The 112851-nt window shown below is 68.5% G+C and carries 104 protein-coding genes and 1 pseudogene (1 of these 105 only partly in view); 44 read left to right on the forward strand and 61 right to left on the reverse strand.

The window, feature by feature from the left end; translation table 11 throughout:
• Positions 1-147, forward strand: a pseudogene (locus LC039_RS22985) (cysteine desulfurase); the annotation flags it as partial.
• A gap of 173 nt (positions 148-320) precedes the next feature.
• Here LC039_RS22985 and nadC read toward each other — a convergent pair.
• The 8 genes from nadC to LC039_RS23025 all read right to left on the reverse strand — a co-directional run bounded on the left by nadC (position 321) and on the right by LC039_RS23025 (position 9186).
• Entirely contained in the window at positions 321-1169 is an 849-nt protein-coding gene (gene nadC / locus LC039_RS22990) for a carboxylating nicotinate-nucleotide diphosphorylase (protein ID WP_226628592.1), read from the reverse strand.
• Positions 1169-2731, reverse strand: coding sequence for an L-aspartate oxidase (locus tag LC039_RS22995; RefSeq protein WP_226628594.1), 1563 nt, complete (start codon positions 2729-2731; stop codon positions 1169-1171). Before LC039_RS22995 ends, nadC begins: the two co-directional genes overlap by 1 nt.
• A gap of 4 nt (positions 2732-2735) precedes the next feature.
• Positions 2736-3788 carry a quinolinate synthase NadA gene (gene nadA, locus LC039_RS23000; RefSeq protein WP_226628596.1) on the reverse strand — a complete coding sequence of 351 codons (1053 nt, stop codon included), beginning with the start codon at positions 3786-3788 and terminating at the stop codon, positions 2736-2738.
• A gap of 370 nt (positions 3789-4158) precedes the next feature.
• Positions 4159-6222, reverse strand: a complete 2064-nt coding sequence (gene glgX, locus LC039_RS23005; RefSeq protein WP_226628597.1) for a glycogen debranching protein GlgX — start codon at positions 6220-6222, stop codon at positions 4159-4161.
• Position 6223: 1 nt separating this feature from the next.
• Positions 6224-6466 carry a hypothetical protein gene (locus tag LC039_RS23010; protein ID WP_226628598.1) on the reverse strand — a complete coding sequence of 81 codons (243 nt, stop codon included), beginning with the start codon at positions 6464-6466 and terminating at the stop codon, positions 6224-6226.
• A gap of 215 nt (positions 6467-6681) precedes the next feature.
• A complete protein-coding gene (locus LC039_RS23015; protein ID WP_226628600.1) occupies positions 6682-6783 on the reverse strand; it encodes a DUF2474 domain-containing protein in 102 nt (33 codons plus the stop codon).
• Positions 6783-7790 carry a cytochrome d ubiquinol oxidase subunit II gene (gene cydB / locus LC039_RS23020; RefSeq protein ID WP_226628602.1) on the reverse strand — a complete coding sequence of 336 codons (1008 nt, stop codon included), beginning with the start codon at positions 7788-7790 and terminating at the stop codon, positions 6783-6785. Before cydB ends, LC039_RS23015 begins: the two co-directional genes overlap by 1 nt.
• 1 nt (position 7791) lies before the next feature.
• Complete coding sequence (locus LC039_RS23025; RefSeq protein ID WP_226628604.1) at positions 7792-9186, reverse strand: cytochrome ubiquinol oxidase subunit I; 1395 nt, start codon at positions 9184-9186, stop codon at positions 7792-7794.
• Between the two features lie 606 nt (positions 9187-9792).
• Here LC039_RS23025 and LC039_RS23030 point away from each other — a divergent pair.
• The 4 genes from LC039_RS23030 to LC039_RS23045 all read left to right on the forward strand — a co-directional run bounded on the left by LC039_RS23030 (position 9793) and on the right by LC039_RS23045 (position 14801).
• Entirely contained in the window at positions 9793-10521 is a 729-nt protein-coding gene (locus LC039_RS23030; protein ID WP_226628606.1) for a gluconate 2-dehydrogenase subunit 3 family protein, read from the forward strand.
• Between the two features lie 49 nt (positions 10522-10570).
• On the forward strand, positions 10571-12343 hold the full coding sequence (locus tag LC039_RS23035) for a GMC family oxidoreductase (RefSeq protein WP_226628608.1): 1773 nt from the start codon (positions 10571-10573) through the stop codon (positions 12341-12343).
• Between the two features lie 3 nt (positions 12344-12346).
• A complete protein-coding gene (locus LC039_RS23040; protein WP_226628609.1) occupies positions 12347-13657 on the forward strand; it encodes a c-type cytochrome in 1311 nt (436 codons plus the stop codon).
• A gap of 61 nt (positions 13658-13718) precedes the next feature.
• A complete protein-coding gene (locus LC039_RS23045) occupies positions 13719-14801 on the forward strand; it encodes a LacI family DNA-binding transcriptional regulator (RefSeq protein ID WP_226628611.1) in 1083 nt (360 codons plus the stop codon).
• 243 nt (positions 14802-15044) lie between these two features.
• Here LC039_RS23045 and LC039_RS23050 read toward each other — a convergent pair whose 3' ends face one another.
• From LC039_RS23050 to paaN, 7 genes are all read right to left on the reverse strand, one after another.
• Positions 15045-16979, reverse strand: a complete 1935-nt coding sequence (locus LC039_RS23050; protein WP_226628613.1) for a 3-hydroxyacyl-CoA dehydrogenase NAD-binding domain-containing protein — start codon at positions 16977-16979, stop codon at positions 15045-15047.
• A 3-nt stretch (positions 16980-16982) separates the two neighbouring features.
• The gene (locus LC039_RS23055) at positions 16983-17684 is read right to left on the reverse strand and encodes an ABC transporter ATP-binding protein (protein ID WP_226628614.1); all 702 of its coding nucleotides are present in this window, start codon (positions 17682-17684) and stop codon (positions 16983-16985) included.
• Positions 17671-18456, reverse strand: a complete 786-nt coding sequence (locus tag LC039_RS23060) for an ABC transporter ATP-binding protein (protein WP_226628615.1) — start codon at positions 18454-18456, stop codon at positions 17671-17673. The genes LC039_RS23055 and LC039_RS23060 overlap by 14 nt, the downstream gene beginning before the upstream one ends.
• Complete coding sequence (locus LC039_RS23065) at positions 18453-19409, reverse strand: branched-chain amino acid ABC transporter permease (protein ID WP_226628616.1); 957 nt, start codon at positions 19407-19409, stop codon at positions 18453-18455. Before LC039_RS23065 ends, LC039_RS23060 begins: the two co-directional genes overlap by 4 nt.
• Positions 19409-20281, reverse strand: a complete 873-nt coding sequence (locus tag LC039_RS23070) for a branched-chain amino acid ABC transporter permease (RefSeq protein ID WP_226628617.1) — start codon at positions 20279-20281, stop codon at positions 19409-19411. The genes LC039_RS23065 and LC039_RS23070 overlap by 1 nt, the downstream gene beginning before the upstream one ends.
• 66 nt (positions 20282-20347) lie before the next feature.
• The gene (locus LC039_RS23075; RefSeq protein ID WP_413463856.1) at positions 20348-21496 is read right to left on the reverse strand and encodes an ABC transporter substrate-binding protein; all 1149 of its coding nucleotides are present in this window, start codon (positions 21494-21496) and stop codon (positions 20348-20350) included.
• Between the two features lie 59 nt (positions 21497-21555).
• A complete protein-coding gene (gene paaN, locus LC039_RS23080) occupies positions 21556-23202 on the reverse strand; it encodes a phenylacetic acid degradation protein PaaN (protein ID WP_226628620.1) in 1647 nt (548 codons plus the stop codon).
• 97 nt (positions 23203-23299) lie between these two features.
• On the opposite strand from paaN, the gene paaG reads away from it, so the two are divergent.
• From paaG to LC039_RS23100, 4 genes are all read left to right on the forward strand, one after another.
• A complete protein-coding gene (gene paaG, locus LC039_RS23085) occupies positions 23300-24094 on the forward strand; it encodes a 2-(1,2-epoxy-1,2-dihydrophenyl)acetyl-CoA isomerase PaaG (protein WP_226628622.1) in 795 nt (264 codons plus the stop codon).
• 21 nt (positions 24095-24115) lie between these two features.
• Positions 24116-24556, forward strand: a complete 441-nt coding sequence (gene paaI, locus LC039_RS23090) for a hydroxyphenylacetyl-CoA thioesterase PaaI (protein ID WP_226628776.1) — start codon at positions 24116-24118, stop codon at positions 24554-24556.
• A 21-nt stretch (positions 24557-24577) separates the two neighbouring features.
• A complete protein-coding gene (gene paaK / locus LC039_RS23095) occupies positions 24578-25885 on the forward strand; it encodes a phenylacetate--CoA ligase PaaK (RefSeq protein WP_226628623.1) in 1308 nt (435 codons plus the stop codon).
• A gap of 90 nt (positions 25886-25975) precedes the next feature.
• A complete protein-coding gene (locus LC039_RS23100) occupies positions 25976-26575 on the forward strand; it encodes a TetR/AcrR family transcriptional regulator (RefSeq protein ID WP_226628624.1) in 600 nt (199 codons plus the stop codon).
• On the opposite strand, the gene LC039_RS23105 is transcribed toward LC039_RS23100, so the two are convergent.
• The 14 genes from LC039_RS23105 to LC039_RS23170 all read right to left on the reverse strand — a co-directional run bounded on the left by LC039_RS23105 (position 26559) and on the right by LC039_RS23170 (position 40446).
• Complete coding sequence (locus tag LC039_RS23105) at positions 26559-27176, reverse strand: transferase hexapeptide repeat family protein (protein WP_226628625.1); 618 nt, start codon at positions 27174-27176, stop codon at positions 26559-26561. The genes LC039_RS23100 and LC039_RS23105 overlap by 17 nt on opposite strands.
• A gap of 2 nt (positions 27177-27178) precedes the next feature.
• Positions 27179-29248, reverse strand: a complete 2070-nt coding sequence (gene paaZ / locus LC039_RS23110; protein ID WP_226628631.1) for a phenylacetic acid degradation bifunctional protein PaaZ — start codon at positions 29246-29248, stop codon at positions 27179-27181.
• Between the two features lie 17 nt (positions 29249-29265).
• Positions 29266-30018 carry a Phenylacetic acid catabolic protein gene (locus tag LC039_RS23115; RefSeq protein ID WP_226628632.1) on the reverse strand — a complete coding sequence of 251 codons (753 nt, stop codon included), beginning with the start codon at positions 30016-30018 and terminating at the stop codon, positions 29266-29268.
• Complete coding sequence (paaE, locus tag LC039_RS23120; protein ID WP_226628633.1) at positions 30008-31084, reverse strand: 1,2-phenylacetyl-CoA epoxidase subunit PaaE; 1077 nt, start codon at positions 31082-31084, stop codon at positions 30008-30010. The genes LC039_RS23115 and paaE overlap by 11 nt, the downstream gene beginning before the upstream one ends.
• Positions 31085-31150: 66 nt before the next feature.
• Positions 31151-31672, reverse strand: a complete 522-nt coding sequence (gene paaD, locus LC039_RS23125; protein ID WP_226628634.1) for a 1,2-phenylacetyl-CoA epoxidase subunit PaaD — start codon at positions 31670-31672, stop codon at positions 31151-31153.
• A 5-nt stretch (positions 31673-31677) separates the two neighbouring features.
• Positions 31678-32532, reverse strand: coding sequence for a 1,2-phenylacetyl-CoA epoxidase subunit PaaC (gene paaC / locus LC039_RS23130; RefSeq protein ID WP_226628636.1), 855 nt, complete (start codon positions 32530-32532; stop codon positions 31678-31680).
• Complete coding sequence (gene paaB, locus LC039_RS23135) at positions 32532-32819, reverse strand: 1,2-phenylacetyl-CoA epoxidase subunit PaaB (protein ID WP_226628637.1); 288 nt, start codon at positions 32817-32819, stop codon at positions 32532-32534. The genes paaC and paaB overlap by 1 nt, the downstream gene beginning before the upstream one ends.
• Positions 32820-32844: 25 nt before the next feature.
• Positions 32845-33843, reverse strand: a complete 999-nt coding sequence (gene paaA / locus LC039_RS23140) for a 1,2-phenylacetyl-CoA epoxidase subunit PaaA (RefSeq protein WP_226628638.1) — start codon at positions 33841-33843, stop codon at positions 32845-32847.
• A gap of 23 nt (positions 33844-33866) precedes the next feature.
• On the reverse strand, positions 33867-35072 hold the full coding sequence (gene pcaF, locus LC039_RS23145; protein WP_226628639.1) for a 3-oxoadipyl-CoA thiolase: 1206 nt from the start codon (positions 35070-35072) through the stop codon (positions 33867-33869).
• 134 nt (positions 35073-35206) lie between these two features.
• Positions 35207-36079, reverse strand: a complete 873-nt coding sequence (locus LC039_RS23150) for a PaaX family transcriptional regulator C-terminal domain-containing protein (protein WP_226628640.1) — start codon at positions 36077-36079, stop codon at positions 35207-35209.
• Positions 36080-36314: 235 nt separating this feature from the next.
• A complete protein-coding gene (locus tag LC039_RS23155; protein ID WP_226628641.1) occupies positions 36315-37352 on the reverse strand; it encodes a LacI family DNA-binding transcriptional regulator in 1038 nt (345 codons plus the stop codon).
• Between the two features lie 40 nt (positions 37353-37392).
• The gene (locus tag LC039_RS23160) at positions 37393-38889 is read right to left on the reverse strand and encodes a tripartite tricarboxylate transporter permease (protein WP_226628642.1); all 1497 of its coding nucleotides are present in this window, start codon (positions 38887-38889) and stop codon (positions 37393-37395) included.
• A 10-nt stretch (positions 38890-38899) separates the two neighbouring features.
• Positions 38900-39319 carry a tripartite tricarboxylate transporter TctB family protein gene (locus tag LC039_RS23165; protein ID WP_226628644.1) on the reverse strand — a complete coding sequence of 140 codons (420 nt, stop codon included), beginning with the start codon at positions 39317-39319 and terminating at the stop codon, positions 38900-38902.
• Between the two features lie 77 nt (positions 39320-39396).
• Positions 39397-40446 (reverse strand): hypothetical protein, encoded by a 1050-nt coding sequence (locus tag LC039_RS23170; RefSeq protein ID WP_226628645.1) that lies wholly within the window; start codon positions 40444-40446, stop codon positions 39397-39399.
• Between the two features lie 249 nt (positions 40447-40695).
• Between LC039_RS23170 and araD the strand changes: the two genes are divergently transcribed.
• The 4 genes from araD (at position 40696) to LC039_RS23190 (ending at position 45732) form a co-directional block, all read left to right on the forward strand.
• Positions 40696-42438, forward strand: coding sequence for an L-arabinonate dehydratase (araD, locus tag LC039_RS23175; RefSeq protein ID WP_226628647.1), 1743 nt, complete (start codon positions 40696-40698; stop codon positions 42436-42438).
• An 11-nt stretch (positions 42439-42449) separates the two neighbouring features.
• Positions 42450-43346 carry a dihydrodipicolinate synthase family protein gene (locus LC039_RS23180; protein ID WP_226628653.1) on the forward strand — a complete coding sequence of 299 codons (897 nt, stop codon included), beginning with the start codon at positions 42450-42452 and terminating at the stop codon, positions 43344-43346.
• Between the two features lie 71 nt (positions 43347-43417).
• Positions 43418-44947 (forward strand): aldehyde dehydrogenase (NADP(+)), encoded by a 1530-nt coding sequence (locus LC039_RS23185; RefSeq protein WP_226628655.1) that lies wholly within the window; start codon positions 43418-43420, stop codon positions 44945-44947.
• A 71-nt stretch (positions 44948-45018) separates the two neighbouring features.
• Positions 45019-45732 (forward strand): ribonuclease activity regulator RraA, encoded by a 714-nt coding sequence (locus tag LC039_RS23190; protein WP_226628657.1) that lies wholly within the window; start codon positions 45019-45021, stop codon positions 45730-45732.
• Between the two features lie 156 nt (positions 45733-45888).
• On the opposite strand, the gene LC039_RS23195 is transcribed toward LC039_RS23190, so the two are convergent.
• Genes LC039_RS23195 through LC039_RS23210 form a run of 4 tightly spaced genes read right to left on the reverse strand, consistent with a single transcriptional unit; the run spans position 45889 to position 49144 of the window.
• Positions 45889-46836, reverse strand: coding sequence for an aldo/keto reductase (locus LC039_RS23195; RefSeq protein WP_226628658.1), 948 nt, complete (start codon positions 46834-46836; stop codon positions 45889-45891).
• Between the two features lie 25 nt (positions 46837-46861).
• On the reverse strand, positions 46862-47563 hold the full coding sequence (locus LC039_RS23200) for an SDR family oxidoreductase (protein WP_226628660.1): 702 nt from the start codon (positions 47561-47563) through the stop codon (positions 46862-46864).
• Between the two features lies 1 nt (position 47564).
• On the reverse strand, positions 47565-48092 hold the full coding sequence (locus LC039_RS23205; RefSeq protein ID WP_226628662.1) for a VOC family protein: 528 nt from the start codon (positions 48090-48092) through the stop codon (positions 47565-47567).
• Positions 48089-49144 carry an SDR family oxidoreductase gene (locus tag LC039_RS23210; protein ID WP_226628664.1) on the reverse strand — a complete coding sequence of 352 codons (1056 nt, stop codon included), beginning with the start codon at positions 49142-49144 and terminating at the stop codon, positions 48089-48091. Before LC039_RS23210 ends, LC039_RS23205 begins: the two co-directional genes overlap by 4 nt.
• 106 nt (positions 49145-49250) lie before the next feature.
• Between LC039_RS23210 and LC039_RS23215 the strand changes: the two genes are divergently transcribed.
• Positions 49251-50135: a LysR family transcriptional regulator gene (locus LC039_RS23215; protein ID WP_226628665.1), complete on the forward strand. Its 885-nt coding sequence runs from the start codon at positions 49251-49253 to the stop codon at positions 50133-50135.
• A 9-nt stretch (positions 50136-50144) separates the two neighbouring features.
• Here the strand turns inward: LC039_RS23215 and LC039_RS23220 are convergent, their stop codons facing one another.
• On the reverse strand, positions 50145-51173 hold the full coding sequence (locus LC039_RS23220; protein ID WP_226628667.1) for a LacI family DNA-binding transcriptional regulator: 1029 nt from the start codon (positions 51171-51173) through the stop codon (positions 50145-50147).
• A 468-nt stretch (positions 51174-51641) separates the two neighbouring features.
• On the opposite strand from LC039_RS23220, the gene LC039_RS23225 reads away from it, so the two are divergent.
• The 3 genes from LC039_RS23225 to LC039_RS23235 are packed head-to-tail and all read left to right on the forward strand — an operon-like array spanning position 51642 to position 55490.
• The gene (locus tag LC039_RS23225) at positions 51642-52373 is read left to right on the forward strand and encodes a gluconate 2-dehydrogenase subunit 3 family protein (RefSeq protein WP_226628672.1); all 732 of its coding nucleotides are present in this window, start codon (positions 51642-51644) and stop codon (positions 52371-52373) included.
• An 18-nt stretch (positions 52374-52391) separates the two neighbouring features.
• Positions 52392-54176, forward strand: a complete 1785-nt coding sequence (locus LC039_RS23230) for a GMC family oxidoreductase (protein WP_226628673.1) — start codon at positions 52392-52394, stop codon at positions 54174-54176.
• Positions 54177-54179: 3 nt separating this feature from the next.
• Positions 54180-55490: a cytochrome c gene (locus LC039_RS23235; protein WP_226628678.1), complete on the forward strand. Its 1311-nt coding sequence runs from the start codon at positions 54180-54182 to the stop codon at positions 55488-55490.
• 99 nt (positions 55491-55589) lie between these two features.
• On the opposite strand, the gene iolB is transcribed toward LC039_RS23235, so the two are convergent.
• From iolB to LC039_RS23305, 14 genes are all read right to left on the reverse strand, one after another.
• The gene (gene iolB, locus LC039_RS23240) at positions 55590-56384 is read right to left on the reverse strand and encodes a 5-deoxy-glucuronate isomerase (protein WP_226628680.1); all 795 of its coding nucleotides are present in this window, start codon (positions 56382-56384) and stop codon (positions 55590-55592) included.
• An 80-nt stretch (positions 56385-56464) separates the two neighbouring features.
• Positions 56465-57373, reverse strand: coding sequence for a myo-inosose-2 dehydratase (iolE, locus tag LC039_RS23245; protein ID WP_226628681.1), 909 nt, complete (start codon positions 57371-57373; stop codon positions 56465-56467).
• Between the two features lie 62 nt (positions 57374-57435).
• The gene (gene iolD / locus LC039_RS23250) at positions 57436-59262 is read right to left on the reverse strand and encodes a 3D-(3,5/4)-trihydroxycyclohexane-1,2-dione acylhydrolase (decyclizing) (RefSeq protein ID WP_226628683.1); all 1827 of its coding nucleotides are present in this window, start codon (positions 59260-59262) and stop codon (positions 57436-57438) included.
• A gap of 113 nt (positions 59263-59375) precedes the next feature.
• Positions 59376-61289, reverse strand: a complete 1914-nt coding sequence (locus LC039_RS23255) for a bifunctional 5-dehydro-2-deoxygluconokinase/5-dehydro-2-deoxyphosphogluconate aldolase (RefSeq protein WP_226628685.1) — start codon at positions 61287-61289, stop codon at positions 59376-59378.
• Between the two features lie 23 nt (positions 61290-61312).
• Positions 61313-61600 (reverse strand): putative quinol monooxygenase, encoded by a 288-nt coding sequence (locus LC039_RS23260; RefSeq protein WP_226628689.1) that lies wholly within the window; start codon positions 61598-61600, stop codon positions 61313-61315.
• A 12-nt stretch (positions 61601-61612) separates the two neighbouring features.
• Positions 61613-62554: a sugar phosphate isomerase/epimerase family protein gene (locus LC039_RS23265; protein WP_226628690.1), complete on the reverse strand. Its 942-nt coding sequence runs from the start codon at positions 62552-62554 to the stop codon at positions 61613-61615.
• Positions 62555-62580: 26 nt separating this feature from the next.
• Positions 62581-63588 carry a Gfo/Idh/MocA family oxidoreductase gene (locus tag LC039_RS23270; RefSeq protein WP_226628692.1) on the reverse strand — a complete coding sequence of 336 codons (1008 nt, stop codon included), beginning with the start codon at positions 63586-63588 and terminating at the stop codon, positions 62581-62583.
• 11 nt (positions 63589-63599) lie between these two features.
• On the reverse strand, positions 63600-64499 hold the full coding sequence (locus tag LC039_RS23275; protein ID WP_092420021.1) for a sugar phosphate isomerase/epimerase family protein: 900 nt from the start codon (positions 64497-64499) through the stop codon (positions 63600-63602).
• 75 nt (positions 64500-64574) lie between these two features.
• The gene (locus LC039_RS23280) at positions 64575-65609 is read right to left on the reverse strand and encodes a Gfo/Idh/MocA family protein (protein ID WP_226628694.1); all 1035 of its coding nucleotides are present in this window, start codon (positions 65607-65609) and stop codon (positions 64575-64577) included.
• 61 nt (positions 65610-65670) lie between these two features.
• The gene (locus LC039_RS23285) at positions 65671-66630 is read right to left on the reverse strand and encodes a sugar phosphate isomerase/epimerase family protein (RefSeq protein WP_226628695.1); all 960 of its coding nucleotides are present in this window, start codon (positions 66628-66630) and stop codon (positions 65671-65673) included.
• Entirely contained in the window at positions 66627-67631 is a 1005-nt protein-coding gene (locus LC039_RS23290) for a Gfo/Idh/MocA family oxidoreductase (protein WP_226628697.1), read from the reverse strand. The genes LC039_RS23285 and LC039_RS23290 overlap by 4 nt, the downstream gene beginning before the upstream one ends.
• Before the next feature lie 112 nt (positions 67632-67743).
• A complete protein-coding gene (locus LC039_RS23295; protein ID WP_226628699.1) occupies positions 67744-68559 on the reverse strand; it encodes an ATP-binding cassette domain-containing protein in 816 nt (271 codons plus the stop codon).
• A 3-nt stretch (positions 68560-68562) separates the two neighbouring features.
• A complete protein-coding gene (locus tag LC039_RS23300; RefSeq protein ID WP_226628700.1) occupies positions 68563-69612 on the reverse strand; it encodes an ABC transporter permease in 1050 nt (349 codons plus the stop codon).
• A 114-nt stretch (positions 69613-69726) separates the two neighbouring features.
• Entirely contained in the window at positions 69727-70695 is a 969-nt protein-coding gene (locus LC039_RS23305; protein ID WP_226628706.1) for a substrate-binding domain-containing protein, read from the reverse strand.
• A 348-nt stretch (positions 70696-71043) separates the two neighbouring features.
• On the opposite strand from LC039_RS23305, the gene LC039_RS23310 reads away from it, so the two are divergent.
• Positions 71044-72072 (forward strand): LacI family DNA-binding transcriptional regulator, encoded by a 1029-nt coding sequence (locus tag LC039_RS23310; protein ID WP_226628708.1) that lies wholly within the window; start codon positions 71044-71046, stop codon positions 72070-72072.
• A 48-nt stretch (positions 72073-72120) separates the two neighbouring features.
• Here LC039_RS23310 and LC039_RS23315 read toward each other — a convergent pair whose 3' ends face one another.
• Genes LC039_RS23315 through LC039_RS23330 form a run of 4 tightly spaced genes read right to left on the reverse strand, consistent with a single transcriptional unit; the run spans position 72121 to position 76614 of the window.
• A complete protein-coding gene (locus LC039_RS23315) occupies positions 72121-72420 on the reverse strand; it encodes a hypothetical protein (protein WP_226628710.1) in 300 nt (99 codons plus the stop codon).
• Positions 72421-72456: 36 nt separating this feature from the next.
• The gene (locus LC039_RS23320; protein ID WP_226628712.1) at positions 72457-73794 is read right to left on the reverse strand and encodes an acyclic terpene utilization AtuA family protein; all 1338 of its coding nucleotides are present in this window, start codon (positions 73792-73794) and stop codon (positions 72457-72459) included.
• Positions 73791-75650 (reverse strand): TRAP transporter permease, encoded by a 1860-nt coding sequence (locus LC039_RS23325; RefSeq protein ID WP_226628714.1) that lies wholly within the window; start codon positions 75648-75650, stop codon positions 73791-73793. The genes LC039_RS23320 and LC039_RS23325 overlap by 4 nt, the downstream gene beginning before the upstream one ends.
• 1 nt (position 75651) lies before the next feature.
• Complete coding sequence (locus tag LC039_RS23330) at positions 75652-76614, reverse strand: TAXI family TRAP transporter solute-binding subunit (RefSeq protein WP_226628716.1); 963 nt, start codon at positions 76612-76614, stop codon at positions 75652-75654.
• A 95-nt stretch (positions 76615-76709) separates the two neighbouring features.
• Between LC039_RS23330 and LC039_RS23335 the strand changes: the two genes are divergently transcribed.
• Positions 76710-77639 carry a LysR family transcriptional regulator gene (locus tag LC039_RS23335; protein ID WP_226628718.1) on the forward strand — a complete coding sequence of 310 codons (930 nt, stop codon included), beginning with the start codon at positions 76710-76712 and terminating at the stop codon, positions 77637-77639.
• Between the two features lie 270 nt (positions 77640-77909).
• Entirely contained in the window at positions 77910-78863 is a 954-nt protein-coding gene (locus LC039_RS23340) for an asparaginase (protein ID WP_226628719.1), read from the forward strand.
• A gap of 18 nt (positions 78864-78881) precedes the next feature.
• Here the strand turns inward: LC039_RS23340 and LC039_RS23345 are convergent, their stop codons facing one another.
• Positions 78882-79694, reverse strand: a complete 813-nt coding sequence (locus tag LC039_RS23345; RefSeq protein WP_226628720.1) for a helix-turn-helix domain-containing protein — start codon at positions 79692-79694, stop codon at positions 78882-78884.
• 212 nt (positions 79695-79906) lie between these two features.
• Between LC039_RS23345 and LC039_RS23350 the strand changes: the two genes are divergently transcribed.
• The gene (locus LC039_RS23350) at positions 79907-81334 is read left to right on the forward strand and encodes an alanine/glycine:cation symporter family protein (protein WP_226628721.1); all 1428 of its coding nucleotides are present in this window, start codon (positions 79907-79909) and stop codon (positions 81332-81334) included.
• Positions 81335-81470: 136 nt separating this feature from the next.
• Here LC039_RS23350 and LC039_RS23355 read toward each other — a convergent pair whose 3' ends face one another.
• Positions 81471-83471 (reverse strand): TonB-dependent receptor domain-containing protein, encoded by a 2001-nt coding sequence (locus LC039_RS23355; RefSeq protein WP_226628722.1) that lies wholly within the window; start codon positions 83469-83471, stop codon positions 81471-81473.
• 427 nt (positions 83472-83898) lie between these two features.
• On the opposite strand from LC039_RS23355, the gene LC039_RS23360 reads away from it, so the two are divergent.
• From LC039_RS23360 to LC039_RS23375, 4 genes are read left to right on the forward strand one after another with little or no spacing between them, the layout of a single operon-like run.
• Positions 83899-84966 (forward strand): hemin-degrading factor, encoded by a 1068-nt coding sequence (locus tag LC039_RS23360; protein ID WP_226628723.1) that lies wholly within the window; start codon positions 83899-83901, stop codon positions 84964-84966.
• 17 nt (positions 84967-84983) lie between these two features.
• A complete protein-coding gene (locus tag LC039_RS23365; RefSeq protein WP_264179656.1) occupies positions 84984-85844 on the forward strand; it encodes an ABC transporter substrate-binding protein in 861 nt (286 codons plus the stop codon).
• Between the two features lies 1 nt (position 85845).
• On the forward strand, positions 85846-86913 hold the full coding sequence (locus LC039_RS23370) for a FecCD family ABC transporter permease (protein WP_226628725.1): 1068 nt from the start codon (positions 85846-85848) through the stop codon (positions 86911-86913).
• 3 nt (positions 86914-86916) lie between these two features.
• The gene (locus LC039_RS23375; protein WP_226628727.1) at positions 86917-87693 is read left to right on the forward strand and encodes a heme ABC transporter ATP-binding protein; all 777 of its coding nucleotides are present in this window, start codon (positions 86917-86919) and stop codon (positions 87691-87693) included.
• A gap of 18 nt (positions 87694-87711) precedes the next feature.
• Here LC039_RS23375 and LC039_RS23380 read toward each other — a convergent pair whose 3' ends face one another.
• The 5 genes from LC039_RS23380 to LC039_RS23400 form a co-directional block, all read right to left on the reverse strand.
• On the reverse strand, positions 87712-88107 hold the full coding sequence (locus LC039_RS23380; RefSeq protein ID WP_226628728.1) for a hypothetical protein: 396 nt from the start codon (positions 88105-88107) through the stop codon (positions 87712-87714).
• Positions 88108-88185: 78 nt separating this feature from the next.
• Positions 88186-88983: an ABC transporter permease gene (locus LC039_RS23385; RefSeq protein ID WP_226628730.1), complete on the reverse strand. Its 798-nt coding sequence runs from the start codon at positions 88981-88983 to the stop codon at positions 88186-88188.
• On the reverse strand, positions 88980-89714 hold the full coding sequence (locus tag LC039_RS23390) for an ABC transporter ATP-binding protein (RefSeq protein ID WP_226628732.1): 735 nt from the start codon (positions 89712-89714) through the stop codon (positions 88980-88982). Before LC039_RS23390 ends, LC039_RS23385 begins: the two co-directional genes overlap by 4 nt.
• 224 nt (positions 89715-89938) lie before the next feature.
• Positions 89939-90769, reverse strand: a complete 831-nt coding sequence (locus LC039_RS23395; RefSeq protein WP_413463857.1) for an ABC transporter permease — start codon at positions 90767-90769, stop codon at positions 89939-89941.
• A 208-nt stretch (positions 90770-90977) separates the two neighbouring features.
• Positions 90978-91181 carry a hypothetical protein gene (locus LC039_RS23400; protein ID WP_226628734.1) on the reverse strand — a complete coding sequence of 68 codons (204 nt, stop codon included), beginning with the start codon at positions 91179-91181 and terminating at the stop codon, positions 90978-90980.
• Between the two features lie 152 nt (positions 91182-91333).
• Here LC039_RS23400 and LC039_RS23405 point away from each other — a divergent pair, with 152 nt between their 5' ends.
• The 14 genes from LC039_RS23405 to LC039_RS23470 all read left to right on the forward strand — a co-directional run bounded on the left by LC039_RS23405 (position 91334) and on the right by LC039_RS23470 (position 105677).
• A complete protein-coding gene (locus tag LC039_RS23405; RefSeq protein WP_226628735.1) occupies positions 91334-92938 on the forward strand; it encodes a sensor histidine kinase in 1605 nt (534 codons plus the stop codon).
• A gap of 9 nt (positions 92939-92947) precedes the next feature.
• On the forward strand, positions 92948-93625 hold the full coding sequence (locus LC039_RS23410; RefSeq protein ID WP_226628737.1) for a response regulator transcription factor: 678 nt from the start codon (positions 92948-92950) through the stop codon (positions 93623-93625).
• Between the two features lie 408 nt (positions 93626-94033).
• Complete coding sequence (repA, locus tag LC039_RS23415; RefSeq protein WP_264179652.1) at positions 94034-95221, forward strand: plasmid partitioning protein RepA; 1188 nt, start codon at positions 94034-94036, stop codon at positions 95219-95221.
• The gene (gene repB / locus LC039_RS23420; protein ID WP_226628740.1) at positions 95221-96189 is read left to right on the forward strand and encodes a plasmid partitioning protein RepB; all 969 of its coding nucleotides are present in this window, start codon (positions 95221-95223) and stop codon (positions 96187-96189) included. The genes repA and repB overlap by 1 nt, the downstream gene beginning before the upstream one ends.
• A gap of 180 nt (positions 96190-96369) precedes the next feature.
• On the forward strand, positions 96370-97509 hold the full coding sequence (gene repC, locus LC039_RS23425; RefSeq protein WP_226628742.1) for a plasmid replication protein RepC: 1140 nt from the start codon (positions 96370-96372) through the stop codon (positions 97507-97509).
• A gap of 222 nt (positions 97510-97731) precedes the next feature.
• Positions 97732-98373: a hypothetical protein gene (locus LC039_RS23430; protein ID WP_226628743.1), complete on the forward strand. Its 642-nt coding sequence runs from the start codon at positions 97732-97734 to the stop codon at positions 98371-98373.
• A 169-nt stretch (positions 98374-98542) separates the two neighbouring features.
• The gene (gene gfa, locus LC039_RS23435; RefSeq protein ID WP_226628745.1) at positions 98543-99169 is read left to right on the forward strand and encodes an S-(hydroxymethyl)glutathione synthase; all 627 of its coding nucleotides are present in this window, start codon (positions 98543-98545) and stop codon (positions 99167-99169) included.
• A 146-nt stretch (positions 99170-99315) separates the two neighbouring features.
• Positions 99316-100041: a LuxR C-terminal-related transcriptional regulator gene (locus tag LC039_RS23440; protein ID WP_226628747.1), complete on the forward strand. Its 726-nt coding sequence runs from the start codon at positions 99316-99318 to the stop codon at positions 100039-100041.
• Positions 100042-100046: 5 nt separating this feature from the next.
• On the forward strand, positions 100047-101204 hold the full coding sequence (locus LC039_RS23445; RefSeq protein ID WP_226628748.1) for an FIST N-terminal domain-containing protein: 1158 nt from the start codon (positions 100047-100049) through the stop codon (positions 101202-101204).
• Positions 101201-103426, forward strand: a complete 2226-nt coding sequence (locus LC039_RS23450; protein WP_226628749.1) for a PAS-domain containing protein — start codon at positions 101201-101203, stop codon at positions 103424-103426. The genes LC039_RS23445 and LC039_RS23450 overlap by 4 nt, the downstream gene beginning before the upstream one ends.
• A 262-nt stretch (positions 103427-103688) precedes the next feature.
• Entirely contained in the window at positions 103689-104360 is a 672-nt protein-coding gene (locus tag LC039_RS23455; RefSeq protein ID WP_226628750.1) for a hypothetical protein, read from the forward strand.
• On the forward strand, positions 104357-104710 hold the full coding sequence (locus tag LC039_RS23460; RefSeq protein ID WP_226628751.1) for a hypothetical protein: 354 nt from the start codon (positions 104357-104359) through the stop codon (positions 104708-104710). The genes LC039_RS23455 and LC039_RS23460 overlap by 4 nt, the downstream gene beginning before the upstream one ends.
• Before the next feature lie 101 nt (positions 104711-104811).
• The gene (locus LC039_RS23465) at positions 104812-105162 is read left to right on the forward strand and encodes an antitoxin Xre/MbcA/ParS toxin-binding domain-containing protein (protein WP_108970510.1); all 351 of its coding nucleotides are present in this window, start codon (positions 104812-104814) and stop codon (positions 105160-105162) included.
• Positions 105162-105677 (forward strand): RES family NAD+ phosphorylase, encoded by a 516-nt coding sequence (locus LC039_RS23470; RefSeq protein ID WP_226628752.1) that lies wholly within the window; start codon positions 105162-105164, stop codon positions 105675-105677. Before LC039_RS23465 ends, LC039_RS23470 begins: the two co-directional genes overlap by 1 nt.
• Positions 105678-105715: 38 nt before the next feature.
• On the opposite strand, the gene LC039_RS23475 is transcribed toward LC039_RS23470, so the two are convergent.
• On the reverse strand, positions 105716-106564 hold the full coding sequence (locus LC039_RS23475) for a quinoprotein dehydrogenase-associated SoxYZ-like carrier (RefSeq protein ID WP_226628753.1): 849 nt from the start codon (positions 106562-106564) through the stop codon (positions 105716-105718).
• Positions 106565-106728: 164 nt separating this feature from the next.
• On the opposite strand from LC039_RS23475, the gene LC039_RS23480 reads away from it, so the two are divergent.
• A complete protein-coding gene (locus LC039_RS23480) occupies positions 106729-107766 on the forward strand; it encodes a quinoprotein relay system zinc metallohydrolase 2 (protein WP_226628754.1) in 1038 nt (345 codons plus the stop codon).
• A 145-nt stretch (positions 107767-107911) separates the two neighbouring features.
• Here the strand turns inward: LC039_RS23480 and LC039_RS23485 are convergent, their stop codons facing one another.
• Entirely contained in the window at positions 107912-108544 is a 633-nt protein-coding gene (locus LC039_RS23485; protein WP_226628756.1) for a hypothetical protein, read from the reverse strand.
• 185 nt (positions 108545-108729) lie between these two features.
• Between LC039_RS23485 and LC039_RS23490 the strand changes: the two genes are divergently transcribed.
• The 4 genes from LC039_RS23490 to LC039_RS23505 form a co-directional block, all read left to right on the forward strand.
• Positions 108730-109857, forward strand: coding sequence for an S-(hydroxymethyl)glutathione dehydrogenase/class III alcohol dehydrogenase (locus LC039_RS23490; protein WP_226628757.1), 1128 nt, complete (start codon positions 108730-108732; stop codon positions 109855-109857).
• Between the two features lie 2 nt (positions 109858-109859).
• On the forward strand, positions 109860-110684 hold the full coding sequence (fghA, locus tag LC039_RS23495) for an S-formylglutathione hydrolase (protein ID WP_226628758.1): 825 nt from the start codon (positions 109860-109862) through the stop codon (positions 110682-110684).
• 28 nt (positions 110685-110712) lie between these two features.
• A complete protein-coding gene (locus LC039_RS23500; protein WP_226628759.1) occupies positions 110713-111105 on the forward strand; it encodes a c-type cytochrome in 393 nt (130 codons plus the stop codon).
• A 139-nt stretch (positions 111106-111244) separates the two neighbouring features.
• Positions 111245-112851 carry the 5' portion of a methanol/ethanol family PQQ-dependent dehydrogenase gene (locus tag LC039_RS23505; RefSeq protein ID WP_226628760.1) on the forward strand. The gene runs 196 nt beyond the window's last position, so only the first 1607 of its 1803 coding nucleotides appear in the window; it begins with the start codon at positions 111245-111247; its stop codon lies off the right edge, out of view.

The raw sequence follows: 112851 nt of genomic DNA on the forward strand, positions 1-112851 counted from the left end.
ACCGAATCCGACGTCGCACGCCATGCGAAATTGATCTTCCTGCAGGCCGGCGCGAGCCATGCCATGCCGCCGCCCAACGCCATCCAGATGGACGACGCGGCACGCCGCGAGATCGTGCAGTGGTACCGCGCCGCGACAAAGGGGTGAGCCGGGGCTTCCCCCTGTGCGCTGTGCGCGCCACCGGCCGGGATATGCCGCCGCCAAGACCTGAGCCGGTCGATCCGGGAGATCGACCGTAGCCGAGCTGTATGGGCGGATGGAACCACGCCAGCGCGGTTTTCGTCGAGATCCTGCTGCGCCGGACCGCGGCTAAACCGCTTTCAGAAGTCCAGGCCGAGGTCCAGCGTGCGTGCCGAATGGGTCAGCGCCCCGGCCGAGATGTAGTCGACCCCGGTTGCGGCGACCTCGGCGATGCGCGCCAGTCTCATGTTGCCCGAGGCTTCCAGCACCAGCCGCCCGGCGGTCATCGCCACCGCCTCGCGCAGGGTCCCGGTGTCCATGTTGTCGAGCAGCACCACATCGGCGCCGCCCTCGTCCAGCACCTCGGCGAGCTGCGCCAGCGTGTCCACCTCGATCTCGACCCGCACCATGTGCGAGGCCTGTCCCTTGATCGCCTGCAGCACCGGGCGGATGCCGCCCGCCGCGGCAATGTGGTTGTCCTTCACCAGGATGGCGTCGGACAGCGAGAAACGGTGGTTGAAGCCGCCGCCGTGCAGCACCGCCTGCTTCTCGACGATGCGCAGGCCCGGCGTGGTCTTGCGGGTACAGGAGATGCGGGCCTTGGTGCCCGCGGTCTCGGCGACGAAACCGGCGGTGATCGTGGCAATCCCCGACAGCCGCCCGGCGAAGTTCAGCGCCACCCGCTCGGCGGTGAGGATCGAGGCCGCCTCGCCTTCGATCTCCATCAGCACGTCGCCCGGCGCGATGGCGCTGCCGTCGGGCCGGTGCAGGGTCAGCTCCAGGCTCGGATCGACCATGTGAAACGCCATGCGCGCGATCTGCATGCCCGAGACCACCCCGGCCTCGCGCGCGCGCAGCCGCGCGCTGTAGCGCGTGCCTGCCGGGATCACCGTGCGGGTGGTGAGATCGCCGTAGGTGCCGAGATCCTCCATCAGCGCGCCCCGCACCAGCGGGTCGAGGATCATGTCGGGCAGCGGAGGCAGGGACATCAGGCGGTTTCCTTCTGGAGCGTGTCGCGGAGGGTCAGCGCCTCCGCCAGGGTCATGCGGCTGCGGGCGCCGGTCTCGGCGGTCTCTTCGCTGGCATCGGCGCGGAAATGCGCGCCCCGGCTCTCGCGCCGGGTCAGCGCGGCGGCGGCGATCAGCGTCGCGGTGGCGGTCATGTTGCGCAGCGGTGCGCAGTCCGGCTGCGCGGCTTCCACGGCGGCGATCTCGCGCAGGCAGGCGGTCAGCCCCTCGGCATCGCGGATCACCCCCGCCCCCGCCGTCATCGCGGCGCGCAGCCGCACGACCAGATCGGGATCGGGGGGCTCGGCGGCTTCGGGCTGCGGCAGATCGAGCCGGGGCGCCTCCGACGCCGCGCCGAGGCTGCCGGCGATGTCGGCGGCGCAGCGGCGGGCGTAGACCAGCGCCTCGAGCAGCCCGTTCGAAGCCAGCCGGTTGGCCCCGTGCAGCCCGGTCGAGGCGACCTCGCCGCAGGCCCAGAGACCGGCCAGCGAGCTGCGGCCGGCGGCATCGGTCTCGACCCCGCCCATGTGGTAATGCGCGGCGGCGGCGACGGGGATGGGCTTGCTGACCGGGTCGATCCCGGCCCGGTCGCAGGCCGCGGCAACCCCCGGGAATTCCTCCCGGATCCGGGAACCGAGCGCCCTGCGGGTGTCGAGCATGGGGCGCAGGCCGCCCTGGCTCTGCGCATAGACCGCGCGCGCCACCACGTCGCGCGGGGCCAGCTCGAGGTCGGGGTGCTTGCCCTCCATGAAGCGCTGCCCGATCCGGTTGACCAGCACGGCGCCCTCGCCGCGCAGCGCCTCGGTGGCGAGCGGCGCGGGGTCGAGGCCGAGATCCATGGCAGTGGGGTGGAACTGCACGAACTCCATGTCGGCCATCACCGCGCCGGCCCGCGCCGCGAGCCCCGCAACCTGCCCGCGGATCCGCGCCGGGTTGGTGGTCAGCGCGTAGAGCCCGCCCGAGCCGCCCCCTGCCAGCAGCACGGCAGGGGCATTGACCGAAACCGGCACCCCGCCCTCGGCGGGGGCGAGTTCGACGGCGCTGACACGGCCCGCTGCGCTGCGCAGCCCGGTGGCGGCCCAGCCTTCGAGCACCTGCACCGAGACAGCCTGCCGGACCTGCGCCACCAGCGCGCGCATGATCTCGGCCCCGGCCTGGTCGCCGCGCACCCGCACCACGCGGGCAAAGGCATGCGCCGCCTCGCGCGAGAGCAGGTAGCCGCCCGCCGCATCGCGGTCGAAGGGCGCGCCGAGCTCGGTGAGGGTCAGGATGTGCTCGCGCGCCTCGCGGGTGACGGATTGCGCCACGTCGGGATCGACGATCCCGGCGCCCGCGCGCAGCGTGTCCGCGGCATGGGACTCCGGGCTGTCGGGCCTGGCCATCGCCGCGGCCACCCCGCCCTGCGCCCAGGCCGAGCTTGCGCCCGTGCCCAGCGGATCGGGGGAAACCAGCAGCACCGGGCGCGGCGCCAGCGCCAGCGCCGCATAGAGCGCGGCCAGACCCGCGCCGAGAATAACGACCCGGCCGGTGGATATCTCCTGCATGGACTCAGGCAGCGCTGCGCTGCGACAGGTCGATCATCCGCTGCACCGCGAGGCGCGCGCCCTCGGCCACCGAAGGGTCGACCTCGACCGCGCCGTCCATGCTGTGCAGCGACCAGAGCACCTTCTCGAGGGTGATCATCTTCATGTAGGGGCACATGTTGCAGGGCCCGACGAATTCGACCCCCGGCAGCGCGTCCGAGATGTTGGAGGCCATCGAGCATTCGGTCACCAGCATCGCCTTGCCGGGCTGCTCGCGGGTCACGTAGTCGATGATCCCGGCGGTGGAGCCGGAGAAGTCGGCCTCGGCGACCACGTCGGGCGGGCATTCGGGGTGGGCGATGATGCGGGTGTCGGGCTGCCAGCTGCGGAAGTCGCGCAGCTCGGCGGCGGTGAAGCGCTCGTGCACGATGCACGCGCCGTCGTACCAGACGATAGTCTTCTGCGGCACCTGCCTGGCGACGTTCTGCGCGAGGTATTTGTCCGGCGTCATGATGATCGTCTCGGCGTCGAGCGCGGCGACGATCTGCGCGGCGTTGGAGGAGGTGCAGCAGATGTCCGAGGCCGCCTTCACCGCCGCCGAGGTGTTGACGTAAGTGACCACCGGCGCACCGGGATAGCGGCGGCGCATTTCCGCGATGCCCTCGGGGGTGATGCTTTCGGCGAGCGAGCAGCCCGCGTCCATGTCGGGGATCAGGACGGTCTTCTCGGGGCTCAGGATCTTCGAGGTCTCGGCCATGAAGTGCACGCCGCATTGCACGATGACATCGGCCTTCACCTTGGTCGCCTCGATCGCCAGTTGCAGGCTGTCGCCGACGACATCGGCGATGCCGTGGTAGATCTGCGGCGTCATGTAGTTGTGCGCGAGGATGACGGCGTTGCGCTCTTTCTTGAGCCTGTTGATCGCCTCGACGTAGGGCGCGTGGATCGCCCAGTCCGCCGGGGTCACGACCCGGCTCATCGTCTCGTAGACATCGCTCAGCCGCTCGGCGGCCTCCAGCGAGGGCGCGAGATCGTAGTGCTGGCCGAGGGTTTCGGCGATCGTGGTCTGGTCGAGCATGAACCTGCTCCTCCTCAGGGTCTGCGGCGCGGCCTCCTGTGTCAGTTTTCTGACACAGGGACAGTCGCGCGGCGACATAGCCGCATGTTGACGCAAGGACAAGACGCGCTGTCGAAAAGATTGCAGGCTTGGCGTTTGCTGCGGCGGCCCGGAGATCTCCGGCCTCGCGCTCGGTGGTGGCAATACAGAAATCTTTTCAATTTCTTAACGGGACGCGATGACGAACAGGCAGCCCTTTGTTCATTCATGTGCCGCGAGGGCCCTTCGCCGAGAGTCGTCCCGGCGGCGCCGGGTCGGATCGCAGTCGGCGCGCGCGAGGGGGCCTCGGGTTGCGGCGAACATGCGCGCCCTCCGCAGGATCCTCTCCCCCTTAGAGGGCCGTTCCGCCGCCGTGCCGAAGCAGCGCCACCGACTGCGCCCCGACTGCGACCTTGGATCCGGGATGCTCGGCACAGGCGACCTCTTCGCGCGAAGTGTCGAGGATGAGTTCCCAGTGTCCCTCGGGCAGCGTGAACGTGCACGGCTCCCCACCGTTGATCAGGATCAGCAGATCGGAGCAGTCTTCCTGATGATGTCGCAGGCCCATGGCGAACAGCCCGCCATCGCGCCAGTCCTGCTCGGACATCTCGCGGCCCTCGGGGTGCAGCCAGACGCTCTCGGTCGCCTCGGGGCGCGGCCAGAAGCCGTAGGGCGCCAGATGCCCGCGCCACGCGCGCCGCAGGGCGGTCAGCCCCGAGACCGCCTCGACCAGCTCCGGACGCGCCGCCTCCCAATTGATCCAGGTGGTCTCATTGTCCTGGCAATAGGCGTTGTTGTTACCGCCCTGGGTCTGGCCCAACTCGTCACCCGCCAGCAGCATGGGCACGCCGTGAGACAGGAAAAGCGTCGCCAGCATGCCCTTCACCCGCCGCACGCGCGCGGCGTCGATGCCCGGGTCGTCCGGGGCCCCCTCGTAGCCCATATTGTCCGACAGATTGTGGTTGTGGCCGTCGCGGCCCTGCTCGCCGTTGGCCTCGTTGTGCTTGTCGTTGTAGGACACCGTGTCCCACAGGGTGAAGCCGTCATGGGCGGCGATGAAGTTCACCGAGGAGGTGGCCGGCCGGTGCGAATGGTCGAACTGCACCGGGCTGCCCATCAACCGCTCCGACAACGCACCGAGCTTGCCCGGATCGCGCCGCCAGAAGCTGCGCAGGTCGTCGCGGAACTTGTCGTTCCACTCGCGGAAGGGCCAGGGGAAGCCGCCGACCTGGTAGCCGCCCTCGCCCACGTCCCAGGGCTCGGCGATCAGCTTGACCTGGCTCAGCACCGGATCCTGCCGGATGGCATTGAAAAAAGCCCCCTCGCGTTCGAAGCCGTCGGGCTCGCGCGCCAGCGTCGAGGCCAGATCGAAGCGGAAGCCGTCGATGTGAAACGCCTCGACCCAGTAGCGCAGGCTGTCCATCACCATGCGCAGCACCATCGGCTGCGCCACGTTCAGCGTGTTGCCGGTGCCGGTGGTGTCGAAGCCGTGACGGCGGTTCTCGGGCGACAGCAGGTAGTAGCTGGCGTTGTCGATGCCCTTGAACGACAGGGTGGGGCCAAGCTCGTTGCCCTCGGCGGTGTGGTTGTAGACCACGTCGAGGATCACCTCGATCCCGGCGGCGTGGAAACGTTTGACCGCGGCGCGCACCTCGCGCACGTCCTCGGTGGCGAGGTAGGTGCGGTTCGGCGCAAAGAACCCCAGCGTGTTGTAGCCCCAGTAGTTGCGCAGCCCCTTCTCCATCAGGTGCCGGTCCTGCACCATGGCGTGGATCGGCAAGAGCTCGATGGTGGTGACGCCGAGCTTCTGCAGGTGTTCGATGATCGGGTCCGAGGCCAGCGCGCGGAAGGTGCCGCGGTCGGCCTGCACCACGCCGGGATGGCGCATGGTCAGCCCCTTCACATGCGCCTCGTAGATCACCGTGTCCTGCCAGCGCAGCCGCGGCGCGGCGTCGGCCTCCCAGTCGAACACCGGGTCGGCCACCACCGCCTTGGGCATGAAGGGCGCGCTGTCGCGGGTGTCGAGCTCGAGGTCGGAGCCGCCCACCGGGTAGCCGAAGAGCGCATCGTCCCAGACAAGCTGTCCGCGCATGGACATTGCATAGGGGTCGAGCAGCAGCTTGTGCGGGTTGAAGCGGTGCCCTTCGGCGGGTTTGAACGGCCCGTGCACCCGGTAGCCATAGGCCTGCCCCGGCCCGAGGTCGGGGCAATAGCCGAAGAAAATGCCCCCCTCGGCCCGCGGCAGCTCCAGCCGGGCCAATTCCTCCGTCCCTTCCGCGTCGAAGAGACACAGCTCGACCGCCTCGGCGTGGTCCGAGAAGAGCGCGAAGTTGGTGCCCGCGTCGTCGAAGCGGGCCCCGAGCTGGTCCGGGCGCGAGCGGGCCGGGACGATGGTCACGTCACGGGGGTCGATCATCTCAGCTCTCCACGGCCGGGACAGCGGCCATCTGCGGCGGGTGCCGGAACAGGGGGTGCGCGGCGGGACGCCGCCGCGCCGTTTCCCGCCGGCTCATCCTCCCGGCGGTGATCAGGAGTGTGCCACCGGCACCGCGGCGGAACCAGCGTGCAACCTCCTTGCGGATGCGCTCGAGCGGGACGCCATCGGGCAAGCCGCGGTCGGTCTTGAGGTCGGGGCGGGAGGCAGCATTCTGGATGCGCATGGTCCTGGGCCTTGGTCAGATCGAAAAGCGGCCCGTCGGCCGGCGCGGGATGGCACGCCACCGTGGACAAAGCGTGTGAAATGAACTGACCGTCCGGACGATCCGCACGTGCAACCCGGCGGGGGCCCGGATGGTTCCGCAGAATCTTCCGGTGTCGCGTCGGATTCAGGGACCGAAACGTTTCGATGCGACACTGATGTGTGTGCCTTTCCCGATCAGTAGGGCAGCGCCACCCGGATCAGCAGTGCCAGGGCGCCGACGCAGGCCACCCCGGCGAGCCAGAGCGCGACGAACCACAGGATCCGCTTGCCGCGCATCAGTGGTAGCCTTCGGAGGGGTCGATCTTGCCGCGGAACACCCAATAGGCATAGGCGGTATAGGCCAGGATGATCGGGATCAGGATCACCGTGCCGACCAAGGCAAAGCCAAGGCTGCTGTCCGGCGCCGCGGCCTCGACGATGGTCAGCGAGGGCGGCACGATCATCGGATAGAAGCTGATGCCGATGCCGATGAAGCCGAGTACGAAAAGCCCCAGCGCCGAGAAGAACGGCAGGTGATCGCCGCCGCCGCGCAGCCCCTTCCAGAGCCCCGCCGCACAGAGCAGCACCAGCACCGGCACCGCGATCGAGTAGATCAGCGAGCCGCCGCTGAACCAGCGCTGAAAGTAGACATCGTCCTGCAGCGGGGTGAAGAGCGACACCAGCCCGAGAAACACCAGCGTCGCCAGCCCCAGCGGCTGCGCCACCCGGCGCATCCGGTCATGGATGCCGCCCTCGAGCTTCATCACCAGCCAGGTGGCGCCGAGCAGCGCGTAACCCGTGGCCACCGCCAGCCCGGTGAGCAGCGAGAACGGCGAGAGCCAGTCCCACCACCCGCCGGCGTAGGCGCGGTCCACCACCTCGATGCCCTGCACCAGCCCGCCGAGCGCCATGCCCTGCGAGAAGCCGGCCACCAGCGAGCCGCCGAAGAAAGCGAAATCCCACAGCCGCTTCCAGCGCTTGGTGCGCCAGCGGTACTCGAAGGCGACGCCGCGGAAGATCAGCGCCAGCAGCATCAGGATGATCGGCACGTAGAGCGCCGGCATGACCACCGCGTAGGCCAGCGGAAACACGGCAAAGAGCCCGCCGCCGCCCAGCACCAGCCAGGTCTCGTTGCCGTCCCAGATCGGCGCCACCGAGTTCATCATCACGTCGCGGTCCTGCTCGGTCCCGGCCAGCGGAAACAGGATGCCGACCCCGAGGTCGAACCCGTCGAGGATCACGTAGACCAGCACGGCAAAGGCGATGATCCCGGCCCAGATGAAGGAAAGCTCCAGTCCGAACATGTCAGTCGCTCCTGTTCTCGGGGGTCTGTGCGGGCCCCGGCATGATCCCCGCCGTGCGGATCGGACCATCGCGCAGGCCGAGCCGCGGCGTGTCCGGCGCCTTGCGCATCATCCGCAGCAGGTAGAAGGTGCCGGCGCCGAAGACGAAGAAGTACACCACGACGAAGCCGATCAGCGAGGTGGTCAGCGCCGGCAGGTCGAGCGGCGAGTGGCTCTCGGAGGTGCGCAGCAGGCCGTAGACCGCCCAGGGCTGCCGCCCCACTTCGGTGGTGATCCAGCCTGCCAGCACCGCGACGAAGCCCGCCGGACCAAGCGCCACGCAGGCGCGCAGCAGCCACGGATCGCTGTAGAGCCAGCCGCGCCAGCGGGCCCAGAGCCCCCAGAGCGCCAGCCCGAGCATGGCGAAGCCGAGCGCCACCATCACCCGGAACGACCAGAACACGATCCAGACCGGCGGCTGGTCCTCGCGCGGGACCTCCGACAGCGCCGGGATCTGCCCATCCCAGCTATGGGTCAGGATCAGCGAGCCGAGGCGCGGAATCTCCAGCGCGTAGTCGAGCTCCTGGTTCTCCTGGTCGGGGATGGCGAAGAGCACCAGCGGCACGCCGCCCTCGTGGCTCTCGAAGTGGCCCTCCATGGCAGCGATCTTGGCGGGCTGGTGTTCGAGCGTGTTGAGCCCGTGCTGGTCGCCGGCGAAAATCTGCAGCGGCGCGACGATCACCAGCATCCACATCGCCATCGACAGGCCCTTCTTCGACACCGGGTGGCCCGGGGACTTCAGCAACTGGAAGGCCGAGGCGCCGCCCACAACCAGCGCGGTGGTCAGATAGGCCGCCAGAACCATGTGCACCAGCCGGTAGGGGAAAGAGGGGTTGAAGACGATCTGCCACCAGTCCTCGGGGACGAACTGGCCGTTCTCGGCGATCGAGAACCCGGCGGGCGTGTGCATCCAGCTGTTCACCGACAGGATCCAGGTGGCGGAAACCAAAGTGCCGAAGGCCACCATGAAGGTCGCCAGCATGTGCAGCCCGTCGCCCACGCGCGTGCGGCCGAAGAGCATGATCCCCAGGAAGCCCGCCTCGAGGAAGAAGGCGGTCAGCACCTCGTAGGCCATGAGCGGTCCGATCACCGGCCCGGCCTTGTCGGAAAAGACCGACCAGTTGGTGCCGAACTGGTAGGACATGACGATGCCCGAGACCACGCCCATGCCGAAGGCAACCGCGAAGATCTTCTTCCAGAAGTTGAACAGCGACAGGTATCGACCGTCCCGCGTCCACAGCCACGCGCCGTTCAGCACGGCGAGGTAGCTTGCCAGCCCGATCGAGAAGGCCGGGAAGATGATGTGGAATGACACCGTGAAGGCGAACTGGAGCCGGGCGAGAACTTCTGCGGTCATATGAACTTCCGTAGAGCGTTTGGCTATGATCTGGGCTGGGCCGTTCCGCGCGCGGCAGCCGCTGTGGCTGCCGGTCGACAGTCCGCCTGTCGGCGCTGCGGGCGGCGTTTTCGTCTAAAATGGGTACGGCGCGCAGCGCGTTTTGGATCATCCCGGCGCATCACGTCCCCGGCATCGGCCGCTACCGGGGCCACCCTGTCGAGGAGGCCGCGCCCCTGGTCCTCGACAGCAGCGCTGATCTCCCGCCTCTCTTTCGGCGACAAGGCGAGGCGGCGCGGACGGGGTACCCGCGGCGGAGAGACTGGCGCGAGGCCCGACCGTGCGGGTCTGTCAAACCGTCCCGGCCTTTCAAAATGAAGGGTTTCGGCGGCGAACGCGGATAATCCGCCCGCGCCCGATTGTCTCACCGCCAAGGCGGATCTAAGTCTCGCCGCAGAGGACGTCCGCGCTCAAGCGATCCCTGATACCACGGCGTTCCCCTTGAAATCCTGATCAGACTGGCCAGCCACCAGCGCCGGAGACCTCGCGTTTCCGGCATGCGCCGACGCGTGTTGCGCGTGTCCCGGCCGCGGCCCGACCGGTCAACGACGACGCGAGAGACATGCCATGAACAGACGTGAAGCCCTCTTCTCCCTTGGCGCCATCGCCGCGACCGGAGCTGCTGCGGACGGCGCGCGGGCCCGGGAAATGCACGGCTATCCCGCCGACATGACGGTCGACCCGGAGATGCTGCCGCGCAGCGTGATCCCCGGCGGCCAGATGAGAGTCCTGACCGACGATGCCGACCGGCGCACCGTGACCGCTGTCTTCGACCGGCTGATCCCGGCCGACGATCTGGGGCCCTCGGCCTCCGAGGCCGGCTGCGTCGATTTCCTCGACGCCCAGCTCGCCGGCCGTTTCGGCGAGGGGGCGGCGCTCTACCGCGAGAAGCCGCTACAGCAGAACGCCGACGACCTGATGCAGACCGCGCAGTTCATCGCCACCCCGCGCGAGCGCTACGCGGCCGGGCTGAAGGCGCTGGACGCCTATGCGCAGGAGACCGACGGCGCCGCCTTCGCCGACCTGCAGCCCAACCGGCAGGACGAGATCCTGAAGGGCATGGAGGATGGCACCATCTCGCTCGGCGAGGAGATCCACACCAAGGCCTTCTTCGAGCTGATGCTGCAGAACGCCCGCGAGGGCTATTTCTCCGACCCGATCTACGGCGGCAACCGCGACATGGCGGGCTGGAAGCTGATCGGCTTTCCCGGCGCGCGCTACGACTTCCGGCTCTACGCCGACCGCACCGGCGAAAAGCTCGACCTCGAGCCGGTCAGCCTGATCCCCAAGGACTGAGCCCTCCGCATTTCCCCTGACCCAGATTCACAGACAAGGCAGCATCCCCATGGCAACCAACAAGAAAGCCGACGTCGTCGTCGTCGGCCTCGGCTGGGCCGGCTCGCTGATGGCCGAAGAGTTGACCCGCGCGGGCCTCAACGTCGTCGCGATCGACCGAGGCCCCTGGATGGACACCTCGACCCATACACCCCCCGCCGTCGACCCCGACGAGCTGCGCTGGGGCATCCGCAAGGAACTCTTCTCGCCGCCCAAGGATAATACGCTCACCTTCCGCAACCGTCCCGATCAGACCGCCGCGCCGCAGCGCGACTTCGGCATCTTCGAGCTGGGCGGCGGGGTCGGCGGGGCCGGCTTCCACTGGGCCGGCATGGCCTGGCGGTTCGATCCCTACGACTTCGAGATCCGCTCGAAGACCATCGAACGCTACGGCCTCGGCAAAGCCGAGGACGGCGAGTTGCAGCTGCAGGACTGGGGCATCACCTACGACGAGCTGGAGCCCTACTACGACCGCTTCGAGCGGATCGCGGGCATCTCCGGCAAGGCGGGCAATATCAAGGGCGAGATCCAGCCCGGCGGCAACCCGTTCGAGGGGCCGCGCTCGCGCGACTACCCGACCCCCGAGCTGAAGACCCTGCGCTCGATGGAGGTGTTCAACGAGGCGACGGCGCGGATGGGCTACAACCCGTTCACCATCCCGGTGGCGAACCTCAGCCAGCCCTACGTGAACCCGCTGGGCGTCTCGATGGGCGCCTGCACCTATTGCGGCTTCTGCCTCGGCTTCGGCTGCGGCAACTATTCGAAATCCTCGCCGCAGGCCTGCATCTTCCCGGTGCTGATGCGGCGCCCGAACTTCAGCGTGATCACCGAAAGCTGCGTCATCAAGGTGAACAAGGCCGAGGACGGCAAGACCGTCACCGGCGTCACCTATGTGGACAAGCAGGGCCGCGAGCAGGTGCAGGAAGGCGACGTGGTCTGCGTGACGGCCTTCCAGGTGGACAGCACGCGCCTGATGCTGACGTCCGGCATCGGCCAGCCCTACGACCACCGGACGCAGGAAGGCACCGTGGGCCGGAACTTCAGCTTCCAGACCATCTCGGGCACCGACATGTGGATCGAGGGCGAGCAGATGAACCCGTTCATCGGCGCCGGCGGCCTGGGCAGCCAGATCGACGACTTCAACGCCGACAACTTCGACCACTCGGATCTCGACTTCATCCACGGCGCGGGGATGCTGACCCTCGCGCGGGACGGCGCGCCGATCTCCAAGGCCAACAAGCTGCCCGAGGGCAGCCCGCGCTGGGGCGCCGGCTTCAAGAAGGCGTACCGGGATCACTACCAGACCTACACGACGATCTTTAACCAGGGCTCTTCGATGCCGATCAAGGCCGGCTACCTGGACCTCGATCCGAACTACAAGGACAAGTTCGGCGTGCCGCTGCTGCGCATCACCTACGACTACTCGCAGAGCGACCGGAACATGGCCAAGTACCTGATGGACCGGGCCGTCGAGGTCGCGCAGGAGATGGGCGCGCAGCACATCACCCCGTTCAACTTCGCCGACAAGCCCTTCACCACGGCGATCATCGCCTCGGACCACGTCATCGGCGGCACCCCCATGGGCGCCGATCCGAAGACCTCGGTGGTGAACCCCTGGCTGCAGAGCTGGGACTGCCACAACCTCTTCGTGGTCTCCGCCTCGGTCTTCCCGATGAACTCGGGCTACAACCCGACCGGCACCGTGGGCGCGCTGGCGATCCGCGCGGCGCAGGCGATCGTGCAGGACTACATTCCCAACCCCGGCCCGCTGGTGGAGGCGTAACCCATGGCAGCAATGAAGAAAATCGTCGCCGGCATCGCGGTGATCGCCGTCGTGGCGGCGGCCGGCGCGGGCATCTGGGCCTGGCGCACTGTCGACACCGCGCGCAACGCGGGGGCCGACGACACGGTGGCGCTTGCCGCGTTCACCAGCACCGACGAGGCCGCCATAGCGCGCGGCGAATACGTCATGCGCACCGCCGACTGCGCCGCCTGCCACACGCAGGGCGCGGGCGAATTCGCGGGCGGCTACGAGATCCACACGGATTTCGGCACGCTGGTCAGCTCCAACATCACGCCGGACCCCGAGACCGGCATCGGCGCGATGACCGAGAGGGCGTTCTTCGACGCGGTGCGCAACGGCCAGGGCTCCGAGGGGCTGCTCTACCCGGCGATGCCCTACACCGCCTATGCCAAGCTGACCGACCAGGACATGCACGACCTCTGGGCCTACATGTCGACGGTCGAGCCCGTGTCCAACGAGATCGACGAGACCGCGGGCATGGCCTTCCCCTACAACCAGCGCCTCGCGATGCTGGGCTGGAACATGCTCTACTTCGACAAGGCCGCCTTCGACGGCGACGCCGAAGGGGACGACCGGGGCCGCTATCTCGTCGACGCGGGCGGGCATTGCTCGTCGTGCCACACGCCGCGCAACGGGCTTGGCGCCGAGATCGCCGAGAATTACCTGCAAGGGGCCAAGGTCGACGGCTGGTACGCGCCCGAGATCACCTCGAACCCGCATGTCGGGCTGGGCGAAAGCTCCGCCGAGGAGGTGGCCGAGTACCTGGGCACCGGCACCGACGGCAAGGCCATGGCCTCGGGGCCGATGGCGGAGGCGGTGGCGCACTCGCTGCAGTACCTCTCGGACGACGACCTGCTGGCCATGTCCAGCTACCTCAAGTCCGTGCCCGGCTCCGGCGTGACCGCGCCCGCCAAGGCGGACCTCGGCAGCCCCGCGATGACCCGCGCCGCTCTGCGCTACGAGGTAAACTGCTCGGCCTGCCACGGGACACGGGGCGACGGCATGGGCGACCTGGTCCCCGCCTTCGACGGCAACCACGCGCTGCTGTCGGACGATCCCACCGATCTCGTCCGGGTGATGCTCACCGGGGCCAGGGCCGCCCATACCGAGGCAAAGCCCACCGGCGGCGGCATGCCCTCCTTTGCCTGGAAGTTCGACGACGCGCAGATCGCCGAAGTGCTGACTTACATCCGCAACGCCTGGAGCAACGCCGGAACGCCGGTCGAGCCGGCGACGGTCGCGGCGGCGCGCGCGACGCTCGACGCCCGCGAGAAGCTTGCCGAAGGATACTGACCCAACTACAGCTTGCGTAAGGGAGGGGCGGCACCCGACCGCCCCTCCCGCAGTCCCAAGAGTGCCGCGTGGGGAGGCGTGGTCGTCCCCTATCCCGTTGCGTGCAGAGGCCATGATGTCGAACAGAGCAACAATCCAGGATCTGGCCAACCTGGCCGGGGTCTCGGTGTCCACACTCGACCGCATTCTGAATCGCCGGAGTTCGGTCAAGACGGCAACGCTGCAGCACGTTCTCCAGGTTGCTGAGCATATCGGGTTCTACGGCGCGCCGACAATCCGTGACAGGCTGACCGAAAAGGCCCCCGAAGCCACCTTCGGATTCCTGCTCAATGGTGCCGAGCGCCATCTCTACGCGGATTTCAGCCGCGAACTCTGTGACCAGACCCGCACGTCGCGCAGGGTCCGCGGCCAGGCCGAGGTGCATCATCTCTCCGGGCTGGATGAGCGCGAAACCATCGACGCCCTCTACCGGCTTGCGGAGAGCTGCGACGTGATCGCAGCCGTCGCTCTGGACACGCCCGACATTCGCGACGCCGTGCGCGAGATCGCGCTGCGCGGCATCCCGATCTTCACCATGCTCTCGGATCTGTCGGTTCCGGCGCGCGCCGCTTTCATCGGCGCGGATCCCACCAAGATCGGGCGCGGCGCCGGCTGGATCATGCACAGCCTGTGCAACCGCCCCGGCAAGGTCGCGCTGTTCGTCGGCTCTCACGGGTATCTTGCCCATCGCGGCTACGTCGGCGGGTTTCTCGGCTACCTGTCGGAGAATGGGAGCCCGCTGCAGGTGCTCCCGGCGCAGGCGACCGAAGAGAGCGACGACCTGGCGGAACACCTTGTCGATCAGGCCCTGTCCGAGCATCCCGATCTCACGGCGATCTTCGTGGCAGGCGGCGGTCTCGAAGGCGCCCTGCGCACGCTCGAGCGCCGCGGCCGCGACGACCTGACCGTGATCGGGACCGAACTCAGCCCGCGCATCGACGCGGCGCTGTCCGCGAAGCGCGTGAAGGCGGTTCTGAGCCACCCTGCCCCTGCGGTGATCGGCAAGGTCATTGCGCTGATGGAGGATCAGATCGTTTTCGGCACCTCCGAGACCGCGCGCGACCACATCGTGCCGGTCGAGATCAGGATCAGCGAAACCGTCTGACTCCCCGGACCCGCCGGTGTCTCAAGAACGCCCCGGATCGGACTCAGCGTTGCAAGCATGACCTGCACCGGCCCCCACGGAAGACCTCGGCGCAAGCCATCCCACGGCGCTCCAAGCGGCGCGCGCGCATCACGCAGACCCGGGCCGCGTGGGGTGGTGGGCCCGCACCGGCGCAGGCGGTCCCAGACATCCCCCTTTGGTCAAGCCGCCGAGAGTCGAGGACGCGCCATCGCCGGGACCGTGCTACGACGCTCCGGTCGCGAACATCGGCCCGCCCTTCCAGCGCGGAAAGCCGTAGCCGTGCACCTCGACCAGGTCGATGTCCTGCGGGGCCTGCGCGATCCGCTCGTCGAGGATCGCCTGGCCTTCCTCCGCCATGGCGCCGACAAGCCGTTCGGCGATCTCGGCGCGCGGCAGATCGCGCGTTCCGGAGATCCGTTCGACCAGCAGCTCGGTCACCGCGGCCGAGGGCAGCGGCGTCCGCGCGCCCTCGGCATAGTCGTACCAGCCGCCGCCGGTCTTCTGGCCCTTGCGCCCGGCGCGCACGAGGATATCCCCCAGCGTCTCGGGCACCTCCTGCCCCGCCGCCCGCGCGCCCTCGCGCTGCAGGAAGGCGATGTCGAGCCCGCCCAGATCCTGCGCCTCGAACGGGCCCATGCGGAAGCCGTAGTCGCGCATGGCCGCGTCGATCTCGGAGATCGCGACACCCTGCATCACCAGCGCCTCGGCCTCGGCACGGTAGCGCTTGAGGATGCGGTTGCCGATGAACCCCTCGCAGATGCCCGCCTGCACCGGCATCTTGTTCAAGGCCCGCCCCAGCGCAAAGCCGGTGGCGAGCACGTCCGGCGCCGTGTCCGGCGTCGGCACGATCTCGAGCAGCTTCATGATGTGGGCCGGGCTGAAAAAATGCAGCCCGATGAAGCGTGAGGGGTTGGGCAGACCCTCGGCGATGGCACACGGATCGAGATAGGAGGTGTTGGTCGCCAGCACCGCGTCGGCGCGGCAGACCCGGCCCAGCTCAGCGAAGACCGCGCGCTTGACGCCGATCTCCTCGAACACCGCCTCGATCACCAGGTCGGCCTGCGACAGCTCGGCGTAGTCGGTGCTGCCGCGCACGCCGGCCATGCGCTCGGCCCGGCCCTCTTCGGTGAGCCTACCGCGCTTGACCGCGCCGTCGAAGATCTTGCCGACGTTCGCCAGCCCGCGCGACACGGCCTCGGCATCGCGCTCGATGAGGAGAATCTCCATGCCCGCCTCGCGGCAGGCCCCGGCGATGCCCGCGCCCATGGTGCCGCCGCCGATCACGCCGACGGTCTTGAAGGGGCGCGGCTCGATGCCCTTGAGCGCCGCCGGTTTCGGCGCGGCGCGTTCGGCGAAGAAGACATGGCGCAGCGCCGCCGCCTCGTCCGAGCCGCGCAGGTCCAGGAAGGTCTCGCGCTCGTGTGCCATGGCATCGGCGAAGCCGTGCTCGGTGGCAAAGCGGAGGCTGTCCAGCGCGCGCAGCGGCGCCTGGTGCCCGGCCTTGGAAGCCGCCTTGCGTGCGGCCTGCCAGAAGTCTTCGGGCATCGGCGCGAGCGGGCGCTTTGAGACCGGCAGCGGCATGTCGGCGTCGAGCGCGGCACGGGCGAAGGCCACGGCTTCGCGCTCGAGATCGCCACTCACCACGGCATCGATCAACCCGGCCTTCTGCGCCTTGGCGGCAGGCAAGGGCTTGCCGCTGGTCACCAGATCGACCGCCGCCTCGATGCCCGCGAGGCGCGGCGTGCGCACCGTGCCCGACGCGCCGGGGATGACGCCCAGGGTGACCTCCGGCAGGCCGACGCGGGCGCTGTCGACGGCCACGCGGAAGCGGCAGCCCATGGCAATCTCGAAGCCGCCGCCAAGCGCCGCGCCGTGGATCGCCGCGACCCAGGGCGTCTCGGCCGCCTCGATCCGGTCCACCACGTCGGGCAGATGCGGCTCCACCGGCGGCTTGCCGAACTCGCGCACGTCGGCCCCGGCAAGGAAGGTGCGCCCGGCGCAGATCAGCACCACGGCGCGCACCTCGGGGTCGGCGTCGAGCCGCTCGGCCAGATCGTAGAGCCCCTTGCGCACCGCCTCGGAGATCGCGTTCACCGGCGGGTTGTCGAGGGTAACGACGGCGATCTCGCCGTCGCGGCGGACAGTCAGCAGTGTCATGGTTCAGAGTCCCAGGTAGGCTTCACGGATGCGCGGGTCGGCGATGAGGTCCGGGGCGGCACCGGTCATGGTGATCCGCCCGGTTTCCATCACGTAGCCGCGGTCGGCGATCTTCAGCGCGCCATAGGCGTTCTGCTCGACCAGCAGCACGGTCACATCGCGCTCCTTGAGCGATTTCACCACCTCGAAGATCTGCGCCACCAGCAGCGGCGCCAGACCCATCGAGGGCTCGTCGAGCAGCAGGCAATGCGGCCGGCCCATCAGCGCGCGGGCGATGGCCAGCATCTGCTGCTGCCCGCCAGAGAGCCCGCCCGCCGCGAGGTTGCGCTTTTCCTTGAGGATCGGGAACATGGCGAAGGCGTCCGCCATGTCGCGCTCGACCCGCTCGTCGGTGAACAGGAAGGCGCCGAGGCGCAGGTTCTCCTCGACCGAGAGATTGGTGAAGATCTGCCGCCCCTCGGGCGATTGCGCCAGCCCCCGCTTCAGCCGCTTGTGGGCGGGCACGGTGGCGAAGCTCTCGCCGCGGAAGACGATGGTCCCGTCGCTCACCGGTTGGGTGCCCGACAGGCACTTCAGCAGCGTTGTCTTGCCCGCGCCGTTGGCGCCGACCACCGTCACGATCTCGCCCGAGCTGACCTCGAGATCGAGCCCGTGCAGCACCTCGATGCGCCCGTACCGCGAGCGCAGCCCCTCAACCGTCAGCATGGGCAGGCTCCTCCTCTTCGGTGCCGAGATAGGCGGCGATCACCGCCGGGTCGCGCGATACGGTGGCCGGGTCGCCCTCGGCGATCTTCTCGCCGTGGTCGAGCACGACGATGTGGTTCGAGATGCGCATCACCAGTTTCATGTCGTGCTCGACCAGCAGGATGGCGATGCCCGAGGCGGCGAGCTCGGCGATCAGGTGGTCGATCTCCTCGGTCTCGACGGCATTGCAGCCGGCGGCGGGTTCATCGAGCAGCAGGATCTTCGGGTTCAGCGCCAGCGCGCGGGCGATTTCCAGCCGCTTCAGCGCGCCGTAGCTGAGGTTGCCCGCCACCTGCTCGGCGGCCTTGTCGAGCCGCACGCGCTCCAGCAGCTTGCGCGCCCCGGCGCGGGCCTCGGCGGCGCGGCGCTTCATGCCGGGCAGCGACAGCAGGTCGGCCCAGACCGAGCCGCGCTCGGAGAGGTGATAGCCCGCCAGCACGTTGTCGAGCACCGTCATCTCCTGGAAGATCTGCAGGTTCTGGAAGGTGCGCGACAGGCCCATCTCGGCCAGCCGGTTGGGGGCGACCCCCGTCACCTCGGTTCCGTTCAGCGAGACCGAGCCGCGCCCGGGCTGGTAGACGCCCGAGATCATGTTGAAGAGCGTGGTCTTGCCGGCGCCGTTCGGCCCGATGACCGAGACGATCTCGCCCGGCGAGACCTTGAAGCTCACGTCGTTGACCGCCTTCAGCCCGCCGAAGCTGATGCCGAGGCCCTGTACGTCCAGAAGGCTCATTCGTCCCTCCCCTTCAGGCGCCGCGCGATCGAGGGCAGCAGCCCCTGCGGCAGGAAGATCATCACCAGCACCATGACGAGGCCCAGCACCAGCTGTTCATATTCGGCAAAGACCGTCAGCACCTGCGGCAGCAGCGTCAGGATCGCCGCGCCGAAGGTGGCGCCGAGCACCGAGCCGACACCGCCGAGCACCGCCATGGTGACCATCTCGACCGAATGCATGAAGCCCGCCACGTCCGGCGTGATGTAGCCGTTCTGCAGCGCCAGCAGCGAGCCCGCGACCGAGGCGTAGACCGCCGAGATCACGAAGGCGCGCAGCTTCTGCCGCGGCACGTCGACGCCGACGGTGGAGGCCGCCACTTCCGAGCCGTGCAGCGCCCGCATGGCGCGGCCCGAGGGGCTGTCGAAGAGGTTGAGCGCCAGCCAGGCGCCGACCAGCAGCACCACACCGCAGATCATGTACCAGAACTCGCCGCCCGAAAGCCGCCACCCCATGTCGCGCAGCAGGCTGCGCAGGCCAAGATCGGCGACGTTCATCCCGTCCGGCCCGCCGGTCAGCGCGCGCTCGTTGGTCAGCACCATCGACACCAGAATGCCGAAGCCGAGGGTGGCCACCGCAAGGTAGTAGCCCTTGAGCCGCAGGATCGGCTTGCCGATCAGCGCCGCCATCACGCCCGAGACCACAGCGCCCAGCACCAGCGCCAGCGCCGGGTGCAGCCCGAGGTGCTCGGGGGCCAGCGCGCAGGCATAGGCGCCGATCCCGGCAAAGCCCGCGTGCCCGAGACTGATCTGCCCGGCATAGCCGATCAGGATCACCAGCCCGACCACCGACAGCGCGTTGACGAAGATCAGCGCGCCGACGCGGTAGTAGTAGCCCGAGGGGAAGAACAGCGGCAGCAGCGCGATCAGCACCGCCAGCACGCCCAGCGAAATCCATTTGTTCCGTCCGGTCATCACACGCGCTCCGTCGATTTGCTGCCGAAGAGGCCCTGCGGCATCACGAAGAGCACGGCGAGAATGACGATGAAGGCCACCGCCTCCTTGTACTGCGAGCTGAGGTAGCCCGCGGTTAGCGCCTCGAAGCAGCCGAGCAGCAGCCCGCCCACCAGCGCGCCCTTGGGGTTGCCCATGCCGCCGAGCATGGCGGCGGCAAAGCCCTTGAGCGCCAGCGCCACGCCGACGTCGTAGCCGACCAGGGTGATCGGCGTGACCAGAACGCCCGCGAAGGCGCCGATGGCCGCCGAGAGCCCGAAGGAGAGCGTCATCACCCAGCCGGTGTTGATCCCGACGAGCTGCGCCGCAACGCGGTTGTTGGCCGTGGCCAGCACCGCCTTGCCGGTCAGCGTGCGGGTGAAGAAGACCCACAGCCCGACGAAGACCGCCAGCGCACCGCCGATGACCCACAGGCTCTGCGGCAGGATCGTCGCGCCCAGCACGTGGATCGGATCATCGCCCGAGAAGGACGGGAAGCGGTGCAGCTGTTTGTCGAAAATGAGCTGCGTCGCGCCGCGGATCACGATCGAGGCGCCGATGGTGATGATGATCAGCGAGACCACGGGCGCGCCGCGGGCCGGCTCGATCGCCAGCTTGTTCAGCGCCACGCCGAGCGCCGAGGTCACGAGGATCGCGACCACCGCGGCCAACGGCAGCGGCAGACCGGCCTGATAGGTGAAGACGGTGATCATCCCGCCCAGCATGACGAATTCGCCCTGGGCGAAGTTCACCACGTCGGAGGCGTTGTAGATGATGGTGAATCCCAGCGCCACGAGCGCGTAGACGGCGCCCACGGTCAGACCGGAGAACAGGAATTGCAGCAGGGCGTCCATCGGGGCTCCCAGAGCTAGGCGTTTGGGGGATATGGCTCCGGGCACGGGGCCCGGAGCCGGGGCGGGTTACTCGACCGGCAGCCAGTCGCCGTCCTTGATCTCGAGCATGCGGAAGGCGCTGAGATCGAGGCCGAGGTGATCCTCGGGCGAGAAGCTGTAGGTGCCGGTGGTGCCGACCAGGCCGCTGGTCGCCTCCAGCGCATCGCGGATCGCTTGCGGATCCTCGCTGTCACCGGCGCGCGCGATGGCGTCGACGATCAGTGCGAAGGCGTCATGGGCGTAGCCACCGAAGGTCGAGACATCCTGGTCGTACTTGGCCTTGTAGGCTTCGGTGTAGGAGGTCACGACCTCGTATTGCGCATCGTCCTCGGCCAGCTTGTCGGCGATCAGCAGCGCGGTGCCGGGCAGGCGCAGCGCCTCGGCGGCCTCGGCCCCGGCGAGCTCGATGAACGCGTCCGAGGCGACCCCGTGGCTCTGGTAGAGCGGGATCTCGAAGCCGAGCTGCGCGACGTTGCGGGTGACGATGGCCGGGCCCTGGCCGAAGCCCGGGTTCAGCACCGCCTGCACGCCGTCGGTGTTGCGGATGCGGGTCAGCTGCGGCGTCATGTCGGCGTCCTGCGGACCGTAGGTCTCGTCGGCGAGGATCTCGATGCCGTGATCGCCCGCCACTTCCTTGCACTGCGCCTGCATCGACGCGCCGAAGCCGTCGGTGCCCGAGATCATGCCGATCTTGGTGATGCCCTGCGCCTGCATGTCGGTGAAGATCTTCTCGCAGGCCATGCGGTCGGTGTGCGGGGTCTTGAAGACGAACTCGCGCACCGGGTCGATGATCGAGATCGCGCCGGCCAGCGAGATGAAGGGAATGCCCTCATCCTCGGCCACCGACAGGATCGACATGGTGGTGCCCGTGGTCGAGCCGCCGAGGATCGCCACAACCTCGTCATCCTCAACGAGGCGGGTGGCGAAGGTCCGCGCCTTGTTGGGATCGCCGCCGTCGTCGTAGAGCGTCAAGGCAATCTCCTCGCCGTTGATCCCGCCCTCCTCGTTGAGCTGCTCGACCAGCATCTCGATGGTCTTCGCCTCGGGGTCGCCGAGGAAGGCCGCCGGGCCGGTGGCAGAAACGCTGACGCCGAGGCGGATCTCGGCCTGCGCGGCGCCGGTCAGGGCGCCGAGCGCGGCCAGGGTGGCGAGCGCGGTGGTGGTCTTGGACATCATGGTAACTCCTCCCAGATTGGTGTCCGTCGAATGTCGGGTGCCGGGGTCCGGCCGGGCCGTCAGGCCGCTTTCGGCCAGCGGATCATCACGCGCCGGAAGCGGGGCGCGACGAAGGCGGCGTCGGTCAGGCTGGCATTGCCCGCCGGGTTCGCCCCGGTGACGTGAAAGTCGGAGAAAGCCGCCGACTGGTTCACGTAGATATTGCCGGTGAGATTCACCGAAAGGTTCACCCCCGCCTGCGCAAATGCCTTGGCTGCGCGGGCGATGTGCGTCTCATCGGTGGCGTAGAGCGCCGCGGTGATCGCGCCCTTGCTGCGGGCGATGCCGGCGGCGCGGGCGATCGCATCCTCGGCGCCGTCGCAGGGCACGACGAAGGAGACGGGGCCGAAGCACTCGTCGTTCTGCGGACCCTCGGCGCCCTCGACCGCGATCATCAGCGGCGTGGCGCTGCGGCCATGGCCGGTTTCGGCGCTGTCGCGGATCACCCGGCCTGCGCCGCGGGCGGTCTCGATGCGCGCCAGGGTGGCGGGGTTGACGATGGTGCCGCAGACCCCGGCGGCGCGCGCCGGATCGGAGAGCAGCGCGTCGATCGCCTGCTTGATCCCCTCGGCCACCGCGTCAAAGCTCTTGGGGCCCTGATCGGTCTCGATCCCGCCGCGCGGGATATAGAGGTTCTGCGGCGAGGTGCACATCTGCCCCGAGTAGAGCGACAGCGAGAAGGCGAGGTTGGCGCACATGCCGGCAAAGTCGTCGGTGCCGGTGATCGTGACCGAGTTGACCCCGGCCTCCTCGGTGAACACCTGTGCCTTGCTGTGTGCGCGGATCCAGTCGGCGAACGCGGTGGAGCCCGTGTAGTCGATCAGCGCCACCTTCTCGTGCGTCGCCAGGTCCTTGGTGATCTCTGACCCCGGCGCATCGGCGGCCAGCAGCACCGCGTTCCGCGGCAGGCCGGCTTCGGCGAAAACCTCGCGCAGCACGCGCACGGTCAGTGCCAGCGGCAGGATGGCACGCGGGTGCGGCTTGACGATCACCGGGTTGCCGGTGGCGAGGCTGGCGAAGAGCCCTGGGTAGCCGTTCCACGTCGGGAAGGTGTTGCAGCCCACGGTGAGCGCGATGCCGCGCGGCACCAGCGCCCAGTGCTTCTCGATCACCAGCGGCGCGTGCTTGCCCTGCGGCTTTTCCCAGACCGCATCGCGGGCGCTGCGGGTCAGCTCGGCATAGGCCGTGGCCAGCGCCTCCAGCCCGCGGTCCTGCGCATGCGGCCCGCCCGCCTGGAAGGCCATGGCAAAGGCCTGGCCGGTGGTGTGCATCGCGGCATGGCCCAGCAGGAAGCTCATCTTGTTGAGCCGCACCAGCGCCTCGAGCAGAGCCCCGACCCGCGCCTCGACCGTGGCCTCGGCGAACACGGGCGCGGCAGCCTCGGCGGCGGCGATCAGCGCCTCGGGCGCGGCGGCGGGATAGCTGATGCCGAGCTCGGGGCCCCAGGGAGAGACCTCGGAGCCGACGCGGCCCGTCTCGGGATGGCCGGACAGATCGAAGGCGGCACCCAGCAGGGCCACATAGGACGATTCGCCCTCCTCCTTCGCCGTCTCGCCGTAGATCTTCCCGCTCGGGACCTCGGGGAACGGGGTCCAGAATTCGCGCGTTTCCAGTGCTTTCAGGGCACTTTCCAGCAGCGGTTTATGGCGGGTGAACAGGTCTGTCATGGCTCCTCCCAAAGCTTGACCAGTATCATTGACCGTCCGGTCGGTTTATGCAACAGTAAATCTCACAGGCCCCGTGGAGGGGGGCTGGGAGGATCACATGACGACATCGCAAACCGTGCTGGCGGAGCTGGACTCCGGCGTTCTGAAACTGACGCTCAACCGCCCGGAAAAGCTCAACTCCTTCAACGAGGAGATGCATCTTGCCCTGCGCGCTCAAATCCAGCGTGCGCATGATGACGACTCGATTCGCGCCGTGCTGCTGACCGGTGCCGGGCGCGGCTTCTGCGCCGGGCAGGACCTCGGCGACCGCGACCCGCGCAAGGGCGGGCCCAAGCCCGACCTGGGCCACACCATCGAGACCTTCTACAACCCGACCCTCCGCCTGATCCGCGCGCTGGAAAAGCCGGTGATCTGCGCCGTGAACGGCGTGGCGGCGGGCGCCGGAGCCAACATCGCCTTTGCCTGCGACATCGTGCTGGCGGCGAAATCGGCGAAGTTCATCCAGGCCTTCTCGAAGATCGGCCTGATCCCTGACGCCGGCGGCAGCTGGTCGCTGACCCGGATCCTCGGCGAGCCGCGCGCCAAGGCGCTGACCCTGACCGCCGAGCCGCTGATGGCCGAGACCGCCGCCGACTGGGGGCTGATCTGGAAGGCTCTGGAGGACGACACGCTGATGGCCGAGGCCGAGGCGCTGGCCGGCAAGCTCGCCGCCGGGCCGACGCTGGGCCTGGGGCTGACCAAGCGGCTGATCCAGGACGCCGCGACGAACGATCTCGACACCCATCTCGACCGCGAGCGAGACTGCCAGCGCGAAGCGGGCCGGTCCGACGACTATGCCGAGGGCGTGACCGCCTTCCTCGAGAAACGTCCCGCCAGCTTCCGGGGGAAGTGAGCCATGAAGGACATCCAGAGCATGACCCCACAGGATCTCGCCGAAGCCTGCGCCAAGGAGATGTGGAATTCCGACAGCGCCTCGCAGCGGCTCGGCATGACGCTGACCCACATCGCGCCCGGCCATGCGACGCTCGAGATGGAGCTGAGCGACCAGATGACCAACGGCCACGGCAATGCCCACGGCGGCTATCTCTTCACGCTCGCCGACAGCGCCTTTGCCTTTGCCTGCAACACCTACAACGAGATGACCGTCGCGCAGCACTGCTCGGTCACCTACATTACCCCGGGCGCGCTCGGGGACCGGCTCACGGCCACCGCGCGCGAGGTGTCGCGCAAGGGCCGCTCCGGCATCTATGACGTTACGGTATCCCGGGAGGACGGGACCGTTATCGCAGAATTCCGCGGCCATTCGCGGACGCTCAACCGGCCCCTGCTGCCCGAAACGCGGGCGGAGGGCTGACCTTTGAAGGGAGGAGAGACCATGACAGACATGACCCCCATGAAGGAGATCCTCGATCCGATCGAGATCGCCAGCCGTGACGAGATTTCCGCGCTTCAGCAGAAGCGCATGGCCTGGTCGCTGCGCCACGCCTACGAGAATTCCCCCTTCTATCGCAAGCGCTTCGACGCGCATGGCGCGCATCCGGACGACTTCAAGACGCTCGCCGATCTCGCCAAGTTCCCCTTCACCATGAAGCAGGACCTGCGCGACACCTACCCGTTCGGCATGTTCGCCGTCCCGCGCGAGCAGCTGGTCCGCATCCACGGCTCGTCCGGCACCACCGGCAAGCCCACCGTGGTCGGCTACACGCAGAAGGACATCGACACCTGGGCCGACTGCATGGCGCGCTCGATCCGTGCCTCGGGCGGCCGCAAGGGCGACATCTGTCACGTTGCCTACGGCTACGGTCTCTTCACCGGCGGTCTCGGCGCCCACTACGGCGCCGAGCGGCTCGGCTGCACCGTGGTGCCGATCTCCGGCGGCATGACCGAGCGCCAGGTCACGCTGATGCAGGACTTCCGCCCGCAGATCATCATGGTCACCCCCTCCTACATGCTCTCGATCCTCGACGAGTTCCGCCGCCAGGGCCTCGACCCGCGGCAGAGCTCGCTGAAGGTCGGCATCTTCGGCGCCGAGCCCTGGACCAACGCCATGCGCGAGGAGATCGAGCAGGCCCTCGACATGCACGCGGTCGACATCTACGGCCTGTCCGAGATCATGGGCCCTGGCGTCGCCAACGAATGCGTCGAGACCAAGGACGGGCTGCACGTCTGGGAAGACCACTTCTACCCCGAGATCATCGATCCCACGACGGGCGATGTGCTGCCCGACGGCGAGATGGGCGAGCTGGTCTTCACCACGCTCACCAAGGAAGGCCTGCCGATGGTGCGCTACCGCACCCGCGACCTGACCCGCATCCTGCCCGGCACCGCGCGCTCGATGCGGCGGATCGAGAAGATCACCGGCCGCAGCGACGACATGATCATCCTGCGCGGCGTCAACGTCTTCCCGACGCAGATCGAGGAGCAGATCCTGAAATGCGAGGGCCTCGCGCCGCACTTCCAGATCGAGCTCGGCCGCAAGGACCGCATGGACATCATGACCGTGCACGTCGAATGCACCCCGGCCCGCTGCGATGCGGACGCCCGCGCCGCCTCGGCGAAGGAGCTGTCGCATCACATCAAGTCGGTGGTCGGTGTCTCGACCAAGATCGAGGTGCATGATCCCGAGAGCGTTGCCCGTTCCGAAGGCAAGGCCAAGCGCGTCGTCGACAACCGCCCGAAGTAACCTCCGGGCAGGCTAGAAAATACCCCGTCCGGCGGGTAAGGACTGGCGCGCCGCCATTCCCCCGCCGGACCAAGAGGAGCATTCGCGCATATGGCAAGAACGCGCGCCAGCGACTTCGAGGAAAAGCAGCACCAGCTGCTCCTGACCGCCGCCAACGTCTTTGCGACGCAGGGGATGGAGAAGGCGTCCATGTCCCAGATCGCATCGGAGGCCGGGGTCTCCAAGTCGCTGCTCTACCACTACTACCCGTCGAAGGACGCGCTGATCTTCGCGATCATCGAAGGCCATCTCGACGAGCTCGACGCGGCGCTGGAAGAGGCAGACGACCCCGCCCTGCCGCCGCGCGATCGGCTCGAGCAGCTGGTGATGACGGTGCTCGACGCCTACAAGGGCGCCGACGACCAGCACAAGGTCCAGCTCAACGCCGGCCCCGCGCTCTCGGACGAGCAGAAGGCCGGCATCACCAAGATAGAGCGCCGCATCGTCAAGCATTTCTCGAACGTTCTGAACGAGATACACCCGCAGCTCGACACGCCGGAACGGCCGCTTCTCATGCCGGTCACCATGTCGCTCTTTGGCATGATGAACTGGGTCTACATGTGGTTCCGCGACGGCGGCAAGATCAGCCGCGAGGACTATGCCCGCGTGGCGACGACGCTGATCCTCGAGGGGGTCAAGGGCGTCCGCTGAGCGCCGCGCGCTCGACCACCAGGGGATCGTACTCGGGCGCCGTCACGCGGCGGCGCCCTTCCTCCACCTCCGCCAGCGGCTGCGCCGGGGCGAGCTTGGTCTTGGCGTCCACCGCAAGCTGCCGGTAGACGTCCGTGCCGCGCGACTTCCAGTCGATTTCCTTTTCGGTCAGATCGCGCAGCACCTTCGCGGGCGCGCCGACGGCCATGACATTCGCCGGAATCTCCATCCCCGCGCGCACGAAGGCCATGGCGCCGAGGATGCTGTTCTCGCCGATCCGCGCCTCGTCCATCACCACGGCGTTCATCCCGATCAGCGCGTTGCGCCCGATGTGGCAGCCGTGCAGCACCGCGCCGTGTCCGACGTGACCGCGCTCCTCGACCACGACGTCCTTGCCGGGGAAGGCATGGGCGACGCAGGTCTCCTGCACGTTCGAGCCGGGATGCAGCGTGATCCGCCCGAAATCGCCGCGCAGCACCGCGCCGGGGCCGACGTAGCAGCCGGCCCCCACGATCACGTCCCCGATCAGCACCGCCTCGGGGTGGACGAAGGCCGAGGGGACCACCACCGGCACCACCCCGTCCCAGGACCAGATCGCCATGTTCAGCCCTCCTGCGGCAGCGGCCAGCTCTTGGCCACCATGGTCAGCACGTCGTACTCGGCCACCACCTCGTCTTTCTGGTTGGTGACGCGGCAATCCCAGCGGACCTCGCCGTAGACCGTGCCCTCGCGCGGGTTGATCTGCTTGCAGGTCAGCTGCACCTGCAGGCTGTCGCCGAAGTAGACCGGGGTCAGGAAGCGCAGGTTGTCGACGCCGTAGTTCGCCAGCACCGGGCCGGGATCGGGCTGCACGAAGAGACCCGCCGCGAAAGAGGCGATGAGGTAGCCATGCGCCACGCGGTCGTCGAAGAACGGGTTGGCCCTGGCGGCCTCGCTGTCCATATGCGCGTAGAAGGTGTCGCCGGTGAAATGCGCGAAGTGCTCGACGTCTTCCTCGGTGATCACCCGGCGCTCGGTGATCAGCTGGTCGCCGATGTTCAGCTCGGCCAGCGACTTGCGGAACGGGTGGGTGCCCTGCTCGGCCGGTGCGCCCGCGACCCATTCGCCGGTGACCGCCGAGAGCAGCCGCGGCGTGCCCTGCACGGCGGTGCGCATCATGAAATGCTTCACCCCGCGCATGCCGCCCATCTCCTCGCCGCCGCCCGCGCGGCCCGGCCCGCCGTGCACCAGCGGCGCCAGCGGCGCGCCGTGGCCGGTCGAGCTCTTGGCGCTGTCGCGGTTGCCCAGCATCACCCGCCCGTGGAAGGGCGCGACGCCGATCACCAGGTCGGCCGCCACGTCGGGGTCGTTGGTGAAGACCGAGGAGACCAGCGACCCCTTGCCCTTCATCGCAAGCGCCACCGCCTCGTCCATGCCCTCGTAGCCCATCACCGTCGCCACCGGGCCGAAGGCCTCGATGTCATGCGGGGCCGCGGCCTTGAACGGCTCGGCGCAGCGCAGCAGCACCGGGTTGAGGAAGGCGCCCGCCTCGGCATCGCCGGAAACCACCTCGACCTTCTCGGGATCGCCGAAGACGATCTCCGCCTCGCGGGCGATCTCGGCGATCTTCTCGCGCACGCCCTGACGGTCGCCCAAAGAAGCCAGCGCGCTCATCCGCGCATTGGCATCGTCCGGCAGACCCAGCGGCGTCTTGCCGAGCCGCTCGGACAGCGCCTCGATCACCGCCTGCTCGTGTGCCTTGGGCACCAGAACGCGGCGGATCGCGGTGCATTTCTGCCCCGCCTTGGCGGTCATCTCGCGGTGCACTTCCTTGACGAAGAGATCGAACTCCGGCGTGCCCGGCGCCGCGTCGGGACCAAGGATCGCGGCGTTGAGACTGTCCGCCTCCATGGTGAAGCGCACCGAGTTCTCGACGATCGCCGGATGCGACTTCAGCTTGCGCCCGGTCGTGGCCGAGCCGGTAAACGTCACGATGTCCTGCCCGGTCACGTGGTCCAGAAGGTCGCCGACGCCGCCGCAGACGATCTGCAGCGCGCCGTCCGGCAGGATGCCCAGCTCGAGGATGCGGCGCACCACCAGCTCGCTCAGGTAGGCGGTGGCCGAGGCGGGTTTGACGAGGCAGGGCATGCCGGCGATCAGCGTGGGGGCGATCTTCTCCAGCATCCCCCAGACCGGGAAGTTGAAAGCGTTGATGTGGATCGCCACGCCCTGCATCGGCACCAGAATGTGCTGGCCGACGAAGCTGCCGTCGCGCGACAGCCCCTCGACCGGACCCTCGGGGATGACCTTGGCATTGGGCAGCTCGCGCCGCGCCTTGGAGGCGAAGGTCAGCATGGTGCCGATGCCGCCGTCGATGTCCGGCCAGGCGTCCCGCGCTGTGGCGCCGGTCGCGAGGCTCTCGGCGTAGAACTCGTCTTTCATCTCCATGAGCCTGAGGCCGATCTCTTTCAGCATCAGCGCCCGCTCGTGGATGGTGTACTGGCGCAGCGCCTTGCCGCCGACCTCGCGGCCCCAGTCCAGCGCCCCGGCGAAATCGAGCCCGTCGGAACCGATAAAGGCGTGCACTTCCCCGGTCGCGGCATTGGCGAGCGGCTTGCCCGCGCCCTGCCCGGCGCGCCATGCGCCCTGCACGTAGCTCTCGAGGCGGCGCGCGGTGCGTCCCGTATCCAGCATTTGCTCGTCCTTCCTGTTCAGTTCAGGCCAAGGCCGGAAAGCGTGCTCTCCGCCTCGGCGCGCCACGCAGCGCGCAGCGTCTCGTTGTCCGTGTGGCGCAGGCCCATGGCCTTGAGCTTCTCGAAGCGCTCGGACACGGCCGGGCCGAAGGTCTCGGCCACGCGCGGCATCCAGTAGGCGACCGAGGCCCGCGCCTCGTCCGTCGCCCCGATCCGCTCGAGTCCCTCGATCCCCAACTCCATGTGCCGCTTCTCGCGCGGGAGAATGTCGCGCAGCACCTCGGCAAAGGGCTGGTAGGAGCAGCGCGCCAGCTCGCCCACCGCGTGCTGCGTCGCCAGCCCCATGAGCACGTTCATCACCACCGCGTCGGTCCAGCCGGTCAGCGGGTAGTGGAAGACCGAGAGCCGCATGTCGCCGCCGTGGCGCTTCGCCTCGAGCGTGCTGTCGCGGCTCTCGCGCGCGGCCCAGTCGTGCGCCCGTTCGTAGAGCGCCTTGTCGGTGCCGAAGCCTTCCATCAGGTCGAGCACGCGCTCGGCATGGTCGGCCTTTTCCAGGGTGATCCGGCTGGCGGCGATGCGCGCCTTGATGCCCGGCGCCCAGTTGATCGCCTCGGCGAAGCCGGCGGAACCCGCAAGCTCGCTGTCGACGAAGGAGGACATCAGCCGCAGCAGCTCGCCGCGGAAGCGCGGCGGCACGTTCTCAGGCGAGGTCAGCTTGCCGCCCTGCGCGAGATAATCGGCGATGGGCATGGTGTCGGTGTCATTCGTCATAGCTGAGCACCACCTTGTCGGAGAGCGGAATGCATTGGCACGACAGCACGTAGCCGGCGCGCACCTCGTAGTCCTCGAGCGCGTGGTTGATCTCCATCTCGACCTCGCCTTCGAGCACCTTGGCGCGGCAGGTCGAGCAGACACCGGCCTTGCACGAATAGGGCGCGTCCATGTTGTTCTCGATCGCCGCGTCCAGCACGGCGGTGCCGTCCTTCGGCATCTGGAAGGTGCGGGTCGCACCGTCGAGCGTGACCGAGACCTCGCAGGTGTTGCCCGCGGCGGCGGCCTGCTGAGAGACCGCCCGCTTCTTGGCCCGGCCCGGCTGCGACGAGGCGAAGAGCTCGAACTTGATCTGCGCGTCGGTCAGACCGGCCTGGCGCAGGCTTTCCGCGATGGTCAGCATCATCGGCTCGGGGCCGCAGATGAAGGCGGTGTCGACGCTCTCGGCATCGATCCAGAGGCGGAACAGCATGTCCATCTTCTCGGCGTCGATGCGGCCGGTGAAGAGGTCGATCTCCTGCCCCTCGCTCTCGAGGATGTGGATTACCGAGAAACGGCCGAGATAGGTGTTCTTCAGGTCCTCCAGCTCCTCGCGGAACATGATCGAGCCGACCTGGCGGTTGGCGTAGACCAGCGTGAAGGTGGCATTGGGCTCGCGCGACAGCACGGTCTTGATGATCGACAGCACCGGGGTGATGCCCGAGCCGCCGGCGAAGCCGAGGTAGCTCTTGGCGCTCGGCGGATCGAGCACGCTGAAGAACCGGCCCTGCGGCACCATGGCGTCGAGCGTGTCGCCGGGTTTCAGATCCTCGTTGGCCCAGGTCGAGAAGGCACCGCCGTCAACGCGCTTGATGCCGACCTTGAGGCAGCCCTCGTCGAGCCCGGCGCAGATCGAGTAAGAGCGACGCAGCTCCTCGCCATCAAAGTCGCGGCGGAAGGTCAGGTACTGACCCTGGGTGAAGCCGAAATTCTCCGCGTCCTCGGCGCGCGGCTTGAGCGTGACCACCACGGCGTCGCGGGTCTCGCGGCGGACGTCGGTCACTTCGAGGGGATGAAAACGGGGCATGTCAGACCTCCTCCTGTCTGGACAGGGACGTAGCTAGGGGATGCCCCGCCGGGGCATCGAAATGGCTCAGTGGCACTTGAAGTAGTCGAAGGGCTCGAGGCAGTCGCGGCAGCGGTAGCTGGCCTTGCAGGGGGTCGAGCCGTACTGGCTGACCCGCTCGGTGTGCGACGAGCCGCAGCGCGGGCAGGCGATGACCAGGTTCGACCGGCCCGAGAGCCGCGCCGCGCGGCCCGCCATCAGGCCGTCCGAGGCGGTGCCGTCCACCGGCGGTGCGATGCCGTAGGCGCGCAGCTTGTCGCGCGCCGCCTCGGTCACCCAGTCGGTGGTCCAGGGCGGCGACAGGCGGCGTTCCAGCCGCAGGTCGGTGATGCCCTTCTCGCGCAGGTGGGTCTCGATCATCAGGTCGATCACCGAGGTGGCGGGACAACCGGAATAGGTCGGCGTCACCGCCACCACCAGCGTCTCGCCCTCCCAGCGGACCTCGCGCACGATGCCCAGCTCGGTGACCGAGACGACGGGGATCTCGGGGTCGGGCACCTCGCCCAGCCAGTCCCAGACCTGCTCGGTGGATGGCAGAACCGCGGTCATCGGCCCTACCAGCTTGCGCCCGGGTAGGCGCGCTGCAGGAACTGCATCTCGGCAACGATGTAGCCAAGGTGCTCGGTGTGGCGCCCCTGCTTGCCGCCGGTCTGCGCGTCGAAACGCTGCTCGGGCTGGCTGAGCGTCGCCTCGTCCAGCACTTCGCCGACGGTGCGCTGCCAGAGCGGCAGCAGGTCCGCGAGCGCGGGCGCGATGCCTGCCTCGGCGACCGCCTCGTCGACCGCGTCGGCAGCGAACATCTCGCCGGTGTAGCCCCAGACCTTGTTCAGCGCCGCCTGCATACGGTTGTGGCTCTCCTCGGTGCCATCGCCCAGCCGGACCACGAGATCCGACGACCGCTCGAGGTGGTAGGACACCTCTTTCAGCGCCTTGGCGGCGATCTCGGCGACGCGCGGGCTCGACGATTTGGTCAGCGCGGTCAGCAGCTCGAAGTGGAAGGCATCGAACAGGAATTCGCGCATCAGCGTCACCGCCATGTCGCCGTTCGGCAGCTCCACCAGCTTGAGGTTGCGGAACTTCATCGCGTCGCGCAGGAAGGCCAGCTCGTCGGCGCTGCGCCCCGCATCCTCGACCTCGGCGGCAAGGCCGAGCCACATCTGGGTGTGGCCGATGAGGTCGAGCGCGGTATTGGCCAGCGCGATGTCCTCTTCCAGCACTGGGCCGTGGCCGCACCATTCCGAGATGCGGTGGCCGAGGATCAGCGAATTGTCCCCCATCCGGCATAGCCAGTCGAAGAAGGCGGGTTTCAGCGCCACGTCCGCGACATGCGGATCATGCGACTGCGCGGCGGCGGCGCGCTCGGCGAGCCGGGCCACATCCGGCGTTGCGGCATTGGGAAGCGAGGGCATCACATGTGCCCCACTTCATCGGGAATGTCGAAAAAGGTCGGGTGGCGGTAGACCTTGCTCTCGGCGGGATCGAACAGCGGCCCCTTCTCGGAGGGCGCCGAGGCGGTGATCGCCGACGAGGGCACCACCCAGATCGACACGCCTTCCTTGCGGCGGGTGTAGACGTCGCGGGCGTTCTTGATCGCCATCTCGGCGTCCGGCGCATGCAGGCTGCCGACGTGGCGGTGGTTCAGCCCGTGCTGGCCCCGGATGAAGATCTCCCAGAGCGGCCATTCTTTCTTGGTCATGTCACATCCTCCTCAATGCGCGCGCTTACTCGGCGGCCACGTTCGATGCCGCGCGGCGGGCGGCGGCCTTCTCGGCATAGGCGGTGAGCCCGTCACGGAACCACGCGCCCTTGTCCCAGGCCTTGCGCCGAGCGCCGAGGCGCTCCTCGTTGCAGGGGCCGTTGCCCTTGATCACCTCGAAGAACTCGGCCCAGTCGGGCTCGGCGAAATCGTAGTGACCCCGCGCCTCGTTCCAGGTGAGCGTCTCGTCGGGCACGGTGAGGCCGAGGTACTCGGCCTGCGGCACCGTCTCGTCGACGAATTTCTGGCGCAGCTCGTCGTTGGTGTTCATCTTAATTTTCCACGCCATCGACTGCGCGGAGTGCACCGAGTCCTTGTCGGACGGGCCGAACATCATCAGCGAGGGGTACCAGAACCGGTTCAGCGCATCCTGCGCCATTTCCTTCTGCTCGGGCGTGCCCTGCGCCATCTTCATCATGATCGCGTAGCCCTGCCGCTGGTGGAAACTCTCTTCCTTGCAGATGCGGATCATTGCGCGGCTGTAGGGACCGTAGGAGGTGCGCTGCAGCGGCACCTGGTTCATGATCGCCGCGCCGTCGACCAGCCAGCCAACCGCGCCCATGTCGGCCCAGGTCAGCGTCGGGTAGTTGAAGATCGAGCTGTATTTCATCGCGCCGGAGTGCAGTTTTTCGAACAGCTCGTCGCGACTGACGCCCAGCGTCTCGGCGGCGGAGTAGAGGTAGAGCCCGTGCCCAGCCTCGTCCTGCACCTTGGCGAGCAGGATCGCCTTGCGCTCGAGCGTCGGCGCGCGGGTGATCCAGTTGCCCTCGGGCAACTGACCGACGATTTCCGAGTGCGCGTGCTGACCGATCTGGCGGATCAGCGTCTTGCGGTAGCCCTCGGGCATCCACTCTTTGGGCTCGATCTTCTCGCCGCGGTCGACCCGCTCCTGAAAGGCGCGCTCCTCGGGGCTCATTTCCTCAAGCGACTTCATGCCTTCCGATTTCACCATCTGTGCATACATGGTCGTGCCTCCTTGCTGAGGGGTCAGATACGTTCGAGGATCATCGCGATCCCCTGCCCCACGCCCACGCACATGGTGCAGAGGGCGTAGCGGCCGCCGGTGCGGTGCAACTGCCGGGTCGCGGTCAGGACGAGCCGCGCCCCGGACATGCCGAGCGGGTGGCCCATGGCGATGGCGCCGCCATTGGCGTTCACATGCGGGGCGTCGTCGGGCAGGCCCAACTCGCGCAGCACCGCGAGCCCCTGCGCCGCAAAGGCCTCGTTGAGCTCGATCACATCCATCTGGTCCAGCGTCATGCCGGCACGGGCGAGGACCCGGCGGGTCGCCGGGACCGGGCCGATGCCCATGACCCGGGGCGCGACGCCCGCCGCCGCCATGGCGACGATGCGCGCCTGCGGGGTGAGCCCGTTCTTCGCCGCCGCGGCCTCGGAGGCGACGATCACCCCCGCCGCGCCATCGTTCACGCCCGAGGCATTGCCCGCAGTAACGCTGAGATCCGGACCATTGACGCCGCGCAGCCGCGCGAGGTTCTCGACCGTGGTGCCGGGACGCGGGTGCTCGTCGGTGTCCACCACAAGCGGATCGCCCTTGCGCTGCGGGATCGTCACCGGAACGATCTCCTCGGCGAAGACGCCCGCTTTCTGGGCTGCCTCCCAGCGGTCCTGCGACCGCACGGCAAAGGCATCCTGATCGGCGCGGCTGACGCCGTAATCCTCGGCCACGTTGTCGGCGGTCTCGGGCATCGAATGGGTGCCGAAGACCTTGTCGAGCTTGGGATTCTTGAAGCGCCAGCCAATGGTGGTGTCATACATCTCGGCATTGCGCGAGAAAGCCGATCCCGCCTTGGCCACCACGAAGGGAGCCCGGCTCATGCTCTCGACGCCGCCGGCCAGCAACAGGTCGCCATCGCCAGCGCGGACCGTGCGCGCCGCGAGACCGATGGCATCCATGCCCGAACCGCAGAGGCGGTTGACCGTGGTGCCCGGCACCTGGATCGGTAGGCCGGCCAGCAGGCCCGCCATGCGCGCCACATTGCGATTGTCTTCGCCGGCCTGGTTGGCGCAGCCGAGGATGATGTCATCCACGCTGGCCCAGTCGACGGACGCGTTGCGCGCCATCAGCGCCGCCAGTGGCACGGCAGCCAGATCGTCGGCGCGCACGCTGGACAGCGCCCCGCCGTAGCGACCGACAGGGGTGCGCACCGCGTCACAGATGAATGCCTCGGACATCCGAACCTCCTCCCTCGAGAATCGATGTTGGCCTTTAATGACCGACCGTTCGGTCAGCTATTTAGCACGGAAACCGGCACGTGTTAATAGCATTGTTAAACATTGGCGTGATGTCTCCTCTCCTCCGCGTGCTTCTAGGATGCCGCCTCCCGCTTGAGTTGGAACAGGCGCCGGTCCGTTTCCGCGTTGCGCGCCATCAAGGTGCCGTCAGGATTGAGAAATTCCGCGCCAACATGGGCATCCGCCTGATCAGACAGGCCAAGGTACGCCCTGACGAAAAGCTTGCGAGCCCACTCCGCGGGCCACTCCGTCGGCCAGGCGGCGCGCGGCAGACGCGGGTCACTAAGCGCTGCGTGCCGGTAATCGTGGACCAGGCGAAGCCGCAAGGCGAGCGACTCCGCCGGGCTCAGCGGCGCACCATCGGCGATCCGGTCGATGAGCCCGCTGTGCCGGTTCACGAAACGCTCGTAGGCGGCCGCAACGTCTTCCAGCCCCCACCTCTCGCGCGCAAGGGTGCGCAGATCCCCATGCCCCTCGAGCTGCTTTGCCCGCATCAGAACGCCTTCAAGCGGCACCACGTCCTCCCGGTTGGGGGCAATGGCAACGTTTGGCGACAGGCGCGCCCAGGCCTCGGGAAGATCGGCCTCCCGAAGCCCGTCGGACAGGCAAAGAAGCCAGTCCTCGGGAGCCGGGGGTGGTGAAAACAACAGGCGCGCAGCATCGCGGAACTCGTCCCGTGCTGCATCGGACAGGCGGTAATAGCTCTTTCGCCCGATACGCACGCCCTCGAGACGGCCAGACCCGACAAGGCGCGAGACCGCCGTGCGCACGAGGCTTTCGTTCAGGCCATGCGCCGCACAGCATTCGATCAACGTGCCCATCCAGAGCATGCCGCCGCGCGGCTCGACCACGTCGCCATAGAGCGTGACGATGAAAGCGGGCGCGCGCGGGGCTTCGGCCAATGCCGGCTCCCAATCTGCCGAAAACTGTCCTGCAGCCTCATTCATCGCATGCCCCCAAAAGCCAGGCCGGCACGCTGCCGGGCACCGCCACTCTAGGGAACACCGCTCAATATGTCACATCATTTTCATATTGATGCGCACAAACGTGCCGTGTTTACGGCGGGAACCGCTATACCGCGGCCCGGAGGCGGCGCGAGCCTGCGCCGTTCCGGCGCCGGACCAAGCGCGGCCCGAGCTGTGCGGGGCGGCAGTCGCCCCCGGCTTTCGGATCAGGTGCGGGTCAGGCCGAGCGGCGCTGCACAACCTCGAAGCCGAGGTCGATCACCAGCGGGCCATCCGTGTCGCCGCGCAGCCGTGCCAGCATGGCCTGCGCGGCCGCGCGACCAAAGGCCGCCATATCGACACGAACCGTGGTGATCGGCGGCTCGACCGAGGCGGCGAAGTCCTGATCGCCGAAACCGACCACCGCGATCTGTCCCGGCACGTCGAAGCCCTGCGCCTGCGCCTCGACCAGCACGCCATGCGCCAGCAGGTCCGACGAGCATTGGATCAGACCGCCGCTGAACCCCTGCTCGAGCAGCTGCCGCAGGGCCGCGCGACCGTTGGCCAGCGATGCCTGCGCTTCGAACAGCGCCCGCGGCACATCGCCGGGCACATGCCTCTGCCATTCCTGCACGAAGGCCTCGCTGCGGCGCCGGGCGCGCTCGTCACCGGCCGAGACCGTGCCGACCTGCCGGTAGCCCGCCTTCCATGCGAAGTCGGCCACCGCGCGGCCGGTCTCGACGTGGCTGAAGCCGACGCAGAAATCGATCGGGCTGTCGGTGATGTCCCAGACCTCGGCCACCGGGATCTCGGCGCCGAGCAGCATCCGCCGCGACTGCGCCGAATGGTGAATGCCGGTCAGGAACATCGCGTCGGGCCGCCGCGACAGGTGCGCCGAGATTAGCTTTTCCTCGTCCTCGGTGCCAAAGCCGGTCTCGGACAGCAGGATCTGGTAGCCCGCCCCGCGCATCTCTTCCGAGAAGGCCTTCACCATGGAGGAATAGACGATATTGGTGATCGAGGGCACCAGCGCCGAGATCAGCATCGACTTGCTGGAGGCCAGCGCCCCGGCCAGCGCGTTGGGCACGAACCCGGTCTGCGCGATGGCTTCGCGGATCTTCGCCAGCGTCGCGGCAGAGACCTTTGTCGGGTCCGACAAAGCCCGCGAGACGGTGACCTGGCTCACGCCCGCGAGCCTGCCCACCGTCTCCATGGTCACTCCGCGGCCCTGGACCTTGCGCCCGGCCCGCGGTTTCTTTTCCTGCTCCTCGCCCATCGCGCGCAACTTTCTGCCAGCGGCGGCCCGGGCGCAAGCCTCAGACGGCCTCGTCCGAAATCTCTTTGTTCTTTTTCGACATCAGCGCGGCGCCTGCAACCGATCCCGCGATGAGGATCCAAAGAACCACGGCAATCCAGCTCTTGGTGAAGAAGATCGTCGCGTCACCGAAGCTCTCGAGGCTCTTGATGAAGTAGATCTCGGCGGACGGTCCGAGGATGAAGCCGATGATGAAGGGCGCCACCTCGAGTCGCAGCTTGGTGAAGAGCCAGCCCAGCACCCCGAAGATCAGCAGCGTCCAGACGTCGAACATGATGCCGTAGTTGATCGTGTAGGCGCCGATCACGCACATCATCAGGATGACCGGGAAGAGGATGTGCTTGGGGATGGTCACCACCAGCGCGAAGTAGCGGATGGCGAAATACATCATGGCGAACATCGCGATGTTGGCGATCAGCATGGCGATGATCATCGCGTCCCAGGTGCCCGGGTTGTTGCCGATGAACAGCGGGCCGACCTGGATGCCCTGCAGGGTGAAGGCCCCGATGAGCAGCGCGGTCGTCGAGTCGCCCGGAATGCCCAGCGACAGCAGCGGCACCAGCGCCCCGCCGGTGAGACCGTTGTTGCCGGCTTCCGACGCCATGATGCCCGCCGGCTCGCCCTTGCCGAAGTTGCCGGGGCGCTTCGAGAAGGTCTTGGCGTTGGTGTAGCTGATGATCGAAGCCGCCGAGCCGCCGACGCCGGGCAGGATGCCGATGAAGGTGCCGATCAGCGACGAGCGCACGAGGTTGATGCTCTGACCCTTGAAGATGCCGAAGGAGAAGCGCGAGTGCTTGCCGACGTTGATGTCCTTGGTCGAATGGCCCTTGGGCACGCCGATCTCGGCCTGCTCGAGGATGGCCGCAAGACCGAAGAGGCCGATCAGCACGGGCAGCAGCGAGAAGCCGCTCTCCAGCCAGTACTCGGTGCCCGGCGGCACGAGGCGCAGCTCGCCGTTGCCCCCGCGCGAGATGTCGTAGGTGCCGATCAGGCTGATGAAGATCCCCAGCACGCCCGAGAAGATGCCGAGCAGCATGTCCGAGGACAGCGCCGCCATGACGGTGAGGGCGAAAAAGATGATCAGGAACTTCTCGACGTAGGAGAACTTGATGGCGAAATCAGCCAGCGTCGGCGCGAAGAGGTCGAGCACCAGCAGCGAGATGAGGCCGCCGACGAGAGAGGCGACGATGCCGATGCGCAGCGCCTTCTCGCCCTCGCCCTTCTGCGCCATTGGATAGCCGTCGAAGGTTGTGGTGATCGAACTCGGCGTGCCGGGAATGCCCAGCAGGATGGCGGGCACGAGGCCCCCCGAGATGCCGCCGACGTAGAGGCCGAGCAGCAGCGCCAGCCCGTTCTCGAGGCCCAGCGAATAGGTCAGCGGCAGGCACACGGCGACGGCCATGGTGGCGGTCATGCCGGGGATAGCGCCGAAGATGATGCCGATCAGCGTGCCGCCGACGATCAGCGAGACGAAAAGCGGGGTAAGAATCTCGAACATGACGTATCCCTCAGGGCAGAGTCAGGAAGAGGGGATAGGTGAACAGCCACCAGACGAAGGTGGGCCCGACCAGCGCGACGATCAGCAGCGGCAGGATTTGCCGGAACCCCCGTTCGTGCATGAACAGGATGCCGGTCGCCAGCACGTAGGGAACCGAGCACAGCAGGAAGCCCATGCCGGTGTTCGGCCAGATGTCACCCACCGGTACCATCAGCGAGAAGTAGAGCAGCGTCAGCGCCAGCGCGCCGAGGAAGCGCGGCTTGTCCATCGCCGACCAGGACTCGCGCCAGTAGCTGCCCGACGCCGCGATGCGCGCGCGGTCGCGGATCACGATGGCAAGGCCGAGCAGGCCGAGGACGATCGCGATGATGGTGGGGAAAATCAAGTGTGACGTGTCGAAGTCGATGGTCACACGGGTAAGGTCGCCCATTGGGTCCTCCCTATGGGTAGCTTGAGTCAGCGGGTCCGGCCGGGCTGGGCCCGGCCGGACCGAATGTCATCTGGCTATCAGGACCCGGACGAGATGTCTTCGATCACCGTCTTGTAGGTGTCGCGCTTCTCGTTCAGATGCGCGCGGGCATCTTCGGTCGAGAGGTAGTTGGGAATGAAGAAGGCTTCCTTCTGGCGCTCCTGGATGTTCCCTTCCTCGAAGATCTCGGCCAGCGCACCGTCGATGGCGTCGATCACCTCCGGATCCATGTCCTTGTTGAACAGGAAGAAGAATTCCTTGTCGAAGGTGAAGTCCGCGCTGTCGCTCACCGGCACCGAGGTCTCGGGGCTGGCGTAGCTCAGCATGTCGTCGCGGGTGGTCCCGCCCATGCCGGCCTCGGGGGCCTGCTCGAGCGTTTCAGGGCGCGCGGTGATCCACACGAAGCGCATCGCCTTCTCGTCCGACGCGTCGAGCTGCGTGAACTGCTCGTTGGCCTGGATCGAGCCGTTGATCACATCGGCCAGATCGTCCCACATCGCCTGGTTCTTGTCCGACTGCGAGCCGGTGTTCACCGCGACGATGTTCTCTTCCGAGCCCGGCGCGCGCAGCTTGGCGGCGTTCTTCATCGCCGAGAAGCCGATCTCCGACACGCCGCCCGGCTGGATGGCGACGCGCACGCGGGTGCCGGCCTCGGCCGCCGCGAGAATGTCTTCCATCGTCTGGTAGGGGCTGTCGGCGGGCACCAGGTAGGCGTTGCCCGGGTTGATCGCCACGGTCGGGCCGACCGCGTAATTGGCGAAGGGATCGTCGTAGCCGGTCACGCCGTAGAGATTGCCGAGGTAGCTCTGGTCGTGGAAGATCATGATCGTGGTGCCGCGCTTGTCACGGCCGAGCGCCTTGAACGCCTCGGACGCGCCGACGGCGTCGACCTTGATGTTGATTCCCAGCTTTTCCGACAGCGCCTCGGCGACGATCGCGGAGTTCTGGTAGGTGTCGCCGCCGGTCGACTTCGAGCCGATCACCATGCGCATGTTGCGCGGCAGGTTCTGCGCCTCGGCAACGAGCGGGGCTGCAACCAGGGCCGCGGCCGAAGCGGCGGCAAGAAGGGTTCTGCGGTTAAATTTCATCGTTTCCTCCCGATGGGCCGCGATGCGGCCGGCTTTTCTATGCCCAAACGGTCTCCTGTCTCGCGCCCGGGCTACGTTGGCCATACGCTATGTAAGCGCATACATAGTTCAAGATCACACTCGGACCCCCTCTGTCAAGGATTTCTGGAAAACGTTAATTTTAAGATCAATGTCCCGTGAATTGCTTGACGCCCAATGATGTATGCGCATACATCCTAGCCAATGACCGCGATGAGACGGAGGAGAATCATGTCGCACAAGCCACGCAAGACCCCGGAGCAGCTGCGCAGCGCGCGTTGGTTCGCCCCTGACGATCTGCGCAGCTTCGGGCACCGCTCGCGGATGATGCAGCTCGGCTATTCCGAAGAGGAATTCCGCGACAAGCCGATCATCGGCATCCTGAACACATGGTCGGAGCTGAACTCCTGCCACAGCCACTTCCCCGAGCGCGTCAAGGACGTGAAGCGCGGCGTGCTGCAGGCCGGCGGCCTGCCGGTCGAGATGCCCGCGCTGTCGGTGGACGAGAGCTTCAACAAGCCCACCTCCATGCTCTATCGCAACATGCTGGCGATGGAGACCGAGGAGCAGATTCGCGCCCACCCGCTTGACGGCGTGGTGCTGATGGGCGGCTGCGACAAGACCACCCCGGGCCTTGTCATGGGCGCGATCTCGGCGGGCGTGCCGTTCATCTACCTGCCTGCGGGCCCGATGCTGCGCGGCCATTTCGCCGGCAAGATCCTCGGCTCCGGCTCGGACGCCTGGAAATACTGGGACGAGCGCCGCGCGGGCAATATCACCGACGAGGAATGGCTCGGCTTCCAGGGCGGCATCGCGCGCTCGGCGGGCACCTGCATGACCATGGGCACCGCCTCGACCATGACCGCGATCACCGATGCCATGGGCCTCACCCTGCCCGGCGCCTCGTCGATCCCCGCGGTCGATTCGGGCCACCAGCGCATGGGCGCCGACTGCGGTCGCCGCGTGGTCGAGATGGTCTGGGAAGACATGACCCCCGACCAGATCATCACCCCCGCCTCGGTGCAGAACGCCGCCAAGGTCGCCATGGCCACCGGCTGTTCGACCAACGCGGTGGTGCACCTGATCGCCATGGCCCGCCGCGCCGGGGTCGACCTCACGCTCGACCATCTCGATGCGCTCGGCCGGGTCACCCCGCTGATCGCCAACGTCCGCCCCTCGGGCAAGGACTACCTGATGGAGGACTTCTTCTACGCCGGTGGCCTGCGGGCGCTGATGAAGCAGATGGAAGACATGCTCGACACCTCCTGCGTCACCGTCACCGGCCGCACGCTGGGCGAAGAGATCGAGACCGCGCAGGTGTACAACGACGACGTGATCCGTCCGCTGTCGAACCCGGTCTACCACGAGGGCTCGCTGGCGCTACTCCGCGGCAACCTCTGCCCCGACGGCGCGGTGATCAAGCCGGCCGCCTGCGATCCCAAGTTCCACGTGCACGAAGGCCCGGCACTGGTTTTCGACAGCTACCCCGAGATGAAGGCCGCGGTCGACGACGAGAACCTGGACGTCACCCCCGACCACGTTCTGGTGCTGCGCAACGCAGGGCCGCTGGGCGGGCCGGGCTTCCCCGAGTGGGGCATGCTGCCGATCCCCAAGGCACTGATCAAGCAGGGCCACCGCGACATGCTCCGCATCTCCGACGCCCGCATGTCCGGCACCTCCTACGGCGCCTGCGTGCTGCACGTGGCCCCCGAGAGCTTCGTCGGCGGTCCGCTGGCGCTGCTCAAGACCGGCGACATCGTGCGGCTCGACCTGCCCAACCGCCGGCTCGACATGATGGTGGACGAGCAGGAGATCGCCCGCCGCAAGGCCGAATGGAAACAGCCTGAACCGCGGTTCGAGCGGGGCTGGGGCTACATGTTCTCCCGGCACGTGACCCAGGCCGACAAGGGCTGCGACTTCGACTACCTCGAACGCGATTTCGGCCGCACCGCGGGCGAACCCGACATTTTCTGAGGAGGATTCTCATGCTCGATCTCGATACCGCCCTCGCCGGCATCTCCGGCATCCTTGTCACCCCCTATGACGAGGCGGGCGAGATTGCCCCTGCCAAGCTGTCGCCGATCATCGACCGCGCGCTCGGCGCCGGGCTGCACATGCCCGTGGTCAACGGCAACACCGGCGAGTTCTACGCGCTGACCACCGACGAGGCCATCACCATGGCCCGCGAGGTCTGCGCCATGGTCGACGGCCGCGCCCCGGTGCTGGCCGGCATCGGCCGCGGCGTCCGCGATGCCTGCGCCTTGGCCAAGGCCAGCGCCGAGGCCGGCGCCACCGCACTGATGATCCACCAGCCGCCCGACCCCTTCGTCGCACCGCGCGGCACGGTGGATTACGTCAAGGCCATCGCCGATGCCTCGGGCGGGCTGCCGATGATGCTCTACCTGCGCAACGATGCGATCGGCACGCAGGCGATCGCCGATCTCTGCGCCGTGCCCGGCGTGAAGGGCGTGAAATGGGCCACCCCGAACCCGCAGAAGCTCGCCGCCGCCAAGGCCGCCTGCGATCCCTCGATCACCTGGGTCGGCGGTCTCGCCGAGGTCTGGGCGCCGACCTTCTACGCGGTGGGCGCCCGCGGCTTCACCTCGGGTCTGATCAACGTCTGGCCCGAACGCTCGCTGGCGATCCACGCCGCGCTCGAGGCGTCGGACTATGTCGAGGCCAACCGGCTGATCGGCGAGATGCAGGCCTTCGAGGACATCCGCGCCGAAGAGATGAACGGTACCAATGTGACCGGCGTGAAGGCCGCGCTGCAGGCCACCGGCTTTGACTGCGGTGCCACGCGTCCGCCCTCGGCCTGGCCGCTGACCCCGGCGCAGCAGGACAAGCTGCAGGTCTTCCTGAAGACCAACGGCCTGATCTGATCCGCCTCCCGGGGCGCCGCACCGGCGCCCCTCCCCCAAGTTTCCCTCTGCCCCCGAAAGGACCTTTCCCCATGGACGGCACGACCCCGATCTTCACCCCGCACGGCAAGCACCTGATCGCAGGTGAGTGGATCGCCACCGAGGCGCAATTCCCCTCCGAACCCGCCACAGGTCCGGTGCACCAGTTCTCTGTCGGCACGCCCGAACTGGTCGACCAGGCCTGCAAGGCCGCCGAAGACGCCTTCTGGACCTACGGCTACACCAGCCGCGAGACCCGCGCGAAATTCCTCGAGGCCATCGCCGACGAGATAGAGGCGCGCGGCGAGGCGATCACCGAGATCGGCAGCCAGGAAACCGGCCTGCCCGAAGCGCGCCTGCAGGGCGAGCGCGGCCGCACCACCGGCCAGCTTCGCCTCTTCGCGGCCCACATCCGCAAGGGCGACTACCTCGACGTGCGCGTCGACGAGGCCCTGCCCGACCGCCAGCCGCTGCCGCGCCCCGAGCTGCGCATGGTGCAGCGCCCGATCGGCCCGGTCGCCGTCTTCGGCGCGTCGAACTTCCCGCTGGCCTTCTCCACCGCAGGCGGTGACACCGCCGCCGCGCTGGCCGCCGGCTGCCCGGTCGTGGTCAAGGGCCACTCCGCCCATCCCGGCACCGGCGAGATCGTCGCCGAGGCCATCGCCGCCGCCATCGAGAGCTGCGGCATGCCCAAGGGCGTCTTCTCGCTGATCCAGGGCGGCAACCGCCAGGTCGGCCAGGCGCTGGTGCAGCATCCGCTGATCAATGCCGTGGGCTTCACCGGCTCGCTCGGCGGCGGCCGCGCGCTGTTCGATCTCTGCGCGCAGCGTGAAGTTCCGATCCCCTTCTTCGGCGAGCTGGGCTCGGTGAACCCGATGTTCGTGCTGCCCCAGGCTACCAAGGCGCGCGGCGCCGAGATCGGCACCGGCTGGGCCGGCTCGCTGACCATGGGCGCGGGCCAGTTCTGCACCAACCCCGGCATCGCCGTGGTCGGCACCGGCGCCGAGGGCGATGCCTTTGTCGAGGCCGCCCGCGCCGCGCTGGAAAGGGCCGCGCCGCAAACCATGCTCACCGAGGGCATCGCCGGCGCCTACCGCTCCGGCAAGGACCGTTTCGATGGCCGCAACGCGGTGCGCCCGCTGCTGACCACCGAGAGCGGCCCGCGGTCGGCCGCGCCGAACCTCTACGAGACCGATGCCTCGAACTACCTGCAGGATCACGCTCTGGGGGAAGAGGTCTTCGGGCCGCTCGGCCTGGTGGTGCGGGTCTCGGACCTCGACGAGATGGTCACGCTCGCCAAGGGCTTCGAAGGCCAGCTCACCGCGACGCTGCACATGGATGACGCGGATGCCGAGGCGGCGCGCAAGCTGCTGCCGGTGCTCGAGCGCAAGGCGGGCCGGGTGCTGGCCAACGGGTTCCCGACCGGCGTCGAGGTCTGCGACGCAATGGTCCACGGCGGGCCCTACCCGGCCTCGACCAACTTCGGTGCCACCTCGGTCGGCACGCTGTCGATCCGCCGCTTCCTGCGGCCGGTCTGCTACCAGAACATCCCGGGCGCGGTGCTGCCCGAGGACCTCGCCTGACGCGAACCCCCGCCCGGTCCGTCCCCTTGCTCCCTCGGACCGGGCCCCCGATTGACTTGGAGGAGAACTCGATGAACCCCGAAACCCGTGACATCCTGATGGATGTGTCCGTCGCGACGCTGGCCACCGCGCTCTTCAAGCGGGGCTTGCGCCACCAGGTGATCCAGGGCGTGCACCCGGTCGGCTGGAAGGGCAAGAACATGGTCGGCCCCGCCTTCACCCTGCGCTACATGCCCGCCCGTGAGGACCGCAACCAGCTCACCGAGTTCCGCAACCCCGAGCACCCGCAGCGCGTTGCGATCGAGACCTGCCCCGAGGGCCATGTTCTGGTGATGGACAGCCGCAAGCAGGCCGATGCGGCCTCCTCGGGCGACATCCTCATTACCCGCCTGATGAAGCGCGGCGGTGCGGGCGTGGTCACCGACGGCGGCTTCCGTGACGCGGCGGTGATCGCCGAGCTCGACATCCCGGCCTATCACACCCGCCCGTCGAGCCCGACCAACCTGACCAACAACGAGGCCATCGCGATCAACGAGCCGATCGGCTGCGGCGACGCGCCGGTGTTCCCCGGCGACATCATCGTCGGCGACGCGGACTGCGTCATCGTGATCCCGGCGCATATGGCCGAAGAGGTCGCCGCGGAAGCCAAGGAAATGACCGCCTACGAGGACTTCGTGGTCGAGCAGGTGAAGGCCGGCGAGCCGATCATCGGGCTCTACCCGCGGGTCAACGAAGAGAAGTACGGCCCCCTCTTCGAGGCCTGGCGCAAGAAGAACGGCCGCTGAGCCAAGCAGCTCGGGCACCATGGCAAAAAGGCGCCCGCGGCTCGGCCGCGGGCGCCTTATCAATTTCAATACCCGGCCTTAGAGCCCGCTCCAGAGATGCGCGACAAGCGCGCCCCCCCGAGCAGTCTCAGCGGCCCCGGGGGTGGCGCCGCCAGATCAGACGCCCGAAAGCCGGGACAGGTCTTCCTGCGACAGGCTCAGCGCGGCGGCCTTGGCAAAGCTTTCCACCTGCGACACGCTGGTCGCGCTGGCGATCGGCGCGGTGACGCCCTTCTGCGCGATGAGCCAGGCCAGCGAGACCTCGGCGGGCTTGGCGCCATGGGCGGACGCGATGTCCTCGAGCGTGTCCAGCAGCGCCATGCCGCGCTCGGTCATGTACTTGCTGACCATCCCCGCGCGCTGGCGGCCTTCGAGGTCGGCCTCGCTGCGGTACTTGCCGGTGAGGAAGCCCGCGGCCAACGAGAAATAGGTCACCACGCCGATGTTCTTCTCGACACAGAGATCCTGCAGCGGCCCCTCGAAGGCGCCGCGGTCGAAGAGGTTGTACTCGGGCTGGATCACCTGGTAGGCGGGCAGCCCTTGCTGGTCTGCCGTCTCCAGCGCCGCGCCAAGCAGCGCCGCGTCGTAGTTCGACGCGCCGATGGCCCGGATCTTGCCGGCCTTCAGCAGCTTGTCATAGGCGCCCAGGGTCTCGGAATGCGAGGTGTCGGGATCGGGCCAGTGCGAGAAGTAGAGATCGATCGACTCGGTCTGCAGCCGCTCGAGGGACTTGTCGACGGCGCGAGTGATCCAGGCCTCCGAGAGCCCCTTTTCGCCCGGCCCACCCATGTCCGAGCCGACCTTGGTGAAGAGCTTCACCTTGTCGCGCATGCCGGGGCGCGCGGCGAACCACTTGCCGAGAACGGTTTCGGATTCCCCACCCACGTGGCCCTCCACCCAGGCCGAATAGACATCGGCGGTGTCGATGGTGTCGAAGCCGTGGTCGACAAAGGCATCGAGCACGCGGAAGCTTTCGGCCTCGTCGGTGGTCCAGCCCAGCACGTTGCCGCCAAAGACGATGGGGGCGATGTCGAAGCCGGTGGTTCCAAGTGTCTTGCGTTGCATCGGGAAACTCCTTTTTCGGGAAAACTCAGGCGATGGCACCGCCGCCGTCGATGAAGACGGTGGTGCCGGTCATGTAGGGGTTGGCCATCAGCGCGAGCGCCTGCACGGCGATGTTCTCGGGGGTGCCGACGCGCCCGGCGGGCAGGCGCTCCGCCGCGCCGTCGAACATCGCCTTGCGGCCGTCGCCGTCCAGCGTGTCGTACATCTCGGTCTTGATCAGCCCCGGCGAGATGCAGTTGACCCGCACCGGCGCGAGTTCCAGCGCCAGCCCGCGGGTCAGCCCCTCGAGCCCGGCGTTGATCGCGCCCTGGATCGCGGCCCCGGCCTTGGGCCGGACCGACAGGAAGCCCGAGACCAGGGTCAGCGAGCCGCCCTCCTCGATCCGCGCGGCGCGGGCCAGACGGTAGGCGCCCCAGAATTTCGAGTCGAAGGAGCCGTAGGCATCCTCCAGCGGCAGCTCACGCACCGCCGCGACCTTGGTGCTGGCGGCTGAGCAGAAGACATGGCCGAAGGCACGATCCGCGAAGAACGACTCGAGCGCGGCGGCATCGCCGGTGTCGAGCGTGACGCCCTCGCAGCCGAGCTTGGCGGCCGCCGCCTCGACCTTTTCCGCCGAGCGCGACGCGATGGTCACCTTCGCCCCTGCGGCCTGCGCCGCCTGCGCGACGCCGAAACCGATGCCCGAGCTGCCGCCCAGCACCAGCACTGTCTGATCCGTCAGGTCCATCTCAGTCCTCCTGTCCGGGCAGCCAGCGGCGTGCCTCTGCTTCGGGGTAGTAGTGCATCGGGGCGGGCAGCTGCTCCATCTCGATCAGCAGCCCCCAGGGCGCGCGGCCAAAGACGCCGCGGTTGCCCGCGCCTTCCTCGGGCCCGCCCAGCTCGTAGGGATCCGACAGCAGCGCGCCCCCGGCCTCGGCAAAGGCCGCGGCGGCGGCATAGACATCGGTCACGTTCACGCTGAAGTGGCTGATGCCGTAGTCGGCGATATTGGTTGCCGGCGTCCCGGCGGGGCGGTCGATCTCGAAGACCTCGATGTTCGGCCCGTGTTTCATGCGCAGCACGCTGACCTTCTTCATCGCGGTGCCGGCGCGCAGACCGTTCATCGGCCCCACGTCCTCGGCCGGCATCGGCCCGCCGTTGCTCGCGGTCTGCGAGAACATGGGCTCGGCGCCGAAGGCGCTCTTGAGGAAGCTCACCGCCGCGTCGTGGTCGGGCACGGTGATGCCGATATGCTCGATACCTCGGATGGTACTCATGGAATGACTTTCCTTTCGCGGAATTCGTCGATGAGACGCAGGAACATCTGCTCGCTGTCCACCACCGGCGCGAAGCCGGCCTGCCGGATGCGGGTGGTCGAGGAGATCACGTCCCAATCGCAGTTGAAGATGAAGTCGCCGAAGCCCCAGGCCGCGACCTTCTCGAAGGGAACGTCGACAAGCCCATGTCGTTCCTTGATTTTTTCCCAGATCGGCGCCTTGTCGGCCATCATCTCCGAAAGATTGATCCGCATCGGCTCGGCGGGGTCCATGTCCAGATGCGCCGCGATGCGCTTCCACAGGTGGCTCCAGCGGAAGATGTCGCCATTGGTGAGGTTGTAGGCAGTGCCGCCCTCCGCCTCGGTCCCGGCCCAGGCCGAGCCACGCGCAAGCTGCGCCGCGTCGGTGACCTGCGCCAGCTTGCCGTAGCAGGTGGCGCTGCCCGGAAAGCGCAGCGGCAGTCCCAGCTCCTTGCAGATGGCGGCATAGACAGCGATCACCATGGCAAGGTTCATCGGGTTGCCGATGGCAAAACCGCAGACCACGTCGGGGCGCAGCACGACGCTGTCCCAGCCCGCGGCGGCCGCGCGCGCGGTCAGCCAGTCCTCCTGGTCGTAGTAGAACATCGGCGGCATGACGCGCGGGTCGTCCTCGTGCGCCGGTGTCGGGAAGGCACCGAGATGGGCGCCGTAGTATTTCGCGCCCTCGTAGAGCACCACGCGCTGTAGTTCCCGCGAGGCCGCCTCGGCCTCGGTCACGCAGTTGCGCAGCATCGCGAGGTTGGCCGAGACCTGCTCGGCCGGATCGTCGAGTTCCTGGTAGGCGGCATAGAAGACATGGCTGAAGGGGCCAGCCTCGGCGAGCGCGGCCTTTGTCGCCGCTTCGTCGAGCAGGTCGACCGATAGATAGCGCGCCGAGGTCTCGAAATCCGGCGTGCGGCGCGAGATCGCGGTGACCTGCCAGCCAAGCTCGTCGGCAAGGTGGCTGACCACGTTGCGGCCGATCACGCCGAGCCCGCCGGCAACCAGCGCATGGGGTTTGGGAAGGGACATTGGGTCTCCGATCCGAGTGGGGTCTGTCGTTGCCACGAAGAAGTAACTTTTGATCTGAGGATGGAATGGCTAGAAATTTGCAGAGACTATTCGATTGGATCGAACAATGGACGCCTTCCGCAGTATGCGGCTCTTCGTGGCCATCGCCGAGAGCGGCAACCTCTCGTCGGTGGCACGGGACTGGGGGATTGCCCCCTCGACCGTCACCTACGGGCTGAAGAGCCTCGAAGACAGCCTCGGGGCACAGCTTGTCGTGCGCACCACCCGGCAGCTCTCGCTGACGCAGGAGGGCCAGCGCTTTCTCGAGCGCAGCCGCCGCATCCTGGCCGACGTGGACGAGGTGATGACCGGCTTTTCCGAGCAGGGCGCGCTTGCCGGCAATATCCGCATGACCACGACCAACGACCTCGGCCGCCAGCGCATCGCGCCGCTGGTCGATGACTTCATGCGGCGGCATCCCGGTCTGACCATCGAGCTGTTTCTCAGCGATACCGTGGTGGACCTGGTCGAGGGCGGCTTCGACCTGGGGATCCGCACGGGCCCGCTGCGGGATTCCGACCTGAAGGCCCGGCTTCTGCTGCGCGGTCAGAAGAGCATCTGCGCCTCGCCCGGCTACTGGCAGCGCCACGGCAAGCCGTCTCACCCGCGGGACTTAAGTGCGCACAATTGCCTGCTGCTCGGCGCGCCGGGCGAGCGGCACGCCTTCTGGAGCTTTCGCGGAGATGGCGAGCGCTTCCGCATCCGGGTGGGCGGCACGCGGCAGGTGAACGACGGCGAGGCGCTGCGGCAATGGGCGATCGCCGGAGCCGGCGTGGTACAGAAGTCGAGCTTCGACATCGCCGAGGATCTGCACGCCGGACGGCTGGAGACGGCGCTGGAAAGCTTCACCGCCGATCCGACCAACCTCTACGCCGTCACCCCGCCGCGCCAGTACGAGTCGCGGCGGGTGCGGGCCTTCGTCGATCACCTCGCCGCCGGGATGGGCGGCTGAGGCGCGGGATCAGCAGTTCTCGCCGATCAGCACCTGGAAGGGCATGATCTTCTGCACGTGCGCGCCGCGCTCGCCGCTGTCCAGCACACGAACCAGCGTCTGCACCACCTCCCGCGCGACCTCGGTCGCCGGGTGCGCGAGGATCATGTCGATGCCGCCGTCCGTCAGCATCGCGCGGGTATGCTCGGTCAGCTCGGTGCCGATCAGCAGCGGGCGCTTGCCGCCCTGCCCCAGAGCCTGCGCCGCGCCTTCGAGGCCGCCTCCGAGGACCAGAATTGCCGCGACATCGGGATGCGTCTGCACCAGCTGGGTCACCACCTCGCGCGCGCGCGCATCGCTCTCTTCGGTGGGCGCGGCCTCGACGATGCCGAAACCGTCCTGCGCACTCTCGGCGATGAACGAGCGGAAGCTCGCGGCGAGCGATTGCTGGCAGAGGTAGCGCGGGTTGCCGGGGACGAGGCCGATCTTGCCACCCTGCGGGCAGAGCCGGGTGACGAACCATCCCGCCGAGCGGCCGAGTTGCCAGTCGTTCGAGCCGACGAAGCCCCGGCGCTGCGGCGAGGAGATGTCCGACAGCATGGTGACCACCGGGATGCCGCGCTCGGCCAGCTCGTCGACCGCGCGGTTGATCCGGGGATGATCGATGCAGACCGCCGCGATGGCATCGCATTTCTCGCCGAGCGCCAGCAGCGCCTCGGCCGTGCGCGCCGGGTCGAGATCGGTCACATGAGAGAAGATTGCCTTGCCGTCGACGCTGGTCTGCGCCGCGACCTCGCGCGCGATGCGCCGGCCCATCACGTCGTAGAAGTGGCGCGCGCTGTCGTTGAGCAGGAAGCCGAAGGTCTTTGCCGGGCCGGGCACCTCGCGACGGCTGCGGATCGACCCGACCGCGTGAAACCCGATGCGTTCCGCCGTCGCGAGCACGTGGTTCACCGTGGCGGGTTTCACCCGGCTGCGGCCGCTGAGAATGCGGTCGATGGTGGAGACGCTGACTCGGGCCTCGCGGGCAAGTTCGGCGATGGTGATACGTGCTGGCAAGGTCGGGCCTTTCGCTGGCTGTTCGCGCGGCTCCTCCCTGATGGGTCGTTCTAGCAGGTGATGACGCGAAGGCAACGCGCATTTCGCGACACTCCTCCCCTCAAAATGAAAGATTTGAGGCATCACCTCATTTCATGCGGAGGGAAAACCATGCCGGGAATGAATCTTAACCGCCTCGCGCCTTGCCCGCCCTGCCGCGACGACATACCGCAGTATACAGCGCCAGCCTCCGCCAGACGCCACCACTCACGATTCTAGGCGCGCTGGACCCGAACATACGACCGTCCCGCGCCCCGGCATCCGGCGCGAGACGGCCTCCCGCCCCGATGCCACGGCCACCGCGGTGACCGTTTTGCCAGATTGAGACGTCGACGCCCCTGCCTGTTCAAGGGCGATCCCGCCGGCCGCGCCGGACGGGACCGCTTCGTGCCGGCCTCGGGTGGCGCCGGCGCAGACCAGAGGTATCCGATGAACCGAAGAGAAGCCCTGTTCTCCCTTGGCTCGATGGCCGCCGCGGGGGGGCTCGCCTCCCGTGCTGGCGCCGCCGAGCTGAAAGGGTTCCCCAAGCAGACCGCCATGTCCGCCGACCACCTGCCCACCCCCGCGCGCAGCGGTGGCGGCTTCCAGGTGCTCAAGAGCGAGACCGACCAGAAGACGGTCAAGGCCGTCTTCGACCGGCTGATCCCGGCGGATGATTTCGGTCCCTCCGCCTCCGAGGCCGGCTGCCTCGAGTTCCTCGACGACCAGCTCTCGGGCGACTACGGCGCGGGCAAGGCGCTCTATCTCGAAGCCCCGCTGAGCCCCGAGAACGAGGAAGAGATCATGGGCGCGCCGCAGTTCCTCTCGACCCCGCGCGAGCGCTACGAGACCGGCCTCAAGGCGCTCGAAGCCTATGCGCAGGACACCGACGGCGCGGCCTTCCACGCGCTCTCGCCCGACCGGATCGACGAGATCCTCACCGGGCTGGAAGCCGGCGAGATCGACCTTGGCGAGGGCGTCAACGGTCAGGCCTTCTTCGAGCTGATGCTGCAGAACGCGCGCGAGGGGTACCTTGCCGACCCGCTCTACGGCGGCAACCGCGACATGGCGGGCTGGAAGATGATCGGCTTCCCCGGCGCCCGCTACGACTACCGGCCCTACGTGGATCGGCGCAACGAGGACCTGGGCCTGACGCCCGTCAGCCTCATCCCGAACGACTAAGGCCAAGGAGACACCAAAATGGCAAATGAACGTCCCAAGGCCGACGTGGTGATCGTCGGTCTCGGCTGGGCCGGATCGGTCATGGCCGAAGAGCTGACCCGCGCGGGCCTCAACGTGGTCGCCATCGAACGCGGCGCATGGCGCGACACCTCGACCGACTTCCCCCCCGCCGTCGACCCCGACGAGCTGCGCTGGCACACCCGCCGCGAGCTGCTGCAGCCGATGAGCGTGGAGACCACCACCTTCCGCAACAAGACCGGCCAGCAGGCGGCCCCGGTGCGCAACTGGAACGCCTTCCAGTTCGGCTGGAACGTCGGCGGCGCCGGCACCCACTGGGCCGGCATGTCCTGGCGTTTCCTGCCCTGGGATTTCCAGGTCGCGACCCAGACCGCCGAGCGCTACGGCCAGGAACGCCTCGACAGCCTGATGGCCGAGGGCCTGCAACTGCAGGACTGGGGCGTCACCTATGACGAGATGGCGCCGTATTACGACCGCTTCGAGCGCATCGCCGGCACCTCGGGCAAGGCGGGCAACCTCAATGGTCAGAAGATCAAGGGCGGCAACGTCTTTGAAGGCCCGCGCGACCGCGAGTACCCGACGCCGCAGCTCAAGGACACCAATTGGATGTCCATGTACCGCGACACCACCGAGGGCATGGGCTACAACCCGTTCACCATCCCGGCGGGCAACATCAGCCAAGCCTACGTGAACCCGCTCGGCGTCACCATGGGGCCGTGCACCTACTGCGGCTTCTGCGACTTCCACGGCTGCGGCAACTTCTCCAAGTCGAGCCCGCAGGCCTGCATCCTGCCGGCGCTGATGCGCCGCTCGAACTTCACCGTGCTGACCGAGACCGAGGTGCTGCACGCGGTGAAGCACGAGGACGGCAAGACGGTGAAGGGCGTGAAGTTCGTCACCCGCGACGGCGAGGAAGGCTTCCAGCCCGCCGACGTGGTCTGCATCACCGCCTATCAGATGGACAACGTCCGCCTGATGCTGCTCTCGGGCATCGGCGAGCAGTACGACCCCGCGACACAGCAGGGCACCATCGGCCGCAACTACAGCTACCAGACCTGTTCGTCGGTCACCGGCTTCTTCTCGGGGGCCAAGATGAACCCGTTCATCGGCGGCGGCGCGCTCGGCGTGCAGATCGACGATTTCAACGGCGACAACTTCGACCACAGCGAGCTCGACTTCATCGGCGGCGCCGGGATCATGGGCTATTCGACCAACGGCCGTCCGATCGCCAACATGAACGGCATCCGCCCGGGTAACAAGCGCTGGGGCTCGGAGTGGAAGGAAGCCTATGCGCGCGACTACCAGGAGGTGGCCAACATCTTCTGCCAGGGCACCTCGATGCCAACGCGGGATGCCTACCTGTCGCTCGATCCGACCTACACGGACCGCCACGGCCAGCCGCTGCTGCGCCTGACCTTCGACTGGAACCGCAACGACACCTCGATGATCGACTACACCACCAAGAAGGCGGTCGAGATCATGCGCGAGGCGGGCGGCGAGGACATCATGGTCGACAACCAGGCCGAAGCCTCGTGGAACCCCTACAAGCAGCACAGCTCGCACACGATCGGCGGCCTGGTGATGGGCTCGAACCCCGCCACCTCGGCGCTGAACCCGTACCTGCAGAGCTGGGACTGCCACAACGTGTTCTCGGTCGGCGCCTCGGCCTTCCCGAACAACGGCGGCTACAACCCGACGCTCACCGTGGGCGCCCTCGCGGTCCGCGCGGCCCGTGCGATCCACGAGACCTACATCAACAACCCCGGCCCGCTGGTGGAGGCATAACCCATGGCAAAATGGATCAAGATCGCAGGCGGCGTGGTGGTGATCGCCGCCGTCGGGGCCGGTGTCTGGGCCTGGGACTCGCTGAACACCGGGCGCTCGAAGGTGGCCGGGGACAGCGTCACGCTGGCCGAGTTCACCAGTGACGATGCCGAGGCCATCGAGCGCGGCGAATATGTCATGCGCATGGGCGACTGCGCGGCCTGCCACACCCGCGAGGCGGGCGAGTTCGCCGGCGGCTACGAGATCGCCACGCCCTTCGGCACGCTGGTCTCCTCGAACATCACCCCCGATGCCGAGACCGGCATCGGCGGGATGACCGAGAAGGACTTCTTCAACGCCCTGCGCCAGGGCATCGGCCAGCACGGCATGCTCTACCCGGCGATGCCCTACACCGCCTATGCCAAGTTCACCGACCAGGACATGCACGACCTCTGGGCCTACATGTCGACGGTCGAACCGGTGCAGAACGACATCGACGAGAACGGCGGCATGCCCTTCCCGTTCAACATCCGTCTGGCCATGGCGGGCTGGGACATGCTGTTCTTCGACAATGAGGGCTTCGAGCCGGTCGCGTCCGAGAGCGACGCCTGGAACCGCGGCAAGTACATCGTCGACGGCGGCGGTCACTGCGCCGCCTGCCACAGCCCGCGCAACGCGCTGGGGGCCGAAGTGGCCAGCGCCTACCTGCAGGGCGGCAACATCGGCGACTGGTACGCGCCCGACCTGACCCCGAACCCGCATGTCGGCCTCGGCGGCAGCTCAGCCGAGGACATCGCCACCTACCTCAAGACCGGCACCGACGGCGTCGCCGTGGCGGCGGGCCCGATGGCGGAAGCCGTCGAGCACTCGCTGCAGTATCTGACCGACGAGGACGCGCTGGCGGTGGGCACCTATCTCACCGCCCTGCCGGCCTCGGACACCCCCGCCCCCAAGGCGGCCTCGCTCGCCGAGACCGACATGGTGCGGCTGGCGGATGTCTACGAGGTCAACTGCTCGGCCTGTCATGGGCTGGACGGTGAAGGCATCGAGGGCATGGTCCCGGCCTTCTCGGCCAACCACGGTCTGCTTGGCGATCCGACCAACATGATCCACGCGATGCTCAAGGGCACCCGCGCGGCCCATACCGAGGCGGCGCAGACCGCCGCGGGCATGCCGTCCTTCGCCTGGAAGATGGACGACACGCAGGTGGCCGACATCCTGACCTACGTGCGCAACAGCTTCGGCAATGGCGCCGAGGCGGTCTCGCCCGAGGCGGTGGCTGAAATGCGCGAGGCGCTGGATGCACGCGAGCCGCTGCGCGCCGCGAGCAACTGACCGCGCGCAACGCATCACGCACAAAAGAAAAGGCCGCAGGAGATTTCTCCTGCGGCCTTTTCCTTTGCGGGCCCGCTCCGTCGGTCCGCCATCCCCCCGTCACATCAGGTGTTCGACCGGCGGCGCAGCCACGAAGCGCCACTTGCGCAGCGGCCCGGCCATCACGTTGAGGTAATACATCTCGAAGCCGTAGGGCGCACCGCAGGGATGGTGGCCGCGCGGCACGCAGACCACGTCGTGGTCATGCACCGCCATGGTCTCGTCGAGCATCCGGTCGTCGGTATAAACCCGCTGGATGCCGAAGCCGTCGCCGGGGTTCAGCCGGTGGTAGTAGGTCTCCTCGAGGTAGGTGATCCGCGGGAAGTCATCCTCGTCGTGCCGGTGGCTGGGATAGGACGACCAGTTGCCCGCCGGGGTGAACACCTCGGTCACCAGCAGGCTGTCGCAGTAATCCTCGTTCTCCATGGCGATATTGTTGATGTGCCGGGTATTCGCCCCCTCGCCGCGCTGCGTCAGGGTGATGCCGTCGGGGCCGATCCGCCGCGCCTCGTGGCCGCCCATGCCCGGCGCCGAGCAGACCGCGAGCGTGCAGTCGGTGGTGGCCTCGGCGCTCCAGTCGGTGCCGTTGGGCAGGTAGAGGCAATGCGGCGGGGTCTTCTCGAAGACGTTCATCCGCTCGCCCAGTTCGCCCCAGTCCTTGCCCGCGCCGGTGAGGTTGGCCTTGCCCTCGACCATCACGAGGATGACCTCGCGGTCGCCGGTGGCCTCGCAGACGCTCTCGCCCGCGCGCAGCCGGTAGAGCGAGAAGCCGACGTAGCGCCAGCCGGCGCTCTGCGGGGTGATCTCGTGCACCTTGCCGTGGGTGCCGAAGGGATGATGAAGAAGATGGCTCATGAGTCTTTCGTCCTTTCCCGCTCCGGGCGGGGCATCGGCCCCGGCCCGCTCAGTTTCTCCGTCTCGCGCCGCGCCCCGTCTCAGGCATCCTGTGGCTGGATCAGCCCGACCTCGGCCGCCAGCGCCTTCAGCCTCCGCAGCCCCAGGCCCTGGTACTCGAACGGATCGCGCAGCGCGCTGTCCTGCTCGGCCTCGATGACCACCCAGCCGGCGTAGCCCTGCCGTGCCGCCGCGGCGAGCACCGGTGCGAAATCGACGCAGCCCTCGGGATCCCCGGGCACGGTGAAGGCACCGCGGCGCACCCCTTCGAGGAAGCTCAGCCGCGCGTCCCGCACCTGCGCCGCCACCGCGGGCCGCACGTTCTTGCAATGGATGTGGCTCACCCGGTCCATGTACTTGCGCGCCAGCTTTTCCGGGTCCGCACCGCCGAACCAGGCGTGGCCGGTGTCGAGCAGCAGGCGGGTGTGCGCCCCGCCCATGTCCATGAAGCGCTCGATCTCGGCCTCGGTCTCGATCACCGTGCCGACGTGGTGGTGATAGCCCATGGCCATCCCCTCCTCAGCCGCCACGCGCGACAGCGCCTCGTAGCCGGTCGAGAAGCGCTCCCACTCCGGCTCGGTCATCACCGGCTTGTCGTTCACCGCGACCGCGTCCCGGCCATGCACCGCGTTCGAGCATTCGCAGGCGTTGACATGATCACCGCCCGCCGCCCGCACGAAGGCGATGACCTCCCGCAGCGCGCGCACCTCGGCCTCGAGGTCATTGACCAGCAGATTGGTCGAATGCCAGCCGCCGACGAAGCGCAGCCCGTAGCCATTCAGCACCGTCTTCAGCGCCGCGCCCTCGCCGGGCATCTTGTGCCCCTTCTCGATGCCGTCGAAGCCGAGCGCACGGCAATCCCGCAGGCAGTCCTCGAGGCTCAGGTGGTCGCCGATCGACCAGTCGTCGTCGTTCGACCAGGCGATGGGGTTGGTGCCGAAACGGATCATCTCGCTCTCCCGGTGCCCTGCTTCGGGGCGGCGCGGCGCGACCGCCGCTCCGCCCCGCGCCCTCAGTTCAGCACGAACTGCGTGGCCTTGTGCGCCTCGTATTTCTCGCGCGCCTGCTCGAGCCGCTCGGGCCCGCCGACCTGCGGCACGGCGACGTCCCACCAGTGCCCGCCGGCGCCGGTGCCCGGCACCGCGTCGGTATCGATGACGATCACCGAAGGAATGTCGCGGCTCCGCGCCTCGGCGATCTTCGCCTCGAGCTCGGCTATGTCCGCGGCCTTCTCCGCATGCGCGCCCATCGAGGCGGCATGGGCAACGAAGTCGATCTCGGGCTGCACCTCGACGTTGCTGTCCTTGTACATGTTGTTGAACTCGGCCCCGCCGCATTCGATCTGCAGCCGGTTGATGCAGCCGTAGCCGCGGTTGTCGGTGAGCACGATGGTGAAGGGCACGCGCCGTATCACCGCCGTCGCCAGCTCCGAGTTGGCCATCATGTAAGAGCCGTCCCCGACGAAGCAGATCACCTCCTTCTGGGGCGCGGCGAGCTTGATGCCCATGGCACCGGCGACCTCGTAGCCCATGCAGGAATAGCCGTATTCCATGTGATAGCCGCCCTCGGCCGCCTGCCAGAGCACCTGCAGCGCGCCCGGCATGGTGCCCGCGGCGCACATCACCACGGTGTCCCTGGTCGAGACCCGCTGCACCGCGCCGATCACCTGCGCATCGGTCGGCAGCCCCGCCGCGTTCGGCGCGGCAGTGACCTGCGCCACGGCGTCGTGCCAGCCCGTCCGCGACGCGGCATCGTGCCAGCCGAAGCTCTGCGCTCCCAGCCCGGCGCCCAGCTTCTCGAGCACCACCTTGGCATCGCCCACCACCGGCGCGGCGTTGTGCTTCTGCGCGTCGTAGCCGGCGAGGTTGATCGACAGCAGCTTGCGCCCCTCGGCGCCGAAGACCGTCCACGATCCGGTGGTGAAATCCTGGAACCGGGTGCCGACGCCGATGATCAGATCCGCCTCGGCGGCGAGTTCGTTGGCGCAGGCAGAGCCGGTGACGCCCGGTGAGCCGAAGTTCAGCGCGTGCTCCCACGAGAGCCCGCCCTTGCCCGCCTGGGTCTCCACCACCGGGATGCCGTGGCGCGTGGCGAACTCGGCCAGCACGCCCTCGGCACCCGAGTAGAGCGTACCCCCGCCCGAGACGATCAGCGGGCGCTGCGCCGCCTTGATCATCTCCAGCGCCGCCTCCAGTTCGACCGGATCCGGCTCGGGCCGACGGATGCGCCAGACCTTTGGCTCGAAGAAGGCCTCGGGGTAGTCGTAGGCCTCGGCCTGCACGTCCTGACAGAAGGCCAGCGTGACCGGGCCGCAGTTCGCCGGGTCGGTCATAACCCGCAGCGCCCGCGGCAGGCAGGTCAGCAGGTGCTCGGGCCGGGTGATGCGGTCGAAGTAGCGCGACACGGGGCGGAAGCAGTCGTTGGCCGAAACCGTGCCGTCGTCGAAATCCTCGATCTGCTGCAGCACCGGGTCGGGCCGGCGGTTGGCGAAGACATCGCCGCAGATCAGCAGCAGCGGCAGCCGGTTCACATGCGCAAGCGCCGCCGCCGTCACCATGTTGGTCGAGCCCGGGCCGATCGAGGAGGTCACCGCCTGCGCCCGCCGCCGCCGCTTGGTCTTGGCATAGGCGATGGCGGCATGGGCCATGGTCTGCTCGTTCTGCCCGCGCCACGTAGGCAGCGCGTCGCCGATGCCGTGCAGCGCCTCGCCGATCCCCGCGACGTTGCCATGGCCGAAGATTGCCCAGACCCCTTCGATGAAGCGGTCGCCCTCCTCGGTCATCTGCACGGAGAGCCATTTCATCATCGCCTGCGCGGCGGTCAGCCGAATCGTGCCCATCGTCGTTCCTCCCATGCGGCCGCCAGCGGCCCCTTCGTCTAGATCAAAATATCCCGGGGGTGTTCGCGCCCCGGCGCGGACGGGGGCAGCGCCCCCTCCATTCCCGCCATCCTTCATGCTGCGTTCAGCCGGGCACCGGCGCGCGCCGCGTCCCAGACCTCGCAGAGCTTGGCGTAGCGCGCCGCCATCTGCTCAATTGCCTCGCCGTCGCTGACCGCGCCGCCCATCCAGGCCCGCGCCGCATCGCCGAAGATCGTCCGGCCGACGGCGAAGCCCTTCACCAGCTGCTGGCGCGCGGCCAGCGCGAAGCTCTCGGCCAGTTCCTGTTCCGGGGCGTCGAGACCCAGCACCACGATGCCGCGGGTGCGCGGGTCGTTCTCCTCGATCGCCGCCACCGCCTGGGCCCAGGCCGCCTCGGTCTTGAACGGCTCGAGCTTCCACCAGTCGGGGCAGACGCCGAGGGCGTAGAAGCGGCGGATCACCTGCGCCGTGGTCTCGTCGGTCACCGGCGCGACCTTCGAGGGGATCACCTCCAGCAGGAACTCCAGCCCGTTGCGCCGCGCGGCGGTGAAGAGCCGCAGCACGGTCTCTTCCTGCGCCGCCCATGTCTCGGCGTCGTCGTCGGGGTGGCAGAAGCACAGGCATTTCACCACCTGATCGCGCGGCCATTCGGTCAACCCGCCATAGTCCGGCCCAAGGTCGGGCTCGAGCATCAGCGGCCGCGAGCCCGGCCATTCCACCGGGCGCCCGATCCACAGCCCCGTGCCCTCGGCCTCGTAAAGCGCGTCACGCCCGAGCCGCCCGTCGCAGAGGATGCCGTAGCCGCCCTTCCCGTCCGCGACCTCATGCGCGGCGCGCAGGCAGAGCTGCTTGAAGGCGCCGATCTTCTCGGGTGTCGCGCCGGTCATCTCTTCCATCTGGCTGCGGTGGTCGAAGGCGAAGACGCGCATGGTCGACCAGTCGCCCTTGCGGTTCGTCGCCCAATGCACCTGCTCGAGCGCCGCGTCGTTGCGCAGGTCCTTTCGCTTGATGCCGCGCTCGAAGAAATACTGCAGCTCCTCCCAGCTCGGGTAGGCCGGGGTGCAGCCGTGGCGCGAGACGGCGAAGGCGCCGCAGGCGTTGGCGTATTTCAGCGTGGTGGGCCAGTCCTCGCCATCGAGCCAGCCCTTCAGCAGACCCGACATGAACCCGTCGCCGGCGCCCAGCACGTTGAACACCTCGATCGGGAAGCCCGGCCCGGTCTGGCCGCCGTCGAGGCTGTCCGGGATCGCGCCCTCGAAGGCCGTCGCCCCCATCGGTCCGCGCTTGCAGACCAGAGTCGCGTCCGAGACCTTGCGCACGTTGCGCAGCGCCTCGAGCGTGTCGGTCGAGCCGCCGGCGATGTGGAACTCCTCCTCGGTGCCGACGATCAGGTCGAAGAGGTGCAGCGTCGATTGCAGCTGCGCGGTGACCTCGGCGCTCTCGGCAAAGCGGCTCTCGCCGTCGCCGTGGCCGAGCACCCCCCAGAGGTTCGGGCGGTAGTCGATGTCGAGCGCGGTCTGGGCGCCGTGCTTCTTCGCCAGCTCCAGCGCCTTGAGCACCGCGGCCCGGGTGTTCTCGTGGCTCAGGTGTGTGCCGGTGGGCACCACGGCCCGGGCCGAGGCGATGAAGGCCTCGTCGATGTCGTCCTCGCAGAGCGCCATATCGGCGCAGTTCTCGCGGTAGAAGATCAGCGGGAACTGTTCCTGGTCGCGGATACCGAGGATGACCAGCGCGGTCAGCCGCTCGGGGTCGGTGGCCACGCCCTTCGTCTCCACGCCTTCGCGGGCGAGCTGCTCGAGGATGAAGCGGCCCATGTGCTCGTCGCCGACGCGCGAGATCAATGCCGATTTCATCCCGAGCCGCGCGGTGCCGCAGGCGATGTTCGTGGGCGAGCCGCCGATGTATTTCTCGAAGCTGCCCATGTCCTCCAGCCGTCCGCCGATCTGCGCGCCGTAGAAATCCACGCCCGCGCGCCCGATGGTGATCACGTCCAAGGTCTTGCTCATCTCGCTGTCTCCGGTCTTGCGGGTTAGGTGCTGGCGACGTTGATCGTCTCGAACGTCAGCCGGTCGTGGAATTGTTCGTGGTGGGCGATGAAGCGCTGCGTGTGCGCCTGGCGCATGTGGGAGGCGTGGGCAGCCTCGTCCTTCCAGCTTTCGACAAAGACCAGCCGGTCGGGGTTGTCGGTGCAGGTGTAGAAGTCATAGGCAACGCAGCCGGGCTCGGCGCGGGTCGCCGCCTGCGCCTCGGGCGCCTGCGCCAGGATCTTGTCCCGCGTGCCCGGCTGGCAGTCGATGGTGATGATGAACTTGTACACCTGCGCCCCCTCTCAGCGGATGATCGTCGCCTGGAGCGCGTCGATCGAGGAGCGGATGCCGGCCTCGGTGGACATGGTGAAATCCTCCATCTCGAGGCTCACCCAGCCGTCGTAGCCCATCATGCCGACGACCGAGAAGAACTCCTTCCACCATTGCAGGTCGTGGCCCGCGCCCACCGCGACGTAGTTCCACGCGCGGTTGGCCACGTCGGTCACCTCCTTGAGTTCGAGGTAGCCGTTGATGTCCGCCAGCCCGCGCTCGATGCGGGTGTCCTTGCCGTGCACGTGGTGGATCGCAGGGCCGAGTGCCCGCGCCACCGCGATCGGGCAGGCGCCCTTCCAGAACAGGTGGCTGGGATCGAGGTTCATGCCGACCATATCGCCGACCTCGCTGCGCAGCCGGAACAGCGTCTCGGGGTTCCACACCAGCATCGCCGAGAAGTTCTCGAGCGCGTATTTCTCGACGCCGCAGGATTTCGCATGCGCGACGAGGTCGTGCCAGAGCGGGAAGGCCCGGTCCTCCCACTGGTAGCGGTCGCGCTCGGGCATCTCGGCGGGCCAGGACTTGGTGTAGACCAGCCAGTTCGGCACCATGTCGCCGGGCGCCGCCCCGGGCAGGCCGGACATGGTGACGATCTTCTTGACCCCGATCTCCCCGGCGAGGCGGATGGTGTCCTCCATCTCCTTGCGGTGGCGCGTGCCCATCTCGCCCGGATCGAGCGGGTTGGCCGAGCAGTTGAGCGCGGCGATCTGCAGGCCGCGGGCCTCGATCTCCTTCAGGCGCTTCTTCAGCTCGCCCTTGTCGGCAAGCAACGTCTCGGCGCGGAAATGCGGCGCGGGCGACCAGCCGCCGCCGGTCATCTCGATGCCCTCGACGCCCAGGTCGACGCATTTGTCGAGCATGTCGGTGAAGGACAGCTCCCCCATCACGTCGGTGCAGATGGACAGTTTCATTCTTTTCTCTCCTCCCGAAGAGCTGCTCAGGCCGCGGCGTAGAGCGCCGGCTTGTCGATCATGGTGATTTTCTCGTGGGCGCCGCTTTCCACGGCGCGCAGCGCGGCATCGGCGACCAGCGTGGCGGCATAGCCGTCCCAGGCAGAGGGGCCGGTGGCGGTGCCCTGCCCCGCGGCGACGATCCACTCGCGGAACTCCTGGTCGTAGGCCTCGATGAAGCGCTCGCGCCAATCCTCGGGAATGGTCTGGCGGATGCCGTATTGATCCGACACCACCGTCGCCGGGCGGTTCGGCAAGGCGGCGACACCCATCTCGCAGCTCACTTCGCCGCGGATGTCGTAGCCGTAGCCGATGTTCACCGAGATCTCGACGTCGACGATGGCCCCCGAGGCGCAGTGCAGCAGCACGATGTGCGGGTCGCGCAGCTCACCGCCGCGGGTCGAGCGGCGCGGCAGCCGCACTTCCACCCCGGTGACCTCGTCGCTCAGCAACCAGCGCGAGATGTCCGCGTCGTGCACCAGCGTGTCGTTGAGCGGCATCTCAGAGGTGTAGAGCCCCTCGGGCACCGAGGCGTTGCGGTGGATCGACTTGTAGATCAGCGGCGTGCCCAGCGTGCCGCCGTCGATCACCGCCTTGAGCCGGCGGTAGTCGGCGTCGAAGCGGCGCATGAAGCCGACCTGCACGAGACGGCGGCCAAAGGCGGTCTCGGCCGCCATCACCCTGAGCGCCGCCTCTTCCGAGGTAACCATGGGCTTTTCGCAGAACACCGGCTTGCCGGCCTCGATGCAGGCGAGAAGCTGCTCCTCATGGGCAGGTCCCCACGAACAGATGACCACGGCCTCGACGGTGTCCGAGGCAATCAGCGCCTCGGGCGTGTCGAAGACCTCGGCCCCTTCGGGCGCGGCGGCTTCGGCGCGATCGCGGGCGATGTCCGCCACCGCGGCGACCTCGACACCCGACAGCACCTTGGTCAGACGGCGGATGTGGTCCTGTCCGATCATCCCCGTCCCGATAACTCCGACCTTGAGCGTCATTCTCCCGGCCCTCACTTGAAATGTTTGTCGATGAGGCGCTGCATCTCGGCGCGCATGAACTTGCCGGACTCGTCGGCCTTGTCCTCCCAGGCGAAGACGCAGGCGGTCATGATCCCGTCGAAGCCGATCTCGGCCAGCGTCCGGTAGAAATCGTCCCACGGCACCTCGCCCTGGCCGATGTTCAGGTGCTGGTGCACCCGCGCCTGGGTGCCCGGCGGGTTGAGGATGTAGCGCAGGCCCGAGCTGGCCTTGTGGTTGAAGGTGTCGGCGATATGCACATGCGCCAGCACGTCGGCGCATTCGCGCAGCATCGCCACGGTGTCGTCGCCGAAGTAGAAGGTGTGCGGGCAGCAGTATAGGAACTTGACCCGCGGGCTGTTGACCGTGCGGATGAGATCGACCGAGGGCTGCAGCGTCTCGACCCAATCCTCGGGGTGCGGCTCGATGTGCAGGTTGATGCCCTCGCGCTCGAAGACCGGCACCAGCTCTTCCATCGACCGCCACCAGGCGTCCTCGCAGGCCTCGATCATCGAGCCGGTGTGGCAACAGTAGCAGCTGCCCTTGTCCGGGTGCGGGCCGCGGCCGAATTCGCTGTTCATCGTGTCGACGCCCAGCTCGACGGCGATCTCGATGGCGCGCTTCCAGTGCTTGACCGCTGCCTTGCGCTCGTCCTCGTCGTTGCTGGCCCAGCGGTACATCGGCAGCAGCGTGGCGATGCCGACGTTGGCGTCGGACAGCGCCTTCTTGAAGGTCTTGATGCGGTCGGGGAAGACGCGCGGCGCCTTGAACCATTCGAGAAAGTCCCCGCGGGGGCTGAGTTCGATCCAGTCGTAACCCAGCTCTGCCACCTTGGACGGCAGCTCCTCGAGGCTCAGATGGCGGTGCATGAAGGGGTCGAGTGCGATTTTCACGGCTTGGCCTTTCCTGGATGTCTGTCCTGTGTCGCACCGGTCCTCCGTTGATCCCTGACCGGGCGCGTGTGGTGACTAGGTGAGTGAGACGGAGCGCCCGCTGGTGGCGCTTTCCCGTGCCGCGTCGAGCACGGCGAGGGTGCGGGCGCCTTGCCGGGCGGTGACCGGGGGGGCGGAGCCCTCCCGCACCGCCGCCGCGAAGGCTTCGTAGTAGTCGTGGTAGCGGCCCTGTTCCGAGGGCACCTGGCGGTGCCCTTCGGAGGTGCGCAGCACGCCCCAGTTGCTCTCGGGCTCGAAGCCCCAGCTTTCGGGGTCCGCCGCCGGGCGCTTGCCGGCAAAGATCTCCTGCGCCTGCACGTCGGTGCTCTGCGACACGAAGCTGCCCGCGCCGCCAAGCGCCCGCAGCTCGCGCAGGTTGAGGAAGTTGCACTTGCTGGCGTTGATGTGGGAATGCGTGCCGGTCTCGTGGCGCAGCGTGATGGTGAAGCCCGCGTCGGTCGGCCCCTCGGGCAGATCGAGGTAATCCATCTGCGCGTCGACCTCCGTGACCGGGCCGAGCAGCCAGATCATCTGGTCCACCAGATGGCTGCCGAGATCGCGCAGCAGCCCGCCGGTGGGGCCGGCCTCGAGCGTCGCCGGATCGTCGAAATCCATCCGCGAATGAACGCGCCAGAGCGGGCCGAGGGTCTCGTCGCGCAACACCTTGGCCAGCGTCTGCATGTCCGCATCGTAGCGCCGGTTCTGGTAGACGCCGAGCGTGACGCCCTTTGCCTGCGCCGCAGCGTCCAGTTCCAGCGCGGCCTCGGCGCTGGGGGCGAAGGGCTTGTCGGCCACCACGTGCAGCCCGGCCTCGATGGCCTCCAGCACCAGCTCGCGGCGGGTGTGCGGCGGCGTCGAGATGGTCACCGCGTCGCAGACCCCGGCCTCGATCATCGCGGCGAGGCTCGGGTAGACCGGCAGGCCGGGCCAATCCGCGTTGGCGGCGGCAACGGTGCCCGGCGCCCGCGCCACGATGCCCGCGAGCGCGCAGCCCTCCGCCGCGTCGATGAACGGTGCGTGAAAGTGACGCCCGCCGGTGCCGTAGCCGACAACTCCGATCCTCAGGGTCATGTGACCTCTCCTCCTCAGTCTTGCGCGCCGGCGTCTCCTCCTGCGGCGCGCGGGTCGTTCCTCAGATGTCCTGCGGTTTGAAATCCGAGACCGCGCGGGGCATGACCCGCTGCAGCAGCTCGACGGATTTCTCCAGCCCTTCCAGGCTGTTCAGCAGAACGTCCTCATGTTCGATCGACAGCCAGCCGTCGTAGCCGGCCATCTTCAGGCGGTAGCAGAACTGCCGCCACCATTCCTCGCCGTGGCCGAAGCCGAGCGTGATGTAGCTCCAGCTGCGCGCCGGGATGTCCATCAGCGAGCCGGTTTCCAGCAGGCCCGACACGGCCTGCACCGGCGCATTCAGGAAGGTGTCCTTGGCGTGCACGTGGTAGATCGCCGCGCCAAGCGTCTCGGCGGCCACATGCGGATCCGCGCCCATCCAGATCAGATGCGACGGGTCGAGGTTGGCGCCGATCAGAGGGCCGATCTCGCCGCGCAGCTTCAGCAGCGAGGGCGCGTTGTGCACGCATTGGTTGCCATGCAGCTCGAGCGCGATGCGGCTGACGCCAGTCTCGTTTGCCAGCTCGGCGACCTCGGTCCAGAACGGCAGCAGCCGCTCTTCCCACTGATAGCGCAGGATCTCCTGCGTTTCGGGCGGCCAGGACGAGACCACCCAATTGGGCATCCGGTCGCCGGCGCAGCCCTCGGGCAGGCCGGACATGGTGCAGACGGTCTCCAGCCCCAGCTCGCCGGCGAGCCGCAGGGTGTTTTTCAGGCAGTCGCCCTGCGCCGGGTCGGTCGGGTGCAGCGGGTTGCCGTTGGCGTTGAGGCTGATGATCTCCAGCCCGCGCGCCTCGAATTCCTTGAGGTAGGCGCGGCGCTTGTCGGCGCTGGCCAGCAGATCGGCCAGGTCGAGATGCGGCGCGGTGGACCAGCCGCCGGTGGTCACCTCGATGCCCGAGACGCCCATGCGCTGCGCGTGGTCGAGCATCGCGGTAAAGCCCATGCCGCCGAGGCTGTCGGAGACGAAACCCAGTTTCATGCGTAGACCTCCGGACGGTCGATCATCGCCACGGGGCTCTTCACGCCCGACGCCAGCGCGGTGACGCCCGCCTCGGCGACCACGGCCGCGGCGTATCCGTCCCAGGCCGAGGCGCCCTGCTCGGGGAAGGCCCCGCCCTGCACGAAGCGCAGGAAGGCGCGGTTCTGCTGGCGGTAGGCGTCGAAGTAGCGCCCGCGCCAGTCGGCCTCGAAGATGGTGGACTGGGTCTGCGCGCGGTCGAGCCGCGTGTAGGCCACGTGGTTCATCGAGATGCTCGCGGCCTCGCCGACAAGCTCGGCGCGCACGTCGTAGCCATAGGCGGCGTTGTTGTTGATCTCGATGGTCACCAGCTGGCCGCCCTCGGTTTCCAGAACCATGACCACCGGGGCCACCAGCGCATCCGAGCGGGTCGGCTGGAAGGCCGAGATCGCGGTGTACTCGGTGCCGAGCACGTGGCGCACCACGTCGAACTCGTGCGGCGCGGAATTGGTGATCGCCATGGCGCCGGTGAACTCGGCGGCGGGGGTTTCGAGGTTGCGGTGGAAGTTGTGCATCATCAGCGGGCGGCCGAGCGTGCCGGCGGCCAGCGCCGTGGTCATCTCGACGTAGGAGGGATCGAAGCGCCGCATGAAGCCGAGCTGCACGAAGCGCGCGCCGGCGGCCTGCTCGGCCTCCATCACCGCGATGCACTCTTCGGAGGACTGCGAGAGCGGTTTTTCGCAGAGCACCTTCTTGCCTGCGCGGATGCAGGCCAGCGAGAGCGGCGCGTGGGTGAAGTCGGGGCTGGCGATGATCACCGCGTCCACGTCGGATCGGGCGATGACCCCCTCGGGATCGCTGGCCACGTCCTGCGCGCCCAGAAGGTCCGCCACCTGACGTGCCCGCGCGGCGTCCATGTCGCAGACCACCTGCAGCGCGGCGCCGGGCAGTTCCTCGGCGACGATCCTGGCGTGGTCGGCGCCCATGAGGCCGGCTCCGATGATGGCAATTCGGGTGGTCATTTTCTCAATCCACGGGGTTCAGGGATGGGAATTCTGGGGGGTGACCCGGCTGACACGGGGGCCGGGTCACCAGGGGGGATGCGGTACGGGAGCTCCCGCATCCCCTGGAGGCTCAGTGGGCGGGTGGAGGATGCCCCTCGTGAGTCTCCATGTAGCCTTCGATCGACGCTTCCAGGTCGGCCATGGACTCGCCGCCGGCCATCAGGTCGGCGATCTCCTCGCGCGACTTGTCACCCTTGCGGAAGTCCGCCGCGATGGCGCCGCGGATCAGCACCGCGAAGTGGTCGCCCACCGCCATGGCGTGCATCACCTGGTGGGTGATGAAGATCACCGCGAGGCCGCGCCGCTTGGCTTCGTTGACGATGCGCAGCACGTGGGCGGCCTGCTTGACCCCCAGCGCGGCGGTCGGCTCGTCGAGGATCAGCACGCGGGCACCGAAGTGCACCGCCCGGGCGATGGCCAGCGACTGGCGTTCGCCGCCGGACAGGCCGCCGACCAGCCGGTCGCCGTCGGTGATCCGGGTGATGCCGAACTTCTGCACGGCATCCACGGCGATGGCATTGGCCTTCTGGCGGTCGAAGACCTTGAACGGCCCCCAGCCCTTGGTCGGCTCCGCCCCGACGAAGAAGTTCCGGCCGACGGACATCAGCGGGTAGGTGCCGCCGAACTGGTGCACCGTGGCGATGCCCATCTGCTGCGCCTGCTTGGGGTTGGAGAAGTTCACCGCCTCGCCATCCATCAGCATCTCGCCGCGGGTGGGCTTGTGCACGCCCGAGAGGGTGCGGATCAGGGTGGACTTGCCCGCGCCGTTGTCGCCGAGGAGGCAGAGCACCTCCCCTGCATGGACCTTGAGGTTGATTTCGTGAAGGACGTCGATCGGGCCGAAGCTCTTGTCGACATTGCGCATTTCAAGAACGGGTGCGGTCATCACTCACTTCCCCTTTTTCGAGGTCGACATCGAGGTCGCCATGTTGCGGAAGGTGTCGTTCATTAGGACCGCGATGAGCAGCATGACACCGATGATCAGCGAGCTGAGGTTGCGGTCGAAGGGCGTGTAGCCGATGCCCTGCTGGACGATGGCCAGGGTCGCGGTGCCGAAGAAGACGCCCGCCACGGTGCCGAAGCCGCCGGTCAGCAGCACCCCGCCGACAACCACCGCGATGATGCAGTTGAAGATCAGCGCGAAGTTGGTGGTGGTGGTGGCCGAGTTCGACAGGACCGTCTCGCAGACACCCGAGAGGGCAGCGGCCATGGCGGTCAGGATGAACAGCGAGATCTTCAGCTTGTCGATCGGGATGCCGGCGTTGCGGGCGCTTTCCTTGTCGCCGCCGAGCGCGAGGATCCAGTTGCCCCAGGGCGACATGTGCAGCACGTAGTAGAGCACGGCGGCAATGGCGATCCACCAGAAGACAGAGGACTGGAAGCCCCAGAAGTGGTAGTCGCCGAAGATGAACTTCGCCACCGGCGGCGAGGTCAGCGCCTGGCTCGTGGTGTCGGTCAGCAGCAGCGACAGGAACAGCGTCAGGCCGGAGACCGCGAAGAGCGTCGCGAGGGTGACGATCAGCGAGGGCACATTGGTGCGGGTCACCAGCATGCCGTTGATCCAGCCGACCACGAAGGCGATGCCGAAGGTGATCAGCAGCCCGACGACAAAGGGCAGCCCGTAGTAGCCGCAGGCGATGGCCATCGACATCTTGGCCGCCGGCACCATGGCGCCGATCGAGATGTCGAGCTCGCCGGCGATCATCAGAAAGCCGATGGGGATGGCGATGATGCCGATGGTCGAGGCCATGTTGACCCAGGACGAGGTGCCGAAGGGCGACAGGAAGTTCCGGTCAAACCCGAAGTACGCGAAGAAGACGAAGACCAGAACCATCCCCATGAAGGCTCCGACCTCGGGGCGGCGGAACAGGGCGCCGATGGAAAAAGACGGCGTGGCGGCGGGCCGCGCGGGTTTCGATGTCTGTGATGTGGTTTCCATGGTCATACGGTTCTCTCTGGCAAGGGTGCAGTCTCCGCGCGGGCACCCTCGGGGTGCGCGAGCGCCGGGCGGGACGTCCCGGACCTTCTGGCCCGGGACCGAGGTCGCAGTGACTTAGCGGGCGCCCTTCGACACGCCGGCGAGGGCGGTGTCGATGTTGGTGCTGTCGACGATGGCCGGGCCGGTCAGCACCGGGTCGGTGGCCAGCTCGGTGCCGAAGTCGATGTGGGCGGCGAGCATCGAGGTGGCGAGGAAGCCCTGCAGGTAGGGCTGCTGGTCGATCGCCATCTTCTGGGTGCCGGCCTTGATCCGGTCGAGCGCGGACTCGCTGAGATCGAAGGAGCCGACCATCACCCGGTCCTGCGCGCCGATCTGGCCGACCGCGTTGGTCGAGGCATCGGCGGACCAAGCGGCCAGCGAGATCACCGCGTCGATCGACTGGTCGGCGACCAGCTCGGACTTGATGGATTCCGCGGTGCCGGTGATGTCGCCGTCGAGGTTGGCCGGGGTGCGCAGGATGAGCACTTCCGAGCCGCCTTCCTCGCCGCCTTCCTTCACGCCGGCGCAGCGGCTTTCATGGTTCACCGCGCCCGGGGTGTGGATGTGGCACAGGATCTTCTTGGCGCCCTGCTCGGCCATGTAGGCACCGCCGGCCTTGCCCGCGACGAACTCGTCGGAGCCGAAGTAGTTGATGCCCTGAACGTCCTCCTTCACGTCCTGGCCCGAGTTGTACATCATGATCTTGATGCCCTTCTCGGCGGCGGACTGCAGCGCGGGAACCTGCGCCTCGGGGACCCAGACCGGGATCGCGATGCCCTCGACGCCCTGCGCCACGGCCTGGTTGATCAGGTTCACGAGGTCCGGGCCGAAGTTGTCGTAGTTGGGCGTGCGGAGGTAGTTCACCGATCCGCCGTTTGCCTCGACCATGAGCGTCGCGTCGTCGACGCCCTTCTTGATCAGGTTGAAGAACCCGTCCTCGATCGAACCGGCGATCACCGCGATGTTCGCTGCGGAGGCCGGAATGGCGATGCCGGCGAGCACAGCGGCGCAGACCGTCGCTTTCAGGGTCTTGGTCAGTTGCATGCGTATTTCCTCCCTAAGGTACGTCACCGCCATGTGGCGGCAGTCAACGTCCGTTGCTCCGGTCCCGCGCTCCTCTTGCGGTGTCCCGGCGGACAAATCGGCTGGTGCGCAAAAGCCCCTCGGCCATCGCGCTTGCGTCGCGGCAGCACGCCGCGGAAAACCTGAAAAACTCCTCCATGTGACACGGCTCCTCCGCCGCATCTGCCAGGGCCTCCTCGCCGCTGACCCCTGAACATTGCCGATTGACATAAATCAGATCAATCGTACCAATCGAAAGAGATGCATTTCGTATCAATCTGTCTCACCAAAAGTACCTGATGAGATAAAATGAGACAAATGGAGCAGGTCATGTCACGTCCCACAATCAAGGATCTGGCAAGGGAAGCGGGGGTCTCCGTGGCCACCGTGAACCGGGTGATCAGCGGCGCGGAATCCGTGCGACAGTCGACGCGCGAGATCGTGCTGAATGCCGCTGAAAACATTGGGTTTTACGGCCTCGGAACCATCGAGAACTCGGTCCTCCAGGGGCGCGAGACGCACCGGCTCGCGATCCTCCTGCAGCAGGGTCACCGGGTCTTCTACCGCGGCCTCGGCAACGCCCTGATCCACGCCGCCAGCACATATGCTGGCGCAAACATCTCATTGGAACTGGAGTATCTCGACGACCTCTCTCCGGACCACGTGGCGAACAGAATCACCGCCCTCGGACAGGCCTCGGAATCGCTTGCCGTGGTCACCGCGGAGCATCCGATGGTCTCCGACGCGATCACCGCAGTGATGGAAAACGGCGTGCCGGTCTCGGCGCTGATCGGCCCGCTCTCGGCCCGCGGCAACGTCGGATATGTCGGACATGACAACTGGAAGAAGGGCCGGATGGCGGGCTGGGCCTTCCACAAGTGCTGCCGCACCCCGGGCAAGATCGGCATCCTGCTGGGCAACCACCGCTACCGCAACCAGGAGATCAACGAGAGCGGCTTTCGGTCCTACTTCCGCGAGCACAATGCCGACTTCGTGCTGCTGGAACCGCTGCCGACCTTCGAGTCCGCCGCCGTCGCCCGGGAAATGACCGAGAAACTGTTCCAGGAACATCCCGACATGTGCGGGCTCTTCGTCTCCGGTGGCGGCATCACGGGCGCGCTGGCAGCGCTGCGCGAGCGCAAGCCGAACAAGGATTTCGTCTGCGTCGCCTACGAACTCTTCGACGCGACGAAGGCGGCCCTGATCGACGGGACGATCACCATGACGCTCTCCTATCCGCTGCAGACCTTCGCGCGCGAGATCATCGAAACGATGGTGAAGGCGAAACGGATGGGCCCCGATGCGGGGGCGCAGAGGGTCAATATCGACTTCGACATCCACACCTCCGAAAACGTCTGACCGCCGCGACCGGGTCTCGGCTTCAGATCATCCTGAAGCCTGCGCCGGTCACAGCTCCAGCTCGAGCAGAACCGACGCAAGGCATTTGCCGTGGGCGTCGAGCGCCAGCGACCGGGTGACGCCGCCCTTCAACGCGCCGCGGATCACGAAGTTGAGCGCGTGAAGCTGCGGCAGCGCGTAGCGGGTCACATCCTCGGCCGCCACGTCTCCCATGTGGCGCGCGACCCGTTCCGGGGTGAGCGCGTCGTGGATCCGCGGCCAGTCCTCGGCGCGGTAGGCGATGACCGAGATGTTCGACACATCGCCCTTGTCGCCGGTGCGCGCATGCGCAATCTCGTGAAGTTTCATGGCCGTGTCCTTCGGCTGACCGGGATCTCGAGACGCTCAGGCATCGAGCGTCTCGGAAAGTTCGCTGCGCACCGTGACCGATGCGGCGGGGAGCAGCGCCGAGGCGACCGCGATGATCTCGCGGTGCGCCCGGCTGACGCCGCCACCGCCTGCGGGACCACAGAGGTAAAGGCTCTCGACCTCCTCGCCGACTCGCTGCGCGGTCTCCTGATCGGCGCAGCGCGCCGCAACGCGCAGCCGCACCTCGGCGGGCTCCGCCGCGCCGCGGGCGCCGCCGGGGGCCACCGCATCGAGACCGATGAGGTCGGCCCGCTCCTCGAGGATCCGGCTGCCCCAGTCCGACAGGCGCTGGCGCACCAGCTCGGCGGCGAGCCGCCCCCGCGCCACGCAATTGGCCCCGGCGTAGGAGATCTGCCCCTCGCCGCGCCAGCCATCGCGGTAGCCGACGGACACCTTGAGCTCGCCCGTCGCTGGATGCCCCGTTCCACCGGTGACGCGCACCCGGTCGATGCCGATTTCCTCGAGCTCGACCTGCGAGAAATCGGCCACCACGTCGGGCTGCATGTAGCGGGCCGGATCGTGGATCTCGTAGAGCAACTGCTCGGTACAGGTGGCGCGGCTGACCAGACCCCCGGTGCCGGGCAGCTTGGTGATCACCGCGTTGCCGTCGTCCGAGACCTCCGCCAGCGGGAAGCCGACGTCCGCGAGATCCGGCACGTCCTTCACTCCCGGGTCGGCGAAATAGCCGCCGGTGATCTGCGCCGAGCATTCCAGCAGATGCCCGACAAGCGTGCCGCGTCCGAGCCGCACCCAATCGTCCATCGCCCAGCCGAAGCGATGCACCAGCGGCGCAAGGAAGAGCGCCGGATCCGAGGCCCGGCCGCAGATCACGATGTCGGCCCCGGCGTCCAGCGCCTCGACGATGCCCGCGACGCCGATATAGGCATTGGCCGAGATCAGCCGCTCCCCGAGCGCCCGCGCCGGGGCGCCGGTCTCGGTCAGGATGCAATCGCCGATGAGGGGCAGGACGTCGTCGCCGGTCACCGCCGCCACGGTCAGCGGCAGGCCCAGCTCGCGCACCACGGCGCGCGTCCGCTCGGCGGCGGCGCGGGGGTTGGCCGCGCCCATATTGGTGACGATGCGCGTACCATTGCGGGCACAGGCGGGCAGCACGGCGCGCATGCGGCGCTCGAGCAGCGGGTCGAACCCGGCCCCGGGATCGGCCAGCCGCGCCTGCTGCGCCAGCGCGATGGTGCGCTCGGCGAGGCATTCGAAGACCAGGAAGTCCAGCTCGCCGCGCTCGGCGAGATCGACGGCGGGGGCAATGCGGTCGCCCTGGAAGCCCGCGCCGGTGCCAATGCGAACCATGCTCATGCCATCGCCCTCCCCTGCGCGCGGCCCACTGCGCGGGCGCCGAAGAAGATCGCCAGCGCCATGAACGGCGTGATCAGCATTGGCCAGATCGCCAGCGCGATGACCAGCAGCAGCAGCAGGATGTCGAGGCCGCGCCTGCCGGTGAGGGGCGTGCCGCTCAGCAGCGCCGGCACCGCCAGCACCAGCGCCATACCCGCGGCCGCCGCCTCGACGATCCCGACGAGGCCGCCCGACATGGTCATGCCCGGGTAGAGCAGCAGCAGGAAGGGCACGAGGTAGGTCACCGCGCCAAGCCGCACCGCCTCGCCCGCGGCGGGCAGCCAGTTGGTATTGGCGATGCCCGAGCCGACGAAGACCGCAACGCAGACCGGCGGGGTGATCACCGAGATCGTCGCGAAGTAGAAGACGAAGAGATGCGCGGCCAGCGGGTCGACCCCCACGGCGGTCATCGCCGGGGCGAGCACCGCGGCCACCAGCACGTAGGCGGCGGTGGTCGGCAGGCCCATGCCCATGATCAGGCAGACCAGCCCGACGATGATTGCCACCAGCACGACCGAGTCCCCGGCCATCGTGACGATCAGCGAAGACAGCGTCACGCCGATGCCGGTCATGTTGATCATCGAGACCAGCACCTGCGCCCCGGCGAGCAGCACGCCGATGATCACCATGCCCTTGCCCGCGTCCTCGAGACCGTCGATCACCCGCCCGGCCATCTCACGCGGGTTCAGCCGTCCGGCCTGGGTGGCGACGAAGGCGATCAGCAGGCCGACGACCCCGTAGAAGGCGGCGGTGGCGATCGAGCGGCCGAGCCAGATGCCGATGCCCAGCCCGCCAAGCGCGGCAAGGATCGGCAGCACCCGGCGCGGCGCGGTGATGGTTTTCCAGGCCGGCATCTCGTCCTCGGGCACCACGGCAAGCCCGCGCTGCTGCGCAACGAAATGCACGGTGACGAAGACCGAGACGTAGAACAGGACCGCCGGAAGGATCGCGCCGACGATGATGGTGGTATAGGGAAGCCCGAGGATCTCGGCCATGACGAAGGCCGCGGCGCCCATGATCGGCGGCGCGATCTGCCCGCCGGTGGAGGCCACTGCCTCGACCGCCGCCGCGAAGGGGCGCGGGTAGCCGAGGCGGATCATCATCGGGATGGTGAAATTGCCGGTGGTGGCGACATTGGCCACGGCAGAGCCCGAGATCATCCCGAAAAGCCCCGAGGCGATGGTGGCGATCTTCGCCGCGCCGCCGGGCTGACGGCCGCCGAGGCGCATGGCCAGATCCATGAAGGCTTGGCCGCCGCCCGAATGCAGCAGCAGCGCGCCGAAGAGCACGAAAGCGGCGATCACCGTCGCCGCGACGCCGGTGAGCATGCCCCAGATGCCGAGATCGCCGAGGAAGATGGTCTCGGTCACGAAGGCCGCGTCGAAGCCGCGGTGCCCCAGCGCGCCCGGAAGCAGGTTGCCGAACATCGCGTAGCCGATGCCGATCAGCACCAGCACCGGGAAGATCAGCCCCACCGTGCGCCGCCCGAGCTCGAGCACCGACAGCACGAGCCCGACGGTCAGCGCCATGTCGAGCGTCGTGGCCCAGGGCAGCGTCGTCATGATTTCATCGTAGTTCCAGACCACGTAGCCGCAGGCCCCCACCGTCACCGCGCAGAGCACGAGGTCGATGGCGAGCCCGAGCGGGCGCCAGGATTTCCCGGCGCCCAGCGGGTAGAGCGCGAAACCGAGGGAGGCCACGAGGGCGAGGAAGATCGCCCGCTGGATCAGCCCCTCAAAGGGGCCGGTCGCGGCGGTGTAGAAGACGAAGGCCCCGACGAGGATCGCCAGCCCCTTCTGGACGCGCTCCAGTGTCATGTCAGCTCCCCGGCTGCAGCTTGGCGGGGATCTCGAGCCCCTGCTCCTCGAACCAGCGCGCCGCGCCCGGATGCAGCGGGACGGTGCCGTAGTCGAGCGTCATCTGGGCCAGGTCCGCGCCCTTCAGGCTGGCCATGGCATTGGCCTGCGCGCTGTCGTCGGCCATGATCGCCGAGACGATCTTGTAGGCGGTCTCGTCGTCCATCGAGGCGGGCGCGGCCACGCCGACGCCGAAGCTCCAGGTGGTGTAGGCGGGGATGCCATCGGCGGCACCCTCGGGAATGTCGATCACCGAGATGTCGGGCATCTTCTCGCGCAGGGTGTCCGCCTGGGCGTCCGAAAGACCGACCACGGTGATGTCGGTCGAGGTGGCGATGTCCATGGTCGAGCCGTCGAGCTTCATGCCCGAGCCCGATTTCACGTAGCCCGCCACGCGGTTGTCCTTGATCGCGCCGACGATGTCGGTGGTCGAGCCGCGCACGTAGTCCGCCTCGAGCCCCAGCGCGGTGAACACCGCCTCGGTGGTCGACTCGGTGCTCGAGCCCTTGATGCCCGGGTTGAAGCGCACGCCCGACAGACCCTCGAGGCTGTCCACGCCCGCGTCCTTGCGCAGGATCACGTTCTGCGGCGCGTTGGTGTAGACCCAGAGCAGGCGCAGGTCCTGGGCGTTGCCCTCGAAGGCGTTGGTGCCCGAAACCGCGTGCTGCGCCGCGTTGGTGGTCACGAGGCCGAGGTCGACCTGACCGCGCGCCATGCGGCGGATGTTGTCCATCGTGGCGCCGGTCTCGACCACCGAGGCCTTCAGCCCCTCGGCGTTTTCGTTGATCAGCTGGCCGACGGCGACGAAATACCCGTAGTGGCTCGACGAGGCCGAGGTCGAGCCGATCAGCAGGTCGGTCTCCTGCGCCAGCGCCGGACCGGCAATCAGAGTTGCGCCCATGAGGGCGTAGAGCGTTGATTTCATGATGTCCTCCCTTGGACCCCGGTTGCGGGATCGTGGGGGCTACAATGCCGCAGGATGTTTATTGCCTGAAGTGAGATTTCTGACATTATTCGTGCATGGAACGCACCAATCCCTCGCTCGCCGATTTCAACGCCGTCCTCGTGCTGCTGCGCTGCGGCTCGTTCCGCGCCGCCGCCGAGGTTCTGGCGCTCTCGCCCTCGGCCCTGTCGCGGCAGATCACCGGGCTCGAGGCCCGGCTCGGCGCCCGGCTCTTCGACCGCGACACCCGTAACGTCGCGCCCACCGCCTCGGGTCTCGCCTTCGGGCGCGTGGCGGAGCGGATGATCAACACCGCCGACGACGGCATGGCGGAATTCGAGGCGCATCTGTCGGCCCGCAACGGGCGGCTGACCATCGCTGGGCTGCCCTCGGTGACCGCCGGCCTGCTGCCGGGGCTGCTGCGGAGCTTCTCCGCCGAACACCCGGATATCGACCTGCGCATCGTCGACGCGCTTTCGGGCAGCGTGATCGAGGCCGTCGAGGCGGGCATCGCCGAGATCGGTTTCACCGCCGGCACGCTCTCGGCCCGCAGCCGGCTCACCTTCCAGCCGCTGATGGATGACCACTTCGTCGCCGTGGGGGCGCCCGACGGGCCGCTGCGCGCGGCGCGCGACTACGCCTGGGAAGAGCTGGTCGAGATGCCCTTCATCGCCATGGCGCAGGGCACCAGCGTGCGCGAGCTGATCGACGGTGCCTGCCTGCGCATCGGGCACACGCTCGCGCCCCGCTTCGAGGTGGCGCACCTTGCCACGGCGGGGGCCCTTGTCGCCGAGGGCCTGGGGATCACCGCCCTGCCGACGCTGACCCTGCCGGTTCTGCGCACGGAAGCCCTGGTCCAGCGCGAGATCATCGGCTTCGGCGCGCGGCGGCGGATCGGGCTGGTGCGGCGTTCCGGGCAATCCCTCTCGCCTTCGGCGCAAGCCTTCCTGGCGCATGTGCGCGAGGCCAGCACCCTCGGGCGCGCGCCCGGAGGAAGCCGCGGATAGAGCCGCGGGTCCGGACGGGCGCGTCTCCGCTCTCCGGTGACTTGCTCCGGCGTCTCTTGTCCGGGCACTTTCGGCGCGCGTGACCTCGCGACGGCGTTTACCGCGCCCGCAACTGCTGGCACCCTGCGATCTCTATGACGTCTGGCGCTGTTTGACGCGACCTGTGGCAAGGTCCGCGCCAGGCGCCGCCTCCGGCGCGGCTGGCCTTGCGCGGCGATCTGCGCGAGATAGCCCTGCGGCCCGGACGCCGCGACGAGCGAAAGGGATCACGTGCGACTTCTTCTGGTACACACCGGCGGCACCATCGGCATGGCGGCCACAGCGCAGGGCTTCGCACCGCGGGCCGGAGTCTTAGAAGACGCGCTGCAGCGGCTCGAGGCCGAGGGCCGCCTGCCGCATCCGGTCACCCTGCACCAGCTCGACCGGCTGATCGACAGCGCCGAGGCGACCCCGGAGGACTGGAACCGGCTCACGCGGCTGCTCACCGAGGCGCAGGCCGATTTCGACGCCGTCGTGGTGACCCATGGCACCGACACGCTGGCCTTCACCGCCGCCGCGCTCTGCCTCGCGCTGCGCGGGCTGGGCAAGCCGGTGATCCTCACCGGCTCGATGCTGCCGCTGACGGTCGAGGGCAGCGATGGCTGGGACAACCTGGCGGATGCGCTCGCGGCGGCGACGCAGGCCGCGCCCGGCGTCTGGGTGCAATTCGCCGGCCACCTGCTGCACGGCGGGCGACTGCGCAAGACCCACTCCGGCGCGCGCGATGCCTTTGCCGCCGAGCAGACCGGGGCCGCCCCGCTCTTCCCGGCGCCGCAGCTCGCGGGGATCGAGGTCGGCGCGCACCGGGTCGCGATCCTGTCGCTGGCGCCGGGTGCCTGCACCGAAATCCTGGGCTTTGCCGCCGAGAGCTGCGACGGGCTGGTGCTGCGCTGCTACGGCGCGGGCACCGCCCCCGACACGCCGCAGATGCGCGCCGCGCTGTCCCGCGCCGCCGCGCGCGGGGTGCCGGTGGTGGCGGTCAGCCAATGCCCCGAGGGCGGCATCAGCCTCGGCACCTACGCCGCGGGCGGGGTGCTGCGCGACACCAAGGTCATCGACGGGCGCGACATGACCCCCGAGATGGCCTACGCCAAGCTGCACCACGCGCTGTCGATGACCCAAGACGCCGAAGCGCGCCGCACCTTCCTCGCCCGCCCCGCCTGCGGCGAGATGCGGGATGCCTGAGCCGCGGGCGGGCAGCGCTCAGGCCAGCGGCGCCTCGACCAGCGGCCCGGGGTGGCGGCTCCAGGAGCTGAGCATCTCGCGCACCTCCTCGGGGATGTCGGGGCTGTCCGGCGCGTAGAGCGCGCTGCGCCGCATCTGCCGGCGCAGGTCGATGCTCTCGCCGAGGTACTCGAAGACGATCTGCGTCGCCGCCGGCGGGCGCGGCGCCCGCGCCGCCACCCCCGAGACCACGCCGGTCAGGTAGCGGATGCGGTTGTTGTAGCTGGGATAGAGGATGATCTGCATCACCTCGTTCTTGGTCAGCGTCTCCATTACCGTCATGAAGATCCGGTCGCCCAGCACGAAGCAGGCGCCCTGGTACTTGCAGGTGAACTTCGAGCGTCCCGGCTTGCCCACGTTCTCGATGGTCTTGAGGTTCATGCCGAAGGGCGTCGGGTAGATCCGCCCCACCGCCAGCAGCACCTGCCCCGGATGCGACATGGAGTTGTAGTAGATCAGGTAGTAGCCGCGGTAGGGCTGCAGCGCGCGCTGCGAGTCGAGCCTCACGTCGTTGGCCAGCGCCGCCACCACGTTGCGCTCCACCGAGGCCGGGGCGTGCCGCGGGCGCAGCCGCACCAGCTCGGAGAACTTGGCATGCGGCAGCAGCATCTCGCTCTCGTCCACCCCGAAGAAGTCGCACATCCGCTGCATCAGCCGCAGCGACGGGTAGGTCTCGCCCGAAAGGTAGCGGTTGAACTGCGAGCGGTTGACGCCAAGCTGTCGGCAGACCTCGGCAATCGACGGGTGGTAGCTGCAGAGCAGCCGCAGGTTCCGGGGCAGGTCGCGCGCCATGCGCTCATCCTTCGCTAGTTGACGCGCTCCCGTATCAACCAGCACCAGGGGGGCGCAAGCTAGTGAAATGGTAATCCTGCAGCGCCTGCCTAGGGTGCGCCCACTTCGCGCACCCCGGTGTGCCCATCCCGCGCGGTCCGATGCGCCCCCTGCGCACTCAGGCGTGCGCCTGGCCCGCGCAACGCTGACCGCATTAACCCTTGGAGGAGTGCATGGAATTTCTGGAAATGATCTTCGGCAAGATCGGAGATCTGACATGGGGCTGGTCGCTGATCCCGATCCTGGTGATCTTCGGCTGCTTCATCACCCTGGCGACGGGCTTCGTCCAGGTCCGCTTCTTCGGGCGCATGTTCCGCGTCCTGAGCAGCGCCAACAACTCGCATGACCCCAGCCGCATCTCGGCGCGCGAAGCGCTGCTGGTCTCGGTCGGCGGACGCGTCGGCGGCGGCAATATCGCGGGCGTCGCGGTGGCGATCACCCTCGGCGGGCCGGGCGCGGTGTTCTGGATGTGGGCGGTGGCGCTGGTCGGCATGGCCACCAGCCTCGTCGAATGCTCGATCGCGCAGCTCTACAAGCGCCGCGTCGACGAGACCACCTTCCGCGGCGGCCCGGCCCTGTCGATCATCCACGGGCTCGGCAAGGAGTTCCGCTGGCTGGCGGTGGTCTACGCGGTCTGCCTGATCGCCGCCTTCGGCTTCGGCTTCAACGCCTTCCAGGGCAATACCGTCGCCGGCGCCGTGCAGGACAGCCTCGGCATCGAGCGGCTGTGGACCGGCATAGCCCTGTCGCTGATCGCCGGCGCGATCATCTTCGGCGGCATCCACCGCATCGCCAAGGCGTCGGACGTGATCGTGCCGATCATGGCCGTCGGCTACCTGGCGCTGGCGCTGATCGTCATCGTGCTCAACATCACCGAGATCCCAGGCGTGATCTCCTCGATCGTCCGCAACGCCTTCGGCTTCGAGCAGGCGGTCGGCGGCGGCATGGGGGCGGCGCTGGCGCAGGGCCTGCGGCGCGGGCTTTTCTCCAACGAGGCGGGCCTCGGCTCGGCGCCCAACGTGGCGGCCACCGCCGAGGTGCGCCACCCGATCAGCCAGGGCATCACGCAGTCCTTCTCGGTGTTCATCGACACCATCCTGATCTGCTCGTGCACCGCCTTCATCATCCTGCTCGGCGATGTCTACGTGCCGGGGGCCGAGGGCATCGACGGCGTGGCGCTGACCCAGCAGTCGCTGGTCTCGCACCTCGGGGCCTGGGCGCAGTACTTCCTGACCGCGGCGATCCTGCTCTTCGCCTTCTCGTCGATCATCTACAACTACTACCTCGGCGAGAACGCCCTGACGGTGCTGTCGAAGAACCCTCTGTCGCTGGTAATCTTCCGCCTGGCGATCATGGCCATCGTCTTCGTCGGCGCGGTGGCGCCCGGCGCGACCGCGGTGTTCTTCTTCTCCGACCCGATGATGGGCGTGCTGGCGCTGGTCAACCTGCTGGTGATCATGATGCTCTTCCCGGTGGCGCTGCGCCTGCTGCGCGACTTCAAGGCGCAGCTCTCGGCGGGGGTCGACCGTCCGGTGCTGAACCCGGACGACTACGCCGACCTCGACATCGACCGCGCAGCCTGGAACCGCACCGTGGAGTGACCTGCGACGGTCCGGCCCGGGAAGCTCCGAAGGGGGCCGCCAACGCGCGGCCCCCTTTTTCATGCGCCGCGCGCCCGGCGGCAAGTGGCGGTACGGCGCCCCCTGCCGGCCCCCGGAGGCGCGCGGCGCCCCCCGCTCAGAAGGTCATCTGCAGCCCGAGGTAGTAGGTCCGGCCCGGCCCGTTGTCGCTCGCGGCGTAGGGCTGGTACTCCACGTCGCCGAGGTTGGCGATCTTGGCGGTGAGCTGCAGGGAGTCGGTCGCCGCGTAACTGGCGAAGACATCCCAGAGCCCGTAGGCATCGCTTTCCGCCTCGCTGTCGATCGACACCCCGGCGGCGGTGTAGCTGTAGGTCGCCCCAGCGGTCAGATCGCCGTGCAGGAAGTGGCGGGCCAGCGTGGTCGAGAAGGTCTCGGGCGGCTGCAGCTCGTAGCCCTCGTAGCCCGACGGCGGGGTCGAGTCGGAGTTGGTGTAGGACAGCGCCGCCGACCAGAGTTCGGCATCGTAAGCCGCCTCGAGCTCGAGGCCATGCGTGACCGTGGTGCCGTCGATATTGTCGTAATAGGCCAGCGTCGTCGCGCCCACCGAGGTGTAGGTGTCCTCGGTCACATAGGCGACGTAATCCTCGACGTTCATTTTGAAATAGGCCAGCCGCGCGGTCAGCCGGTCGCCCGACGACAGCAGGTCGTTGCGGGCGATGTTCACGCCGATCTCGCCGCCCTCGGTGGTCTCGGCCTCGAGGTCCGGGTTCGGCCCGAGGTAGAGGTTGAAGAAGCCGTAGCCGTGGAAGCTCTCCTGCAGGGTTTCCTGCAGCGACGGCGCCCGGGTGCTGCGCGAGACCGAGACATAGGGCTGCAGCCAGTCGTTCACCTGATAGGCCAGCGTCAGCTTGGGATCGAAGGAGGACTCGTCGATGTCCACGTCGCCGGACTGCAGCTCGTTGTCGAGCCGCCCGCTCAGGCTGTAGTCGCTGTAGCGCAGCGCCGCGGTAAATTCCCACGGGCCGTTCGCGAAGACGTTCTCGGTGAACACCCCGAGGTTTTTCGCCTCGCCGTAGGTCGGGTTCGCCCCGCCCTCGGCGCCGCCCAGCACGTCCTCGTAATACTCGAAACCGTTGGTCGAGGTGAGGCTCCAGCCGCCGAAGCCGTACTCGCTGACGTTGGTCACGTCGATCCCGGTGGTGATGGTCTGCATCTGCCGCCCGACGTAGGAGCCGGTGCCGTCGATCGAGCCGGTGTATTCGTTGTCGGTGACCGAGCGGTAGAGGTTCGCGCGCAGGTTCACCGCGGGGCTATAGTTCAGCGTGTAGCCCAGCTTGTAGAGATCGGTGGTCATCTCCTGCTCGTAGGAATTCGACGCGTAATCGGCATTCATCCGCGTCGCCAGCAGCTCGAGGCCCTGGGTCTCGGTGAGCGCGTAGCGCCCGCGCAGCATGTAGCTGTCGCGGTCCTTGTCGGTATTGGCGACCTCGTTGCCGGCGCCGTCCTCGAAGGCATCCGCCGTCGTGCGCGCATAGGCGCCCAGCACCGCGCCGCGCTCGCCGATATAGGCCGCAGCGCCCATGCGCCCGAAGTCATCGCCGTTGTCGCCGTAGGTCAGCTTGACCCGCCCCCCGGCCCCCTGGCCGTCGACGATGTCCTCGGGCGCGATCAGCCGGAAGTTCGCCGCCCCCGCCGAGCCGCTGCCGCCCGCCGTCACCACCGCCCCGCGGGTGATGTCGATGCCCTGCAGGAACAGCGGCTCGAAGTTCGCGTAGCCTTCCGAAGCGTGGCCGTTGAAGCGGAAGTTCTGCGGTACGCCCTCGACCGTCATCGCCACGCGCCCCTGCCCCTGCAGGCCGCGGATCGAGACCGCCACCCCGGGCTGCCCGGCGTTGAGCCGCGTCGAGGCACCCGGCGTCTGGCGGATCACCTCGTCCACCGTCGCCGTGCCGCCCTGCGCGGTCACCGCGCTGCCCTCGATATGCGACGTGTTCTCGCCCGCGTAGACCGGCGTGCCGTCCGCCGAGGTGCCCACCACGATCCGCCCGAGGAAAACCGCCTCGCTGTCGTCCGCGTCCTGCGCGAGACCCTGCGTCCCGGTCGCCGCCATCACCAGCGCCATGGCGGTCGCGCAGCGGTGCATCGCTGAAACTGTCATCGTCTTGTCCGTCCTTGTCCCTGCGCCGGCGGGACATGCCTGCAACGGCAGCCACGCCCGGAGCCCGCAGGGGCACCGGCGCACGCGTCATCGAGCGTCCGGCTGCGGCCGGTCGCCCTGGGTTTTCGATTTGGGGTTTTCGCTCGCGCAGACGTTCGGGCAGAGGCTGCCCGACCACTTTCAGCTGGCGCTCTGCAAGGGGTAAATTCCCTCGGGGCAAGAAGTCAAGTATTTTACTCTGGAATTATTTTCGCCCTGCCAGAGACTTGTGCGGGCCATGGCGACGCCGCCCCGCCCGCGCCGCGGCCCTTGCGCGCCGCCTCTACCTGAGTATAAATGTCGGGTATAACTGCAGAGTTTCGCTCCAGCCACTGCGCCCGAGGGTGCACGCCAGACATCGCGTCCACACAGGCCAGGAGTGACAGCAATGTCCCAGACCCCGTCCCCATCCGCGTCCTTGTCCGCCGAGGACATCCGCACCGCCCGTCTCGCACAGGCCACCCTGCGCGACCGCGACGTCGCCGAGCAGCTCGGGATCAGCGAAGCGCAGCTCATGGCCGCCCATGTCGGCCAGGGCGTCACCCGGATCAGCGCCGATCCGGACCGGCTGATGGCCGCCGCCGAGCGGCTCGGCGAGGTCATGGCGCTGACCCGCACGCCCTCCTGCGTGCACGAGAAGGTCGGGCGCTACGCCAATTACCACGCGGGCGAGCATGCCGCGATGGTGCTCAACGACGAGATCGACCTGCGCATTTTCCCGCGGCACTGGGTGCATGGCTTCGCGCTCGACCAGCAGACCGAAAAGGGCCGGCGCCGCGCGCTGCTGGTCTACGACGCCGCCGGGGACGCGGTGCACAAGATCCACCTGCGCCCGGGCTCGGACCATGCCGCCTGGGAGGCCGTGGTCGCCGGGCTCGCGCTCGAGACGCAGGACGACACGCTGCAGACCGCCCCGCGAGAGGCGCCGGAGCCCGCGAAATCCCGCCCCGACCGCGCCGAGGAGCTGCGCGCCAACTGGGACAGGCTCACCGACACCCACCAGTTCCTGATGATGGTCAGCCGGCTCAAGATGAACCGGCTCGGCGCCTACCGCATCGCGGGCGCCCCCTACGTCCGTCCGCTCGCGCCGCAGAGCCTCGGCACGCTGTTCACCGAGCTTTCGGCCAGCCAGGTGCCGGTGATGATCTTCGTCGGCAACCAGGGCTGCATCCAGATCCATTCCGGCCCGGTCACCAATATCAAGACCATGGGGCCCTGGCTGAACGTGCTCGACCCCGGCTTCGACATGCACCTGCGCAGCGACCATGTCGCCGAGGTCTGGGAGGTGCACAAGCCGACCCGCCGCGGCATGGCGGTCTCGGTCGAGGCCTTCGACGCCGAGGGCCGGATCATCCTGCAGATCTTCGGGGTGCGCAAACCGCAGGACCGGGCCGCCGAGTTCGAGGCGCTCGCCGCCGCCCTGCCCGAAGCCGCACCCGCCGAGGTGCTGTCGTGAGCCCGTCGCGCCGCCTCATGCTGGCCGCGCTGGCCGCCCTGCCCCTGCTGCCCGCACCGCTGCGCGCACAGGAGGCCGGCCCCGCGGATCGCCCGGAGGATCGTATCGTCTCGATCGGCGGCGCGGTCACCGAGATCGTCTACGCCCTCGGCGAGCAGGACCGGCTGGTCGCCCGCGACACCACCTCCAACTACCCGCCCGAGGTCACCGGGCTGCCCGACATCGGCTACATTCGGCGGCTCTCGCCCGAGGGCGTGCTCTCGGTAAACCCCACGCTGATCCTCACCGAGGAGGGCGCCGGCCCGCCCGAGGTGGTCGAGCTGCTGAAGGAGGCCAGCATCGCCTTCGCCGAGATCCCCGACGGCTTCGACCGCGCCGCCGTGCTGACCAAGATCCACCGCGTCGCCGAGGTGCTCGGCGTGCCGCAGAAGGGCGATGCCCTCGCCGCCGAGGTGGCCGCGGCGCTCGACGCCGCCGGGGAGATCGCCGCGCAGGAGGCCGCCGGAGCGCCGCCGCGCCGCGTGCTCTTCGTGCTGTCGATGCAGGGCGGGCGGATCATGGCGGGCGGCAGCGACACCGCCGCCGACGGCATCATCCGACTCGCCGGGGGCGTCAATGCGCTCACCGGCGTCTCGGGCTACAAGCCGCTGTCGGACGAGGCGGTCATCGCCGCGGCGCCCGACGTGATCCTGATGATGGCGCGCGGCGGCGAGATGGCGGTCAGTGACGCGGCGCTGTTCTCGCATCCGGCGATCCTCTCGACCCCGGCGGGCGAGGCGCGCGCCGTGCTGCGCATGGACGGGATGAAACTGCTCGGCTTCGGCCCGCGCACCGCCGAGGCGGCGACCGAGCTGGCGCATGCGCTCGCGGGCGGCTGAGATGGTGGCGATCCATCCCGAGATCGGGCTCGCGGGCGACCGCCGCAGGCTGGCCCGCCGCACGAGCTGGGCGCTGGCCGCGCTGCTGCTCGCCGCCGCCTGGGCCAGCCTCGCCGTCGGCGCCTCGGACGTGTCGCTGGGCGCGGCGCTCGCCGACCTGCTGGCCGGGCGCGAGATCGAGGCGCGCAGCCGGATCATTCTGTGGGACATCCGCCTGCCGCGGCTGCTCACCGGCATGATGGTCGGCGCCTCGCTGGCGGTGGCCGGGGCGGTGCTGCAGGGGCTGTTCCGCAACCCGCTGGCCGATCCGGGGCTCGTCGGGGTCAGCGCCGGCGCCGGGCTCGGCGCGATCACCGCCATCGTGCTCGGCGGGCTGCTGCCCGCGGGGATCGCCGCGCTGCTCGGCCCGGCGTTGGTGCCGGTCATGGCCTTTGCCGGAAGCTGGCTCGCGGTGACCGCGCTCTACGTCATCGCCACCCGCGGCGGCCATACCTCGGTGGCGACGATGCTGCTCGGCGGCATCGCCCTCGCGGCGATGACCGGCGCGCTCTCGGGGCTGCTGATCTACATCGCCGACGACCAGCAGCTGCGCGACCTGACCTTCTGGGGGCTCGGCTCGCTCGCCGGGTCGACCTGGAGCAAGACCCTCGCCGCCGCGCCGCTGATGCTGGCCGCCCTGCTCGCCGCCCCGCTGCTGGCGCGCGGGCTGAACGCGCTGGCGCTCGGCGAGGCGGCGGCGCATCACCTCGGCGTCCCGGTGCAGCGGCTGAAGACCCTGGCCGTGCTGGTGGTCGCCGCGGCGGTCGGCGCGGCCACGGCGATCTCGGGCGGCATCGGCTTCGTCGGCATCGTCGTGCCGCACCTGCTGCGCCTCGCCACCGGGCCGGACCACCGCGCGCTGCTGGTCAACGCGGGGCTGCTCGGCGCCAGCCTGCTGCTGCTCGCCGACGTCGTCAGCCGCAGCGTCGTCGCCCCGAGCGAGCTGCCCATCGGCATCGTCACCGCGGTGATCGGCGGGCCGGTCTTCATGTGGATCCTGCTGCGCCGCCGCGGCAGCCTGGAGTTCTGAGCCATGCTCGACGCCCGTGACATCACCGTGAGCTACGGCCGCCGCCGCGTGCTGGAGGGCGTGCACTTCCGCGCCGCGCCCGGCGCGCTCACCGCCATCGTCGGCCCGAACGGCTCGGGCAAAACCACGCTGCTGCGGGCGATGACCGGCGACCTTCCCTATCACGGGAAAATTTCCCTTGGTGGTGACGACCTCTCGACGCTGCCCGCCTGGCGCCTCGCGCTGCGCCGGGCGGTGCTGGCGCAATTCACCCCGCTGGCCTTTCCCTTCACCGTGGCCGAGGTCATCCGGCTCGGGCAAATCCAAGACGGCAAGGCGGGGGCGCCCGACCTGACGCCGCGCGCGCTGGCCCGCGTCGGTCTGTCGGGCTACGCCGGGCGGCGCTACCAGGAACTCTCGGGCGGCGAGCAGCAGCGCGTGCAGCTCGCCCGCGTGCTCTGCCAGGTCTGGGAGCCCATCGCCCATGGCCAGCCGCGCTGGCTGTTCCTCGACGAGCCGGTCTCCAGCCTCGACATCGCGCACCAGCTTCAGGTGATGCAGATCGCCCGCGACTTCGCCGACGCCGGCGGCGGCGTGGTGGCGATCCTGCACGACCTCAACCTCACCGCGATGTTCGCCGACAGCGTCGCGCTGCTCGCCGAAGGGCGGCTGCTGGAACAGGCCGCGCCCGAGACGCTGCTGCGCGACGAGCTGCTGTCGCACGCCTACGGCTGCACGCTTAGGGTCAGCACGCCGCCCGCGCGCGGCGTCTACGTGCTGCCGCACACGGCGCGGCTCTGACGGGCCGCGCGGCGAAAATCACTCCTCGGGGAAGGCCGCCCGGCACTGCGCCACCTGCTGCTGGTAGCGTGCCTCTTCGCTGGCGCGCGCCGCGACGAGTTGCTGCAGCTTGGCGCGCTCCTCGGCCACGTCGATCGCCACTGCCTGCTCGCGCGGGCCGGGGTCCGACGAGATGCAGGTGTTGATGCCGCCGTAATGGTGGTGCCCCATGCCGTAGCCCGAGCAGAAGCCGACGGTCGCCTGCGGCGTCTCGGAGACGAAGATCGCATAGCCGCGGTCGATATTGCCCTGCGCCTCGGCGATGCGCGCGTCGAGGTTGCGGATCCGCGCCGCACCGCGGTCGATGCAGACCTCCTGCGTGGTGGCACAGGCGGTCAGGACAAGCGGCAGGAGTAACAGCACACGGTGGCGCATCGGAACCTCGGGGTAAAAACATCAGCCTGGCCGGAGGATAGCGCATTTGCGTGGCAAAAACAGCGGCGATCCCACCGCTCAGCCACCCTTGCGCCGCCGGCTCATGCCATGCGCCGGATCGTAGCCGAGCAGCGCCAGCCCGAAGAAGACGGCAAAGGCCAGCGCCACCCAGAGCAGCGCCCATCCGTTGAGTCTCTGGTAGAGCGCGAAGCGGATCAGCTCGACCGCATGGGTGAAGGGGTTGGCGGCGCAGATGTCGCGCAGCAGGGTCGAGCTCTCGGCCATCTTCCACAGCGGGTAGAGCGCGGTCGACAGGAAGAACATCGGGAAGATCACGAAGTTCATCACCCCGGCGAAATTCTCCAGTTGCCGGATGGTCGAGGAGATCAGCAGCCCCAGCGCGCCCAGCATCAGCCCCGAGAGCAGCAGCGCCGGCAGCACCAGCACGTAGCCCCAGCCCGGCAGCACGATGCCGAAGCCCGCCGCCACTGCCAGGAAGACGTAGACCTGCAGCACCGAGACCGCGACCCCCGCCAGCAGCTTCGACAGCAGCAGCCACCAGCGCGGCAGCGGCGAGGTGAGCAGCAGCCGCATCGAGCCCATCTCCTGGTCGTAGACCAGGCTGAGCGAGCTCTGCATGCCGTTGAAAAGCTGGATCATCCCGCAAAGCCCGGGGATGATGTAGACCTCGTAGGTGATGTAGGTCTCGTAGGGCGGGATGATCGACATCCCCAGCGCGGCGCGGAAGCCGGCGGCGAAGACCACGAGCCAGACCAGCGGCCGCACCAGCGCCGCGAGGAACCGCGAACGCTGGTGCACGAAGCGCGCCGCCTCGCGGCGGACGATGGCGAGCATGGCGACGAGCCAGGCGTTCATCCCTGCCCCTCCCCCGCCATGCGCGTCTGCCCGGTCATCTCGATGAAGACCTCGGCCAGCGGCCGGTCGCCGCGCAGCTCCGCCGCGGGCGCATGCGCCAGCACCCGCCCCCGGTGCAGCACCACCACGTCGTCGCCCTCGGCGATCTCGTCGACGAGATGCGTGGCCCAGAGCACGGTGAGCCCGGCCGCCGCCAGCCCGTGCACATGCGCGACGATGGCCTGGCGGCTCTCGAAATCCAGCCCGACGGTGGGTTCGTCGAGCAGCAGCACCTCGGGCCGGTGGATCAGCGCGCGGGCGATCTCCATCCGCCTCCGGTGGCCGCCGTTGAGGCTGCGCGCCTTCTCGCCCGCGCGCTCCGCCATGCCGAGCTGCGCCAGGGCCGCCTCGGCGCGGTTGCCGGACTCGCGCCCGGAAATGCCGTGCAGCGCCGCGAAGTAGCGCATGTTGCGCATCACGCTCATGTCGAGATCGAGGGTCGGCTGCTGGAAGACCACGCCGATCTTCGACAGCGCCGCCCGCGGTTCGCGCGCCATGTCGTGCCCGGCCACGGTGATATGCCCCTCGCGGGTGACGAAGAGCCGGGTGAGCAGCGCGAAGAGCGTCGACTTGCCCGCCCCGTTCGGCCCGAGCAGCGCGGTGAACCCGGGCCGCAGCGCAAAGCTCACCCCGTCGAGCGCGCGCTTCGGCCCGTAGCTGTAGCGCAGGTCGGAGACGTCGAGGGCGGTCATTCAGCGGTGAACCTTCCGAGTTCCGCCACCGAGTGCGAGCCGGGCGCGCGACGGCCCGTGGGGTGGCGCAGCGCCCTGAGAGGTCTTCACTTCAACCCGGCCATGACCGAATGATCTCGAACGGGTGCCGGCCGGTTCCAAAGCGCCAGCCCGCGGGGACGGGCCGTCGCTCGCCCGGCGGCCTTCGGCCTTGATTCCGGGCGCTGCACCAAGCGGCCAGGGTCTCATCCCCGCCACCGGCGCGCGCGCCGCTCCCAGGGCTGCAGCACCAGCCATTCCACCGCCAGCATCACCGCGATGAAGGAAAACGCGTAGACCAGCACCATCCCGACATCGAAGAGCTGGAAATAGAGGTGAATCTGGAACCCCACCCCGTCCGAGCGGCCGAGGAACTCGACCACCAGCACGATCTTCCAGATCACCGCCACCCCGGCGCGCGCCGCGCCGGTGATGAAGGGCGCGAGCTGCGGCAGCACCACGTGGCGCAACCGCCGCGCCAGCGGCATGCGGTAGACCTGCGCCATGGCGTCGAGCCCCGGGTCCAGCGCCCGCGCCCCCTCGCGGATCACCGTGGCGACATTGGGGATCTTGTTGAGCGTCACCGCGACGATGGCGGCGGTCTCGTTGAGGCCGATCCACAGGTAGCACAGCACGATCAGCACCAGCGCCGGCAGGTTGAGGAAAATCACCAGCCACGGATCGAGCCAGCGGTCGAGCTTCGGGAAACGCCCCATCGCCATCCCCAGCGCGATGCCGAGCCCCATGGCCAGCACGAAGGCCCACGCCACCCGGGTCAGCGTCTTGCCAAGATGGTAGAGCAGCTCGCCCGAGCGCAGCGCCTCGGCGAAGGGATCGGCCAGCGCCCAGGGCTGCGGCAGGATCTGCGCATCCGCCGTGAGATGGGCGGCGATCACCCACAGCAGCAGCAGCACGGACAGCGAAACCGCCGTGACTCCGACTCGGCCCGGCCCCGAGCGCCCCGAGGGGTGCGCCCTGTCTGCCTGTCCGCTTATGCCCCTGCCGATCACACGCACGGCGGTCTCGTTGCCCTGCACGACATCCTCCCTCTCCGGCGGAGAAGGGTGACGGTTGAGTCGGCCCGCGTCAATTGCTCCTTAGGGAGCGGTTCGGCCCGGCGCATCGGGATGGTAAAAGGAACAAATCAAATTCGTTGCCCTGGAAAATGGTCAAACCGGAAAAAGATCGTACTCGGCCCGGAACATGGCGCTGATGCGGGGACCGCAGATGACGGCAGGCGCGGGATCAGGCTTCGATCTCACCCTCGCCGACCTCACGGCACTTCCAGTTGGAGACCGTGTAGTTCGGGTGTTCCTCGACCCAGCGGGCCAGTTCGGGCTGGGCGCCCATCATGCAGGCCATATGGGTGACATCGGTGTAAAGAAGGCTGCGCTGCTGACACTGATCGGGCGCACTGGACAAGCACGCCACAAAGAGAAGCTCAATCATGGTTGCCTCGTAAGGTTGAACGTGATGCCCCTCCAGTATCCCCCCTGAGTATTAATATTCGGGGGGCGTAATTTGTGTCAGTTTCGCCGCAGCGCAGCATTGCCCGGCGAAGACGCGCATTTCATGAGCGAACGGGTGTTTTTCAGGCAAGCATGAAAGAGCAGCGTCGGTTTTTCGAGCAATCATCCCTGTCGCTGAAGGCGCGGCTGGGGCTGGGTGCGGGGCTTCTCGGCCTCGCGACGCTGCTCACCGCGTCGATCATCGTGCTCGGCATGGCCCGAGTCTCGGACCGGCTCGACTCGGCGCTGGCCGCCGAGGCGCGGCTCGAGGACTACGCCGCGCTCTCCACGCAGGTCTCCACCTACATCGTCGTCGCCGCCGAGTTGATCCAGAGCGGCCAGCCCCCCGAAACCCGCGCGACGCGCACCGAAGGCATCGCCGAGACCCTCAGCAACACCTTCGCCCGGCTCCGCGCCGGGCTCGACACCGAGGTCGCCGCGGCCCGCGGCCTCGACGCGCAGAGCCGCCGCGCAACGCTCTCGCTTTCGCTGGCGCGGATCGAGGCGCTCTTCCGCTCCGCCCAGGCCGGGCTGACCTCCGGCACCAGCGACCCCGCCCGCCTGCGCGCCCATCTCGACACCTTCGCCTCGGGCGTCGAGCCGCTGCTCGCCGAGGCGGTCAACGAGGAGCGCCGGCTGCGCCGCGAGATCCTGAAGGGCATCGACGCGCTGCGCCACCGGCTGGTGCTGGCGGCGGTGGTGATGGGGCTGGGCGCGCTCGCGCTCTCGGCGGGGTTCTACTTCGGGCTGGTGCGCCCGCAGTTCCGCCGCCTCGACGCGCTGCGCGCCGCCGCCCGCCGCATCGGGCAGGAGGATTTCGCCATCGCCCTGCCCGGCACCCGGCAGGACGAGATCGGCGCGCTCTATTCCGAGACGCGCCGCATGGCGCAGGCCCTCGCCAGCCGCGCCGAGACGGTGGCCGAGGACCGCGCTCGGCTCAACGAGACCATCGCGCAGCGCACCGAGGCGCTGCGGACCGCCAACGCCCGGCTCGAACGCACCGACGAGGACCGCCGCCGCTTCTTCGCCGACATCAGCCATGAATTGCGCACCCCGCTCACCGTGATCCTGATGGAGGCGCAGCTCGGCCGGAAAGGCGCGCCCGAGCCCGAGGCCGCCTTTGCCACCATCGAGAGCCGCGCCACCCGCCTCAGCCGCCGCATCGACGATTTGCTGCGCGTCGCCCGCTCCGAGACCGGGCAGCTCACGTTCGATCCCGAGCCCGTCGACCTGGCCGCGCTGGCGCAGGAGGCGCTGGCCGAGACCGCCGCCGAGATCTGCAGCGCCGGGATGCGGATGGACGCCCCCGCCGTCCCCCCTGCCCCGCTGACCGTGATCGCCGACCGCAACTGGCTGCGGCAGGTGCTGACCGGGCTGATCCGCAACGCCCTGCGCCACGCCCGCGGCGGCGGCGCACTGAAACTGGAGCTGCGCGACGACGGCTCCGAGGCCGAGATCAGCCTCACCGACAACGGCCCCGGCATCCCCGGCGACATGCAGGCGCAGCTCTTCGACCGGTTCGCGCAGGGCGGCAGCGCCCGCGCGCAGGGTTTCGGCCTCGGCCTGCCGCTGGCGCGTTGGGTGATCGAGCAGCAGGGCGGCCGCATCGCGGTGCAAAGCCCCCTGCCCCCCGCCGAGGCGCTCGGCGCCTCACCCGGCACCAAGATCGCGGTTCGCCTGCCGCGCGCGCCGCGCTAGCCTGCCGCCATGCAAGAGGCCCGCCTCCTCGTCGTCGATGACGACCCCGAGATCTGCTCCGCCCTCGCGCGCGGGCTGGCGCTGCACGGCTACGCGGTCGAGACCTGCAACCGCGCCGACCTCGCCTTCGGCCAGCTCACCTCGCAGCGCTTCCACGCGGCGGTGGTGGACGTGATGCTCGGCGCCGACAGCGGCATCGCGCTGGTGCGCCGCGCCCGCGCCGCCGGGGCGCAGCTTCCCATCCTCATGCTCTCGGCGCTGTCGGAGGTCGAGCAGCGCGCCGCCGGGCTCGCCGCCGGGGCCGATGACTACGTGGTCAAACCCTTCGCCTTCGACGAGCTGGTCGCGCGGCTGCAGGTCCAGCAGCACCGCGCCGCCGCGATGCGCCCGGCGCCCGCCCGCCTGTCTGCCGCGGATCACAGCCTCAGCACCCCGACGCGCCGCCTGCAGCTCACCGACCGCGAGTTCGCCCTGCTGGCGCTGCTCGCTGCCCATGCCGGAACCCCGCTGTCGCGCGGCGAGATCTTCGACCGGCTCTGGGCCGGGGAGTCGCGCTCGGAGAACGTCGTCGACGTCTACATCGGCTACCTGCGCAAGAAGCTGAAGCCGGGCACCGATTTCGGCTTCGAGATCGTCACCCTCCGGCAAAGGGGCTTCTATCTCGACGGCGTCCCGCCGACGCTTTGAGCCCGTGCCGAGCCGCGCCCACCCGAGCGGCTCGCCCTGCCGCCGGGTCGCCGCAAAACGGGCCGCAACAGAGTCTTTTCTGCCAGATTAGAGCCTCTTGGAGAGCGAGTCGCCGCGAGTCGGCCAACGGCGCAGCGGCCGCCGAGTCGCCCGCGGGTCGCGCGGCGTGCCGCTTGAGAGCGGTATTTGCCGGGAATTTCTGCACATGCGGGATCCCATGGGCTTCGATGGTGGATCTTCAAGGATTTTCAGCCTCTTATGATGACACTTGTGATCCAATCGTGATGAGTCGCTAAATGTGGAGGCCGCTTCCCCGCCGCCATGGCGAAGGAATCTGTGGACAAGTCCGCTCTCTCTTGCATAAAGAAACGGTAATAAAAGCGCTGGCGGAAAACAGCGTTACCGAAAATGAGGGCAGCAGTGGCGGATCCGATTCATATCAACGCCCGTGTGCGGGAAAACGCCGAAGCGATCAGCGCGGCGCTGGATGATCATATGCTGAAGGTCTTCGCGCCGGATGCACGCAAGGAACTTCGTCGCTTCTCCGCCGGGGAAGCCGCGGAGCTGCTTGGCATTTCCCCCAGTTTCCTGCGCAAGCTGCACTTCGAGAACCGCGTGCCCGAAGTGCATACCACGCCGGGCGGAAGACGACACTATTCCGGGGAAGATCTGCAGGAAATCCGCAAGATCCTCGACAACACCGCGAAGACCCGCGGCACCTACCTGCGCGGCCGCCGCGAGGGCGACAAGGTGCAGGTGCTGTCCTTCCTCAACTTCAAGGGCGGCTCGGGCAAGACCACCAGCTCGATCCACACCGCGCAGCGCCTGGCGCTCAAGGGTTACCGGGTGCTGGCGGTCGACATCGACCCGCAGGCCTCGCTGACCACGCTCTTCGGCTACCGCCCGGAGTATGATTTCCTGCATTCCGGCACGATCTACGACGCGATCCGCTACGACGATCCGGTGCCGATGTCCGAGATCATCCAGAAGACCTATTTCACCGGCATCGACCTGGCCCCGGCCGGGCTGATCCTGCAGGAATTCGAGCACGAGACGCCGCAGGCGCTGATGGCCAACATGCAGCCGCCGTTCTTCGCGCGCATGGCCGCGGCGCTGCAGGAAGTCGAAGCCGATTACGACGTGATCATCTTCGATTGTCCGCCGCAGCTCGGCTACCTGACCATGTCGGCGCTCTGCGCCTCGACCGGCGTGCTGATCACCATCGTGCCGAACATGCTGGATATCGCCTCGATGGCGCAATTCCTGCAGATGAGTGCCGATCTGCTCGACGTGGTGTCGAACGCGGGGGCGAGCATGGAGTTCGACTTCCTGCGCTTCCTGATCAACCGCTACGAGCCCAACGACGGCCCGCAGCAGCAGGTGGTGGCCTTCCTGCGCCAGCTCTTCGGCGAGGAGGTGATGGTTGCGGCGATGCTGAAATCCACCGCCATCTCGGACGCGGGGCTGACGACCCAGACGCTCTACGAGGTCGATCGCTCGCAGTTCCACCGCAACACCTACGACCGCGCGGTGGATTCACTGAATCAGGTCAATGATGAGGTCGAGTCGCTCCTACAGAAAGCATGGGGACGCTGATGGCACGCAAGGGAATCCTGGAACCACGTATCTCGACGCTCGGCGGCGGCGAGCGCAAGCCGAACCCCGCGGAATCGCGGATGATGCCGCGCGGCGCGGTCGGCGCGCTGCAGAGCTCGCTGTCGAAGCTGCAGGAAAACGCCGTTCAGGAGATCGACGCCGATCTCATCGACGACGCCGGCTTCGAGGACCGTCTCGGGCTCGATCCCGCGGCGCAGGACCAGCTCAAGGAAAGCCTGCAGACCTACGGTCAGCAGGTGCCGGTGCTGCTGCGCCCGCATCCGCAGACCAATGGCCGCTTCGAGATCGTCTACGGCCGCCGCCGCCTCGGTGCGCTGCGCGAGCTGGGGATGAAGGTCAAGGCGATGGTCCGTCAGCTCGACGACCACGCGCTGGTCATGGCGCAGGGGCAGGAAAACACCTCGCGCCAGGACCTGAGCTTCGTGGAAAAGGCGAGCTTTGCCGCGCAGCTTCAGGATTCGGGCTATGACCGGCAGACAATCGCCGCGGCGCTGTCGATCGACCTGCCGATGGTGAGCCGGATGCTGAAGGTGGGCACGGCCTTTGCCCTGCCCTTCCTGCGCCGCATCGGCTCGGCCCCGGGCATCGGGCGCGACCGCTGGATGGCGCTGGCCAAGGCGCTGCAGGACGAGGCCGCCAGCGCGCGTGCCGAGGACGCCATGCGGCACCCGGATTTCGAGGCGCTGGATTCCGACGCCCGCTTCGAGGCGGTCTATGCCGCGACCCAGCGCAAGGCGAGCGCACCCAAGGCCCCTGCCCCGCGGCCGCGCAGCCTGCGCTCCCCCGACGGCACCGCCCTGGCAGAGGTGCGGAGCACATCGCGTGGATTGACTCTGACGGTGCCCTCGCGCACTTCGGACGGCTTCGACCGCTGGCTCGACTCGCAGGCGGAAGAGATCATCAACGAACTTCACGACCGCTGGCAAAGCACCCGGTCGGAAGGCTGAGAGCAGTTAAACAGGAACGGAGGCACGAGAGGACAGGCGACAAAAAGAAAAGCCCCCCAGGACGGATCCCGGAAGGCCCTTCTCGAAAGTAGCAATTTGAGTTAGCCGCCAGCACCGGTCCCTGTCAACTCCGCATCACGGTGTGGGGCAGGAATTTTGTTGTCTTTCGTGAAAATTTGCATGCAGGACACGTCCCGACACCCTGTCGGGCGGCCGGTATCGGCTTGCCTGACGGCGCAGGTCGGCTCCCATGACAAGTGGGCGCTGCTGCGCGATCTGACGATTGCCGCCGAGGACTTCGGTCTCGGCCACCGCCCGCTGTCGGTGCTGAAAGCGCTGCTCAGCTTCTGGCCGGAGCGCGAGTTGCCCGCCGAGCCCGGCGCGGCCATCGTCTTTCCCTCCAACCGCGCGCTCTCCGAGCGGCTCTCGGGAATGCCCGAGAGCACGCTGCGCCGGCACCTGGCGGCGCTGGTCCGCAGCGGGTTTGTCCGCCGTCACGACAGCGCCAACGGCAAGCGCTTCGCGCGCCGCGCCGGGGCGCAGATCGGCGTGGCCTTCGGCTTCGATCTCTCCCCCCTCGCCCGGGCCGCCGATGCGCTCGACCAGGCGGTTACCGAGGCCACCCTGCGCCGCGAACGCATCGCCGTGCTGCGCGCCCGCCTCGGCATGCTCCGGCAGCGGCTCCTGGACACCGGCGCGCCCGAGGAACTGCTCGAGGCCGCCCGCCTGCTGCTGCGCCGGAAATGCCCGGAAGACGTTCTGGCGGAGATTGTCAGCCGTCTCGAGGCCGCACTTCCCGTCGAAGCCACCACCGAGATCACCGCTCCGAGCGCTGCTGACTCCCCCCAAGTGAGCGCCAGCAACAGCCAGAATGAGCGGCACATACAGGAGTCAGATAGATTCTATTCTGACTCTGTAAGCACCCAGCCTGCGAGCGATGCGCCGGTGGACAGCTCCGGACCTGCAGAGAAGGACAGCGATCTGACCCTGCCGAGGATCGCAGAGACCTGCCGGGAGTATCGCGCCTTCTTCCCCGATGCGCCGAAGGGTTGGCACGAGCTGGTGGCGATCTCGCACAGGCTTGCGCCTATGATGGGGGTGGAACCGCCAGTGCTGCACGAGGCGCAGCGGATCATGGGACCGGAACGCGCCGCGGCCACGCTTCTCTGCCTGCTCGAACGGCATGCCGACATCCGCAAGCCCGGGGCCTACCTGCGACGGCTGACACAGCGCGCCAAGCAGGGCAGTTTTTCGGTCAATTCCATGCTCTCGGCGCTGTCCCGCCGGGCCGATCCGGGAAATTGTCAGCTGACAATTTGAAAATCCGCGTGTTTTCAGAGGGTTGTAATTTCGGCCTTCTGAAAACCTCGCGGGGCCCTGAATTGGCTGCGACCATGGGCTGTGTTCCGGCGCCCGGCCCGCTTCGGGTAGATTGGGCGGACCTTCCAACCGCAGCGGACCGCGCGCCCTTCGATGATGTTTCCCACGCCCAGACTGGCGCCGAGCAAGGCCCGGATCGAGACCCAGACCAAGGATCTTCCGATGACCCCCTCCCTGCACGTTCCCGGCGCCAGCCTCCGAGCCTCCGAGCTCGAAGCGCTGCGCGAGACGGCGCGGGAGCATTTCCAGCCTGTGCCGACCTGGGGCCGGCCCGGCGCGGTGCTGGTGGCGGACTTCCGACCGTCGATGCTCAGCGGGCAGCTGCGGGCCTTCCGCTCGGTCGCGGCGGCCGAGGCGCTGGCGCTGATCGGCTGGCGCGTGGCGCTGGATGGCGGCTGGGTCGCGCTGCTGGCGCTCGGGGCCAGCGCGCCGGTGCTGGTGCCGCCGGCGCAGGGCGAGGCCGGCATGCAGGAGATCATCGCGGGGCTGGTGCGCGCGCATGAGATGGCCGAGGCCATGGCGCTGACCGGGTGTTTCGACGACCCGCCGCTGATGCCCGCGCTTCGCGCGCTCGACGGGCTGTCGCTGCCCGGGGCCGCGCTGGTCATCGCCTCGGCCTTCGAGGCGCCCGGCGCGGGGCTCGCGGCGCATGTCGAGACGTTGGCCGGCGCCTATCTTCTGCGGCTGCTGCATGTCACCGATGGCGAGGGTGCCGAGGCGCATCCGGACTGCGGGCTGGTGGCGCTGGATGCCAACCTGCCGCCGGAACAGGCCGCGCCCTATCTCGGCCAGGCGCTGCGCTGAGCCGCGGGTCGTCCGGCTGACAATGGAACGGCTGACAACATACGCTCCGCCTCCGGCGGAGACGCGCCGAGCCGATACGAATGGCTGCGTTGCCAGCATCCCGACATGGCCGCACCCTTGCGCCACGGGTCCGCAGGGAGGCGGGCGCGCATGGGAGGAGCAAGAGGAAATGGGAATTCTCGACAAACTGTTCGGCGGGGACGAGAGCCCGACCGAGGTCCGGTTCAGCCATGTGAAGATTCATCCGCAGGTCGACGCCGGTGTCGGCGCGGCGCAGCCCGGCTTCGCCGGTGGCACGCTCAGCTGCAAATGCGCGAGCGATCCGGTCGTTGTTCGCGTCGGGGCGCAGACCGCCCACAACCACGTCTGCGGCTGCACCAAGTGCTGGAAGCCCGACGGCGCGGTGTTCAGCCAGGTCGCCGTGGTCGCGCGCGACCAGCTCGAGGTTCTGGACAACGCCGACAAGCTCGAGGTGGTGGACGCCTCGGCGGCGATCCAACGCCACGCCTGCAAGGGCTGCGGCGTGCATATGTACGGCCGGATCGAGAACGCGGGCCACCCGTTCTACGGGCTCGACTTCGTGCACACCGAATTGTCGTCCGACGACGGCTGGTCGCCGGCGGAATTCGCCGCCTTCGTGTCGTCGGTCATCGAGTCGGGGGTCGATCCGGCGCGCATGGATGACATCCGCGGCCGGCTGGAAGAGCTGGGGCTGGAGCCCTACGACTGCCTGTCGCCGCCGCTGATGGATGCCATCGCGACCCATGTGGCCAAGCAGAACGGCGCGCTTGCCTGACGGCTGTCCCGATAACTGGCCCGATAACTGGCCGCGCGCGCCCCGCAGCGCTTCGGCGCGGAGGCGCGCGTTGCCTGCCGTTGCGGAACAACACCATTGCGCGAGTAAAAATTCATGCGTTAACCTCCCCGTGGGAGGAGAGTTCAATGAAAGACATGCAGGATGCGGAAGCATCGGGCACGATCGGGTCTGTCCTGATCGTCGATGATCACCCGCTCTACAGCGACGCGCTGGACGCCGCGTTGCGGATGGTGTTTCCCGAGTGTCAGCCGTGCAAGGCGCAGACGCTCGGCGCGGCGCTGGAACTTCTGGGGCAGGGGCTGCAGCCCGACCTCGTGATGTTCGATCTGAAACTGCCGGACGTCTGCGGCATCTCCGGCTTCCAGCGCCTGCACGAGGCGCTGCCCGAAGTGCCGGTGCTGGTGATCTCCTCGCTGACCTCGGCGCAGGTGGTGCAGGCGCTGATGCAGGAGGGGGCCGCGGGCTTCCTGCCCAAGGACGCCCCGGCGCCGCTGCTGCGCGAGGCGCTGACCGAGATCGCCGCGGGCCGCCGCTACGTGCACGCGGGCTACCTTGGCGAGACGGTGAACGAGGCGGAGGAACTGCCCTTCGAGGCGATGCATCCCAAGTTGGCCGAGCTGACGCCGCAGCAGAAACGGATCATGAAGCTGATCTGCGCCGGCAAGCCGAACAAGCAGATCGCCTATGAGCTCGACCTGGCCGAGGCCACGGTGAAGGCGCATATCACCGCGCTGCTGCGGCGGCTCGGGGTGCAGAACCGGACGCAGGCGGCGGTTCTGGTGGAAAGCTCGCAGCCCGCCACGACCATCGGCGCCGCGGATGCCGATGCCCAGGCCTTCCTGAGCCGCTGACCCGGATGGCGCCAGACCGCCTGCTGCCCCGTTTCGTCCGCATCGCGGTCTCCTACAAGACCGAGGCCGCCGCCGCCGTCAGCGAGGCGCTGGCGGCGCTCGACCTGTCGGACACCTGCTTCATCCTCGCCTTCCTGCCCGAGGGGCTGGACCTGGACGGCGTGGCGCGGGCGCTCGAGAGCGGGGCGGGCGGGGTGCCGGTCTTCGGCTGCACCACCGCCGGCACGATCACCCCCGAGGGCTACGAGACCGGGGCATTGCTGCTGCTGGCCTTCCCGCGCGAGCACTTCCGCTGCGCCTCGATGCTGATCTCTCCGCTGAAGCCGCTGCTGATGAAATCCATCGCCTCGGAGGTGCGCAGCCACGCGGTGCGCTTCCGCCGCACCGCCGGCTGGAACCGGCTGGCATTGATCTTTGCCGACGGGCTGGCAAAGCAGGAGGAGATGCTGGTCGCCACGCTCGAGGCGGCGCTCGGCGAGGTACCGGTCTTCGGCGGCTCGGCGGGGGACAACCTGGCCTTCGAGGAAACCTTCGTGCTGCACGAGGGGCGGTTCCAGAGCAATGCGGCTGTTCTCCTTCTGGTTGAAACGGACCTCGAGTTCCGCGGCCTCGGCTTCGACCATTTCCTGCCCACCGACGAGCAGATGGTGGTGACCCACGCGCTGCCCGAGGAGCGGCTGGTCTTCGAGATCAACGGCGCCCCGGCGGCGCTGGAATACGCGCGCATCGTCGGCGTGCCGGTGGAGCGGCTCTCGCCGCAGGTCTTCGCCGAGAACCCGATGTTGGTGCGGCAGAACATGAACTACCACGTGCGGGCGGTGCATGGCGCGCCGAGCTCGCACGCGCTGTCCTTTCTCGGCGCGATCGACGACGGGCTGATCCTGACGCTGGGACGGGGCAAGGAGATCCTCGAGACGCTCGAACATGAACTGGACGTCACCGGCCCGCAGGAGGGGCCGCCGGATTTCGTGCTCGGCTTCGACTGCGTGCTGCGCAAGCTGGAGATCGAGCAGAAGCAGCTGGCCCCGGCTGTGAGCGAGATCTTCCGGCGCCGCCGGGTGCTCGGCTTCAACACCTACGGCGAGCAGCATTGCGGTGTGCACGTGAACCAGACCTTCGTCGGCGTCGCCTTCTTCGAGCCCGGGAGGCGCGACTTCGCATGATCGACCCCGAGGAGCCGCTGGAGAGCCAGGTCGCCCGGCAGACAAAGATCATCGCTGCGCTGATGCGCCGTGCCAACCGTCAGCACGAGGTCGGCGGCACCGCCTACGGCGCCTTCCAGTCGGCCATCGCGCTACAGGCGCAGGTCTGGGCCAAGACCCGCGATCTCGAACGCACCGCCGACGCGCTGCGCCACGCCCGGCACGACAGCGAGCGGATGCGCAAGAACCTCGCCGATGCGCTGGCGGCGCTCGACGGCGGGGTGGCGCTGTTCACCGGCGGCCAGCTCGAGGTCTGCAACGACAACTTCCAGCGGCTGCTGCCGGACATCTCCGAGCGGCTGCGGCCGGGGCTGGAGATCGGCGCCTGCCTCGCGGCAATGGCCGCGAGCGCGCATCTGGTGACGGTCGAGGGCAGCTTCGACGCGGCGCTGGCGCAGGCGCGGCGGGGCAGGGCAGGGGCCTCGGTGGTCTCGCTGGTGATCGAGCTGACCGGCGATCGCTGGTACCAGATCAACCTGCAGCGCACGAGCGACGAGAACCTCGTGCTGCTGCTCACCGAGATGACCGCCATCGTGCGCCGCAACCGCTCCGAGAAGGAGAGCCTGATCGACCGCCAGGCGGATTACCTGCAGGCGGTCTTCGAGAACATGACCTCCGGGGTCTGCACCTTCTCGCCCGAGGGCGAGGTGATGATGTACAACCAGCAGTTCCGCCAGCTGCTCGGGCTGCCCTACACGATCCTGCAGAAGGGCGTCGAGCTGGCGCGGATGCTCGACTACGTCGCGCAGCACGGGCTGATCACCGAGGCCGCCGAGCACGACATCGCCCATTGGCTCGACCGGCTCGAGCGGCAGGGGCGGCTGCGGCGGCGGCTGCGCCATGCCTCGGGGCGGATGCTGGACCTGCACGCGCACCGGCTGCCCGATGGCGGCGTGCTGCTGGAGCTGAAGGACGTGACGCTGGAGACCCGCGCCACGGTGATGCTGGAGAACCGGGTGATCGAGCGCACCGCCGAGCTGACCCGCGCCAACGCGCAGCTGCGCCTGCAGTTCGAGGAGAAGGCCCGGGTCGAAGAGGAGCTGCGGCTGGCCAAGGAGCGGGCCGAGGCGGCGGTCTCGTCGAAGACCCGCTTCCTCGCCGCCGCCAGCCACGACCTGCTGCAGCCGATCAACGCCGCCAAGCTGCTCATCGCGACGTTGCTCGACGCCGCGGCGGACACGCGCTTTGCGCCGACGGTGGAGCGGCTGGAGGGATCGTTCAGCTCGATCGAGCAGCTGCTGCACTCGCTGCTCGACATCTCGCGGCTGGAGAGCGCCGACAAGGCGCTGACCCCCTCCGAGCTCTGCCTCGGCACGCTGATGCGCAGCGTCTGGGAGGACCAGGTGCCGGTGGCGCAGCGCCGCGGCGTGCGGCTCGACGTGGTGCCGAGCATGGTCTTCGTACGCTCCGACCCGGTCTACCTGCTGCGCTCGATCCAGAACCTCGTGGTCAACGCGCTGCAATACACCCCCGAGGGCGGCCGGGTGCTGGTCGGCTGCCGCCGCCGCGGCGGGCGCATCGAGCTGCAGGTCTGGGACACCGGCATCGGCATCTCGCGCAAGGACCAGAAGCGCATCTTCGAGGAGTTCGCCCGCGCCGACAACGTGCCGCTCGGCTCGGGCGTCGGGCTGGGGCTGTCGATTGTCGACCGCACCTGCCGCCAGCTCGGCCACCAGGTGCGGGTGCGCTCCAAGCCCGGCGCGGGCTCGGTGTTCAGCATCGAGATGGAGGTGGTCGCGGGCCGTCGCGCAGAGCCCGAGGAGGGCTGCGAGCGCGCCCCGGCGGTGGCCTACGACATGGACCACATCGTGCTGCTGGTGGAGAACGACCCGGACGTGCTCTTCGCCTTCTCGCAGAAGCTCGAGCAATGGGGGGCGAGCGTGTTGGCGGCGCGGACCATCTCGGAGGCGCTGGGGCACGTGCGCGACATGGGCATGCCGCCGGACATCATCCTCGCCGACTACCAGCTCGACGGGGACGAGACCGGCGACGTGGCGATCGCCGAGATCCGCCGCGCCTGCGGCGCGCAGGTGCCGGCGATCATGATCACCGCCAACCGCGGCAACGGGCTGCTGAAGAAGGGCGCGGCGCAGGGCTTCTCGGTGCTGACCAAGCCGGTGCAGCTCGCCCGGCTGCGCTCGCTGATCGAGTGGAAGGTGCGCTGGCAGTCGCCGGAGGGGTAGGGGCCGGGGACGCGCCCTGGCCCGGCACACGGCGGGCCGCGCGCTCCCTCTCCCCGCGAAGGCGCTTTTGGCATGCCGTGGGTGGCTCCGCCGTCGTCGGGGCTTTCTGCATAAGGCGCGCATGAGTGCCGTTGGTGCGCCCGCCCGAGGCGGTGCGCGGCGCTCTGCCGGCACTGGGCGGGTACCGACAAAAGTCGGCAATGACAGGCGGGGCAGGGGGGGTAGGCTGCGCATTGGGAGACCACGCGGGAGGAGACGCGCCATGCGCAGGAAACTGGCCCTGATCGCCGTGCTGGGGGCGCTCGCGCTGCCCGCAGCCGCGGCCACCACCGAGGCGGAGCAGACCTACGCGCTGCTGTTCAAGGAGGGCACGCTCGACAGCGTCGCCCCGGAGGCGGTGCTGCAGTATACCCGCGCCGTGCAGAACCGGGCCCTGCCCGAGGCGGCGGAGCGGGCCAGCGGCGAGATCGCCCTGTCGTTCGAGCAGACGCCCGAGGCGCGCATCGCCAACCTGCAGTTCCTGCAAGACGGCAAGCACCGCAATCTCGGCAGCTTCCCGGCCAGCGTCGGCAACCCGATGATCATGTATTTCTACGAGACGGTGATCCGCGACATGGCCGAGACCGCCGGCGGCTCGCCCTTCTACATCCGCAACCGCGTCAAGGACGCGCTGGTGCGCCCGGCGCAGATCGAGAGCGGCGAGACGCTCTATCGCGGCGAGACCATCGCGACCCGCACGGTCACCCTTCGGCCCTTCGCCGAGGATCCGAACCGCGCGCGGATGCAGGGCTTTGGCGATCTCGAGCTGCGCGTCACCATGTCCGAGGCGGTGCCGGGCTGGTACCTCAGCCTCGTCGCCGAGGCGCCGGATGCCGAGGGCGCGGACGCGGGCTACCTGTCGGAGCTGCGCTTCGACGCGGTGGCGGCGCAATGATCCGCGGGCCGGTCCTGGGTCTGGCGCTCTGCCTCCCCGCGGCGCTCTCGGCGCAGGGGGTGGCCGAGCGGCTCAACGACTACCCGACCGAGGCGCGGGCCGACTATGTCTTCGGCTGCATGGCCTCGAACGGGCAGAGCCGCGAGAGCCTGCGCAAATGCGCCTGCTCGATCGACGAGATCGCCGCCATCCTGCCCTATGACAAATACGTCGAGGCCGAGACGGTGCTGTCGCTCCGGCTCACCGGCGGCGAGCGCATGGCGGTCTTCAAGAGCTCGGCGCTGGCCGATGGCATCGTCGCCGAGCTGCGCCGGGCGCAGGCCGAGGCCGAGGTGGTCTGCTTCTTCTGACGGCCTCTTGCTACCGTGACCGCCTCTTCTGACTGCACGGCTTGACCTCTGCCGCGCCGCCACCCATATTGACGCATATCACGTCACAATGGATGGCAGGAATGGATCTTCGCGGTGTTTCGGATGACGGGCTCTTTGCCCCGCGGCTGATGGCGCAGAGCCTGCGCACCACGGTGGACGAGATCGCCCAGACCGCCGGGCTCGGGCGCGATGCGCTGACCCGGGCGAACCGGGTGGGCAACCCGCGCACCCAGAAACGCCTGCGCGAGATGGTCGAGATCGTCAACCGCGTCGCGCCGCGCTTCGGCTCGGACCTGCTGGCCTATGCCTGGTACCGCTCGGCGCCGCTCTCGGGCTTCGGCGAGGCGACGGCGATGCAGCTGGTGCGCGACGGTCACGCCGACTGGGTGCACCTCTACCTCGACAGGCTCGACGCCGGCATTCCCGCCTGATGCACTTTCAAGGCACGCTCTACCGCGCGCTCTCGCCCTACTGGGCCTACCGGCCGCTGTCGGGCGAGGGCGCGGCGCGTTTCGGCGGGCGCTTCAACCGCCCGGGCCGGGCGGCGCTCTACCTTGCCGACAGTGTCGAGACAGCGCTGAACGAGGTGCAGCAGGCTGGGCAGTTCGCGCCGGTGACGCTGGTGGCGGTGGAGGCCGATCTCGAGCCGCTCTTCGATGCCTGCGACGCCGTGGCGCTGGCGCAGATCGGCGCGCGCCCCGAGGATCTGGCGCTGCCCGACTGGGCGGCGCGGCAGGCCATGCAGGGCAGCGCACCGACGCAGGACCTGGCCGAGCGGGTGCTGGCCCTGGGCCATTGCGGCATGCGCGTGCCGAGCTTCGCGCCCGGCGCGCGGGCGACGGCGCGCAACCTCGTGCTCTGGCAATGGGGGGAGGATCTGCCGCACCGGCTGCGCCTGATCGACGACGAAAACCGCCTGCGCCACCCGCCCGCGCCGCCGTCCTGAGCCGGGGCAGCGGGGCAGGGGGTCAAGGGAATAGGGGGTCAGCCGCCCGCCTTCGGCAGCTCGGTCTCGAAGCGGTTCCCCTCGGTGTCGGTCGCTTTCACGGTCAGCGCGGGCGTGCCGTTGTCGGCGTAGGTGAAGCGGAAGGCGGGGTTTTCCGAGATCGAGATGCCGCCGTCCATGGCGAAGAGCAGCTCCTGCCCCTGCCAGACCTCGAGATGGTCGATGAAATGCGCGGGGATGAAAAGCTGGGTGATCTGGTCGCGCTGCAGCCCCGAGAAGTTCGGGTGGCGAATCTGGATCTGCGCCTCGCGCCGGGCGGTGGACTGTTGCGGCGGGCTGTCCTCTGCCGGGCCGAAGAGCCGCAGCTTCATCCGCCCCATATCCGCCAGCGCCGCGTCCCCCGCCTTGCTGGCTGGGGCCGAGCAGCCGCCCGAGGCCTTCACGAAACGCCCGTCCATGCGCAGGCCCTGCGGCGTCCCGGCGATGACCCGGACGTTGGAATAGGCGTTCACCCGCAGCCGCAGCTCGAAATCGAGCGGCGCCATGGCGGGGCCGAAGGTGAAGCTGCCGGCAACCGGCGAGGGGTTCTCGTCGATCACCACCGTGGCCGTCTCGATGGTCCCTGCGGGGTCGGTCTGCACGATGTGCAGCGGCACGGTGGCGGCATCCTCGGCGCGGTAGGGGGCCTCGACGGTGAACAGGCCCTCGGCGGGGGCGATGGCGGCGTCGCCGGTGATATCGGGGCGCAGCGCCTGCCAGGTCGGGCTCTCCTGCAGCGGCGTGCCCGCAGTGTCGGCGGCCTGCACGGGCAGGGCGAGGTGCGCAGGCAGGGCCAGCGCGGCGGCAAGCAGGGCGGTCAGGGGTCGTCTCGGGAACTGGCGCGGCATGGGGTGGCTCCTTGACCGGGTCCGGACTGGGTCAGCCGCAGTTTAGGGCCGGGCCGGGCAGGGGGCCACCGAGCGCATGGTCGGTATGGATCGCGCCGCGCCTCGGCGCGAGGCTCGGGCGCGGCAAGCTGGGAGGCGACAGGAGACGTGACGGAGGAGGCGGCATGTTCGAGGCGATCGTGATGCTCTGCGCGGGGCTGGCCGGGGCGCCGCCCTGCCGCGCCGCGCTGGTGCCGGGCTATGAGGCGGCGTCGCTTGCAGGCTGCGAGGCCGCGCTGGAGGCGCATCCCGTGGCGGGCGCCGAGTGCCGTACTGCCGGGGAGGCGCTGGCGGTGACCGAGGTGGCCCCCGGTGTCTTCGTGCACCGCGGCGCGGTGGCCGAGCCGGATGGGGAGAACCGCGGCGACACGGCCAACCTCGGCTTCGTCATCGGCGCGGCGGCGGTGGCGGTGATCGACAGCGGGTCGGCAGCCTGGATGGGCGAGGCGCTCTGGCGGGCGATCCGCGCCCGCAGCGACCTGCCGGTGACCCATCTGGTGCTGACCCATGTGCACCCGGACCACGTGCTGGGCGCCTCGGTCTTCGCGGGGGCGGAGATCGTCGCCCACGCCGGGCTGCCGCAGGCGCTGGCGCGGCGGCGGGAAACCTACCTTCAAAGGTTCGAGGCGCTGATCGGGGCGGAGGGGTTTCTCGGCACCGAAGTGCCCGGGATTGACCTGGAGGTGGCGGAGCGGGCGAGGCTGGACCTCGGCGGGCGGGTGCTGGACCTGCGCGCCTGGCCGCAGGCGCACAGCGGCACCGACCTGACGGTGCTGGACAGGGCGACCGGCACGCTCTTTGCCGGGGACCTTGTGGTCGCGGAGCACATCCCGCCGCTCGATGGCAGCCTGCGCGGCTGGCAGCGGGTGCTCGGAGAGCTGGAGCAGATTCCGGCGACCCGCGTCGTGCCCGGCCACGGTGGACCGGTGTCGGGCGGGTCAGTGTCGGGCGGAGCGGTGCTGGACTGGCCGGAAGGCGCGGCGCCGGTGCGGCGTTACCTGGGCGTGCTGGCGCGGGAGGCGGCGGCGGCGGTGGCAGCGGGCGAGCGGCTGTCGGAAGCGGTCACCCATATCGCCGCCCGGGAGCGCGCGCAGTGGCAGCTCTTCGACGTCTTCAACGCGCGCAATGCCACCGTGGCCTTCACCGAGCTGGAGTGGGAGTGAGCGCGGCGCTCCGCGGCCGGCGCGGTGCGGGGTGGACGGCTGCGTATTTGGAAAGAGAAGAAGAGCGGACCCGCGGCGTCGTCTCTTTGCAGATACGCCCGCCGGAGGCCTCGGCTGGGTTCTGGGTGCGGGGGCGGGGGCGGGGTCAGCCGCCGTCCGCCGGGGTCTCGGCTTTGCCCGCCGCGTGCAGCATCTGGGCGATGGCGTAGAGCCGCTGTTCCAGCAGTTGCGGCGTCTCGCAGAGATAGCGGATCGAGTTCTGCCGGTCGGTGAAGATGCGCTGATCCCAGTCGATCTGCTCTTCCAGCGCGTCGACCCGGTCGTAATCGGGGGCGTCCAGGGCCATCTGCGCGTCCATCTCGGCGCGGGCGGCGTCGATCTTCTCGGACAGCTCGATCTGGCCGAGGGAAAATTTCCCGATGCCGTCGATGATCCGGGTGCGGCGGTGCGAAAGCCGGTCGAAGACCCCCGAGAAGACCGCGGCCAGAAGCGGCATGGCATCGCCCTCGGCCTCGGTGAAGGCGGCGACTTCGGCGCGGGCGGTCTCGAGGTCGACACGGCGCAGCGAGAGCAGCTCGGCGAGCTGCTCCGCGGCGGTGCCGGTCTCGCCCGTCTGCGCCGCGTCTGGCAGGGGCTCGGGCCACATCAGCCCGGGCGAGAGGGTCTCGACCTTGCGCTGCACGCAGGGCCAGGTCGGGTCGGAGAAATCCGCGGCGAGCGCGGGCGCAGCAGCAAGCGCCAGGGCCGCCGCTGCGGCCAGAAAAGCGTGTTTTGTCATGGTCTTTCTCCGTCCTCCGCGCGGTGCGCCGGCCCGCGCCCCCTGGGAAGCAGGCTGCGCTTTCGGGGGCGTCCGGGGAATACCCACCATTGGCTGTATTGAGCGGTATGCGATGGCGCACCCATACTCGCCTCAACCCGCCGCAGAGCGTCGGAACACGAAATCTCATTCAGGAGGGAGACTGCATGCGAACCCGTGCAGCCGTCGCGCTCGAGGCCGGCAAACCGCTCGAGATCATGGAAGTCGAACTGGACGGCCCGAAGGCCGGCGAGGTTCTGATCGAGGTCAAGGCCACGGGCCTGTGCCACACCGACGAGTTCACCCGCTCCGGCGCGGACCCCGAGGGGCTCTTCCCCTGCATCCTCGGCCATGAAGGCGCGGGCGTGGTGCTGGAAGTTGGCGAGGGGGTGACCACGCTGAAGCCGGGCGACCACGTGATCCCGCTCTACACGCCGGAGTGCCGCGAGTGCCCCTCGTGCCTGTCGGGCAAGACCAATCTCTGCACCGCGATCCGGGGCACCCAGGGGCAGGGTCTGATGCCCGACGGGACCACGCGCTTCAAGATGCTCGATGGCACGCCGATCTACCACTACATGGGCTGCTCGACCTTCGCCAACCACACGGTGATGCCGGAGATCGCGCTCGCCAAGGTGCGCGATGACGCGCCCTTCGACAAGATCTGCTACATCGGCTGCGGTGTGACGACGGGCATCGGCGCGGTGATCAACACGGCGGGGGTCGAGATCGGCTCGACGGCGGCGGTCTTCGGGCTGGGCGGCATCGGCCTCAACGTGATCCAGGGCCTGCGCATGGCCGGCGCCGACATGATCATCGGGGTCGATCTGAACGATGACAAGGCCGAGATGGCCAAGAAGTTCGGCATGACCCACTTCGTGAACCCCTCGAAGGTCGACAGCACGGTGCAGGCCATCGTCGATCTGACCAAGCGCGGGGCGGACCAGATCGGCGGCGTGGACTACTCCTTCGACGCGACGGGCAACGTGAAGGTGATGCGCGATGCGCTGGAATGCTCGCACCGCGGTTGGGGCGTGTCGGTGATCATCGGCGTGGCGCCGGCCGGGGCCGAGATCAGCACCCGCCCGTTCCAGCTGGTCACCGGCCGGGTCTGGAAGGGCACGGCGTTCGGCGGCGCCAAGGGCCGCACCGACGTGCCGAAGTTCGTCGAGTGGTACATGGACGGCAAGATCGAGATCGACCCGATGATCACCCACAAGCTGACCCTCGACGAGATCAACCACGGCTTTGACCTCATGCACGAGGGCAAGTCGATCCGCGCGGTTGTGGAATACTGAGCATGGAGGTGGTGGCGCAAAACCGCAGCTTCGACGGCAGCCAGACCGTCTACCGGCACGGCTCGGACGCCTGTGGCTGCGAGATGACCTTCGCGGTCTACCTGCCGCCGCAGGCGCAGGAAGGGCCGGTGCCGGTGCTGTGGTATCTCTCGGGGCTGACCTGCACGCATGAGAACGCGATGACCAAGGGCGGCTTTCAGGAGCATGCGGCGCTGCACGGGCTGGCGCTGGTGTTTCCCGACACCAGCCCGCGCGGGCCGGAGGTGGCCGACGACGACGCTTACGACCTGGGGCAGGGCGCGGGCTTCTACGTCAACGCCAAGCGCGACCCGTGGAAGCCGCATTACCGCATGTACGACTACATCACCGACGAGCTGCGCGGGCTCGTCGCGGGCATGGAGGGCATCGGCGAGCGCCACGGCATCACCGGCCATTCCATGGGTGGGCACGGGGCGCTGACCCTGGCGATGCGCAACCCGCATCTCTACGACAGCCTCTCGGCCTTTGCGCCGATCGCGCATCCGACCCGCTCGGACTGGGGGCGGAAGCAGCTCTCGGCCTATCTCGGCGACGACGAGGGCTGCTGGGCGGCGCACGACTCGACGCTGCTGATGGAGGAGCGCGGCTGGAAGGAGGACATCCTCGTCGATCAGGGCGCCTCCGACCAGTTCCTCGAGCTGCTGCAGCCCGAGGCGCTGGCCTCGGCGATGACCCGGCGGCGTCAGCCGGGGGTGCTGCGGATGCAGCCCGGCTACGACCATTCGTATTTTTTCGTGAATTCGTTTGCCGGCGACCATGTCGCCTGGCACGCAGCCCGGCTTGCATGAGCGCGGGCCCAGCAGGAGGAGACAAGGTATGTATCAAGGAACGCTCACCGCCGGACTGATCCTGGCGCTTTCGGCGGGCATGGCCCTCGCCGAGGGGGACGCGGCGAAGGGCGAGAAGGTGTTTCGCAAGTGCCAGGCCTGCCACATGGTCGGCGAGGACGCCGAGAACCGCGTCGGCCCGGTGCTGACCGGTGTCGTCGGGCGCGAGATCGCCGCGGTCGAGGACTTCGATTATTCCGACGCGCTGCAGGAGCTGGCCGCCGCCGACGGGACATGGACGCCCGAGGAGCTGTCGGCCTTCCTCGAGAAGCCGCGCGACTTCGCCAAGGGCACCAAGATGTCCTTTGCCGGTCTGCGCAAGGAAGAGGAGCGGGCCGACGTGATCGCCTACCTCGCGACGTTCGGCGACGGCGGCTCCTGACCGAGTTTCAGATTTCCGGCGGCGGCGGGAGGAGAAGGAGCGCCGCGGCCGGACCCCGACACGGTTCGTGAAGATTGCGAAAGGCGACCGGGACGGGACCACGCGGCGGAGACGCCGTACAATCCAAGGGAGAAGGAAAATGAAGAGACGGCTTCTTCTATCGTCCGGAGCGCTGCTTTGCGCCGCATCCATGGCGATGGCGAATGACGACCTGATGTCGCAGATGGACAACCCGAGCCAATGGGCGATCCAGACCGGCGACTATGCCAACCAGCGCTATTCCGAGCTGGACAAGATCAACAAGGAGAACGTCGGCGACCTGCAGGTCGCCTGGACCTTCTCGACCGGGGTGCTGCGCGGCCACGAGGGCTCGCCGCTGGTGGTCGGGGACACGATGTTCGTGCACACGCCGTTCCCCAACATCGTCTACGCGCTCGATCTCAAGGAGCAGGGCAAGATCAAGTGGCGCTACGAGCCCAAGCAGGATCCCGACGTGATCCCGGTGATGTGCTGCGACACGGTCAACCGCGGCGTCGCCTATGCCGACGGCAAGATCTTCCTGCACCAGGCCGACACCAAGGTCGTGGCGCTCTCTGCCGAGACCGGCGAGGTGCTCTGGGAGGCGATGAACGGTGACGCGGCCAAGGGCGAGACCAACACCGCCACGGTGCTGCCGGTGAAGGACAAGGTGATCGTCGGCATCTCGGGCGGCGAGTTCGGCGTGCGCGGCCATGTCACCGCCTACAACATGGAGACCGGCGAGCAGGAGTGGCGCGCCTATTCCATGGGGCCGGACAGCGACATCCTGATGGATCCGGAAACCACCACCCATCTCGGCGAGCCGGTGGGCGCGGACTCGGGCACCAACACCTGGGAAGGCGATCAGTGGATGATCGGCGGCGGCACCACCTGGGGCTGGTATTCCTATGACCCCGAGGCCGACCTGATCTACTACGGCACCGGCAACCCCTCGACCTGGAACCCGGCGCAGCGCCCGGGCGACAACCGCTGGTCGATGACCATCATGGCGCGGGATCCCGACGACGGCATGGCCAAGTGGGTCTACCAGATGACGCCGCACGACGAGTGGGACTACGACGGCGTCAACGAGATGATCCTCACCGACCAGGAGATGGACGGCGAGGCGCGCAAGCTGCTCACCCACTTCGACCGCAACGGTCTGGCCTACACCATGGACCGGATCAGCGGCGAGCTGCTGCTGGCCGAGAAGTACGACCCGGCGGTGAACTGGACCACCGGCGTCGACATGGACCCCGAGTCCGAGACCTACGGGCGTCCGGCGGTGGTGGCCGAGTATTCCACCGAACAGAACGGCGAGGACGTGAACTCGACCGGCATCTGCCCGGCGGCGCTCGGCACCAAGGACCAGCAGCCGGCGTCCTACTCGCCCAAGACGGAACTCTTCTACGTGCCGACCAACCACGTCTGCATGGACTACGAGCCGTTCCGGGTGAGCTACACCGCGGGCCAGCCCTACGTCGGGGCGACGCTTGCCATGTACCCGGCGCCCGACAGCCATGGCGGCATGGGCAACTTCATCGCCTGGGACAATATCAACGGCGAGATCAAGTGGTCGCTGCCCGAGCAGTTCTCGGTCTGGTCGGGGGCTTTGGCCACGGCGGGGGACATCGTCTTCTACGGCACGCTCGAGGGCTACCTTAAGGCGGTGGATGCCGAGACCGGCGACGAGCTCTACCGCTTCAAGACCCCCTCGGGGATCATCGG

Source organism: Alloyangia pacifica (assembly GCF_020524285.1).
Classification (GTDB): domain Bacteria; phylum Pseudomonadota; class Alphaproteobacteria; order Rhodobacterales; family Rhodobacteraceae; genus Salipiger; species Salipiger pacificus_B.

What these genes read in the sequence shown, in the direction of transcription:
- nadC (WP_226628592.1), bottom strand. Translation starts at nt 1,169, where the DNA reads ATGTCCCTGCCTCCGCTGCCCGACATGATCCTCGACCCGCTGGTGCGG.
- LC039_RS22995 (WP_226628594.1), bottom strand. Translation starts at nt 2,731, where the DNA reads ATGCAGGAGATATCCACCGGCCGGGTCGTTATTCTCGGCGCGGGTCTG.
- nadA (WP_226628596.1), bottom strand. Translation starts at nt 3,788, where the DNA reads ATGCTCGACCAGACCACGATCGCCGAAACCCTCGGCCAGCACTACGAT.
- glgX (WP_226628597.1), bottom strand. Translation starts at nt 6,222, where the DNA reads ATGATCGACCCCCGTGACGTGACCATCGTCCCGGCCCGCTCGCGCCCG.
- LC039_RS23010 (WP_226628598.1), bottom strand. Translation starts at nt 6,466, where the DNA reads ATGCGCATCCAGAATGCTGCCTCCCGCCCCGACCTCAAGACCGACCGC.
- LC039_RS23015 (WP_226628600.1), bottom strand. Translation starts at nt 6,783, where the DNA reads ATGCGCGGCAAGCGGATCCTGTGGTTCGTCGCGCTCTGGCTCGCCGGG.
- cydB (WP_226628602.1), bottom strand. Translation starts at nt 7,790, where the DNA reads ATGTTCGGACTGGAGCTTTCCTTCATCTGGGCCGGGATCATCGCCTTT.
- LC039_RS23025 (WP_226628604.1), bottom strand. Translation starts at nt 9,186, where the DNA reads ATGACCGCAGAAGTTCTCGCCCGGCTCCAGTTCGCCTTCACGGTGTCA.
- LC039_RS23030 (WP_226628606.1), top strand. Translation starts at nt 9,793, where the DNA reads ATGAACAGACGTGAAGCCCTCTTCTCCCTTGGCGCCATCGCCGCGACC.
- LC039_RS23035 (WP_226628608.1), top strand. Translation starts at nt 10,571, where the DNA reads ATGGCAACCAACAAGAAAGCCGACGTCGTCGTCGTCGGCCTCGGCTGG.
- LC039_RS23040 (WP_226628609.1), top strand. Translation starts at nt 12,347, where the DNA reads ATGGCAGCAATGAAGAAAATCGTCGCCGGCATCGCGGTGATCGCCGTC.
- LC039_RS23050 (WP_226628613.1), bottom strand. Translation starts at nt 16,979, where the DNA reads ATGACACTGCTGACTGTCCGCCGCGACGGCGAGATCGCCGTCGTTACC.
- LC039_RS23055 (WP_226628614.1), bottom strand. Translation starts at nt 17,684, where the DNA reads ATGCTGACGGTTGAGGGGCTGCGCTCGCGGTACGGGCGCATCGAGGTG.
- LC039_RS23060 (WP_226628615.1), bottom strand. Translation starts at nt 18,456, where the DNA reads ATGAGCCTTCTGGACGTACAGGGCCTCGGCATCAGCTTCGGCGGGCTG.
- LC039_RS23065 (WP_226628616.1), bottom strand. Translation starts at nt 19,409, where the DNA reads ATGACCGGACGGAACAAATGGATTTCGCTGGGCGTGCTGGCGGTGCTG.
- LC039_RS23070 (WP_226628617.1), bottom strand. Translation starts at nt 20,281, where the DNA reads ATGGACGCCCTGCTGCAATTCCTGTTCTCCGGTCTGACCGTGGGCGCC.
- LC039_RS23075 (WP_413463856.1), bottom strand. Translation starts at nt 21,496, where the DNA reads ATGATGTCCAAGACCACCACCGCGCTCGCCACCCTGGCCGCGCTCGGC.
- paaN (WP_226628620.1), bottom strand. Translation starts at nt 23,202, where the DNA reads ATGACAGACCTGTTCACCCGCCATAAACCGCTGCTGGAAAGTGCCCTG.
- paaG (WP_226628622.1), top strand. Translation starts at nt 23,300, where the DNA reads ATGACGACATCGCAAACCGTGCTGGCGGAGCTGGACTCCGGCGTTCTG.
- paaI (WP_226628776.1), top strand. Translation starts at nt 24,116, where the DNA reads ATGACCCCACAGGATCTCGCCGAAGCCTGCGCCAAGGAGATGTGGAAT.
- paaK (WP_226628623.1), top strand. Translation starts at nt 24,578, where the DNA reads ATGACAGACATGACCCCCATGAAGGAGATCCTCGATCCGATCGAGATC.
- LC039_RS23100 (WP_226628624.1), top strand. Translation starts at nt 25,976, where the DNA reads ATGGCAAGAACGCGCGCCAGCGACTTCGAGGAAAAGCAGCACCAGCTG.
- LC039_RS23105 (WP_226628625.1), bottom strand. Translation starts at nt 27,176, where the DNA reads ATGGCGATCTGGTCCTGGGACGGGGTGGTGCCGGTGGTGGTCCCCTCG.
- paaZ (WP_226628631.1), bottom strand. Translation starts at nt 29,248, where the DNA reads ATGCTGGATACGGGACGCACCGCGCGCCGCCTCGAGAGCTACGTGCAG.
- LC039_RS23115 (WP_226628632.1), bottom strand. Translation starts at nt 30,018, where the DNA reads ATGACGAATGACACCGACACCATGCCCATCGCCGATTATCTCGCGCAG.
- paaE (WP_226628633.1), bottom strand. Translation starts at nt 31,084, where the DNA reads ATGCCCCGTTTTCATCCCCTCGAAGTGACCGACGTCCGCCGCGAGACC.
- paaD (WP_226628634.1), bottom strand. Translation starts at nt 31,672, where the DNA reads ATGACCGCGGTTCTGCCATCCACCGAGCAGGTCTGGGACTGGCTGGGC.
- paaC (WP_226628636.1), bottom strand. Translation starts at nt 32,532, where the DNA reads ATGCCCTCGCTTCCCAATGCCGCAACGCCGGATGTGGCCCGGCTCGCC.
- paaB (WP_226628637.1), bottom strand. Translation starts at nt 32,819, where the DNA reads ATGACCAAGAAAGAATGGCCGCTCTGGGAGATCTTCATCCGGGGCCAG.
- paaA (WP_226628638.1), bottom strand. Translation starts at nt 33,843, where the DNA reads ATGTATGCACAGATGGTGAAATCGGAAGGCATGAAGTCGCTTGAGGAA.
- pcaF (WP_226628639.1), bottom strand. Translation starts at nt 35,072, where the DNA reads ATGTCCGAGGCATTCATCTGTGACGCGGTGCGCACCCCTGTCGGTCGC.
- LC039_RS23150 (WP_226628640.1), bottom strand. Translation starts at nt 36,079, where the DNA reads ATGAATGAGGCTGCAGGACAGTTTTCGGCAGATTGGGAGCCGGCATTG.
- LC039_RS23155 (WP_226628641.1), bottom strand. Translation starts at nt 37,352, where the DNA reads ATGGGCGAGGAGCAGGAAAAGAAACCGCGGGCCGGGCGCAAGGTCCAG.
- LC039_RS23160 (WP_226628642.1), bottom strand. Translation starts at nt 38,889, where the DNA reads ATGTTCGAGATTCTTACCCCGCTTTTCGTCTCGCTGATCGTCGGCGGC.
- LC039_RS23165 (WP_226628644.1), bottom strand. Translation starts at nt 39,319, where the DNA reads ATGGGCGACCTTACCCGTGTGACCATCGACTTCGACACGTCACACTTG.
- LC039_RS23170 (WP_226628645.1), bottom strand. Translation starts at nt 40,446, where the DNA reads ATGAAATTTAACCGCAGAACCCTTCTTGCCGCCGCTTCGGCCGCGGCC.
- araD (WP_226628647.1), top strand. Translation starts at nt 40,696, where the DNA reads ATGTCGCACAAGCCACGCAAGACCCCGGAGCAGCTGCGCAGCGCGCGT.
- LC039_RS23180 (WP_226628653.1), top strand. Translation starts at nt 42,450, where the DNA reads ATGCTCGATCTCGATACCGCCCTCGCCGGCATCTCCGGCATCCTTGTC.
- LC039_RS23185 (WP_226628655.1), top strand. Translation starts at nt 43,418, where the DNA reads ATGGACGGCACGACCCCGATCTTCACCCCGCACGGCAAGCACCTGATC.
- LC039_RS23190 (WP_226628657.1), top strand. Translation starts at nt 45,019, where the DNA reads ATGAACCCCGAAACCCGTGACATCCTGATGGATGTGTCCGTCGCGACG.
- LC039_RS23195 (WP_226628658.1), bottom strand. Translation starts at nt 46,836, where the DNA reads ATGCAACGCAAGACACTTGGAACCACCGGCTTCGACATCGCCCCCATC.
- LC039_RS23200 (WP_226628660.1), bottom strand. Translation starts at nt 47,563, where the DNA reads ATGGACCTGACGGATCAGACAGTGCTGGTGCTGGGCGGCAGCTCGGGC.
- LC039_RS23205 (WP_226628662.1), bottom strand. Translation starts at nt 48,092, where the DNA reads ATGAGTACCATCCGAGGTATCGAGCATATCGGCATCACCGTGCCCGAC.
- LC039_RS23210 (WP_226628664.1), bottom strand. Translation starts at nt 49,144, where the DNA reads ATGTCCCTTCCCAAACCCCATGCGCTGGTTGCCGGCGGGCTCGGCGTG.
- LC039_RS23215 (WP_226628665.1), top strand. Translation starts at nt 49,251, where the DNA reads ATGGACGCCTTCCGCAGTATGCGGCTCTTCGTGGCCATCGCCGAGAGC.
- LC039_RS23225 (WP_226628672.1), top strand. Translation starts at nt 51,642, where the DNA reads ATGAACCGAAGAGAAGCCCTGTTCTCCCTTGGCTCGATGGCCGCCGCG.
- LC039_RS23230 (WP_226628673.1), top strand. Translation starts at nt 52,392, where the DNA reads ATGGCAAATGAACGTCCCAAGGCCGACGTGGTGATCGTCGGTCTCGGC.
- LC039_RS23235 (WP_226628678.1), top strand. Translation starts at nt 54,180, where the DNA reads ATGGCAAAATGGATCAAGATCGCAGGCGGCGTGGTGGTGATCGCCGCC.
- iolB (WP_226628680.1), bottom strand. Translation starts at nt 56,384, where the DNA reads ATGAGCCATCTTCTTCATCATCCCTTCGGCACCCACGGCAAGGTGCAC.
- iolE (WP_226628681.1), bottom strand. Translation starts at nt 57,373, where the DNA reads ATGATCCGTTTCGGCACCAACCCCATCGCCTGGTCGAACGACGACGAC.
- iolD (WP_226628683.1), bottom strand. Translation starts at nt 59,262, where the DNA reads ATGGGCACGATTCGGCTGACCGCCGCGCAGGCGATGATGAAATGGCTC.
- LC039_RS23255 (WP_226628685.1), bottom strand. Translation starts at nt 61,289, where the DNA reads ATGAGCAAGACCTTGGACGTGATCACCATCGGGCGCGCGGGCGTGGAT.
- LC039_RS23265 (WP_226628690.1), bottom strand. Translation starts at nt 62,554, where the DNA reads ATGAAACTGTCCATCTGCACCGACGTGATGGGGGAGCTGTCCTTCACC.
- LC039_RS23270 (WP_226628692.1), bottom strand. Translation starts at nt 63,588, where the DNA reads ATGACGCTCAAGGTCGGAGTTATCGGGACGGGGATGATCGGACAGGAC.
- LC039_RS23280 (WP_226628694.1), bottom strand. Translation starts at nt 65,609, where the DNA reads ATGACCCTGAGGATCGGAGTTGTCGGCTACGGCACCGGCGGGCGTCAC.
- LC039_RS23285 (WP_226628695.1), bottom strand. Translation starts at nt 66,630, where the DNA reads ATGAAACTGGGTTTCGTCTCCGACAGCCTCGGCGGCATGGGCTTTACC.
- LC039_RS23290 (WP_226628697.1), bottom strand. Translation starts at nt 67,631, where the DNA reads ATGACCACCCGAATTGCCATCATCGGAGCCGGCCTCATGGGCGCCGAC.
- LC039_RS23295 (WP_226628699.1), bottom strand. Translation starts at nt 68,559, where the DNA reads ATGACCGCACCCGTTCTTGAAATGCGCAATGTCGACAAGAGCTTCGGC.
- LC039_RS23300 (WP_226628700.1), bottom strand. Translation starts at nt 69,612, where the DNA reads ATGGAAACCACATCACAGACATCGAAACCCGCGCGGCCCGCCGCCACG.
- LC039_RS23305 (WP_226628706.1), bottom strand. Translation starts at nt 70,695, where the DNA reads ATGCAACTGACCAAGACCCTGAAAGCGACGGTCTGCGCCGCTGTGCTC.
- LC039_RS23310 (WP_226628708.1), top strand. Translation starts at nt 71,044, where the DNA reads ATGTCACGTCCCACAATCAAGGATCTGGCAAGGGAAGCGGGGGTCTCC.
- LC039_RS23315 (WP_226628710.1), bottom strand. Translation starts at nt 72,420, where the DNA reads ATGAAACTTCACGAGATTGCGCATGCGCGCACCGGCGACAAGGGCGAT.
- LC039_RS23320 (WP_226628712.1), bottom strand. Translation starts at nt 73,794, where the DNA reads ATGAGCATGGTTCGCATTGGCACCGGCGCGGGCTTCCAGGGCGACCGC.
- LC039_RS23325 (WP_226628714.1), bottom strand. Translation starts at nt 75,650, where the DNA reads ATGACACTGGAGCGCGTCCAGAAGGGGCTGGCGATCCTCGTCGGGGCC.
- LC039_RS23330 (WP_226628716.1), bottom strand. Translation starts at nt 76,614, where the DNA reads ATGAAATCAACGCTCTACGCCCTCATGGGCGCAACTCTGATTGCCGGT.
- LC039_RS23335 (WP_226628718.1), top strand. Translation starts at nt 76,710, where the DNA reads ATGGAACGCACCAATCCCTCGCTCGCCGATTTCAACGCCGTCCTCGTG.
- LC039_RS23345 (WP_226628720.1), bottom strand. Translation starts at nt 79,694, where the DNA reads ATGGCGCGCGACCTGCCCCGGAACCTGCGGCTGCTCTGCAGCTACCAC.
- LC039_RS23350 (WP_226628721.1), top strand. Translation starts at nt 79,907, where the DNA reads ATGGAATTTCTGGAAATGATCTTCGGCAAGATCGGAGATCTGACATGG.
- LC039_RS23355 (WP_226628722.1), bottom strand. Translation starts at nt 83,471, where the DNA reads ATGACAGTTTCAGCGATGCACCGCTGCGCGACCGCCATGGCGCTGGTG.
- LC039_RS23360 (WP_226628723.1), top strand. Translation starts at nt 83,899, where the DNA reads ATGTCCCAGACCCCGTCCCCATCCGCGTCCTTGTCCGCCGAGGACATC.
- LC039_RS23365 (WP_264179656.1), top strand. Translation starts at nt 84,984, where the DNA reads ATGCTGGCCGCGCTGGCCGCCCTGCCCCTGCTGCCCGCACCGCTGCGC.
- LC039_RS23370 (WP_226628725.1), top strand. Translation starts at nt 85,846, where the DNA reads ATGGTGGCGATCCATCCCGAGATCGGGCTCGCGGGCGACCGCCGCAGG.
- LC039_RS23375 (WP_226628727.1), top strand. Translation starts at nt 86,917, where the DNA reads ATGCTCGACGCCCGTGACATCACCGTGAGCTACGGCCGCCGCCGCGTG.
- LC039_RS23380 (WP_226628728.1), bottom strand. Translation starts at nt 88,107, where the DNA reads ATGCGCCACCGTGTGCTGTTACTCCTGCCGCTTGTCCTGACCGCCTGT.
- LC039_RS23385 (WP_226628730.1), bottom strand. Translation starts at nt 88,983, where the DNA reads ATGAACGCCTGGCTCGTCGCCATGCTCGCCATCGTCCGCCGCGAGGCG.
- LC039_RS23390 (WP_226628732.1), bottom strand. Translation starts at nt 89,714, where the DNA reads ATGACCGCCCTCGACGTCTCCGACCTGCGCTACAGCTACGGGCCGAAG.
- LC039_RS23400 (WP_226628734.1), bottom strand. Translation starts at nt 91,181, where the DNA reads ATGATTGAGCTTCTCTTTGTGGCGTGCTTGTCCAGTGCGCCCGATCAG.
- LC039_RS23405 (WP_226628735.1), top strand. Translation starts at nt 91,334, where the DNA reads ATGAAAGAGCAGCGTCGGTTTTTCGAGCAATCATCCCTGTCGCTGAAG.
- LC039_RS23410 (WP_226628737.1), top strand. Translation starts at nt 92,948, where the DNA reads ATGCAAGAGGCCCGCCTCCTCGTCGTCGATGACGACCCCGAGATCTGC.
- repA (WP_264179652.1), top strand. Translation starts at nt 94,034, where the DNA reads ATGAGGGCAGCAGTGGCGGATCCGATTCATATCAACGCCCGTGTGCGG.
- repB (WP_226628740.1), top strand. Translation starts at nt 95,221, where the DNA reads ATGGCACGCAAGGGAATCCTGGAACCACGTATCTCGACGCTCGGCGGC.
- repC (WP_226628742.1), top strand. Translation starts at nt 96,370, where the DNA reads ATGCAGGACACGTCCCGACACCCTGTCGGGCGGCCGGTATCGGCTTGC.
- LC039_RS23430 (WP_226628743.1), top strand. Translation starts at nt 97,732, where the DNA reads ATGACCCCCTCCCTGCACGTTCCCGGCGCCAGCCTCCGAGCCTCCGAG.
- gfa (WP_226628745.1), top strand. Translation starts at nt 98,543, where the DNA reads ATGGGAATTCTCGACAAACTGTTCGGCGGGGACGAGAGCCCGACCGAG.
- LC039_RS23440 (WP_226628747.1), top strand. Translation starts at nt 99,316, where the DNA reads ATGAAAGACATGCAGGATGCGGAAGCATCGGGCACGATCGGGTCTGTC.
- LC039_RS23445 (WP_226628748.1), top strand. Translation starts at nt 100,047, where the DNA reads ATGGCGCCAGACCGCCTGCTGCCCCGTTTCGTCCGCATCGCGGTCTCC.
- LC039_RS23450 (WP_226628749.1), top strand. Translation starts at nt 101,201, where the DNA reads ATGATCGACCCCGAGGAGCCGCTGGAGAGCCAGGTCGCCCGGCAGACA.
- LC039_RS23455 (WP_226628750.1), top strand. Translation starts at nt 103,689, where the DNA reads ATGCGCAGGAAACTGGCCCTGATCGCCGTGCTGGGGGCGCTCGCGCTG.
- LC039_RS23460 (WP_226628751.1), top strand. Translation starts at nt 104,357, where the DNA reads ATGATCCGCGGGCCGGTCCTGGGTCTGGCGCTCTGCCTCCCCGCGGCG.
- LC039_RS23465 (WP_108970510.1), top strand. Translation starts at nt 104,812, where the DNA reads ATGGATCTTCGCGGTGTTTCGGATGACGGGCTCTTTGCCCCGCGGCTG.
- LC039_RS23470 (WP_226628752.1), top strand. Translation starts at nt 105,162, where the DNA reads ATGCACTTTCAAGGCACGCTCTACCGCGCGCTCTCGCCCTACTGGGCC.
- LC039_RS23475 (WP_226628753.1), bottom strand. Translation starts at nt 106,564, where the DNA reads ATGCCGCGCCAGTTCCCGAGACGACCCCTGACCGCCCTGCTTGCCGCC.
- LC039_RS23480 (WP_226628754.1), top strand. Translation starts at nt 106,729, where the DNA reads ATGTTCGAGGCGATCGTGATGCTCTGCGCGGGGCTGGCCGGGGCGCCG.
- LC039_RS23485 (WP_226628756.1), bottom strand. Translation starts at nt 108,544, where the DNA reads ATGACAAAACACGCTTTTCTGGCCGCAGCGGCGGCCCTGGCGCTTGCT.
- LC039_RS23490 (WP_226628757.1), top strand. Translation starts at nt 108,730, where the DNA reads ATGCGAACCCGTGCAGCCGTCGCGCTCGAGGCCGGCAAACCGCTCGAG.
- fghA (WP_226628758.1), top strand. Translation starts at nt 109,860, where the DNA reads ATGGAGGTGGTGGCGCAAAACCGCAGCTTCGACGGCAGCCAGACCGTC.
- LC039_RS23500 (WP_226628759.1), top strand. Translation starts at nt 110,713, where the DNA reads ATGTATCAAGGAACGCTCACCGCCGGACTGATCCTGGCGCTTTCGGCG.